Source organism: Alterinioella nitratireducens, assembly GCF_013155465.1.
Lineage (GTDB): Bacteria > Pseudomonadota > Alphaproteobacteria > Rhodobacterales > Rhodobacteraceae > Alterinioella > Alterinioella nitratireducens.
The window spans coordinates 1-104,430 of the sequence record NZ_JABJVX010000010.1 but is presented as its reverse complement, the minus strand read 5'-3'; the positions used below and the strand labels follow the sequence as shown (position 1 = coordinate 104,430).

Sequence of the window (104,430 nt, the reverse complement as noted above, 5' to 3'; positions counted from 1 at the left end):
GGTTCGTTCCTTCCTCCTTTGAACACCGACACCCTACACGAGCGGCGGCGGGAGGGGCGGGCCATCCATAAAGGGGGGACCACATGCAGGCGGATTACGTGATCATCGGGTCGGGCTCGGCCGGGGCGGCGCTGGCTTACCGGCTGTCGGAAAGCGGCAGGCATTCAGTGCTGGTGCTGGAGTTCGGCGGCTCGGATTTCGGCCCCTTCATCCAGATGCCCTCGGCGCTCAGCTATCCGATGAACATGCGCCAGTATGACTGGGGCTTTACCTCGCAGCCCGAGCCGAATTTGGCGGGCCGCCGCCTGGCCTGTCCGCGCGGCAAAGTCGTCGGCGGCTCGTCCTCGATCAACGGCATGGTCTATGTGCGCGGCCATGCGGGCGATTTCGACCATTGGCAGGATCAGGGCGCGACCGGCTGGGGCTATTCGCATGTGCTGCCCTATTACCAGCGGATGGAAAACTGGCACGATTGCGGCCATGGCGGCGATCCGGCCTGGCGCGGGCATGACGGCCCGCTGCATGTGACGCGCGGGCTGCGCAGGAACCCGCTTTTCCGGGCCTTTGTCGAGGCCGGACGGCAGGCGGGCTATGAGACCACCGACGATTATAACGGCGAAAAGCAGGAAGGCTTCGGCCCGATGGAGGCCACCGTCTGGAAGGGCCGCCGCTGGTCCGCCGCCAATGCCTATCTGCGCCCCGCGCTGAAACGGCCCAATTGCCAAATGATCCGCTGCCTCGCCCGCCGTGTGGTGATCGAGGAGGGGCGCGCCGTGGGCGTCGAGGTGGCGCGCGGGGGCAGGGTGCAGGTGATCCGCGCGAACCGGGAAGTCATCATTTCGGCCTCCGCCATCAATTCGCCGAAACTCTTGATGCTGTCGGGCATCGGGCCTGCCGCGCATCTGGCCGAACACGGCATCGACATTGTCGCCGACCGTCCGGGCGTGGGGCAGAACCTGCAGGATCATCTGGAGATCTATTTCCAGCAAGCCTGCCTGCAACCGATCACGCTCTACCGGTACTACAACCTCTGGGGCAAGGCGCTGATCGGGGCGCAATGGCTCTTTACCAAGCGCGGGCTCGGCGCGTCGAACCAATTCGAATCGGCGGCTTTCCTGCGCTCGGCCCCCGGTATCCGCTACCCCGATATCCAGTTCCATTTCCTGCCCCTCGCGGTGCGCTATGACGGCCAGACCCCTGCCGAAGGTCACGGCTTCCAGGCCCATGTCGGCCCGATGCGCTCCAAGTCTCGCGGCGCGGTGACACTGGCTTCCGTCGATCCCGCAGCGCCGCCCGAGATCCGCTTCAACTACATGAGCCACCCCGACGACTGGTCCGAGTTCCGCCGCTGCGTGCGCCTGACCCGCGAGATCTTCGCCCAACCCGCCTTCGACCCCTATCGCGGCACCGAGCTTCTGCCCGGCGCGCAGGTTCAGAGCGATGCGGAGATCGACGCCTTCATCGCCGAACACGCCGAAAGTGCCTATCACCCCTGCGGCACCTGCAAGATGGGCGCGGCGGATGATCCGATGGCCGTGGTCGACCCCGAAACCCGCGTCATCGGGGTCGAGCGTCTGCGCGTCGCCGACAGCTCGATCTTTCCGCGTATCACCAATGGCAACCTCAACGCGCCCTCGATCATGACCGGCGAGAAAGCCGCCGATCACATCCTGGGGCAGGGGATGCTGCCGCCCTCGAACAAGCGCCCCTGGGTGCATCCCGATTGGCAGACCACCGTCAAGGCGGCAGGGTAGCGCCAAGTCTGGACGCGGGCGCAATTCTGGCCCAGAACCGGAACCAATGACCGACGATCGCGCAAATCCCGCCCCCTGCTGCCCGGCGAGCGGCCCGAAAGGCCCCCCGGCGCCGACGCGCGCCTTGCGTGGCGGCAGCTATCCGGGCGACCTGGCCGATATTCCCGGCGGCCCCGCCCTGGTCGGCACCGATGCGCCGCAGATTCCCATCGACAGCGAGGGCCCCTTGCGGCGGGTCAAGCTCAAGCCCTTCCGCATCGGTGTGACGACCGTGACCAATGCCGCGTTCCGCGCCTTCATTGGTGCCACGGGCTACCGGACCGAGGCCGAGCGTTTCGGCTGGTCCTTTGTCTTCCACGCCCAGGTGCCCGAGGCGGTCGGCCCGACCGAAGGCGTCGCGGGGGTGGAATGGTGGCGGCGGGTCTTTGGCGCTACGTGGGCCGCGCCGAACGGGCCGGGAACGGAAGATGCCTGCCTGCCGGATCACCCCGTGGTGCAGGTCTCGTGGAACGACGCGCGGGCCTATGCGGGGTGGGTCGGCGGGCGGCTGCCTACTGAGGCCGAATGGGAACACGCCGCGCGCGGGGGCTCAGGCGATCTGCGCTTTCCCTGGGGCGAGGCTGAGCCCGACGACACCGACACGCTGCCCTGCAATATCTGGCAGGGACGGTTTCCCGACCTGAACACCGGGGCGGATGGCTACATCACCACCGCGCCTGCGCGCAGTTTCGCACCCAATGGCTACGGGCTCTACAACATGGTGGGCAATGTCTGGGAATGGACGGTCGAGCCCTACAAGGTCCGGTCGATGCGCAAGGAGGCAAAGGCCCATATGGCCGCGCGCAAGGGCTACAAGCTGCTGAAAGGCGGCTCGTTCCTCTGCCACCGCTCCTATTGCTACCGCTACCGCATCGCCGCACGCACCGGCAATTCGCCCGACAGCACCACGACGCATCAGGGCTTCCGGGTGGTGTTCGACGGGTAGCGAGATGTCACCGGCGCGGAATCAAGGCCGTAGGCCGCCGCGCCATCGCCGTCACGCCCCCTGGGGCGGCGATTGGGTGAAGGCAGCACGTCCACTTGAGGTCATTCGGAAAACGAAGGATAAAGTGCATCACAACACCGGAGCATCGCCACCCCGCGTGACGGCGATGGCGCGGCATTAAAGCCAGCCTCACCCCCAGTCCATCACCACCTTGCCCGCCTGACCCGAGAGCATCGCGGCGAAGCCGTCCTCATACGCGTCGATCGAGATCCGGTGCGTGATGAGGTCCGTCAGGTCCAGCCCCGATTGCACCAGCGCGATCATCTTGTACCAGGTCTCGAAGATCTCGCGGCCATAGATCCCCTTCACATGCAGCATCTTGAAGATGACGCTGTTCCAGTCCACGGCGAACTCGGTCGGCGCAATGCCCAAGAGCGCGATCTTGCCGCCATTGTTCATCCGCGCAATCATCTGGCGCATCGCATCCGCCGCGCCCGACATCTCAAGGCCCACGTCGAAGCCCTCGGTCATGCCGATTTCTTCCATCACGTCGCGCAGGTTTTCCTTTGCCACATCGACCACATATTGCACCCCCATCTCGCGCGCCAGCGCCAGCCGGTAGGGCGCGATATCGGTGATCACCACCTTGCGCGCGCCGACCTTCTGCGCCACCAGCGCGCCCATGATGCCGATGGGGCCCGCGCCGGTGACCAGCACATCCTCGCCGACCAGATCGAAGCTGAGCGCGGTGTGAACGGCATTGCCGAAGGGATCGAAAATCGCCGCGATCTCGTCGGGGATGTCGTCGGGGATCGGCACCACATTGGCCTCGGGGATGCAGAGATATTCCGCGAATGAGCCGGGCCGGTTGACGCCCACGCCCTTGGTGTTGCGGCACAGATGCCCGCGCCCCGCGCGGCAGTTGCGACAGATGCCGCAGGTGATATGCCCCTCGCCCGAGACCCGCTGGCCGATCTCGAACTTCACCGCAGCCGCACCCCGGTCGACGATCTCGCCGCAGAACTCATGGCCCACGACCATCGGCACCGGCACCGTCTTGGCGGACCACTCGTCCCATTTCCAGATATGCACATCGGTGCCGCAGATGGCGGATTTCCTGACCTTGATCAGCACCTCGCGGGGGCCGGGTTCGGGCACGGGGACGCGCTCCATCCACAGCCCCGCCTCGGGCTTCGCCTTCACCAGCGCCTTCATTTCGTTGCTCATTGGATCAACCCCATGTCGCGGCCCACCTCGATGAAGGCGTCGATCGCGCGGTCCAGCTCCTCGCGGCTATGGGCGGCCGACATCTGGGTGCGGATGCGGTCCTGGCCCTTGGGCACCACCGGAAAGCTGAAGGGGGCCACATAGACGCCCTTGTCATCCAGCCGCTTGGCCATCTCCTGCGCCTTTTTCGGGTCGCGCAGCATGACCGGGATGATCGGATGTTCGCCCGGCAGCAGGTCGAACCCCGCGCCTGCCATTCGCGCGCGGAAATGCGCGGCGTTCTGCATCAGCCGGTCGCGGCGGTCCGTCGAGGCCTCCAGCATGTCCAGCACCTTGATCGAGGTCGCCGTGATCACCGGGGCCAGCGTGTTGGAGAAGAGATAGGGGCGCGAGCGTTGGCGCAGCCATTCCACCACCGGCCCTTTCGCGCTGGTATAGCCGCCCGAGGCGCCGCCAAGCGCCTTACCGAGCGTGCCGGTGATGATGTCCACCCGGTCCATCACGCCGCAATGCTCCGGGCTGCCGCGCCCGGTTTCTCCGATGAACCCGACCGCGTGGCTGTCATCGACCATGACCATCGCGTCATATGTGTCGGCCAGGTCGCAGATCGCCTCCAGCTTGGCGATATATCCATCCATCGAGAACACGCCATCTGTCGCGATCATGCGGAACCGTGCGCCTGATGCGGCCTGCAACTGCGCCTCCAGCTCGGCCATGTCGGAATTGGCGTAGCGGTAGCGCTGTGCCTTGCACAATCGCACCCCGTCGATGATCGACGCATGGTTGAGCGCGTCCGAGATGATCGCGTCCTCCGGCCCCAGAAGCGTCTCGAACAAGCCCGCATTTGCATCGAAGCAGGAGGAATAGAGGATCGTGTCCTCCATCCCCAGGAAGGCGGAGATCCGGCCCTCCAACTCCTTGTGCACCGATTGCGTGCCGCAGATGAAGCGCACGGACGACATGCCGTAGCCATAGCGCTCCAGCGCCTCCTGCCCCGCCGCGACAAGCTCGGGATGGTCCGACAGCCCGAGGTAGTTGTTGGCGCAGAGGTTGATCACCTTGTGACCGGAGGCCAGCGCCACGGTGCCCGCCTGCGGCGTGGCGATGATGCGCTCGGTCTTGAACAGGCCCTCCTCGCGGACCGCGTCGATCTCGGCTGAAATATGGGCGATGAAGGCGTCGGACATGGGCGGTGACCTCGGGACGGGGGGGAATCGCCCCCCACCATCGTGCATTTGCGCCGCCTTGTCAGGCCCCGCGCATTGCGCCTACGGTCCGGGCCGAAGGGGAGGGGCGCGCCATGACGATCTACAATCTCGGCTCGATCAATATCGACCATGTCTACGCGATGGAGCGCCTGCCCAAGCCGGGCGAGACCCTTGCAGCGACCGACCTGACAACGGGACTTGGCGGCAAGGGCGCGAACCAGTCGATTGCCATCGCGCGGGCGGGCGGGCAGGTGGTCCATATCGGGGCTATCGGGCCGGAAGGCGGCTGGACGCGGGACGCGTTGCGCGAAGCCGGGGTTGATACGGAGAATTTGCGCGAGGTCGCCACCCCCACGGGCCACGCGATGATCACGGTGGATCGCGCCGCCGAAAACGCCATCGTCCTCTTCCCCGGTGCCAATCGCGAGATTGCCGAGGATCAGATCGCACAGGCGCTGGCCCCCGCTGCCCCTGGCGACTGGCTGCTCTTGCAGAACGAGACCAATGGTGGCGCGTTTGCCGCCAGGCTGGCCCGCGACGCCGGGATGCGGGTGGCCTATTGCGCCGCGCCGTTCGACCGGCAGGCGGTGGCCGGGATGCTGCCACTGACCGATCTGCTGTCGGTCAACGAGGGCGAGGCGGCGGCGCTGGAGGCGGCCTTGCCTGCCGAGGCGCTGGCAGATGTCGCGCGTCTGGTGACCTACGGCGCGAAAGGCGCGGCCCATATCGACGGCGACAAGTGGCAGGGCGTTGCGGCCTTTCCCGTCACGCCCATTGACACCACCGGCGCGGGCGACACGTTCCTGGGCTATTTCCTGGCCACCATCGACACCGGAAAACATGTGCCCGAGGCCCTGCGCCTGGCCTCTGCCGCCGCCGCGCTGCAAGTCACGCGCAAGGGCGCCGCCGAAGCCATTCCGACCCGCGCCGAGGTCGATGCCTTCCTGGCCCAACGCGCCTGATCAGCCATTGACCAGGAAGGGCGCGAGGCTGTCGGTGAAGGCGTCGATGAAATCCAGCACGATGGGCGTGCGCGAACCGGTCGCGGGGCGCAGCACCGTCAGCCGGTGATGGATCGCGGGCTCGAACGGGCGGATCAGCAGCCGGTCGCGGTAGCCTTCCGCATCCAGCGCGCTGACCACCGAGGCGCCGGTGCCCTCGGCCACCATGGTGCAGGCGGCGGTGAACTGGCGCACCTCGACCCAGGAATTCAGCGCCACGCCGGCCGTTGAAAAGGCCCGCGCGAGCCGCTGGTAGAACCGGCTGTCGCGGCGCGTGTGGATCAGTTTTTCTTCCGCCAGATCATGCGGGGTTATGGTCGCGCGCTCCGCCAGCGGATGACCCATCGGCAGGATGCAGACCGAGCGCATCAGAAGGTCCTGGCTTTCGGTCGCGGGATGGCCCGCGAAGCCGTCGGTGATGCCGCAATCATATTGCTCGCCGATGATCCATTCCAGGATGCGCTCGGGGCGGTCGGGCTCCAGCGTGACGGTGACGCCGGGGCGGGTGGCCAGGAACCGGACCAGCAGTTGCGGCAGGTGGCTGGTGGCAAAGCCCGGCAGGCAGGCGATGCGGATATGGCCGCCGGTGCGTTCCGTCAGGTCGCGGCGCAGATCCTCCAGGTGGTCCAGCCCGTCCAGGATGCGCTTGACCTCGGCCAGCAGGTAGCGCGCTTCGGGCGTGGCCACCAGCACGCCCTGTCGGCGGTCGAACAGCTCGAACCCCACCGAGCGCGCGAAATCCGACAGGAGGCGGCTGACCGCGGGCTGGCTCACGCCCAGATGCTTTGCCGCCTTGGTCACGTTGCCGGTCTCGGCCACGGCCTGGAACGCCTCCAGTTGCCTGAGTTGAAATTTCATCGTCCCGCGCACCCTTGCCCTTGCATCCGTCCTGCGATGTCTCATAACACAGTGTTATGCAACTATCGCAGAAATTTCACTTGAATTATTCTGCGTATGGCCGAAAGTGTGGCCACAAAATATGACATTTCTGCCAGGGAGACATGAAATGACCTTCACCAAGACATTGCTGACCAGCACCGCGCTTGTCGGTATGATGGCGGGCGCCGCGGCGGCCCAGACCGAAATCAACTGGTGGCACGCCATGGGCGGCGCCAATGGCGAGCGGGTGGACCGCATGGCCGAGGAATTCAACGCGATGCAGGACGAGTTCGTCCTCGTCCCCACCTACAAGGGCAACTACACCGAGACCATGACCGCCGCCATCGCCGCCTTCCGCGCCGGTGAGCAGCCGCACCTGGTTCAGGTCTTCGAGGTCGGCACCGCCACCATGATGGCCGCCGAGGGCGCGATCTACCCGGTCGAGCAGCTGATGGAAGACGCAGGCGAGCCGTTCGACGGCGGTGATTTCCTGCCCGCCGTGGTTTCCTATTACCAGACCCCCGAGGGCGAGCTTCTGTCGATGCCCTTCAACAGTTCCTCGCCGGTCCTGTGGTACAACGCCGACGCGCTGGAGGCCGCCGGGGTCGAGGTGCCCACCACCTGGGCCGAGGTCGAGGCCGCCGCCGCCGCCCTCGTCGATAACGGCATGGAATGCGGGGTCTCCTTCGGCTGGCAGTCCTGGGTGATGATCGAGAACTTCAACGCCTGGCACAACCTGCCCACCGGCACGCAGGAAAACGGCTTTGCGGGCTTCGATACCGAACTGGTCTTCAACAGCCCCGAACTGGCCGCGCGCCTCGATCGCATCGCCGCGATGTCCGAGAACAACCATTTCGTCTATGGCGGGCGCCGGGGCGACAGCCTGCCGATGTTCACCAATGGCGAATGCGGCATGTGGATGAACAGCTCGGCCTATTACGGCTCGATGGTCGACCAGGCCGATTTCGAGTTCGGCCAGACCATGCTGCCGCTGGACACCGACATCGCCGACGCGCCGCAGAACTCGATCATCGGCGGTGCGACGCTCTGGGCGCTGCAAGGCCATGAGGCGGCCGATTACGAAGGTGTCGCGGCCTTCTTCACCTATCTCTCCTCGCCCGAGGTGCAGGCCTGGTGGAGCCAGGAAACCGGCTATGTGCCGATCACCACGGCGGCCTATGAACTGGGCCAGGAGCAGGGCTTCTACGCCGACAACCCCGGCACCGACACCGCCATCCAGCAGCTCAGCCTGAACGAGCCGACGCCCAATTCGCGCGGCATCCGGTTCGGCAACTTCGTGCAGATCCGCGACGTGATCAACGAAGAGCTTGAGGCGCTCTGGGCCGGTCAGCAGACCGCACAGGAAGCCCTCGACCGCGCGGTCGAACGCGGCAACGAGCTTCTGCGCCGCTTCGAGCGTTCGGTCAACTGATCCTCTGATCCCGGCCCGGCGGCCCCTGTCATGGGGTCGCCGGGCCACATCCACGTCCTGCCGCCCCCCCCTGAGGTCAGATGCTCAAGCGCGTCCATTTCCCCACATCGCTGCTGCCCTACCTTCTGGTGGCCCCGCAGATCGCCATCACGCTGATCTTTTTCATCTGGCCGGCGTCCCAGGCGCTCTACCAGTCCTTCCTGGTCGAGGACGCGTTCGGCCTCTCGACGGAATTCGTCTGGTTCGAGAATTACGCCTACCTGATGACCGACGACCAATATCTGAACGCCTTTGGCCGCACGATCTTCTTCTCGGCCGCCGTGGCCTTCATCTCGATGTCCATGGCGCTGGTGCTGGCGGGTTTCGCCGACCGCATCATTCGCGGCGCGACCACCTACCGGACGCTGCTGATCTGGCCCTATGCGGTGGCCCCGGTGCTGGCCGGGGCGCTGTGGCTCTTCATGTTCAACCCGACCATCGGCATCTTTCCCTATCTGCTGGATTTCGTGGACTACAACTGGAACCACTACCTGAACGGCGGCGAGGCGATGTTCCTCGTCATCATGGCCGCCGCGTGGAAGCAGATCGCCTATAATTTCCTCTTCTATCTCGCCGCGATGCAGGCGATCCCGCGCTCGATCACCGAGGCCGCCGCCATCGACGGGGCGGGGCCCATCCGCCGCTTTGTCACCATCATCTTCCCGCTGATCTCGCCCACCACCTTCTTCCTCTTGGTCATCAACGCGGTCTATGCCTTCTTCGAGACCTTCGGCATCATCCACGCGGTCACGCAAGGCGGCCCGTTCGGATCGACCACGACGCTGGTCTACAAGGTGTTCTCGGACGGGTTCATCGGCCTCGATCTGGGTGGGTCGGCGGCGCAATCGGTGATCTTGATGATCCTCGTCATTGCCATGACCGTGGTCCAGTTCCGCTTTGTCGAGAAAAGGGTGCAATACTGATGGTCGAACAACGCCCCCTCCTTGCCATCGCGGCCCATATCATCCTGCTACTCGGGGTCGCCATGGTGGCCTTTCCCGTCTGGATCACCTTCGTCGGCGCCAGCCACGAGGCCGAGCGGATGCTGCAATCGCCCATCCCGATGTGGCCCGGCGACCAGTTCTTCGTCAATTTCCGCCAGACCATGTGGGGCTCGGGGCTGGAGGGCACACAGACCGCGCCGGTCTACATGATGCTGTTCAACAGCCTCGTCATGGCGATGATGATCGCGATCGGCAAGATCGCCATCTCGCTGCTGTCCGCCTTCGCCATCGTCTATTTCAAGTTCCCCTTCCGCATGGGGTTCTTCTGGATGATCTTCATCACGCTGATGCTGCCGGTCGAGGTCCGCATCCTGCCCACCTTCGAGGTTGTCGCCGACCTTGGCATGCTCAACAGCTACTGGGGCCTGACGGTGCCCCTGATCGCGTCTGCCACCGCCACCTTCATGTTCCGGCAGGTCTTTCTGACCATCCCCGACGAGATGCTGGAAAGCGCGCGGATCGACGGGGCCGGGCCGATGCGCTTTTTCTGGGACATCCTGATCCCGCTCAGCCGCACCAATATCGCCGCACTATTCGTGATCCTCTTCATCTATGGCTGGAACCAGTATCTCTGGCCGCTCCTGATCACCACCGACACAGAGATGATGACCATCGTGGTCTCGATCAAGCAGATGCTGGAAGCCGCCGAACAATCCCCGCAATGGAACATCATCATGATGACGGCGCTTCTGGCGATGCTGCCGCCGATCCTGGTGGTGATCGGAATGCAAAAGCTCTTCGTCAAAGGGCTGACCGAGACCGACAAATAGGAACCCTGCCCAGATGGCGAATATCTCCCTCAATTCATTGACCAAGAAATACGGGTCCACCGAGGTGCTGCACCATATCGAGGCCGAGATCGAGGATGGCGAGTTTGTCGTCATCGTCGGCCCTTCTGGCTGCGGCAAGTCCACGCTTTTGCGCATGGTCGCGGGGCTGGAAAGCGTGACCTCGGGCGACGTGATGATCGGCGGGAACCGGGTCAACGATCTGGAACCGGCCAACCGCGACATCGCGATGGTGTTCCAGAATTACGCGCTCTACCCGCATATGTCGGTGCGCCAGAACATGGCCTACGGGCTGAAAATTCGCGGCAAACCGAAAGAGGAGATCACGCGGAGGGTCGAAGAGGCCGCCGATATCCTCGAAATCGGCGCCTATCTGGACCGCAAGCCGCGCCAGCTCTCCGGCGGTCAGCGCCAGCGCGTCGCCATGGGCCGCGCCATCGTCCGCGACCCGCAGGTGTTCCTGTTTGACGAGCCGCTGTCCAACCTCGACGCCAAGCTGCGCGTGCAGATGCGGCTGGAGATCCGCAAGCTGCAAAAGCGCCTCGGCGTGACCTCGATTTTCGTCACCCATGACCAGGTCGAGGCGATGACCCTGGGCGACCGGCTGATGGTGCTCAATGGCGGCTATGTCGAACAGTTCGGCACCCCGATCGAGCTTTATGAGCGTCCGGCCTCGGTCTTCGTGGCGGGCTTCATCGGCAGCCCCGCGATGAACTTCATCGCCGGCCATTCCGATGGTGGCGACCTGATCCTGCCGGGCGGCGCGAAAATCCGGACAAACCTGTCAAGAAAAGCTGACATTCTTGTCGGAATCCGCCCCGAGCATCTCGTGCGCAACGACGAGGACGGCGCGATTTCGATGCAGGTCGAGGTGCTGGAACATCTGGGCGGTGTCACGCTTCTGCATGGGCCATTGGAGGGCAGTGACCAGCAAATCGTGGCCAGCCTGAACGGCATATCCGTGGTCGAGGTCGGTGAAACCGTGCGCTTTGACGCGCCCGAGCGCGCCCTGCATCTCTTTGATCCCGCAACGGAAAAGCGGATCGAGGCGTAATTCTTCCGATGTCCGACCCGCTTGCCCCCCTGCGCAAGGCCCCCGGTCTGGTTCGCATCCACGGCCATCGCGGCGCGCGCGGGGTGCTGCCGGAAAACACCCTGATCGGGTTCCGGCATTGCTTCGATACCGGGATAGAAATCGTCGAGATCGACGTGCTGATGACTGCCGACAATATCCCTGTCCTGACCCACAACCCCCGCCTGATGGCCGCCGCAACCCGCCTGGACGGGCGCTGGCTGGAGGGCGAGGGGCCCGCCATCCGTGGCCTCTCGCTGGCGGCGTTGCAGGCGCATGATGTGGGCGGGTTGCGGCCAGACACAGCATATGCGGGGCACTACCCCGACCAGGCGTTTCTCAGCGGCGTCTGCGTGCCGACATTGGCCGACCTCGCCGCGCTGGTCAGCACCGCGCCTTACGCCGATTGCTGGCTCAATATCGAGATCAAGAGCAACCCGGCCCACCCGGAACACACGCCGCCGATTGCAGATTACGTGGCGGGCGTGCTTTCGGTTTTGCAGCGCTTCCCGCTGGGAAACCGCGTGATCGTGCAGAGTTTCGATTGGAGAATCCTGAAGGAACTCAAGCGGGTAGCCCCCGAAATCCCGCGCTCGCACCTGTCCTATCTGGACCGCGAGACCCCGCCGATGGACCCCAATATCCTTGACGGCTCGGAGTGGATGGCGGGTGCCTCGCGCAGCGACGCGGGCGGGTCGCTGCCCGACCTCATTGCCGATCTTGGCGGCGCGGTCTGGTCGCCTTATCATACGGATATCACGGCAAAAGAAGTTGCCCGCGCGCAAGAAAGGGGCCTCATCGTCAATGCCTGGACGGTGAATACGCCCGAGGAGATCAACGCCGCCATTGACGCGGGCATCGACGGCCTGATCACCGATTACCCGGCCCGCGCGCAACGTCTGCTGCTGGCCCGTGGCCTCAGCTGGCGCGACGATATTCATGCGTGACATCACCGCAGATTGGGCCTTCGCCCGTTACGAGGCGATCCGCCCGCGTGCGCCTGCGGCCACGTTCTCGGCCTCCTCCCGCCGTGCCGCGCATCTGGGCGAGGTCGCGGAACAAGTCGATGCCTTCATCCTCGACGCCTTCGGTGTGCTGAACCGGGGCGAGACCGCCATCCCCGGTGCCATAGACCGCATGAGAGAGCTTCGCGACCAAGGTAAGCGATTGATCGTGCTGACAAATGCCGCTAGCTACACGAAGGCCGAGGCTGTGGAAAAATACGCCCGGCTCGGCTTCGATTTCAGCGCGAAGGAGGTGATTTCCAGCCGCGACGTGGCCTTTGCCCTCCTGCCGCCTTTGCCGGATGGCACGATCTGGGCCGCCGCCGCCGCGCCGGAGGACAGGTTCGACGATAGCCCCGTGCCTCTGCGTCGTGTGCAGGATGACCCGCGCCTCTTCGACAGTGCGGGCGGCTTTGTCCTCCTGTCCAGCACGGGATGGGCTGATGCCGAGAACGAGCGTCTTATCAAAGCGCTACGCGATGATCCGCGGCCCTTGATCGTCGCCAATCCCGACCTTGTCGCCCCGCGTGAGGACGGTTTGACCCTGGAACCCGGCCATTTCGCGGAAGCCATCGCCGAGGCCACCGGCCTCGCGCCGCGCTTTTTCGGCAAACCGCATCGCAATGCGTTCGACGCGGCCCTTGCGCGGCTGCGTGGCATCCCGAGATCGCGCATCGCCATGGTCGGCGACACGCTGCACACGGATGTTCTGGGCGGTGCGGCGGCGGGGCTGAAAACCGTGCTGATCACCGATCACGGACTGTTTCGGGGGCGCGATGTGGGCCCTTACATCACGCGTTCGGGCATCGTGCCCGACTGGATTGTACCGACGACCTGATGGGCCGCACAAGCGCTCGGTCGACCGAGCGCTTACCCCGCATATAACCTTTGTAAAAGAAAGACTTCCGAGCTGTCCTTCACCTTGACGCCACGGCTTTTCGGGATGATCTGCCCATCGACCGAAATCGAAACACCCTTGTCGATGGCAGGCTTGAGGCCGGGATAATCCTTCACCAGATTGTCCAGCAATTGCCCGACCGTCTCGCCCTCCACTTCAACGACCTCGCGACCATCGACCAGGGGCCGCAGCCCCGACCAGAGATGCACCTGAACCATCAGTCCCGCGCCTTGATTGCGGCCAGGACGCGGGGCGGCGTCAGCGGCAGTTTCTTCATCCGCACCCCGATGGCGTCACGCACCGCGTTGGCGATGGCGGGCAGGGGCGGGGTGATCCCGGTCTCGCCCACACCGCGCACGCCGTAGGGGTGGCCGGGGTTCGGCACCTCGACGATGACGGTGTCGATCATCGGCAGATCCGAGGCCACGGGCACGCGGTAATCCAGGAAGATGGGGTTTTGCAGCCGCCCATCCTCGCCGTAGATATATTCCTCGTTCAGCGTCCAGCCGATGCCCTGCACCGCGCCGCCCTGGAACTGGCCCTCGACATAAGCCGGATGGATCGCCTTGCCCGCATCCTGCACCACCAGGTAGCGCAGGATCGTGGTGCGCCCGGTTTCGGGATCGACCTCGACATCGACGACATGAGTGCCGAAACTGCCGCCGAACCCGTCCGGCGTGCTCTCGTGATGGCCCGAGATCGGCCCGCCCGTGCTGCCCATCTCGGCCGCGATCTCGGCAATGGTCAGCGGATCGAACTCACCCGCATTGGGGCCGGAGGGTTTGGCGCAGCCGTCCTCCCAGGTCACGGCGTCGGCGTCGATGCCCCATTTGTCGGCGGCGCGCTGGCAGAGTTTTCGGGTTGCCTCACGCGAGGCCTCGATGATGGCGAGGCCGCTGGCGAAGGTGGCGCGGCTGCCATGGGTTGGCTCGTTGATGCCGAGCGAGCCGGTATCGGCGATGGAGACGCGCACGTTTTCGTAAGGAATACCAAAGGCTTCCGCCGCCATCAGCGCCATGGATGCGCGGGAGCCGCCGATATCGACCGTGCCGATCGAGACCTGCACCGAGCCGTCATCGCCGATCGCGACCGAGGCCGAGGTTTCCCCGCCCCAGTTCATCCAGTAGCCCGAGGCGACGCCGCGCCCCTGGTTGGGGCCGAGCTTGACCGAATAATTCGGATGCGCGCGGGCTTCCTCCAGCGTCTCGATCAGGCCGACGGGCGGAAACTTGGGACCGAAAGTGGCGGGCGTGCCTTCCTTGACCGCGTTTTTCAGCCGCGTCTCGATGGGGTCGAGACCCAAGCCACGGCAAAGCTCATCCAGCACGCTTTCGGTGGCAAAGGCCCCCATCGGCGCACCGGGCGCGCGGTAGGCGGCCTGTTTCGGGCGGTTGGTCATCACGTCATAGCCGACATGATGCACATGTTCGATGTCGTAATTGGCAAAGGCCAGCATCGTGGTCACATCGACCGGCGCGCCGGGGAAGGCCCCGCCCTGCATCCGGAAGGTGCCGGAGGCCGCCGTGATCTTGCCCTCCTTGGTCATGCCCATCTTGATATCCATCGACGCGGACGCGGTCGGGCCGGTGGCGCGCAAGACCTCCGAGCGGCTCATCACCAGCTTGACCGGACGGCCCGCCTTGCGGCTGAGCGCCAGCGCCACGGGGTCGATGAACACGGTGGTCTTGCCGCCGAAGCCGCCGCCGATTTCCGACGGAGTGACGCGCAGTTGCGTGGCCTCCAGCCCGAGGACAGCGGTGCACATCTGGCGCACGAACCAATGGCCCTGCGTGCAGCACCACAGGTCGCCCTTGCCATCCGCGCCCAGGTTGGCGACGCAGGCATGCGGCTCGATATAGCCCTGATGCGCGGCTTCGGTGGTGAAGCTTTCCTCGATCACCAGGTCGGCCTCGGCAAAGCCCTTTTCCAGGTCGCCGCGCCCCGATTCCATGTAGCGCACCACATTGGGGTGCATCCCCTCGGGCACCGAGTAATCGGCGGCGCCCTCGCGGATTACCGGGGCATCCTCGGCCATCGCCTTGTCCACATCGGTGACATGGGGCAGAACCTCGTATTCCACCTCGATCAGCTTCAGCGCGTCGCGGGCAATCAGTTGCGACGTGGCGGCGACGGCGGCAACAGCATGCCCGTCATAGAGCGCCTTTTCCCCCGCCATCACGTTTTCCTGGATATTCCAGTCCTCGCCTTCCAGCCCCTCGGGGAAGTCGGCCCGCGTCACCACGGCCTTGACGCCCTTCAGCGCCAGCGCCTTGGTGGCGTCGATCTTGATGATTTTCGCATGTGCATGCGGGCTGCGCAGGATCGCGCCGTGCAGCATGCCGGGCATCGAGAAATCCGCGCCGAAGCGGGCCTTGCCGGTGACCTTGTCCCAGCCATCGGGCCGTTCTGGCCGGGTGCCGATATATTTGAAGTCCTGCTTGGGTCCGTCCAGTGCCATTACGACGCCTCCCGCATTTCCGCCGCCGCATCCATCACGGCGCGGATGATCTTGTCATAGCCGGTGCAGCGGCAAAGGTTGCCGGCCAGCCAGTAGCGCATTTCCGTTTCCGTCGGGTCGGGGTTCTTCTCCAGCAGCGATTTCGCCGCGACCAAGATACCCGGCGTGCAGATCCCGCATTGCAGCGCGGCATGTTCGATGAACTTGCGCTGGAGCGGGTGCAATGCGCCATCCTCGGCCATGCCCTCGATGGTGGCGATCTCCTTTCCTTGCGCCTCGGCCCCGAGGACCAGGCAGGAGCAGACCAGGCGACCGTCCATCGTGACCGAGCAGGCCCCGCAATCGCCGGTGCCGCAGCCTTCCTTTGCCCCGGTCAGGTCGAGATGGTCGCGCAGGCAATCCAACAGCGTCTCGCGCGGCTCGCAGAGGTATTCGACCTCGTCGCCGTTGACCTTGGTGGTGACGTGGATCTTGCTCATGACTGTTCTCCCTTGGCGCGGGCATAGGCGATCTTGGCGGCGCGGCGGGCCAGGACACCGGCCACATCGGTGCGGAACTCGACCGTGCCGCGCTTGTCGTCGATGGGCTCGCAGGCGGCGCGGGCGGCCTTGTCCAGCGCCTCCAGTGCCGCGTCGTCCAGCGTGGTGCCGATGAGTGCGTCGGCGCAGGCCTGCACCGCGCGGATGGTGGGGGCGACGGCGCCCAGGACCACGCGGGCCTCGGTGATGGTGTCGCCGTCCACGCGCAGGTTCACGGCGCAGCCGACAACGGCAATGTCCATTTCCGTGCGCGGGATGAAGCGCAGATAGGCGTCGCCGCCATTCTCGCCCCGCGCCGGGATGTTGAGGGCCGAGATCACCTCGCCTTTTTCAAGGCAGGTCTTGCCCGGCCCGGTCGGGATGTCTGCCACGGCCACGTCGCGGGCCCCGTTCGGGCCGGTCACGGTCACGCTTGCCCCGGCGGCGACGAGGGCTGGCACTCCATCGGCGGCGGGCGAGCCGTTGCAGAGGTTGCCCACCAGCGTCGCGCGGCCCTGGATCTGGGTCGAGCCGATCAGGTCCATGCCCTCGACGATACCGGGCCAGTCGCGGCCCAGGTCGGGATGTTCCGTCATCTCGGCACCCGCGACCGCGACGCCGATGCGCCAGCCGCCATCCTCCTGGCGCGCGATCTCCTTCACGCCGGGGATGTGCTTGACGTCGATGAGGTCGTCGGGCGTCACCAGGTCGGAACGCAACTGCACCAGAACATCGGTGCCGCCTGCCAGGAACCGCGTGGTGCCGGAGGCTGATGCGGCGATCCTGCTCGCCTCCTCGAAACTGGGTGGGGTGTGATATTGCATGGGGCTACCTTGAGGGTTGGCTTGGGGGACGTGCCCCCCGTATTTGCCCACACCCTAACGCGCCATGCGGCAATGTCGATGCTTCCGGGGCGGATTTTTTCGCCCTCGACGCCGCCCTCCGGCCCTGCCGGGATCGGGCAATCGGGGCGATCAGGGAAAGCGGAAATCCGGCAGTCCCGCGAAGGCATTGCGCAGGGCCACGCCCCACCCCGAGGAGATTTCCTCGAAATAGGGGTCGCCTTCCGCGATGCGCAGGACGCGGCCCCTGGTCAGGGATCCGGCCTCGTAGACATGCAGATCCAGCGGCAGGCTGACCGAGAGGTTGGCCTTGATCGTGGAATCGAACGAGACCAGCAAGAGCTTAACCGCGTCCTCGAAGGACATGTCGGGGTTGAAGGCGCGCACCAGGATCGGGCGGCCATACTTGGTCTCGCCGATCTGGAAATAGGCGGTGTCCTCGCTGGCCTCGATGAAATTGCCCTCGGGGTAAACCAGGAAAAGCCGCGGCTCGCCCGCGCCGACCTGGCCGCCCAGGATGATCGTGGCGCCGAAAGCGGCGTCGGCCTTCTGGCCTTCCTCGGAATGGGTGGCGATGACCTCTTTCAGGGTCTCGCCCACCAGGGTCGCGACCTGGAACATCGATTCACACTGATAGATGCCGGGATTGCGCGCGCCGGGTTCCTTGGACCGCTCTTCCAGCAGGCTGATCACCGCCTGCGTGGTGGCCAGGTTGCCCGCCGTCATCACCGTGATCGAGCGGTCGCCCGCCACGTCGAAATGGAACATCTTGCGGAAGGTCGAGATATTGTCGACGCCCGAATTGGTGCGGGTGTCGGACATGAAGACCAGCCCGCGATTGAGTTTCAGCCCCACGCAATAGGTCATGCGCGCGTTCCTTTGTGAAAGAGGGTCGCGCCTTCTACGCCTGCTATTGCTGCACTTGCAAGTGGACTTGCAGCGCCTCCTGGCCGGGGCCGCGACGAATACCCATGATCGGCATCGCATCGCGGTAATCGCGCCCGATGGCGACCCGGACATAGCGGGCATCTGGCGAAATGCCGTTCGACACGTCGAAGCCGACCCATCCAAGCGCCTCGGTCCAGACCTCGCACCAGGCATGGCTGGCATCCTGGTCGATGCGGTCGTTCATCATCAGGTAGCCCGAGACATAGCGCGCCGGGTGGCCCATCTGGCGGGCCGCCGAGATCATGATATGGGCGTGGTCCTGACAGACGCCGTGGCCTGCCTGCAACGCGCCCTCGGCGGTGGTGTCGCTGTCGGTGCGGCCCGTCTCATAGGTGACCTGCCCGCCGATCCGGGCCGACAGCGCATGCAGCCGGTCGAGCGCATCCGCCCCGTCCGTCTCAGCCGCGACCGCATCGGCAAGGGCCTGCACCAGCGGCCCGGGCGCGGTCATCGGGGTCGACGCCTCGAACAGCCAGAGCGGGGCGAGCCCGCGATGCTTGCCGACGACGCCGTTATTGTCCGCGACCTCGACCGTGCCTTCGCTGACGATCTCGATCCGCGCGGTGCCGGGATCGGCCTTCAGAAGCTCGGTGACATTGCCGTATTGATCGTCGAAGCCAAGCTGCCGGGTCGCGCCGGTGATCTGCATCGACCAGTCCAGCACCTTCTGCCCCGCGCCGCTGCGCGGTGTCAGGCGCAATTGCTGCAACGCATAGGCGACGGGTTCGTCATAGCTGTAGGTCGTCTTGTGGGTGATCTTCAGGTGCATGGGCACGCTCATTCGTTGAACCGGTAATCGACCTGGATCTGGCCGGCCAGGGTCGCGTTGTCAGTGATGCAGGCCCTCAGGAACTCGTGCACGCCCTCGTCGAAGATCATCTCGATGGTGACCTCCTCCAGCCGTTCGGCGTTTCTTCGCGCCAGATCGTGACAGGGGTGGCGCTGGCCGTAATTCTGTTCCAGCCGCGCAAGGCTTTCGCCGATCTTCAACTGGCAAAACGCCAGCGAGCGCGGCATCCGCAGATCGAGGATCAGGAAATCGGCGATCGAGAGCGGCGACATCTCACCGCCATTGAGCCAGCGATAGGAGCGCGCCGCCGAGACCGAGCGCAGGATCACATCCCATTGCACATTGTCGATGGAGCCGCCGACATGCGCCATCGAAGGCAGGAGGACATAGTATTTCACATCCAGGATGCGCGCGGTGTTGTCGGCGCGTTCGACATAGGTGCCGATATGCGAGAACGAGAAGATGTCGTTGCGCAGCATGGTGCCGTGCAGCGCGCCGCGCACCATCGAGGAGCGGTTGCGCACCAGCATCAGCGTCTCGTGCAACTGGCGCTCCGAGACAGGTCGCGCCAGCGCCTTCTTCAGCACCATCCAGGTCTCGTTGGTGGCCTCCCAGACCTCGGAGGACAGCGCCGTGCGCACCAGCCGCCCGTTGCTGCGCGCCGCCGCGATGCAGGACATGACCGAGGACGGGTTGCCCTGGTCGCGCAAGAGGTAGTCGATCACGTTCTCCGCGTCATAGCTGTCATGCCTGGCCTCATAGCCCGGCTTGATGCCCGCGGTTGTGATGACCGATTCCCACTCGTTCTCGCCCTCGTCATCGGCGGCGGTCAGCGCGATGCGCCATCCCGCCTCCAGCAGGCGGGCGGTGTTTTCGGCGCGTTCGAGATAGCGGAACATCCAGAACAGCCCGCCAGCGGTTTTTCCCAGCATCATGGCTTAATCCCCCAACACCCAGGTGTCCTTGGTGCCGCCGCCCTGGCTGGAATTGACCACCAGCGAGCCTTTCCTGAGCGCCACCCGCGTCAGGCCGCCCGGCGCCATTTCCACCCGGTCGGGCGAGACCAGGACGTAAGGGCGCAGATCGACATGGCGCGGTGCCAGCCCCGCCTTCGTCAGCACCGGCACGGTGGACAGCGCCAGCGTCGGCTGCGCGATGTAATTGCCGGGGCGCGCGCGCAGCTTGGCGGCGAAACTGGCCAGTTCCTTGCGGCTGGCGGCAGGCCCCACCAGCATCCCGTATCCGCCCGAGCCATGCACCTCCTTGACCACGAGATCCTTGAGGTTTTCCAGCACATGAGCCAGCGCGTCGGGCTCCGAGCAGCGCCAGGTCGGCACGTTCTTCAGGATCGCGCGTTCGCCGGTATAGAACTCGACGATTTCGGGCATGTAGGAATAGAGCGCCTTGTCGTCAGAGATGCCGGTGCCGGGTGCGTTGGCGATGGTGATGCGCCCCGCGCGGTAGACATCCATGATGCCGGGGACGCCCAACAGGCTTTCGGGGTTGAAGGTCAGGGGATCGAGATAGTCATCGTCGATGCGCCGGTAGATCACGTCGACGGGCTTGAACCCTTCGGTGGTGCGCATGGCGACGCGGCCATCCTCGATCCGCAGATCGGTGCTTTCGACCAACTCCACCCCCATCTGATCGGCCAGGAAGGAATGTTCGAAATAGGCCGAGTTGTGGATGCCGGGGGTCAGGACGGCGATGCACGGCTTGGGATTGCCCGGATCGGGCGGGGCGCAGGCGGCAAGCGAGCGGCGCAGCATCTGCGGGTAATTGCCGACCGGGCGCACCTTGAGCTTGGCGAAAAGCTCGGGGAACATCTGCAACATGGTTTCCCGGTTTTCCAGCATGTAGCTGACGCCCGAGGGGGTGCGCGCGTTATCCTCCAGCACGTAGAACTCGTTCTCGCCGGTGCGCACCAGGTCGGTGCCGACGATATGGGTATAGACCCCGCCGGGCGGGTTCACGCCGATCATCTCGGGCAGGTAGGCGGCGTTGCGGGCGATGATCTCCCGCGGGACGCGGCCCGCGCGCAGGATTTCCTGCCGGTGGTAGATGTCATGGAGAAAGGCGTTGAGCGCGCGCACCCGCTGCTCGATCCCGCGTTCCAGCGCGGCCCATTCCCGGCCGCCGATGATGCGCGGGACGATGTCGAAAGGGATCAGACGCTCATCCGCCTCGTCCTGGCCGTAGACATTGAAGGTGATGCCGATGCGGCGAAAGAATTCCTCGGCCTGGGTGGACTTGCGGCGCAGATCCTTGATGTTTTCCTGCTGGAACCAGCGAAAATAAGCCTCATAGGGTTGCCGGGCGCGGTCGCCGCCCACCAACATCTCGTCAAAACAGGGTTTTGCGTCAGTCATCGCCTGAGCATTGAGGAATTCCCGCACGATAGCAACAGCGCGCCCCGCAAGCCGCGTGACAACACCCCCCGCCGCGCCTAAAACATCAGCGCCGACGCGTAACGGAAGGGCGGTTCATGAAGATCGGATATGTCATTTCGCCGGGGCGTGGCGACCTGGACCTGGTGTTGCACGGCTTTGCCCATGCGTTGATGGGGCAGGGGGTGCGGGTCGCGGGGATCGTCCAGACCAACAGCGATTGCGGCCCCGGCAAGCCCTGCGACATGGATGTCGAGGTGCTGCCGGGTGGCCCCGTGCTGCGCATCAGCCAGGATCTTGGCCCCGGCGCGCGCGGCTGCCGTCTTGACGCCGCCGAGTTGGAGCGCGCGGCGGGGCTGGTCGAGGCGAGCCTGGAGGCTGGCGCCGACCTTCTGGTGATCAACAAATTCGGCAAGCAGGAGGCCGACGGGCGCGGCTTTCGCCCGCTGATCGGCATGGCGCTGACGCGCGGGATTCCGGTGATCGTGGGGCTGAACGGGTTGAACAAGCCGGTGTTCGAGGCGTTCACGGAGGGCATGGCCACCTCGGTCGCGCCCGAACGCGGCGCGCTGGTGGCCTGGTATCAGGGATGAGGCGGGCCACAAAGCGCGGCCCGCCTGCAAGACGCCTCACATCTGGCACTGATCCGCATAGGCATCGCCGCGATCTTCCAGCGCCACGCCGATGATCGAGTTGGTCAGCACATCGCCCTCCATCACCACCTCGCGGACATAGATGTCCTGGATCGGGTGATGGTTCGGCCCGAAGGTGAAATCGCCACGCACGCTGTCGAAATCCGCCGCCTCCAGCGCCGCGCGGAAAGCGTCGGCATCGTCCGGGTGTGCCACGTCCAGCGCGCTCAGCATCAGGTTGGCGGTGTCGAACCCCTGGCTGGCATAGAGCGAGGGCAGGCGGCCATATTCGGCCTGGAAGCTCTCGACAAAGGCCACGTTGGCCGGGTTGTCCAGGTCGCGGTTCCATTGCGAGGTGTTGCGCACGCCAAGGGCCGCCTCGCCCACGGCCTGCAAGATGCCCTGGTCAAAGCTGAAGGCGGGGCCAATGAGCGGAATATCGACACCGGATTCGGCGTATTGGCGCATGAAGGAGATGCCCATGCCGCCGGGCAGGAAGAAGAACACGCTGTCGGCGCCCGAATTGCGGATCTGGCTGATCTCGGCGGCATAATCGCTCTGGCCGAGCTGGGTGTAGACCTCCTCGGCGACATCGCCTTCAAAGAAGCGCTGATAGCCCGCCAGCGCGTCGCGGCCCGCCGGGTAGTTCGGCGCGAGGATGAAGGAATTGGTGTAGCCTGCTGTGTTTGCGTAAGCGCCCGCCGCCTCGTGCAGGTTGTCATTCTGCCAGGCGACGTTGAAATAGTTCTCATGACAACCCGCGCCCGCCAGTTGCGACGGCCCCGCATTGGGCGAGAGGTAGAAGAGCCCCTGCGCAGTCGCCGAGGGCACCACGGCCATGGCGAGGTTGGACCAGATGATGCCGGTCAGGATGTCCACATCGTCGGACTGGATCAGCCGGTCGGCCAGTTGCACGGCGCGGTCCGGCGCGCGTTCGTCATCCTCGATGATGACCTCGATATCGTCGCGGCCCGCCTGCGCCATGGCCAGCATGAAGCCGTCGCGCACGTCGATGCCAAGCCCCGCGCCGCCGCCCGAAAGCGTGGTGATCATACCGACGGTGACGCCTTGCGAATGGGCGTCAGCAAATGCCATCGGCGCGGCGGAGGCCATCAGCGCGGCCAGTCCCAGTGTTTTCAGCTTCATTGTCATCTCCCCTTTTATGGTTGTCTCTAGAAGGCCTTGAAGGTCAGCGTCGTCAGGGTGCGTTCGATCCCCTCCACATCGCCGAGCCTCTCGTTGATGTAGCGGCCGATATCCTCCTCTTTCGGGATGATCAGCTTGACCAGCAGGTCATATTCGCCGCTGGTCGAGAACAGCTCGGCATGGATTTCCTTGAGCACGATCTTGAAGGCCACGTCATAGGTGGTGCCGGGTTTGCAGCGGATCTGCACGAAAACGGTTTGCATGTGGACGCCTCCCTTGTCGGGCCACAACAGAAACCGGATCGGGCCGGGGATCAAGCGGCAACTGCCCCTGGCCCATTGGCTCAGGTCAGGGCGAGATCCTGATAGAAGCCGCCCGTCTCATGGGCCTCTGATGGGACGATCCGCAAGCCTGGCGGTCTTGCGCTCTGTCGCTACGGCATTTTCCGTCTTGTCCGATCCAGATAGTATCGGAAGGCGCGTTCGACCGCAGGGCAAGGCGGCGTCTTTCGATTCAATTCAAACGCAAAGTGCTCTAGGGTTTGCCTCATGTCCACGCCCGCCCATGTCACTTTCTTCCTGCTCCCCGGCTTCAACCTTGCCGCGCTGGGTGCCGCGGCGGGCGTGTTGGCCGAGGAGGCGCGGCATATCCCCTTCACAACCATGGGGCTTGACGGGGCGCCCGTGTCCGCCAGTTGCGGCATCGCCCTGCGCCCTGATCAGCGGGCCGAGGAGATGGCGGCGGAGACCGCGATCCTGATCATCCTCGCGGGTCGGGATCAGGAAGCCGAGACCGTCGAGGCGGCACTGGTCGTCCTGCGCCGGGCGCGGCGGCGGGGCGTTGTGCTTTGGTCCATCGGCGCGGGTGTGCTGCTGCTGGCGCGGCTCGGGCTTGAACCGGGCGCGCAGATCACCGCCCATCCGGACCTGGCTGAAGCCCTGCGCGGCCTGACGCGCCGGGTCGATATCTCCCATGTCCCCTTTGTCTGGTCGCCGGGGCTGGCGACGGCGCGCGCGACGGGGGCCGCGGCGCTAATGCGCCACGCGCTGGCCGAGGCGCGGATCGCGGCGGCGGAGGACATCGCCAGGCGCGCCGAGGTCGCCCGGTCGCTGCTGGAGCCGGTCGAGGAGCGCTATGACACCAGCCACAAGACGGTGCTGGCCGGGCTGTCAGTGATGCGCGAGAACCTGTTCCAACCCCTGCCGATCTCGGTTATCGCGGCGCGGGTGCAGGTCTCGGAACGGCAGTTGTCGCGGCTTTTCGAGCGTGAGCTTGGCGACACGCCGCAGCCCGTCTACCGCGCGATGCGGATGGAGGCGGCGCGGGTCGAGGTGCGCGACGGTCGCCGCCCGATGCAGGAGATCGCGCGCGATTTCGGCATGGACTCGGGCCATTTTTCCAAGACCTATCTCAAGCAGTTCGGCATCGCGCCCTCGGCCGACCGGCGCAGCGTGATCGACGGGGGGAACGTGAATGGGTGATGGGCGCGGGCCGCTTGCAGGTGTGAAAGTGGTCGAGATGGTGGGGCTTGGCCCCGGCCCGTTCGCAGGGATGATGCTGGCCGATATGGGGGCCGATGTGCTGGCCATCGACCGGCCCGGAGGCGTGTCGATCAGCCTCAGCCACGATATCTGCCGCCGGGGCAAGCGCGTCGTGGAACTGGACGTGAAAACGCAGGCCGGACGCAAGGCCGCGCTGGAGGAGATTGCCGGCGCCGACGCGCTGATCGAGGGCAACCGCCCCGGCGTGATGGAACGGCTCGGGCTGGGGCCCGCGGACTGTCACGCGGTCAACCCCCGTCTGGCCTATGGCCGCATGACCGGATGGGGGCAGGAGGGGCCGCTGGCCCATGCGGCGGGGCATGACCTGAATTACATCGCGCTGGCGGGCGCGCTGCATCCGATGGGGGCCGCGGACCGGCCCCCGCCGGTGCCGCTGAACCTGGTCGGCGATTATGGCGGCGGGGCGCTGTTTCTGGTCGTGGGGCTGCTGGCCGCGATCCATGAGGGGCGGGGCCGGGTGGTCGATGCGGCGATGGTCGACGGGGCATCGCTGATGATGTCGATGTTCCATTCCCTGCGCGCCTCCGGCTGGTGGCAGGACGCGCGCGCGTCCAATTTTCTCGACGGGGCGGCGCATTTCTACGGCTGCTACGCGTGCAGCGACGGCAAGTTCGTCTCGGTCGGCGCGATCGAGGCCCCCTTCATGAAGGTGCTGATCGACAAGGCCGGATTGCCCGAGATCTGGCTGCAGCGGCACATGGACCGCGCGGCATGGCCGGTGCTCAAGGCGGAACTGACGGCGCTTTTCGCCACTCGCACGCAAGCCGAATGGTGCGACCTGCTGGAAGGCTCGGATGCCTGCTTTGCCCCCGTCCTGCCGTTCTGGGAGGCGCATACCCACCCCCATGCCGTTGCGCGGGGCGCCTTCGTGACGCGGGACGGCGTCACAGAACCCGCCCCCGCGCCGCGCTTTTCCCGGCCCGGTCCGGCTTGATTGTGCTTGGGTGCTTGGCAGGGCGCGGGGCGGCTGATACGCCCTGAGCAGAAGCGTCAGGGAGGACCAGCCGCCATGGATATCAAACCGATCACCGACGATCTGGCCGTTTCGTCGCAGATCTCGCCCGAAGACGTGCCCGCCATCGCCAAGGCCGGGTTCCGCTCGATTCTGTGCAACCGGCCCGACAGCGAAGGCGCGGAGCAGCCCGAATTCGACCGCATCGCCGAGGCCGCCCGCGCGCACGGGCTTGAGGTGCGGTTCCAGCCGGTCATTTCGGGCCAGGTGGAAGACCGCGATGCCACCGAATTCGGCGCGCTCCTGGAGGCGCTGCCGGCGCCGGTGCTGGCCTATTGCCGCAGCGGCACGCGCTGCGCGATCCTCTGGGCGCTGTCGCAGGCGGGCACGCAATCGCCCGACGACATCCTGAAAGCCACGAGCGATGCGGGCTATGACCTGTCGGCCCTGGCCCCGCGCCTGAAAGGCGATTGACCCGTCAGGTCTTGAGCGAATAGAGCGCGGCGGGGCGATGCCGCCCGCCGCTGGTCTTTTCCTTCAGGTCTTCCAGATCCCAGTTCGCCGCGATCCATTTGCGGAAATTGCGCTTGTCCAGCGGCTCGCCCTTCAGGGTCTCGAACACGGCCTGCGCCTGCGCCAGGGTAAACTTCTTCGGCAGGAACTGGAACGCGGCCAGCGCGGTTTCCGTCACCCGGTTGGTGACCTTGTCGGCCAGACGCGCCCGCGCATCGGCCAGGATCTTGTCGTGGTCGAAGGCCAGGGGCGGCAATTCGTCCATGTCGAACCATTGCGCATCCGACGCGTCGGTCGAGGCCGCCAGGATCATCGTATCGGACGGCACCAGCGCCATGAAGGCGACCGTGACCACGCGTTCGCGCGGGTCGCGGTCGGGCTTGCCATAGGCGCCGAGCTGTTCCAGCGGCATGTCCTTGACGCCGGTTTCCTCCTCCAGTTCGCGCGCGGCACCCTCGATCAGGTCTTCATCCATCTTGATGAAGCCGCCGGGGATCGCCCAACTGTCTTTGAACGGCTCGATGAGGCGCTGGATCAGGAGGACGTTCAGCCGTCCGTCGCGAATGGAAAAAATGCAGATGTCGGCGGTGACCGCCGGATGCGGAAACTCATAGGTATAGCTCATATATGCTCAAATCGCCGGCTCTTGCCCTCCGGCCCCTTTCGTCCAAGGCCCTGTCCCCGGGCAATTCGTATGTGTAGAATCAACACATGAAAATGCCCTGTCCGTCAATAGGGTTGGCCGGCCCTTCGGGACAGAAAAGGGCCGGCCGGACGATCCGGGAGGGGGGGACAGGGAGAAACGGATCGTCGTCTGGGGTAGGGAAATTCCCTAAGCACGGGGCGGCGCGGTCATCGCGCCTCTACAATCAATTGGGCCTGGCAAAGCGCGGGCGAATAGGTGCCGACCCAGATGTCATACGTGCCGGAACCGGCCTGGGGCAGGCGGAGGGACGGCTGCAATGCGCCGCCGGTGTCGTCATCGAAAAACCATGTCGCATTGGCCGTGTTGACCAGAAGCGTGGTGTCGCAAGCGCTCTCGACCCGAAGGTTGAGGTCGGCCCCCTGCACGGACTGGTAATTCAGCTCGAAATCGGGGATGGCGGCGACGAAGCCGGTGCCCGGAACCGGGCAGCCGTTCAGATTGGCGCGGCCACCGGCGACCACGTCATAGCGCTGCGGGGCGCGAAATTGCTGCTCCGAGCCCGAAATATTGGCGCGGGCATCATACTGCCAGGTGGGGCAATCGGCCCGGGCCGCGCCTGCCGTGAGGGAAACGGCAAGCGCGAGGGGGGCGGCGAGGGTCAAGGCCAGAGCGCGGAGTGTCATCGGATCTGTCCTTTCTTCATCTGGCCGCAAGAGGCGGCGTTGGGGGGAGGGCGCTGGTCTCTTGCGTCCGGTGAGTGTCGTTATGCCATCCTATTTAAGTGTTGTAAATACACTAACAAGAGCCAAGGGTGGAAAACCGAGAAATTTCCTGATAGATGTTTGAAATCGTTTGTTTCTTTTTTCACATTTCCAACGCCTCCGTGATGCCATGCTGCCGCAACCCATTGGTAAACAACTGGTTTCCACACCAGTGAAGGGCTGGATTTTTCAGCATCCGCAGGGCTTGATGTTCTGAGATGGCCGAGAGATCCCGAATCTTCATCTCCTACTCCCACAAGGACCGGGAGCGCGCAGATTTCCTGTGCGACGCGCTGCGTGAGCGGGGCCATCCCGTCCTGATCGACCGCGAGGGGATCTTCGAGGCCGAACATATCAGCGCCCGCATCCGCGAGATGATCCAGGGCTCGGACGTGGTGGTGCCGGTGCTCGGCCCCAACTGGATCGAGAGCCCCGCCTGCCGGATGGAGATGCACCTGGCGCTGGAGCTCAACAAGCGCCTCCTGCCTGCCGCCTTCGAGGATGTCGGCCCGATCCTTCCCGACGAGATCCGCGAGATCAACTATGTCCGATTCTACGGGCGCGGCGGCGACCGGGAAAATGCGCTGAACCGACTTGACCGGGCGCTGGATCGCGATATCGCCTGGGTGCGCGACCATACGCGATACGGCGAACTGGCAAGCCGATGGGCCAGCGGCGCGGGGCTGGAGCCGCGCGGGCGCGAACTCAAGGACATGCAGCGCTGGATCGAGCGGCGCCCGCGCGATGCGCCCGAACCCACCGAGGAACAGCGCGCCTATCTGCGGGCAGGCCAGCGCCACCGCAAGATCACAAGATGGGTCAGCAGCTTCACCATCGGCGCGCTCAGCATGGCGGCGATGATCATCGGCTTTTTCTGGCTGTCGAACCGGCAATGCGAGAGCATGCGGGATTGGGCCAGCGAGGCGGAAACGCTGGAGCCTGTCGCCGCGATCCGCCTGATGCTGCCGGCCGCGGCGATGTCGCTCTGTCGCGCCGACGATGCCTGGCTGCAAGTATTGGGAGAGCTTGGCCGCGCCGTGCAGGGCCAGCGCCTGCGCGCCATGATCACGCTGCCCGACACCCATGCGCAATTCATCGACTTCCTGCCCGGATCGGGGCAGGTGATCACGGGCGGCCTGGACGGCCATGCAATGCTCTATGATCCCGCGACGGGCGCGGCGATGGCCGATGGTCCGGCCATGCCCGACAGGGACGTGGCCCCGCGTGTGCTGCTGGACCAGGGCCTGTTCCTGGCGCTGCACGACACCCGCGCCACGGTCTGGAACCCCGAAACCCGCTCCGTGTTGGGGATGCCCTATCGCGGGGCCGCGCGGGTGCTGGCGGCCACGCTCAGCCCCGATCGCGATACGCTGGTGGTGGCGACGGCGGCGAACCAGCTGCGGTTCCATTCGCTGATCTCGGGCCGTGCGCTGCGCGAACCGCTGGACCTCGGTGACGATATCACCGCGCTCTCCTTCGTGCCCGACAGCGCCCGCGTGGTGGTCGCGGCGGGCCCGACGTTGCGCGTGATCGACCTGGTCCCGGCGCTGGACGGGCGGTCCGCGGGGCTGGAGCATGTGCTGCCGATGCCGGGGCCGGTGACGACGCTGTCGGTCTCGGCCGATGGCAGCACGGTCGCGGCGGCATCGGGCAACCAGGTCGGGGCCTGGGATCTGACCACATTCGATGAGCTTCTGACCCCGAGCGAGCTCTATCTCGGCGGCGTCAACATCCTCGGCCTCGGCCTCTCGCCCGACGGGCTGCGCATGGTGGTGGGGGCCGATGACAACCGCGCGCGGGTGCATGACGTGCCGACGGGCAAGATCCTCCTCAACCTCCTGGGCCACCGCGATCCGGTGCAGACGGTGCGGTTTTCGCCGCGTGGCGATCTGGTTCTGACCCATGATGCGGCGGGGGTGATGCGGCTTTTCGATGTCTCCACCGGCCTGCTGGTGCCGACGATCCCGAACCAGATGGTCGAGGCGGTGATTTCCGCGACCGAGGCCGGGGCCAATGCCTCGCGCAAGGAACTGGAGGGGACGGGGATCCGAATCTCGGTCCTGCCGAACCAGGAAAACGTGCTGGCGCTGCGCCACGAGGGCGACGGCGCGCCGCCCTTCTACAACAACCGCCTGCTGCATGAGGGGTTCGTCACCTCGATGGCGCTGTCGTCGGATGAGAGGCTCTTGGTCACCGGCGCCGATGACGGGCAGGTGCGGGTCTGGGACACGCAGACCGGGCTGCAGCTTTACCAGTTTTCGCATTCACGCGACGCGCTGGTGCCCTTCGTCGGGGCCGATTTCACGCCCGAGGGCGATCACATCGTGTCCTGGGACAGCAATGAGGTGCGCCAGGTCTGGGCGATCGAGCCGTTGCAGGGCGACCTCTTCCAGACCGCCTGCCGCCTGCTGCCCTTCCAGGACGGCGTGCGCAGCGTCGAGGCCGTGGATGCCGTCGCGGCAGCCGACCCGCCGCCCGATCCTTGCGACAACGTGCGGCTTTTGCCGCAATGGGGCGCGATCCTGGGGCTTGGCGGCGGCTGACCGGCCCGCCCCCCATGTCTCAGGACATGGAAAACACGACCGCATCCCCTTGCAGCCCCCCGCGGGCGCACATAGGATTCGAGGCCAAGCAACCCAAACCCGAGGCAGGCCCGATGCAAGATCCCCATGAGTTTTACATGAACACGCTGGTCCCGATGGTGGTCGAACAGACCAGCCGGGGCGAACGCGCCTACGACATTTTCTCGCGCCTGCTGAAGGAACGGATAATCTTCCTGTCCGGCCCCGTGCATGACGGGATGAGTTCCCTGATCGTGGCGCAGCTTCTGCACCTGGAGGCCGAAAACCCGTCCAAGGAAATCAGCATGTATATCAACAGCCCCGGCGGCGTCGTGACCTCCGGCCTGTCGATCTATGACACGATGCAGTACATCAAGCCCAAGATTTCCACGCTGGTGGTGGGGCAGGCGGCCTCGATGGGCTCGCTGCTGCTGACGGCGGGCGAGCCGGGGATGCGCTATTCGCTGCCCAACAGCCGCATCATGGTCCACCAGCCCTCGGGCGGGTACCAGGGCCAGGCCACGGATATCATGATCCACGCCAAGGAGACCCAGAAACTCAAGGACCGGCTGAACCAGATCTATGTGAAACACACCGGCCAGAAGCTTGAGGCCGTGGTCGATGCGCTGGAACGCGACAACTTCATGGATCCCGAACAGGCCAAGGAGTGGGGCCTGATCGACGAGATCGTCGAGAATCGCAGCGCGGTCGAAAGCTGATATCGGGGCGCCCTGCGTGACCCCTCGCGGATCACGCAGGCGTTAACCCCATGGCGCGCAAAACGATACATTTTCACGTTGTGGTGCGGTTTTGCCTGCTTTAGGCTTGCCCGACAGGAACGGGACGGGCGCGGCCAAGCGCCCCCGACATGACAGAGCGAAACCCGGCTAAAGGTATTTTGGACATGGCGAATTCTTCCGGCGGCGACTCGAAAAACACGCTCTATTGCAGCTTCTGCGGCAAGAGCCAGCACGAGGTGCGCAAGCTGATCGCCGGACCGACGGTGTTCATCTGCGACGAATGTGTCGAGCTGTGCATGGACATCATCCGCGAGGAGACCAAGTCGGCCGGCCTCAAATCCTCGGATGGCGTGCCCGCGCCCAAGGAGATCTGCGAAGTTCTGGACGATTACGTGATCGGCCAGATGCACGCCAAGCGGGTGCTCTCGGTCGCGGTTCACAACCATTACAAGCGCCTGAACCATGCCGGGAAATCCGAGATCGAGCTGGCGAAATCCAACATCCTGCTGATCGGCCCCACCGGCTGCGGCAAGACGCTGCTGGCGCAGACGCTCGCGCGCATCCTCGACGTGCCGTTTACCATGGCCGATGCCACGACCCTGACCGAGGCCGGTTACGTGGGCGAGGATGTCGAGAACATCATCCTCAAGCTCCTGCAGGCCAGCGAATACAATGTCGACCGGGCGCAGCGCGGCATCGTCTATATCGACGAGGTCGACAAGATCACGCGGAAATCCGACAACCCCTCGATCACCCGCGACGTGAGCGGGGAAGGGGTGCAGCAGGCGCTTCTGAAGATCATGGAAGGCACCGTCGCCTCGGTGCCGCCGCAGGGCGGGCGCAAGCATCCGCAGCAGGAATTCCTGCAGGTCGATACCACGAATATCCTGTTCATCTGCGGCGGCGCCTTCGCCGGTCTCGACAAGATCATCGCGCAGCGCGGCAAGGGCAGCGCCATGGGCTTCGGCGCCGATGTGCGCGATGACAGCAACAAGTCGGTGGGCGAATACTTCAAGGATCTCGAACCCGAGGATTTGCTGAAATTCGGCCTGATCCCGGAATTCGTCGGCCGCCTGCCCGTGATCGCCACGCTGGAGGATCTGGACGAGGATGCGCTGGTCACCATCCTGACGCAGCCCAAGAACGCGCTGGTCAAGCAGTATCAGCGCCTGTTCGAGCTTGAGGATGCGCGGCTGAAATTCACCGACGACGCGCTGAAAGCGATCTCCAAGCGCGCCATCGCCCGCAAGACCGGCGCGCGTGGCCTGCGCTCGATCATGGAGGATATCCTGCTCGACACCATGTTCGACCTGCCCGGCACCGATGGCGTCGAAGAGGTTGTGGTGAACGAAGAGGCCGTGACCTCGGACGCGCAGCCCCTGATGATCTATGCCGAGCGCAAGAAGGACGAATCCGCCACGGCGGGGTGATGCCCTCACTGCGATCGCGAATTGAACCGCCCCTTCCGAGCCCCTTGCCCGGAAGGGTTTTTCATGGGCTGCGCAGGGGGCGAATGCCGCTCGATTCCGGAATTTTTCCGCGACGTTTCGGAATCGACGCGCCATGTTCGAAACCAGTAGGTAAGTCGTAACCGCCCCCATCGGCCCGGAAAGGACGCCCCATGATCTATGCCGACATGTTCCTGCGCGGGGCGGCGATCGCCCTTGGGCTTCTGTGTGCCGTGGCGCTGATGGCGCGGCCTGAGATGCGCCGCGTCGGATGGCCGGTGACCGCCTTGATGCTGACCAAGGCCAGCTACCTGATCGGCTCGGCCCCCGGCATTGCCGATTTGCCCGATGGCTGGCGCCCGTTGCTGACGGGCGGCGCGATCCTGCTGCCGCTGGCCTTTTCCTGGCTGGTGGTCGAGATCTTCCTCGACGCCCCGCAAGACCGCTGGCCCTGGCTTGGCGTGGCGGGGGCGGGCGTGGCCCTGTCCCTGGCCAGCCTGGTCTGGCCGCCGCTGGACATCGCGCGCGGGCTGCTGCTTCTGGGGCTCTATGTCTCGCTGCTCTGGCTTGGCCTGACCACGGCGCGCAACGACCTGGTGGAGCATCGCCGCCGGTTCCGTCCCGGTTTCCTGGCCGCGATGGCGCTGTTGGGGGTGGCCGTCACGTCCGTGGAACTGGTCAAGGCACAGATCGACCTGCCGCTCTTCATCTACCCGCTACAGGCCGCCGCGTTCCTGGCCCTGTCCTTTGCCTTCGCGCTCTGGGTGCTGAACCCGTCCGCCGACCTGTGCTGCGAAACCGCGCCGCGCCCGGTGCCGGAAACCCGCCGCAAGGCCGCCATCGACGCCGCGGTGATCGACGACCTCAATGCCGCGATGGCGGGGGGCATCTGGAAGCGGGAAGGGCTGACCATCGCCGCGCTCGGGGCCGAGATCGGGGTGCCGGAACATCGGCTGCGCGCCGTCATCAACCAGCGGCTCGGCTTTCGCAACTTCCCGACCTTCATCAACAGCTACCGGATCAAGTCCGCGCAGGCGGCGCTGGCCGATCCCGCGCAGGCACGTCGCACGATCCTGGAGATCGCCTATGCCAGCGGCTTCGCCTCGCTCGGGCCGTTCAACAAGGCGTTTCGCGACCGGACCGGCGAAAGCCCGAGTGAGTATCGCGCGCGGCTCCTCGATTCCGCACAATCCGCGCCGGTTCCCGAAAATCACATCGCCATTTCGAAATCGGAGCGACCAAGGCCGGTCTGACCCCCAGATCAGGGACATCACCGCAACCGAATGGAGATGTCCAAGATGAAACGCACGATCCTGACCGCCGCCCTTCTGGCCCTTGTCGCGGGCCCCGCCCTGGCCGATTGGGGGCCGAGGTTTCCGCCGCATTGGCCGACACCCGAGACGCCCGCACCGGTCACCCGGCTCGACGCGCCCAAGTGATCAGCGCAACCACAGCTTCTCGCGTTTCAGGCGGTTTCGGATCGCCTGTTCGCGCCGGGGCAGGTCCGCGCGGTCAAAGAGCGCGCGGGCCTTTTCGCCCTTGCCCTGGAAGATCATCCGCCGCATCGGCTCATAGCCTTTCAGCACCTTCTTGACCCAGTTGGGCGTGGTGACTTCCTCCAGCACCTTGACCACGCGGTCGGATTCGCGGGCGTAGAGCAGTGGCAGAACCCGGTAATGGCAGGTGGTGCGCCCGTCCAGCCAGCCGGGCTCCAGCGCCTCACGCCCGCCACTGAGCGAATGGATCACAAGCGGCAGGGCAACCTGGTCAAGCCACGGGTCCATGACCTGGCAGACCAGTTCCTCGGGCGGGTTGTCGCGGATCTCCAGCGCGTAATGCAGGAAACGTTCGCCGAATACGTGCGGGCAGGTGTAGTAGAAGAACCCGGCGTTGAAATAGAGGTAGCGGCGCCAGTATTCATCGGGCTGGCTTTCATCCAGCGAGCTGTTGAAATCCAGCCCGAACCGATCATAGAGCGATTTCCAGATCGCCCCGTAGCCCGGCCCGTAAAGCTCGATCTGCGGCCAGGTGCCTTCCACCTTCAGCGAGGCGGAGGGGCGGTCGAAATCGAAGGGCACCTGCGCGATGTCGTCCAGCACCAGCGTATCGGTATCGAAGAACACGAAAGGCTCGCCCTTGGGCAGGGCCGTCAGCATCTCGATCTTGTTGCCATAGGGGTAGTCCTGCCCGAAATGGCGCGCCTCGAAGGGCACGATCTCGACCTTGAGCCGCTCCAGCAGCGCGCGCACCTCACCGTCGCCCATCTTCGGGTTGCCGGACCATTTCGGCCCCGGCTGCGGCTCGGCGACGAAAAGCCTGCCCTTGAATTTCGGATTGGCGGCGCGAAACGAGGCTGCGAAAAGCGCCGCCTCATATTGCAGCCGCCCGTTCTGGCCGACGACGACGACGTTGAAATCCTTGCGGTTTGCCATGCTGCCCGGCCCGTTCTGCCTTGTGCTTTTGCGCCACTCTACCCGTGCGGGCGCGCGCAATCCACGCCAAATCGGGGCCGATTGCGCCTTGACCCGGCGGCCCAAATCGCGTGTTGTCGCCCGCGATGGTTTCCCGGCGGTTGAGCGTGCCGCAGGGGATGAAAAGGGAATACGGTGAGGAGGAGCCAAAGCGCGCCGAATCCGTAACTGCCCCCGCAACTGTAAGCGGCGAGCGCGGCCAGATATGCCACTGGAGGAGATCTCCGGGAAGGTTGGCCCCGCGCGACTACCCGCGAAGTCAGGAGACCTGCCATCACCTGGTTGAAACGTTTCGGGCGGGGTGCCCGGGGGAGACAGTCGATGGCGATCCAGTTGCTTTCCTGTTTGCGCGCAGCGCCCCGTTGGGGTGCAGGATGCAGGCAACGCTTTATCTGATCTCTCAGGCTTATGTCAGCGCCGGACGGCTGGCGCGGATGAGCGGGAGATTGCTGGCCGAAACGCCGGGCAAGGCCGCTGTCGTGCGGCTGGAGCGCGAGGGCGCGGGGCTGTGGCGCGCGCTCGATGACCTCGCGGGGCAGGGCGCGCGCGAGATCACGCTGCGCCCGCTCGGCCTGCCGATGTCGCAAAGCCTCTTGGCCTGGCTGCCGGGGGCGGCGGGGGAATGGCTGTCGCGGGCCGAGAACGCGGGCGTGACGCTCTTCATGGCCGAGGACGCGGCGGCGGATGAGGCGGTGCTGACCAGCATCGCAACCGCCAAACCGTCCCGCGTCGCCATCCCGCCCGACCCGCAAGGCGCAAGGGGCAAGGGCTGGGACGCGCCGCCCGCGCATCGCCACCATATCCTTGTCTGCACCGGCCCGCGCTGCCACCTGCGCGATGCGCCGGACTTCGCCGCGCTGCTGAAATCCGAGATCGGGCGCGCGGGGCTGGATCGCGACTGCCTCGTCACCACCACCGGGTGCCTTTTCCCCTGCAATGCGGGGCCGTCCCTTGTCGTCTATCCGCAAGGCGACTGGTTCTCGCTGCCCGATGCCGATGCCGTGCGCGCCTTCGTCCAGACCGTTCTGCGCGGCGGCGCGCCCCTTCCCCGATACCAGACCTTCAGCCGGAAAGACTGCCATGAACCCGTTTAAACCCACCCTCCTGATCGCCGCCATGCTGGCCGCACCCACGCTTGCGCAGGAAGCCGTGGTTCAAAGTTGCGGCGGCACATTCGCCTATGACACCGCCCCCACCCGTTCCATCACGCTGAACCAGCAGGCGACCGAAGTGATGCTGGCGCTTGGGCTCGAACGCTCCATGGTCGGCACCGCCTATATGGACGATGCCATCCTGCCGCAGTGGCAGCGGGCCTATGACTCTGTCCCGGTCCTCTCCGAGCGCTACCCGGCGCGCGAGGTGGTGCTGTCGGCGGAGCCCGATTTCCTCTTCGCGGGGTTCGGCTCGGCCTGGTCCGAGGATAACCTGGGCGCCGAGGCGGAATGGCATGACCTCGGCATCGGCACCTATCTTGTCGCCGCCTCCTGCGATGCCACCCATCCGCAGGATCAGCGCCTGACCACGCAACCGATCCTGACCGATATCGCGGTGATCGGCGACATTTTCGGGGTCGAGGAACGCGCCGCCACGCTGATCGACCAGGTCGAGGCGCGGCTGGCCGAGGCGGCGCTGGCGCAGGCGGGGCGCGGGCAAAGCGCCTTCATCTATGACAGCGGCGACGCGGTGCCCTATTCCATCGGCTGTTGCGGCGGGCCGGGTCTGCTGGTGGAAACCGTGGGCCTGACCAATATCGCGGGCGATCTGGAAGGGCGATGGGTCGACCTGGCCTGGGAGGCCGTGGTGGCCGCCGACCCGGATGTGATCGTGCTGATCGAGGCCGATTGGTCCTCGGCCGCCGAGAAACGCGAATACATGGAGGCCGACCCGGTCCTGTCGGAGCTGTCCGCCGTGCAAGCGGGCCGTTTCGTCACCATCCCCTTTTCGCAAACCGTCTTGGGGATGCAATTCGCCGATGGGCTGGACAACCTCTCGGCGCAGCTCGACGCGCTGAACTAGGGCCATGAGCCGCCGCGCGATCATACCGGGCCTGGTGCTTGTGCTGCTGCTGATTGCGATGCTGGCGGGCGTGTTTTTCGGCACCGCCGAGGCAACATGGGCCGACCGGATCGCGGCGCTGATGCGGGCCGAGGCCGCGCCGCGCAGCCTTGGCCTCATCTTGTGGGAATGGCGGATGCCGCGCGTCATCGCGGTGGCGCTGGTCGGCGGGGGGCTGGCGCTGGCGGGCGTGCTGATGCAGACCGTGCTGCACAACCCGTTGGCCGATCCTTACCTGATGGGCCTGTCCTCGGGGGCATCGGCGGCAGCAGTCGGCGCGATCCTGTGGCTGCCGCCCTGGATCGCCACGACCTTCGGCATTCCCGTCATCGCGTTTCTGGGCGCGGTGCTGGCCTTTGCGATGACGCTGGCCCTGTCGATGCGGCGCGGCGTGATCCTGTCGCCCTTGGTGGTGATCCTGGCGGGTGTGGCGATCTCGCTGATGTTCCAGTCGCTGACTGCGTTCTTCTTGTATGTGGGCGACCCCTACGCAACGCAATCCGCGCTTGGCTGGCTGATGGGCACGGCGGCGGGCACGGGCTGGCCCGATCTCTGGGCACCGGGGCTGGCCTTTGCGCTGGTGCTGGTCCTGTCGCTGACGTCTGCGCGCAACCTCGACGCGCTGCTTCTGGGCGATGAGCGGGCGATGGCGCTTGGCGTTGCGGTCGGGCGGCAGCGTATCGTCTGCTTCTGCGCGGTGGCGCTCCTGGCGGGCGTGGCCGTCGCCACGGTGGGGATTGTCGGCTTCGTCGGCCTGATCGTGCCGCATATGGCGCGGCTTCTGGTCGGCGGGCGGCACGGGGGCTTGATCCCGCTTTCCGCGATCCTCGGCGCGCTGGTGCTGGTCGTGGTCGACCTGCTCTGCCGGATCGTGCTGGCGCCTGAGGAAATGCCGCTTGGCGTGCTGCTGGCGATTTTCGCGGCGCCGCCCTTCATCGTCATCTTGCGGAGGGTGCGCGTTGCCTTCTGATCCCGCCATCGAGATCACGGACCTGCATGTCACCCTTGGCGGTGCGCCGCGCGTGGCGGGGTTCTCGCTCAATGTCGCGGAGGGTCAGTTTCACGGGCTGCTCGGCCCGAACGGGGCAGGCAAGACGACCGTGCTGCGCAGCCTCTACCGGGCGCAGCGGATCGACGCCGGGGAACTGCGCATCGCCGGACGCGCCATCCACGATTGGCCGCAATCCGACTGGGCGGGCACGGTTGGCGCGCTGGTGCAGGAGGGAGGAACGTTCCAGGGTCTCAGCGTGCGCGACGTGATCGAGATCGGGATGATGGGCCTGCCGCTGTCCGGGCCCGAGCGTGCCGCCCGCATCGACGCGGCCCTGGCGCAGGCCGGCCTGTCCGACCGGTCCGACACCGAGGCCGCGCGCATCTCGGGGGGCGAACGCCAACGCACCCATATCGCGCAGCTTCTGGCGCGCGGCCCGCAGGTCTTCTTGCTGGATGAGCCGTCGAACCACCTCGACCTGTGCTACCAGCTGATCCTGCTCGATGAGATCAAGCGGCGGCGGGCGACGGTGCTGGCGACCTTCCACGACCTGACGCTGGCGGCGCGCTACTGCGATCTGGTGACGCTGATGAAGGACGGGCGCGCCCATGCCACGGGCAGACCGGCGGATGTCCTGACCCGTGACAATATCCGCAGCGTGTTCCGCGTCGATGGCTGGCTGGAGAACGGCGCCATGCGCATCGAGGCGGCGATCTGAGCCGTCTCAGTGCAGCCGTGCGGCCCGCGTCCTCAAGGCCATCCGCTTCAGCGCCAACCCGAACCTTTCGGCCAGCGCGACGAGGGCCGGGGCCATATCGGCGCGCACCAGGGTCGTGGCGATCCACATCGCATCCTCGCGGTCGCCCTCGCTGGCGGTCAGGATGAAATTGGCGAATGAGGATTCGTCGCCGCCAAGGCAGGCGCAGGTCACGCCGTGGCGCATCAGCGGGCGGCGTCCGTGGCGGGCGCAGAGCGTGCAGAGGGTATCGAGACTGTCGGCCACGGCCACGCCTTCCGCCGCGCCAAAGGCGGTGACGAAATCGCGCCGTGCCTGGCCCTGCGCCGCAGCCCCGTCACACCAGAGCCGCAGGTAGAGCACCGCACCCGCCTCGACGGGCCCAAGCTCCTGCATGGTCCCGACAGGAACCCCGCCGCGATGTCTGGGCACCCGGCTCATTTGGTCAGGATCAGCTTGCCGGCCTTGGTGATGCGCAGCCGGTAAAGCTGATCGCCAAGCGCGATTTCGGCCAGGTTGCCCCCGTTTGTCAGCGCCTCGGCACGGTGACAGGGCAGGGGGTTGGTGCGGGTCTCGGGGGTGGGCAATGACAGGGTGTCAGACATGGCGAAGGCGTCCTCGCTGCGGGTTGCGGTTCGATAGGAATAAAGTTGAGTGATTCACTCAGGCATGTCAATCGGCTTGTGCAAGGCAGGGGGCGTGCCACGGAAAAAGCGCGCCGGGAGCACGCGAAATTCACGCATGAGGGGGTCTATGTCATTGTTTTCTTGGGGTGGATTGGTGCCGGTCGAGGGACTCGAACCCCCGACCCCCTGATTACAAATCAGACGCTCTACCAGCTGAGCTAGACCGGCCCGGGCCTGTCGATAAGAGATTGCCGCGCGCGGCACAAGAGGGGCGGGCGCGAGGGGCCGGGAAAAATGCGCGGGCGGCCATCGGCGCAACCGGGTTGCACGGCCCCGCGATCACGATCACCATGGTCCGGAACAAGGGAAAAGAGGAGCCCGCCAGGATGCCCCGGCCAGAGTTTCCGCAGGTGCGCCGGATGGGGGAGGCCAGCCTGCTGGTCTCCTTCGACGATGCGCTGTCGATGCGCGCCAATGCCGCCGTGCTGGCCTTCCGCGCCGCCGTGGAGGCGGAGGCATGGGACGCGGTCGAGGAAACCGCGACCTCGCTGAAATCCGTCTACCTGCGCTTCGATCCCGACCGGCTGGATCACGCGACGCTGGAGGATCGGGTCTGCGCGCTTCTGGAGGCACGGGACTGGCACGAGGCGGGGTTGCCCGAGGGCCGCCGCCTCTGGCGCATTCCGGCGGTCCTTGGCGGCGATCACGGGCCGCAACTGGAGGAAGCCGCCGAAATGGCCGGGATGACCGCCGACGCGGCCATCGAGGCGATTGCCGCCACGCGCCTGCGCGTGCTGACCATCGGCTTCGCGCCGGGACTGCCCTATCTGGGGCAGCTTCCCGACGCTTTCGACATTGCCCGCAAGACCGAGTTGACCCCGCGCGTGCCCAAGGGCGGGCTCGGCCTCGCGATCCGGCAGATGGTGATGTTCCCGGTCGAAACCCAGACCGGCTGGCGCTGGATCGGGCAGGCCGCCTTTGACGGCTTCCGGCAGGGGGCCGACGCGCCTTTCGCGCTGAAGGCGGGCGACGAGGTGCAGTATCGCCCGGTCAGCGTCACCGAATACGAGGACGCGGTTGCGGGCTTGGAGACCGGCCTCGACGCCATGGCCGAGCCGCTGGAATGAGCGTGCGTCTGCATATCGTCAAGGCGGGGCCGGGGCTGTCGTTGCAGGATTTCGGCCGACCCGGATACCTGGCCTCGGGCCTCTCGCGGGGGGGCGCGATGGATCCGCTGGCCCTGGCCGAGGGCGCGGCGCTGATGCGGATGCAGGCCGAGGAGGCGCTGGCGATCGAGATGGCCGGGGCGGGGGGGCGGTTCCGGGCCGAAGGGGGCGATCTGCTGATCGCGCTGACCGGCGCGCCGATGCAGGCCCGTCTGGACGGCGCGCGGCTGCACTGGCCCGGCAGTTACCTGCTGCGCGAGGGGGCGGAGCTTGAGATCGGCGGCGCAAGCGCGGGCAGCTACGGCTATCTCAGCGTGGCGGGGCTGGATGCGCCCTCCATTCTCGGCGCGCGTTCGGCGCATCTGGCGGGCGGGATCGGCGGGGCGCTTTCATCCGGCACCCGCCTCGATGCGCAGCCCGCCCCCAATGCCGGCGGGCTGACCCTGACGGCACAGGACCGGTTCTCGGGCGGCCTGATCCGCGTGCTTCCTTCCGTCCAGACCGATCAATTCGGCGATGATGCGCGGGGACGCTTCGAGGCCACCGAATTTCGCAAGGATGCAAGGGCCAGCCGAATGGGCGCGCGCATGGCCCATGACGGCGACGGGTTCTCGCAAGACGCGCACCTGGCGATCCTGTCCGAGATCATCGTGCCGGGCGATATCCAGGTGATCGGCGACGGCGCGCCCTTTGTCCTTCTGCCCGAATGCCAGACCATGGGCGGCTATCCCCGCATCGCCACGGTGATCGCCGCCGATCTGCCCCGCGTCGCGCAGGCCGCGCCCGGCACGGCGTTGCGGTTTCGCTTCGTGGAGCTGGAGGAGGCGCTCAAGGCGCGCGCGGCGGCGGCCAGGCATCGCAAGGCGCTGCCCGATGGCGTGACCCCGCGCATACGCGACCCGCATGACATTCCCGATCTGCTGTCCTATCAATTGGTCGGCGGGGTAGTCTCGGCAAAGGCGGAGGAATGAGCGATGACGGAGCAGGTCGATCTGAATGCCGATATGGGCGAAAGCTTCGGGCCTTGGGTGATGGGGCGCGATGACGATATTCTGGGTGTCGTGACCTCGGCCAATATCGCCTGCGGGTTTCATGCCGGCGACCCCTCGGTCATGGCTGAGACCATCCGCGTGGCCCATACCCACGGCGTCGGCATCGGCGCGCATCCCGGCTTTCCCGATCTGCAGGGCTTTGGCCGCCGCCGGATGCAGATGGGGCGCGAAGACCTTCAGGCCGCGATCCGCTACCAGGTCGGCGCGATCCAGGGCGTGGCCCGGGCGCAGGGCGCAACCGTGCGCCATTTCAAGCTGCACGGGGCGCTCTCCAACATGTGCTCGGAAAACGAGGCCATGGCGCGGGCCTGCTACGAGGCGGCATTGTCGGTCGATCCCGACCTGATCATTCTCATCCTCGCCGCCACCGCGCAGCAAAAGGCCGTCGAGGCGCTGAAGTGCCGTTGGGCGGGCGAGATCTTTGCCGACCGCGCCTATAACGACGACGCCACTTTGGTGGACCGCGCCAGGGAGGGGGCCGTGATCCACGACCCGGCCCATGCCGCAAGCCGCATCGTCAAGATGGTGCAGGCGGGCGCGATCATCGCGGAGTCGGGCGCGCATATCCCCGCGCGCATCGACACGATCTGCCTGCATGGCGATAACGAGGCCGCCTTGCAGATCGCGCGCACCGTGCGCGCCGGACTGGAAACCGCCGGTATCCGGCTGGCGCCCGTCGGCACCTGACATCCCTTCCCAATCGAAAGCCCCCCGGACATGACAGACCATCCGCATCTTGCGCGCCTGATCGAGGCCGCCCGCCCGCTGCCCGCCCTGCCCACGGCCGTCGTGGCGCCTGAAAACCGCCGCTCGCTGGAGGGCGCGCTTGCGGCACGCGATGCAGGGCTGATCGCGCCGATCCTGGTCGGCAAGGCCGGGCTGATCACGGAATTCGCGCGCGACCTGGGGGCGTCCCTGGACGATATCGAGGTGATCGACATTGCCGACCATCCGGCGGCGGCGGCCCGCGCGGTGGCACTGGTCCATGAGGGGCGGGCAGGGGCCGTGATGAAGGGCCACCTGCGCACCCATGACCTGCTGGAGGCGATCGTCCACCGCGATGGCGGGCTGCGGGGCCCTGGCCGGATGAGCCATGTCTTCGTCATGGATATAAGAGGGATAGACCGGCCCGTCCTGATCACCGATGCGGCGCTGAACGTGGCCCCAGACCTGGCCTGCAAGGCGTCGATTGCGCAAAACGCGCTGGACCTGGCGGGCGCGCTCGGCATTGCCGCGCCGAAGCTGGCGGCGCTTTCCGCCGTCACCGTGCCGGTCGAGGCGATCCCCTCATCGCTGGAGGCCGAGGAACTGGCCCGCATGGCCGGTCGGGGCGAGATCACCGGCGGGCTGGTGCAGGGGCCCATGGCGATGGATCTGGCCCTCAGCGCGGATGCTGCCCGCGTCAAGGGTATCGACGGCCCAGTCGCGGGCTTGGCCGATATCCTGTTGGTGCCCGATATCGAATCCGGCAACATCCTGTTCAAGGCGCTCACCCACCTGGCCGGCGCGACGGCGGCGGGGGTGGTCGTGGGCGCGAGCGTGCCGGTGATTCTGACCAGCCGCACCGATGGCGTGCCCGCGCGGGTCGCCTCCTCGGCGCTGGCCTGCCTCTACGCGGCGCGCGCCAGATGAGCCCCGAGACAACCCTTGTTCTCACCCTCAACGCGGGCTCCTCCTCGATCAAGTTCGCGCTCTATGCCGCTGCGGATGAGCCGCGCGAGGAGGTCACCGGCCAGGTTGACGCGCTCGGGGACGAGGCCGCGCTGACCCTCACGCCCAAGGGCGCGGAGAAGACCCGCACGGAGCTTGGCCCCACCGATCACGCAGCCGCCGTGGAGGCGATCCTCGGGGCGCTGGCGCCACATATGGCGGGCCGCGCGATCGCGGGCGTCGGTCACCGGGTGGTGCATGGCGGTCCCGATCTGGACGCGCCGGTGCGCCTCGATGCGGCCATGATGGCGCGGTTGGAGGATCTGGTGCCGCTCGCCCCCCTGCACCAGCCCCACAACCTCGCCGCGATCCGCGCCGCGCGAGGCGCGTTTCCCGACGCGGTCCAGGTCGCGGCCTTCGATACCGCCTTTCATCGCGGCAAGCCCTGGGTGGCCGATACCTACGCCCTGCCGCGCGACTACTATGCGCGCGGCATCCGGCGCTACGGCTTCCACGGGCTCAGCTATGACTATATCGCGGGGGTGCTGGCGCGCGACCATCCCGATCTTGCGCAGGCCCGCGTGGTGGTGGCGCATCTGGGCAACGGGGCCTCGCTCTGCGCGCTGTCCGGGGGCCGCTCCATCGCCACCTCGATGGGGTTCACCGCGCTCGATGGCCTTGCCATGGGCACACGTCCGGGCCGGATCGACCCTGGCGTGCTCTTGCACCTGATGCAGGAGGACGGCATGGACGCCGCCGCGCTGACCCGGCTGCTCTACCATGAGAGCGGCCTCAAGGGGCTCTCCGGCCTCAGCCATGACATGCGCGACCTGCTGGCCTCGGAGGCCCCGGAGGCGGCGGAGGCGATCGACTACTACGTCTACACGCTGGCGCGCGAGATTGCCGCGATGACCGCCAGCCTTGGCGGCCTCGACGCGCTGGTCTTCACCGGCGGCATCGGGGAAAACGCCGCCCTGATCCGCGCCCGCGCGCTGGAGCGTCTCGGCTTCCTCGGCCTCGCCATCGACCCCGCCGCCAATGCGGAAAACGCCGCCGAGATCCACGCGGGCGCCTGTCCCGTCCTGGTCATCCCCACCGACGAGGAACGCATCATCGCGCGCGCCACCGTCAAGGAACTCGCACCATGATCTTTCATTTTGCCACAAATACCTTCGGGGGGTGTGGGGGGCAGACAGCCCCCCACGGATCGGATTGCGCAGCAATTCGACACCCCCAATCCCAAGCCCCCCGGTTCTGACATGCGCCTCTCCCTCCAGATCCTCCTCATCGCCCTGGCCCTTGTCGCAGGTCTCGCGCTGATGATCCGCGTGGCCCCGATGAAACCGGCCCGCTGGCATGTCGATCCCGAAACCGCGTCGCGCCCCTCCACGCCCAATGCCTACATCCTGCGCGACCGGGACGGCGACGCGCCCGCCCATGTCACGCCCCTTTCCCCCTCGGACACCGCCGCCGCCCTGCATCGCATCGTGATGTCCCTGCCGCACACAACCCGCATCGCTGGCGACCTGGCCCAAGGGCACGCCACCTATGTCGCGCGGACGCCCCTCATGCGCTTTCCCGATGCGGTCTCGATCAAGCTGACGCCCGCGGGCTCCGGCACCCGTGTCGCGATCTTCTCGCGCTCGCGCTTCGGCCAGTCCGACTTCGGCGCCAACCGCGCGCGGGTGGCGCGTATCGTCGCCGCCCTTGAGGCCGAGGGGCCTTGACCGCGCGGCCCCCCCGCGTCACATCACGCTGATGCTGCCCGCCGACCGCCTCCGCCAGATCACCGAGCGTTTCGAGTATCTCGAAGCGCGGCTCAATGCCGGACCCAGGGCAGAGGAAATCGCCGCCATCTCGCGCGAATATGCCGAGCTGAAGCCGGTGGTCGAACAGATCGCGGCCTTCGACGACCTGCAAGCCGAGATCGCCGAGACCGAAGCGCTGCTGGACGATCCCGAAATGGCCCCCCTGGCGGAGGAGGAACTGCCCCGCCTGCGCAAGGCCCTGCCCAAGGCCGAACAGGCCTTGCAGATCGCCCTCCTGCCGCGTGACGAGGCCGACGCCCGCCCCGCCATGATCGAGATCCGCCCCGGCACCGGCGGCGATGAGGCGGCGCTCTTTGCGGGCGAGCTCTTGCGCATGTATCAACGCTATGCCGAGGCGCGGGGGTGGCGCTTCGAGATCATCGAGGAACAACTGACCGAGCTTGGCGGCATCAAGGAACTGGTTGGGCATATTACCGGCGAGAACGTCTTCGCCCGGCTGAAATACGAAAGCGGCGTGCATCGCGTCCAGCGCGTGCCGACCACCGAATCCGGCGGTCGCATCCACACCTCGGCGGCCACGGTCGCCGTGCTGCCCGAGGCCGAGGAGGTCGAAATCGACATCCCCGCCACCGATATCCGCATCGACACGATGCGCGCCAGTGGGGCGGGGGGGCAGCATGTGAACACCACGGATTCGGCGGTGCGGATCACGCATATCCCGTCGGGCATCGTCGTGACGTCGTCCGAGAAATCGCAGCATCGCAACCGCGAGATCGCGATGAACGTGCTGCGCGCGCGGCTCTTCGATCTCGAACGCCAGCGGATGGATGACGCACGCGCCGCCAGCCGCAAATCCCAGGTCGGATCGGGCGACCGCTCGGAACGCATCCGCACCTATAATTTCCCGCAAGGCCGCCTGACCGATCACCGTATCAACCTGACGCTCTACAAGCTCGACCAGGTGATGGCGGGCGATCTGGACGAGATCATCGACGCGCTCACTGCCGACGACCAGGCGCGGATGCTGGCCGAGATGCAATGACCACCCTGCGCGCGGCTTTGGCGCAAGGTGCGCGCACGCTGTCGGAGATAGAGGGGGGCGCGCGCGATGCGCGGCTCTTGCTGGCCGGGGCGGTCGGCCTGCCCGCGGGGCGGCTGTCGCTGGAGCCCGACCGGGTGGTGTCGGAAGGTGAAATGGCGCGATTCCAGGAATTTCTGGACCGGCGTTCCCGTCATGAACCCGTCGCGCGCATCCTCGCGCGGCGTGTGTTCTGGGGCCGCGAATTCATCGTCAGCCCCGCCACGCTGGACCCGCGCCCGGAAACCGAAACCCTGATCGCGGCGGCGCTGGAGGTTGGCCCCCTGCCGCGCCTCCTGGACCTTGGCACCGGCACCGGTATCCTTGCCGTCACCTTGCTGGCGGAATGGCCCGAGGCGCGCGGGGTAGCGAGCGATCTGGATCCCGCCTGCCTTGAGGCCGCCACCGAAAACGCCGCGCGCCATGGCGTGGCCGAGCGTCTGACGCTGACCCGATCGGACTGGTTCGCCGAGATCGCCGGCCCGTTCCCTCTCATCGTCTCCAACCCGCCCTATATCGCGGCGCAGGAGATGGCGGGCCTCTCGCCCGAGGTGGCCAATCACGATCCGCACCTGGCCCTGACCGACGGGGCTGATGGCCTGACCGCCTATCGCCGGATCGCGGCGGGGGCGACACGGCACTTGGCCCCCGGCGGCACGCTCATGGTCGAGATCGGACCGACGCAAGGGCGCCAGGTTGCGCGCCTCTTCACCGATGCGGGGCTTGAAACCCCCGAGATCCGTCCCGATCTGGATGGCAGAGACCGTGTCGTGATTGCCCGCAATCCTGGGCGGTGACCCGCGCAAAGGGCATTCCTGCCACGGTTTTCGGCCAAAATGCACCGAATTGGCCGCGATCCGCGCAGTTTGGCCTTGTTTCACCGCAGGTTGCGTGATTACAAGACGCCATGCGGTCGTGGCGAGGGGTTGATCTCCGGCCCCCCGCGGTCACCCCCAACTGATCAGTCAGACCATGCCAGGGAACACCGCCGGGGACACCGCAGACCACATGGTTTCGCGATCGCGTCGACAGGTTTTCGTCACGCCCGTGAAATGAACTTTATCCCAGGTTAACTGGAAAAGATACGAGACCCATGAGATCATCTAAAAACCGCTCGCGGTCAAAGGGCAACCGCAACCGCTCGCCGATGGGCAATATCGTCAATCGGGTATTCGACAGTTCCGGCCCCGAAGGCAAGGTGCGCGGCACGCCGCAGCAGATCATCGACAAGTACAACCAGCTGACCCGCGACGCGCAATTGTCGAACGATCGGGTCGCGGCCGAGAACTTCCAGCAGCATGCCGAGCATTATACGCGGATGTTGGGCGAGGCGCAGCGCGAACAGGACGCCAAGCGCGCCGAGCAGGAGGCGCAGCAGGCGCAGGCACAGGCCCGCCGCCAGCAGCGCGACGACGACAATGGCCAGGACGGCGGCAACCAGGGCGGCGGCAATGACGACCGGCCCGAGGCCAACACCTCCCGGCAGGGCGGCGATCAGCAAGGCGGCGGCCAGGATCAGGACAAATCCTTCGATTCCGTCATCGACACCGGCAGCGACAGCCCCTCGGGCCTGGTGGACACGCCGGAAAACGCGCCCAAGCCGAAACGCGCCCGCACCCGCAAGCCGGCCAAGAAGACCTCCGATGAGGGCACTTCCGACAGCGGCAATGATGGCGGCGATGCCTCGAACCAAGGTGGCCCGCAGGCGGCGGAATAGTCCGAGCGTGTCAGGGTTTCATTGAAACAGTGGATCGGTTTTCGCGTTCGCCCCGGTTGGGGCGAGACAGAGAAAACCGATGCAATGTGACCCTGAAACGATCTAGGCCTTCGCCACTTCACGGGCCAGCGCGCAAAACCCCTCGACCGGGACCTGTTCGGCCCGGTCGGTCGGTTTCAAGCCCGCCGCGACGATCCGATCCTCGATATCGGGGGTCACGCCCTTCAGCGCCGCGCGCAGCATCTTGCGGCGCTGGTTGAAGCCCGCCGCGACAACGCGGTTCAGCACCTTCGGGTCGGCTTCGAATCGGGGCTCGGGCAGGGCTTCCAGATGCACTACGGCGGAATGGATCTTGGGCGGCGGCGTGAAGGCCTCGGGCGGCAGGGTCAGCACGATCTTCGCGGTCGCGCGCCACTGCGCCAGCACCGCCAGCCGCCCATAGGTCTTCGATCCCGGCCCGGCCACGATCCGGTCGGCCACCTCGCGCTGGAACATCAGCGTCAGGCTTTGCCACAGCGGCGGCCAGTCGGGCGGCGTCAGCCAGCGCACCAGCAATTCCGTGCCCACGTTGTAAGGCAGGTTCGCCGCGATCTTGACCGGCGGCGTCAGATGCGCGGCCCAGTCGAGCTCCAGCGCGTCGGCATTCAGAACCTTCAGCCGACCGGGATAGGCCGCCGCGATCTCGGCCAGCGGGGCCATGCAGCGGGCATCCTTTTCCACCGCCACGACCCGGCGCGCGCCCTCGGCCAGCAGGCCACGCGTGAGTCCACCGGGGCCGGGGCCCACCTCCAGAACATCCGCCCCTGTCAGGTCCCCCGCCGCGCGCGCGATCCGGGCCGTCAGGTTCAGATCCAGCAGGAAATTCTGTCCGAGCGATTTGCGCGCCGAAAGCCCATGCGCCGCAATCACCTCGCGCAGCGGGGGCAAGCCGTCAATCGTGGCCATGGCGTAACCCGCCGTTAAGGTTAACGCGCGCCGCCGCCCGCTTCTTTGTTCCGCAAATATCCCGGGGGAGTCGCCGCAAGGCGACGGGGGCAGCGCCCCCTGCAACGTCCCTCATCGCGCGCCTCCGAACCGTCTTGCCCCCATTGCCGCCGCCATGCGCAGCGCCGCGATCATGCTGGTCGCATCGGCGCGGCCTTGCCCCGCGATGTCGAAGGCCGTGCCGTGATCGGGCGAGGTGCGGATGAAGGGCAGGCCGAGCGTCACGTTGACCCCGCCCGCGAAATCCACCGTCTTTACGGGGATCAGCGCCTGGTCGTGATACATGGCAATCGCCGCGTCATAGCCCGCCCGCGCGCCCGCGTGGAACATGGTATCGGCCGATTGCGGGCCGGTGATGTCCAGCCCCTCGGCGCGCAACGCCTCCAGCACCGGCGCGATCACCGTGATCTCCTCGCGCCCCATCGTGCCGCCTTCGCCGGCATGGGGGTTCAGCCCCGCCACGGCAAGGCGCGGCGCGCTCAGGCCGAAATCGCGGATCAGGGCGGCATGGGTGATGCGGATCGTGTCGGCCAGCAGATCCGGCGTCAGCGCGGCGGGCACCTCGGCCAGGCCGATATGGATCGTCACCGGCACCACGCGCAAGCCCTCGCAGGCCAGCATCATCACCACGCGCTCCACCCCCGCCAGCGCGGCCAGGTATTCCGTATGGCCGGGATAGGCAAATCCCGCCCCGTCCTTCAGCGCCTTCTTGTGTATGGGCGCGGTGCAGAGCGCCGAGGCGGCGCCGCTGCGCACCAACTCCACCCCGCGCGCGATCACGTCGATGACGCCCTGCGCATTGGCCGGGTCGGGCTGGCCCGCCACCCGCGCGCCCGCGAAACGATGCGCCAGGACGGGCAGGGTGCCGGGGGCAACGCGCGCGGCCTCGGAGGGATCGGAAAGCTCCGCCAATCCCAGCCCGAGCCCTGCGAAATGGCGCGGATCGCCGATCACGAAGAACGGCAATTCGCCGCCAAGTGCCGCCCGCGCGCCGACGATGATCTCGGGGGCGACGCCCGCCGGTTCACCGCAGGAGACGGCGATGGGGGCGGGGGTCATGGGGTCTCGTCGATGATGGCGTCGGCGCGCAATTCGGCGAGGTAGCCATTGGCATAGCCCCCGATGCGCTGCTGGAACAGTTGCTCGCGCACCTGGTCGCGCCCGCCTTCGGGCAGTTCCGTGGCCCGGCTGCACAGCATCACGAACAGCAGCTGCGTGCCGCCCGCGCGGGTCAGCGAGGTGGAAACCTCGTTCGCATCCAGCCGCGCCAGTTCGACCGCGATATCGCCCGGCACCTGGCCGACCGGCACATCCTCGTTCAGGGTAAAGCCGCCGGGGCGCACGCCGTAGAGGTCGTTGCAGGTGTCCAGCTCGTCGCGCAGGGCCGCTGCCTCGGCTTGCGCGGCCTGCCCGCCGGGGATCAGGACCTCGGCATAGGTCACGGCGGTGATGTCGGGGGTGACGAAATCGCTCTCCTCCAGCCCGCGAAGCTGGAAGATGGCGACCGCGTTGCCGAGCGGCACCGGCTCGGTCACGCCGCCGATGGGCAGGGGCAGAAGGATGGTGCGCAATTGTGGCGGGATGGCCGACAGGGGCCGCCAGCCGATGCCGCCGCCATTGCGCGCCGAGCCCGCCGCGGAAAACTCCCGCGCCGCCGCCGAGAAGCCGCCGATCGAGCCGTCGAGCGTTTCCGACAATTGCGTGATGCGCAGGCGCACCTCCTCGGCGGTCTGCGGCGTCACCGGAATGACCAGTTCGGCAAAGTTGATCTGCGCGCCATCGGGGCTGGTGGCAAGCGTCAGGGCGCGGTCGATCTCATCCTCGGTGATCGTGATCCGCCCGCCGAAGCGGTCGCGCACCACGTTGCGCCAGGTCTGTCCGGCGGCGACGAAATCGCGGAAGGTCTGCGCCGAGATGCCTTCATCGGCCAGCGCCCGGATAAACGCTTCGGTATCCATGTCGGCACGGGCGGCGAACTCCTCCATGCCGTCGGCGATCTGGTCGGGTGTCGCGGTCAGGCCAAGCCGGTCGCCGACCTGGCGTTGCAGCCGCTCGTCGATCAGGGCCTCGCGGGCGCGTTCCGGCAGGTTGCCCGGCGCGTTCAGAAGCTGCATGAAGGCGACGCGCTGGTCGATCTCGTAATAGGTGACGGCCCGTCCGTTCACCGTCACCGCCGCCGCGAACGGGCTTTGCTGCGCGGTGGCCGGAAGGCTCAAGGCGCAGGTCAGGGCGGCAAGGCCGAAGAGGCGGGATAGGCGTTTGGTCAGCGATGCGCGGATGGTCATGGGTGTCAAAATTCCGTTCATTCCTGTCTTGGCGCGGCTCATCATTGGCAGCTGCGGGCATATTGGCGCCCGTCGCGGGAGGCCCCGAACCCGTTCAGTGCCACGGTCAGGCCGAAATCCGTTGCCGGGGCCAACGTAGCGGAGGTTGTGAACCGACGCGAGAGCGAAAACTCCACATCGACGCATTCGGTGGCATAGGTCACGGCAAGGCCCGCGCGGGTGGGTTCATTGGCCTCGAAATCGTAGCGCCAATCGACGGAGGCGCCCCAGGGGCTGTCGAATTCATAGGCCGCGTCAAAGGCCCATTCAGCGCTGTCCTGCGGACGACTCTCATCGTCATCGGCCTGCAACCAGGTCAGCGAGGAGGCCACTTCGAATTGCGCCCCCTGCCAGCCGAGCGAAAACTCGTTCGAGGTGACGTTGAATTCATCGCTGAAGATGGCCCGGTTCATCAATAGGAAGCTCTGGCCCATCTCGACTGAGGCCGAGACCAGCCAGTCCGACCGCCGACCATCCAGGCCCGAGCCTTGCGTGAACTGCCGGTAGTTGTCGTCGCGCCAGACCCGGCCCACGGTAACGCCGAGGTTCCAGCCAAGCGGATCGTCGCGGGTATAGGTCAGGCCGAAGGCCAGCCGCTGGCCGATCTCGTGCCCGTCCGCGCCCGGAAAGCGGTTGAGCGAGAAGAGGTTGCCCTCGTCGAACTCCACCACGCCGCTATCCTCGTTCGGGATCAGTGGAGTGTCGTCGGGCGACCAGACATATTGCAGCACCGGCTCGATCAGATGCGACACACCGTTTGGATTGGCACGCACCAGCGGCCAGCGCAGCTCTGCCGCGACAAAGGGCGTGGTGCGGGTGACGGGACCGTCAAACCGATTGTCTTGTCGAATATCGTAGATATCCCCGATCCAGCCTAGTTCCACCGCGGCGAGCACGCCCGCAGGTAGCACCCAGTCACGCCGCCAGTTCGCCTCCAGGCTAAGCCGCGTCACGTCGCGCCCCAAGTCGGGTGAAGGCTCAGGGAGGTCGGAGTCGGACCGGCGCTGGTGGCTATGGGTCGACAGGCCAAGTGTGGCAATGCCGCCAATGTAATCGGGCGCGTAGCGGCGGATGATCTCGGCATCCGTCATCAGTGTCGGCAGGGTGAAGTTGTTATCCGCGTCGCGCAGCGACCGGAACCGGGTGACAGAGGCTTCGATATACTCGTCGCGCCGGGCGCGGGCCACGGTGATATGGCTGTTCAGCCGGTCCTCGTCCGAATAATCATAGGTCAGAAGATAGGCCGGGTCGGACACGGTCTGATAGTCAAAGGTCAGCAGGAAATCGCGCGGCAGGTCGAACCAGCCGGTGGCAAAGAGGTAGGAGCGCGGGGTTTCCTCGTTCAATTCGTCCCAGGACATCGCGCCGTTCAGTTCCACGAACCCGTTGCGGAAGGCCTGGCGATAGCGCATCTCAAGCGTCTGGCTTTCACCAAAGGTGACATAAGGCGTCACCGTTACATCGGCATGATCGCCGAGCGTGATGAAATAGGGCACCCGGATGCCGGTGCCGATCTGGTTGTTGGCGCGGATCTGCGGCGTCAGGAACCCCGTGCTGCGCTCCAGCGTGGGATCGGGCAGGCGCAGGCGCGGCAGATACATGATGGGGATGCCGGCGGCGCGGAACTGCGCCTCCTCGAAATAGAGCTGGCGTTCCTCGGTGTCATGCACGATGCGCCGCGCGCGGATCTCCCATAGCGGCACAGGGTTGGCCGCGCAGACCTGGCAGGACGATGCGATGGTCTGGTAAAGCTGCGTGTAGCGGCCATCGACGCGGTTGATCTGGGTCGCGGCGATCTGCAATTGCCGGTCCAGCACCAGGCGGGCCGATTGCAGCACGCCCTGCTGCAGATCGCGCGACAGCTCGGCGAAATCGGCCAGGATGATGGTGCTGCCATCGGCCTCGGTCAGGGTGATCGGCCCCTCGACCGTGATCAGGTCGTCGGTGCCGTCATAGCGGATGGCGGCGGCCTGAAGCCGGGTGCCCCGGTACAGGACCTCGACATTGCCCGCCGCCACGACGCTGTTGTTCAGCCGCGCGAAACGGATGTCATCGGCGATCAGCGTCGCGGGCAATTGTTGTTGCGCGGCGGCGGGCAGGGCCAGCACCAGGTACACGGCAATCAGGCGGAGAACGCGCATCATCCGTCCTCCGTATGGAACAGGAAGCCGAGCGACAAGAGGATCGCGGCAAGCGGCGGCGTCCAGGCCGCGACCGCGACGGGCAATTGGCCGGATTCGCCCAGGACCTGCGCGAAGCTGCGCAAGAAGAAGATGCCGAACCCCAGAAGCAGCGCGAAGAGGACCATGATCCCGGTCTTGCCGAACCGCGTGTGGCGCATGGTGAAGCTGGCCGCGATCAGCACCATGGCGGCCAGCATCAGCGGGTTGGCCAGTTCCGTCATCAGCCAGACCCGGTGTTGCAGCGCCGCGAAGCCGGCGGCGCGCAGCTGCGCGATGAAGCGGGGCAGCTCGTAGATCGGCACCGTCGAGGGGCGCCCGAAACTGTCGCGGATCTGGTCGCGGGTGAGGGTCGAGGCCAGCGCATAGGTCTCGTGCGTGACGGCCTCGGCCTCGGGGTTGGCCACGGTCAGCGGCCAGATCTTGGCGCCCGCCATCTGCCACGCGCCATCGACCAGCGCGGCGCGGTCGGCGTCGATCCGGCGCAAAGCCTGGCCGCCCTCGTCATAGACGAAGAAGCTGGCGGCAAAAAGCTCGGTGCCATCGGCATTGGCGCGTGCGGCCCGGATCACGGTCTGTCCTGCCGCATTGCCCTGCCTGAGCCAGAGCCCCTCGCCCGAGACCGACAGCGTGCGTTCCTCGCCGGTTTGGAATTGCTGGATCGTGACCTCGTATTGGCGCTCGGTCGCGGCGACCAGCGGGTTGATGATCAACAGGCCGATCAGCCCGATCAGGATCGACATCAGCACCGGCGAGATGGTCGATTTCAGCGCCGAGCGCCCCGAGGCCCGGACCACCACCAGTTCCGAAGTGCGCGAGAGCGACAGGAACAGCACCAGCGTCGACAGGATGATGAAAAGCGGCAGCATCCGGTAGAGCGCACCGGGCAGGTTCAGAAGCGCCAGTTGAAACGCCTGGCGCAGGCCCGCATCGGGGGTGCCGATGGCGCGCAACTGTTCGGCCAGGTCGATGGGCAGCAGGATCGCGATGAACACGGCCAGCACGATCACGAAGGACCGCAGGAACCGCCGTGCCAGGTAGACATGCAAGATCATGCCGCCGCCCCCCCGCGCCTGCGCGATCCCCGCATCGACAGCGTCACCATGAGGGCGGCCACCGCCGCCGCCAGCGCCGGTTGCAGATAGGCCAGATGCGCCATGCCCTCCTGCCGCGAGCCGATCGCCTCGGCGGCGTTCCAGGACATTTGCAGCGGCACGATCAGCGCGACCGCCAGCAATATCTGCGGCCAGATGCCAAAGCGCGAGAACGCCCCCAACATCAATGTCGCCGCCGCGATCACCGGCACGAAGATCACGAACAGGCTGCGTGCGATCCGGTCATGGCCCGCAAAGCGGAAGGCGGCAAGCGTTGACCCTTGCGCCTCGGCGACCGCGCGCGGGGCCAGCAGAAGCGCGGGCGTCGACATCTCGCGGATCGACAGGATGCGGCCCGTGGGGGCCTCGATCAGCCCGGCGATATCATAGGTGAAATCCTCGAACTCGACGGTCGAAAGGCGCTGGCTCGCGCGGTCCACATTCTGCGCGATGCCGTCGAACATGACCAGCCGGGGGCCGTCCTCGGTCGAGACCAGCAGCGCGCGCCGGGCGGTATAGGTCGTCTCCACATCCGGGGCCGAACGGTCCTGCAGGAAGACGTCACGAAACTCGCCCAATTCGGTGATGGCGCGGATATAGACGGTGATGCCGTCGGTGGGGTGGATGAACTGCCCCTCGCGCAGAAACCGGCCGGTCATGTCGCGGCTGACCTCGTAGCTGCGCTCCATCAGCTGCGCGCGGGCGGCGGGCACCAGCAGATGCGCCAGAATCGCGATGAGGAGCCCCGCGATGATTCCGAACACCCAGACCGGACGCAGGAGGCGCAGCGCCGAACAGCCCGCCGTCTGCATGACGACCAGCTCGCTGTCGCCGATCATCCGGTTGGTGACATAGATCGCCGCCACGAAGGCCGAGACGGGCAGCACAAGCAGGATGATCTGCGGCAGGGAAAGAGCCGAAAATTCAAGGAAAACCCGCAGGTTCTGCCCGTCCGAGATCAGCGTGTCGAACAGGCCGACGGCGCGGTTGACCCAATAGACCGAGACCAGGACGATGGAGAAGAAGCTGAACAGCACCAGAAGCTGCGACAGGATATACCGGTCATAGCGCCCCACGATGCTGCCCTCTCGACTGCTTGTTAACAGATTGCCTTCAAGCCGGTTTTAGTCCAATCGCCGCCACAAGGACAGGCATATCTGGCCAAGGCGTTCCACTAGGCCTAGTGTCCCGGACAAATCCAGATTCCCCGCAAGAGGCAAGCCATGACCAAACCGATCTCGCTGACCCTGACCACGACCGATCTCGACGCGCTGGCGGGCGCGGAAGGCAAGCTGGCCATCGTGGTGACGCCCGATGGCAAGATGGACCAGCCCGCGCGCCGGGTGAACCGGTTGACCAAGGGCGCGGTGGCGCGCCTGACCGAATCGAAGAAATGGGAGAAGATGAAACCCGGCGAAGGCTTCGTGATCGGCTTTCCCGTGGGGCTCGCCGCCGAGGCGCTGAGCGTGGTCAAGCTCGACCGCCGCCCCAAGCTGGACGAGGCGCGCAAGGCGGGCGCGGAGCTGGCCAGGTTCAAGGGCGACGCCGCGCTGACCCTTGCGGCCTCCAACCAGGGCAGGCTGGACGAGCTGGCGCTTGGCCTGATCCTGCGCGGCTACGCCTTCACCACCCACCAGACCGAGGAACGTGACGCGATCCAGGACGCGCGTTTCATGGTCAACAAGCCCGAGGAGCAGGAGCAGGCGCTGGCCAGCATCCGCGCCCGCGCCGAGGGTGTGTTTTTCACCCGCGACCTCGTCAGCGAACCCGCCAACGTGCTGACCACCCAGGAATTTGCCGACCGGCTGGAGGCGATGCGCGATCTCGGCCTCAAGGTCGAGGTGCTGGAGGAGGACAAGTTGACCGATCTCGGCATGGGCGCGCTTCTGGGGGTGGGGCAGGGCTCGGAAAGCCCCTCCAAGGTTGTCGTGATGGAATGGACCGGCGGTGGCGACGAGGCGCCCCTGGCCCTCGTTGGCAAAGGCGTGGTGTTCGACACCGGCGGGATCAGTCTGAAACCGGCGGCCGGCATGGAAGACATGACGATGGATATGGGCGGTGCGGGCGTGGTCTCGGGCGTGATGCGGACGCTGGCGCTGCGCAAGGCCAAGGCCAATGTCGTGGGGCTGGTGGGGCTGGTCGAGAACATGCCCGATGGCCGCGCGCAGCGCCCCGGCGACGTGGTGCGTTCGATGAAGGGCGACACGATCGAGGTGATCAACACCGACGCCGAGGGCCGCCTCGTGCTGGCCGATGTGCTGTGGTACGCGCAGGAGCGTTTCCGCCCCGCGGGCGTCATCGACCTCGCCACCCTGACCGGCGCGATCATCATCGGGCTGGGCCATGAAAACGCCGGGGTCTTCTCGAATGACAACGGGTTTGCCAACAGCTTCCTGCGGGCGGCACGCGCCGAGGAGGAAGGCGCCTGGCGGCTGCCGCTTGGCAAGGCCTATGACAAGCTGATCAAATCCGACATCGCCGACATGAAGAATACCGGCGGGCGGCCCGCGGGCTCGATCACCGCGGCGCAGTTCCTGCAACGCTTCATCAAGGAGGATTGCCCCTGGATCCACCTCGACATCGCCGGTGTCGCCCACGTCAAATCCGACACCGCGCTGGCGCCGAAGGGCGCGACCGGGTGGGGCGTGCTGGCGCTCGACCGGCTGGTGCGCGACGGGTATGAGGCGGACCCGGCAGCGGATGGGTGAGGCCTATTTCTACCACCTGACGCGCTCGGCCCCCGAGGCCACGGTGCAGGCGCTGGCGGTAAAATCGCTGGCGGCGGGCTGGCGCGTGGCGGTGCGGGCGCGCTCGCAAGGACTGCTCGCGCGGCTCGACGACCTTCTCTGGCTGCGGCCCGAGGATGGGTTCCTGCCGCATGGCAGGGCGGGCGGCCAGCATGACGCGATGCAGCCCGTCCTGCTGACCACCGGGCCGGACGCCCCCAACCGCGCCGATTGCGTGATCGCGCTGGAGGGGGCCGAGATCAGCGCAGAGGAGGTGCGGGCACAGGCGCGGGTCTGCATCCTCTTCGACGGCAATGACGAGGCGGCACTGACCCAGGCGCGCGGTCAATGGAAGGCCCTGACCGGGGCCGGATGCGGCGCGCAATACTGGTCGGAAGCCTCCGGCCAATGGCGCAAGGAACACGAGAAACCGGCATCCTGACAACCATGCAATACACTGAAAATTCGACTAAAATTGTCCTTCTTTGTTCTGCAAATATCCCGGGGAGCGCGAGGGGCTGGCCCCTCGCTGCATGACCTCGGCCCCACAGCGGCCCGTCCAAGGCGTCAGCGCGACAGCACCATCTGCCCGTCCTCGATCGCGATCCGGTCGAACCGGTTGAGATAGGACATGCCAAGCAGGCTCTCCTGCATCGGCGCGCCATTGACGACCGCCGGAACCTGGCGATCCTCGATATCGCCCAATACCACGCGGTCCAGCCGGATGCTGGCGGTCTGCACCATGCCGTTCGCCGTCATCGCGCGGCTGTTGTAGTTCAGGCCCGCGACGTCGATCCCGGCCCGGCCCGCATCCTGCGGTGTCAGCACAACTTCGCTGGCGCCGGTGTCGATCACGAAACGGGTCGGCACGCCGTTCAGGTCGAGCGTCAGGTAATAATGCCCGTCATAGGCGCGCGGCACCACGACCTCACCCGTGCCCGTGACCACCGATTGCTGCGGCACCAGCGAATTGCGCAATTCCGGCCACAGCCCGACCGAGGCGATGGCGCCGACGAAGATGAAGCCCCAGATCAGGGCATATTGCGCCACCCGTCCGATCTGGTGCCGATTATACGACACCAGCGAGCCAAGGAGCGCGATCGCCAGGAGGCCGAGATAGATGAGCGAGGCAATTTCGGCTTTTTCCATGGGGGCCTGTAACGTCGCGAAAGGGTCAGCCCCTCATATAGGGCATTTATCCCTTCATATCACCTGCATTTGCAAGATTCCGTCGATCACGAACTGCACCGACAGCGCCGCCAGCAACATGCCGAGGATGCGCGTGACCACGTTGATGCCGACGGGGCCAAGCAGACGTTCCATCGTCGGTGCCAGCAGGAACGAGATGAAGACCAGGACCAGAACCACGAACATCACCAGGTGGATGGCCAGCACATCCGTCGCCGCGATCCCGTCCGCGCCCGCCAGCAAGATCATGGTGGCAATCGCGCCGGGGCCTGCCAGAAGCGGGATGGCCAGTGGAAAGACGGAGGGGTCGTCATGCTCATCCGCCTCATCGGCCTGGCCCTGGCGGCGCTGGGTGCGCCGCTCGAAGAGCATGTCCAGCGCGGTGAGGAACAAAAGCAAGCCGCCCGCGATGCGGAAGGCGGGCATGGAGATGCCGAGAAAGGCCAGCAACTCGTCGCCCGCCAGCCCGAACACGGTCAGAAGCCCGAAGGCCACGACACAGGCGCGCAGGCCGACGATGCGCCGCCGTCGCGCGCTCTGCCCCTTGGTCAGCGCGATGAAGAGGGGGGCCAGCGCCACCGGGTCGATGATGACCAGAAGCGAGACGAAGACGGTGATCAGCTCCGAGGTGCTCATGCTTCCGCCGCCTCCAGCCGCTCGATGGCCTTCAGCCACAGCGCCTCGGCACGTTCCAGACCGTCCTCGACCTCGTTGAACTTCTTCTGCCAGACCGCCAGATCGCCCGCATTCGCCTCGTCATAAAGGCCCGGATCGGCCAGTTTCCGCGACAGCTTCTCGCGCATCTCGGTGATCTTCTCGACCCGTGCCTCGCATTTGCGCAGCTCGGCGCGCAGCTCCAGCAACTGGTCGCGCGACGGGCGCTTGGGCCTGGGCGCGGCCTGTTTCTTCGATTTCGGCGCGGCATCGCCGGTCAGCAGCAACTGGCGATAGCTTTCCAGATCATCCTCATAGGGCGTCACCCGGCCATCCTTCACCAGCCACAGCCGGTCGGCCACCATGCTGAGAAGGTGCATGTCGTGGCTGACCAGGATCACCGCGCCGGTATAGGCGGTCAGCGCCTCGACCAGGGCCTCGCGGCTTTCGATGTCGAGGTGGTTGGTCGGCTCGTCCAGGATCAGCATATGCGGCGCGTCGAGCGTGGCGAGCAGCAGGCTGAGCCGCGCCTTCTGCCCGCCCGAAAGTTTTGCCACCACGGTTTCCGCCTGATCCGCGCCAAGGCCGAACCCGGCGAGGATGGCGCGCAGCTTGGCGGGCGTATGCTCGGGCCGGGCGCGGCGCAGGTGGTCGAGCGGCGTTTCGTCGATGAAGAGCTCATCGACCTGGTGCTGCGCGAAATAGCCGACGCGCAGTTTGCCGCTTTGCGTCTTCTTGCCGTCCATCACATCAAGTTTGTCGGCCAGAAGCTTGGAAAAGGTGGATTTTCCCTCGCCGTTGCGGCCCAGAAGGGCGATACGGTCGTCCTGGTCAATGCGCAGGTTCAACCGGCTCAGCACCGCGCGCTCGCCATAGCCAACGGCGGCGCTGTCCAGTTGCACGATGGGCGGCGAAAGTTGCTCGGGCTCGGGGAAGGTGAAGGCGCGGAAGGCGCGTTCCTGGGGGCTGGAGATCGGCTGCATCTTCTCCAGCATCTTCAGCCGGGATTGCGCCTGCTTGGCCTTGGACGCCTTGTAGCGGAAGCGGTCGACATAGGATTGCAGATGCGCGCGCCGGGTTTCCTGTTTCTTGGCATCGGCGGCGGCAACGGCCAGCCGCGCGGCACGGGTCTGCGCGAAGGTGTCATAGCCGCCCTGGTAGAGGGCCAGCTTGCGGTCTTCCAGATGCAGGATGTGGTTCACGGCGCGGTTCAGAAGGCCCCGGTCATGGCTGATCACCAGCACGGTATGCGGATATTTCGCAAGATAGCTTTCCAGCCACAGCGCGCCTTCGAGATCCAGGTAGTTGGTCGGCTCGTCCAGAAGCAGCAGATCGGGGGCCGAGAAAAGCACGGCGGCCAGCGCCACGCGCATCCGCCAGCCGCCGGAGAAATCGGCGCAGGGCTGCAACTGTTCCTCGGGCGTGAAGCCAAGCCCGCGCAGGATGGTGGCGGCGCGCGCTTCGGCCGACCAGGCGTCGATATCGGCCAGCCGCGTCTGCACCTCGGCGATGCGGGCGGGGTCGGTGGTGCGCTCGGCCTCGGCCATCAACTCGGCGCGTTCGGTATCGGCGGCCAGGACGGTGTCGATCAACGAGGTCTGCGATGACGGCACTTCCTGCGCGACACCGCCGATGCGGGCGCGCGAGGGCAGGGTGATGGCGCCCGTCTCCAGCGCCAGTTCCCCCCGGATCAGGCGAAAGAGCGTCGTCTTGCCGGTGCCGTTGCGCCCAACGATGCCGACCTTGTGCCCCTCGGGGATGGTGGCCGAGGCATGCTCGATCAGCGGGCGGCCCGCGACGGAATAGGAGATATCGTCGATGCGTAACATGGGGCGCGGTGTGACCTGCGCGTAGGGACATGTCAATTGGCGGCTTTTCTTGGCTGCGGCCCCATGCTAGGGGCCGCGCAAACCAACCAATTAGCGGAGCATGACCCCATGGCGCTGGAACGCACCTTCTCGATCATCAAACCCGATGCCACCAAACGCAACCTGACCGGCAAGATCACCGCCAAGTTCGAAGAGGCCGGCCTGCGCGTCGTCGCCTCCAAGCGCATCCAGATGACCCTGGCGCAGGCGCAGGAATTCTATGGCGTCCACAAGGATCGTCCGTTCTTCGGCGAGCTTTGCGAGTTCATGATCTCCGAGCCGATCGTGGTGCAGGTGCTGGAAGGCGAGAACGCGATTGCGAAGAACCGCGAAGTGATGGGCGCGACCAACCCCGCCGAGGCCGCCGAGGGCACCATCCGCAAGGAGTACGCGCTGTCGATCGGCGAGAATTCGGTGCATGGCTCGGACGCCCCGGAAACCGCCGCGGTCGAGATCGCCTTCTTCTTCTCGGGCCTCGAACTGGTCGGCTGAGACGACGAACGATGATGGAAGCGGACCGTCCTGGGTAAGAGGGCGGTCCGTTTTCGTTTCGCGCCGGGAAAAATCTTGGACAAGATTTTTCGGCCCGGAAGAATTTTGTGGCAAAATTCTTCCGGCTACCGTCGCGCGATTACGCCGATCTCATCCAGCACCTTCTCGAAATCGGATCGGCCCTTGTCGAAGCTCTCGGCTTTCAGCGCGTCGAAACGCTTGCGCAGCGCGGCCTTCTCGGCCCCCTTGCAATCGTTCCAGGGGCGTCCCTGCAAGGCCATGTGCAGGACATAATACCCGATGAAATGCGGTTGCGTGCCGGTCTTCAACATCCGCGCATAGGCGGTGTCGGCCCCGACCTCGCGCAGGGTTTCGGCATCCGCGATCTCGGCGCGCATCAGCGCCTCGGCGAAGGCGGGGCCGATATTTCGGATCTCGGTCAGGTCGGTGGGCATCGCATCCATCCGGGAAGGAACGCCCGCGAGCCTATCAGATGCTGGCCCAGTCGCGGAAGGTGACCGGCGGTTCCTTCTTCTTGGGATCAGCGGAACGGGGCGCCTGTTTCGGTGCGGGCTGCGGGTTGGGCATGGGTTTGCTCCGGTTTTACTGCTTGCTGCCTGCGCATCAGCCTGGGGCCGGAATGTGGCGAGGATGGGGCAGAGGGGGCCGCAGATGGAAACAGTGCGACCGGAATGCCACAACTGGCAATCGCGCGGTCTGGCGAGGGGACGCAAGGCCCCTGCGGCGCAAGCCAGCAGTTTCACTTTTCCAACCTATCCAAAAGGATAGGTCGCCGGTGTCCGCCTCTGACTCCCGTCGATTCGACGATTCGACGCGGATTGATCACGCTTGGGAACCAAAGGCGGGATTTTCGGCGGATTGAGAAATTGGAAACTCTCGGGCAGGCCCGCCACATCGCCGCCACAGTTAACAGACCGTTTCGTCTTTCGTGCCAATTCGCTGTTTTCCAAAGGGAAACAGTTCTCAGGCGCGCGGATCAAGATGCGCCGCTCGGCGGCTGTGGATAACTTTTGCGGTTCGGAAGAAAACCAAAGATGTTTCAATTGGTTAAGGACTGGCCCGCAAATGGAGACTTTGTGCAAGGTTGTCTTCCCTGGCGAAACAATGCCGTCCGGAAGGCGGTTGTCAGGGCGTCTCCTGGCGGGCCTTGCATCTCACTCTCGCGCCATTGCTGCCAAATTTCGAACAATTTTCGCTTCCTTGGATCGGCCTTATCGGGGTATTCCTTGAACAGCCCAACTGGGGGGCGATGTCTGAAGGCCACGGGGGCGGCCGCACGAAACCAGCCGGTCACGACGGGAACGGCAGGTGGCATGTGAGCCGCGCTGTATGTGCGGATCAACGTGAGGGAGAGCATCCTGCCAGATGCCCGCCCTGCGACGGCGCACGACGTGCCGACGTCCATCTGCTTCCTGCCTTGCCGCTGACCCCGTGCGCCCGCCCCGATCTTCACGTCATCGCCATCTGGTTGGACCTGTATCGACAACGATCGCCAGGGGATGTGCGATGACCACGGTCTACCCGACCATCATGCCAGACTTCGGTGCCACGCTGCTGCGTGACCCTGAGGGCGTTGTCCCGAGAGTGAAACTGGATCGCCGGACAGCCGCGCAAGGCGCGTGCCTCGGCGCGGCGAATTAAGGAGACGACATTATGAGTGGTGAACCCAATAACCCCGGAAACAACCTGGACGGTTATGTCGATGGCACGAACGGCGACGACCTGATCGATACCGGCTATACCGGCGACCCGGATGGCGACCGGATCGACAATAATGACGCGATCCTGCCCGGTGACGATCCCAATGACGATCGGGTGCGCGCGGGCGACGGCGACGACACCGTCATGTCCGGCCAGGGCGATGACACTGTCGAAGGCGGCGGCGGCAACGACATCATCGACGGTGAGGATGGCGATGACGACATCCGCGGCGGCGACGGCGACGATTCTCTCTATGGCGATGAGGGCGACGATACGGTGACCGGCGGCGACGGCAGCGACTATGCCGATGGCGGCGATGGCAATGACGAGATCGACACCAGCTCGGGCGGCACGCCCTTGCCCGATCGCGGTTATCCGGGCCTCTTCCCCGGCGACGGTGACCCGCTCGATGACCGCGACACCGTGCTTGGCGGCGCGGGCGACGACACCATCACCACCGGCGATGACAATGACTTCATCGACGCGGGCACCGATAATGACGTGGTCAATTCGGGCTTCGACGACGACACCGTCTTTGCCGGCGACGGCGATGACGAGGTCACCAGCGGCGAGGGCTCGGACCTGGTCTATGGCGGCGCGGGCGACGACACCATCTATGGCGGCCTCGGCCCGGGCTTCCCGGATGAGCTGAACGTCACCGATGACGGCTCGGACGGCAATCCGATCGGCCCCGACGCGGTTGTCGATAACGGTATGGACACGATCCATGGCGGCGACGGCAACGACGTGATCTTCGGCGAGGATGACGACGACGAGATCTACGGCGATGCGGGCGATGACACCATCGACGCAGGCATCGACGACGACTATGTCGAAGGCGGCACCGGCAACGACCAGATCACCGGCGGCCAGGGCGAAGACACGCTTCTGGGTGGCGATGACCGCGACACGTTCCTGGGCGGCAATGCGGGCGACACCGTTGACGGTGGCGGCGGCGGCGACGACTACGATACGCTCGACCTGACCGGGTCCGGCCCGCTGCGCGTGGAGCTTGACCCGACCAACCCCGAGAACGGCACCGTGACCTTCTATGATGGCGGCGGCTTCGACCCCTCCAACATCATCGGCACCATGCAGTTCGAGGAGATCGAGAATGTCGTGCCCTGCTTCACCCCCGGCTCGCGCATCGCGACGCCGCGTGGCGAGGTGCTGGTGGAAAACCTCCAGGTCGGTGACAAGATCATCACCCGCGACAACGGCATCCAGGAAATTCGCTGGGTCGGTTCCAAGACCATGAACCACGCCGAGTTGCGCCGCGCGCCGCATCTGCGCCCGATCCTGATCAAGGCCGGGTCGCTTGGTGACGGACTGCCCGAGCGTGACATGCTGGTCAGCCCGCAGCACCGGATGCTGGTGGCCAATGACCGCACCTCGCTCTACTTCGAGGAAAGCGAGGTTCTGGTCGCGGCCAAGCACCTGGTCAACCACAACGGCGTTCAGTGGATGGACACGCTGCGCACCACCTATATCCACTTCATGTTCGACCGGCACGAGGTTGTGCTGGCCGACGGGGCCTGGACTGAAAGCTTCCAGCCCGGCGACGTGACCCTGGACGGGATGGGCAATGCACAGCGCAACGAGATCTTCGAGATCTTCCCCGAGTTGCGCGAACCCGTTGGCCGCGACGCCTATGTCTCTGCCCGCAAGGTTCTGAAATCCCACGAGGCACGCCTGATCGTGCGCTAGGTCGTTCGGGGTCAGTCTGTATCGGGTTTCGCTGCCTCTCGCGCCTTGCGCTCGAACGCGAAACCCGATGCTCTGCCTCGCGGAGAACCCGAAACGCCGGATTGCAGCAGGGATACGGGGGGGGAACGGGGGCAAGATCCCTTTCCCCGGACCCGAAACGGGGTGGCACCGAGCCGGGTGCCACCCCTTTTTCGTTCCGGCCCCTTTCGCGCAGGAACCTGCCCGAAACCACCTGCGTTGGGCCTTGTAGCAACGGTCCGTCGGCTCCCCGAGCTCGCTCGTGCGTCCCCGGACAGGTCGGCGGCCCCGGCAAGGAGGAGGCCCGATCATGCCCGATGCACTCAAGACCCCCGCCGACATACGCACCCATCCCAATGTCCCCGTCATCGACCAGTCCGACCGGACGGTGCCGGTCAACCTGCGCCAATCCGGATCGACGCCGGTGCAGATGCTGATCTCGACCCGGGTGCGCAAATCCCCGTTCTGGCATCTCTCGGTCGAGGCCGGGGCCTGGCGGGCGACGGTCTATAACCGCATGTATCACCCGCGCGGCTATGTCCGCCCCGAGGATGGCGGGGCGATGGCCGAATATGATGCGCTGGTCAATCGCGTGACGCTGTGGGATGTCGCGGTCGAACGTCAGATCCGCGTCAAGGGGCCGGATGCGGAGGCGTTCGTCGATTACGTCATCACCCGCGATGCGACTGCGATCGAGCCGAAGCATGGCAAATACTGCATCTTGTGCAATGAGGCGGGCGGTATCCTGAACGATCCCGTGCTGTTGCGCCTTTCCGACGATGAATTCTGGTTCTCGCTGTCCGATTCCGACCTGATGCTGTGGCTGCAAGGGGTCAATATCGGCCGCCGCTTCGACGTCGAGATCGCTGAAATCGACGTCGCCCCGCTGCAAATCCAGGGCCCGCTTTCGGAGGAACTGATGGCGGCCCTTGTCGGCGATGCGGTGCGCGACATCCCCTATTACGGGCTGATGGAGGCCGAGATCGCCGGTTGTTCGGTCGTGGTCAGCCAGACCGGGTTTTCCGGCGAGAAAGGCTACGAGGTGTATCTGCGCGACGCCACCCTGAATGCCGAGGCGCTGTGGTATGCGATCCGGGGCGAGGGGGCCGGGCTTGGCCTGCGCGTCACGGCGCCCGCCCATCACCGCCGGATCGCCGCCGGGATCCTGTCCTGGGGGCAGGATCTGGATGCCGAGACATCGCCTTTCCAGGTCAACCTTGCCTACCAGGTGCCGCGCAAGAAGGCGGGCGACTATATCGGCAGGGCTGCGTTGGAGCGCCAGCGCGACATTATCGACGCGGGCGGGTATCCGTTCCACCTGAAACTGGTGGGCATGATGCTCGGCGGCAAGCCGATCACCGATTACGCGCCCGATTTCTGGCTTGTCTGCGATGGGGAGGGCGCGCGCGTCGGCTATCTCACCTCGCCCTGGTGGTCGCCGGAACTGAACAGCAATATCGCGCTTGGCTACGTGCCGTGGGCGCTGTCGGGCATCGGAACCGACTTGCAGGTCGAACTGCCCGAAAGGTATTGCGACCAGTCCGGTAAACCCGTCCGCGCCCGCGTTTGCGAGGTGCCGTTCCGGCCCTCGGCCCATCCAAGCGCCCGCGAGCAGGTGAAGGCGGCAGGGCGCGACGCGGCGGATTAGGGGCTCACCTCCGTGCGCGCCAGGCGGCCCAATCCTCGGGCGTGTCCAGATCGGTCAGCGCGTGGGCCTCGGGCAGGGGGATCAGATGCACCTTGCCCGCGTGCCGCCTGAGAAGATCGCGCGCGCCCTTGTCGCCTTTGATCTTTTGCAGATCGGGCAGCAGGTCGGCCGGAAACAGCACCGGGTTTCCGGGGGTTCCGTCCCGGTCGGCGGCGCGCAGGATCGCCCTGGGTGCCTGCGCCGACAGCGCCAGCATCAGGTGCATGTCATGCGCCGTGACCTCCGGCATATCGGCCAGCACGACCAGAACCGGGCCGGTCAGCCCCGCGACCCCGGCCCTGAGCGATGCCGACATATCGCCCCCCGCCGGGACGGTGACGATCTCGGCCTCCAGCCCGTCCAGCGCCTCGGCCCGGTCCGCATTGCCCTCGGGCAAGACCGCCCGCAACCGCCCCGCCTTGGCGCAGCGCGCCGCCATCACGCGCAGAAGCGGCTGGTCCCCGACCTCCTCCAACAGCTTGTCCGCGCCGCGCATGCGCGATGACGCGCCCGCCGCAAGCAGAAGGATCGTCGCGCTCATCCCCGCATCCGTGCGCCATCGGCATCGAAAAGAGGCTCCGTCACCAGCCGGGCGGGCACGCGTTCACCCAATATCTCGATCTCGACGGCCAGACCCTCGCGGGCGTGTTCCGCCGGAACGAAGCCAAGGGCGACCGACAGGCCGGCATGATGCGAGAACCCGCCCGAGGTGCAGAAGCCGACAACTTCCCCCTCCAGCCAGATCGGCTCATAGGCGTTCACATCCGTATCCGTCGCCTCGACGACAAAGGCGCAGAGCTTGCGGGTCGCGCCCCGTTCCGCCTCGGCCTTCGCCGCCGCGCGCCCGATGAAATCACCCTTGTCCAGTTGCATGAACCGGTCCAGCCCGGTCTCAAGCGGGGTGTAGTCGGGCGAAAACTCCCGCATCCACGAGCCGAAGAACTTGTCCAGACGCAGGCTCATCATCGCGCGCATCCCGAAGGGGCGCAGACCGTGGGCCTGCCCGCCCCCCCAGAGCATGTCCCAGAGCGCGCGGTGTTCCATCGCGTCGACATAGATCTCATAGCCAAGATCGCCGGTATAGCTCACGCGCTGCACGATCGCGGTCGAGAGGCCGATGGTCATCTGCCGCACATCCATGAAGCGCATCGCCGAGACATCGGCGCGCGTCACCGATTGCAACAGGTCACGCGCGCGGGGGCCCGCGATCTGGAACCCGGTGCGCCGGTCCGAGATGTTCTCGACCCGCACGCCATCTGCCGCGTGGGCGTCGAACCATCGCATGTGGAAATCCTGCGCCCCGTAGGAGCCGGTGATCTGGAAATGCTCCTCGCACAGGCAGGAGATCGTGAAATCCCCGATGATCCGGCCTTTCTCGGACAGCATCGGCGTCAGGCTGATCCGCCCCGGTTTCGGGATGCGGCCCGCCATGATCCGGTCCAGCCAATCCCGCGCGCCGGGGCCGGTCACGGCATATTTGCCGAAATTCTGCACCTCGTTGATGCCGACACCGCCACGCACCGCCCGCACTTCGCGCGCGGTGGCCTCGAAGGCGTTCGAGCGGCGGAAGGAGGGCGTTTCATAGCGCGGCTCATCCCCCGCGGCGAAGTAATTGGGCACCTCCAGCCCATATTGCTGCCCCCAGACCGCGCCCATCGTGTCGAACACATCGTACATGGGCGTGCGGCGGAAGGGGCGTGCGGCGGGCAGTTCCTCGTTCGGGTAGACCACGGAAAACCGCGTCTGGTAGTTCTCGACCACCTTGGGCAGGGTGTAGCCCGGCGTGATCCAGCGACCGAAGCGGGCCACATCCATCGCCATCACGTCGCGCTCCGGCTCGCCCTCGACCATCCATTGCGCCAGCGTCAGCCCGACACCGCCGCCCTGGGAAAACCCGGCCATGACGCCGCAGGCCGACCAGTAATTGCGCAGGCCCGGCACCGGACCTACCAGCGGGTTGCCATCGGGGGCAAAGGTGAAGGGCCCGTGAATGACGGTCTTGACGCCCGCGCGTTCCAGCACCGGGTAGCGGCGATAGGCGAACTCGATGCTGTCGGCGATCTTGTCCAGGTTGTCGGGCAACAGCTCATGCCCGAAATTCCACGACGTGCCATCGACGGCCCAGGGCTGCGCGTTCTGCTCGTAGAACCCGATGCAGAGGCCGCGCCCCTCCTGCCGCAAATAGCTCTCGCCGCCGGGGTCCATGACATGCGGGTGCTCGCTGTCGCGCTCATGGATCTCGGGCAGGTCCTCGGTGACGAGGTATTGATGCTCCATCGGGTGCAGCGGCAGGTAACAACCCGCCATCGCCGCCACCTCGCGTGCCCAAAGCCCGCCCGCGTTGACGACATGCTCGGCCCGGATGGTGCCCTTGTCGGTCACCACATCCCACCCGCCATCCGCGCGCGGGTTGGTCTCCCGCACGCGGGTGTGCAGCTCGATCTCGGCCCCGGCCATCCTGGCGGCGCGCGCATAGGCATGGGTCGTGCCGGAGGGGTCGAGATGCCCATCCAGCGGGTCGTAAAGCCCGCCAAGCACGCCGTCGATATTGGTCACCGGCGCGATCGCCTTGATTTCCTGGGGCCCCAGGATCTCGGTCTCCAGCCCCATGAACCGATGCTTGGCCCGCTCCGCCTTGAGCATGTCGAACCGTTCCGGCGTGTCGGCCAGGGTCACGCCGCCGACATGGTGCAGACCGCAGGACATGCCGGTCAGCTCCTCCAACTCGCGATAGAGCCGGATCGTGTAGCCCTGCAACGCGGCCATGTTGGTGTCGCCGTTGAGCGTATGAAACCCGCCCGCCGCGTGCCAGGTGCTGCCGCTCGTCAGTTCCGACCGCTCGACCAGCATCACGTCGGTCCAGCCGAGCTTGGTCAGATGATAGAGCACCGAACAGCCGACAACGCCGCCCCCGATGACACAGACCCGCACATGCGTTTTCATTGAGTTGCCCTCCTTTTGCGGCCAAAGAGGGACCAGCGGCAACAGCCTCGCAAGTCAAAAAACGACATGTGCTTTCATTTTGCCGGAAATACCTCGGGGAGCGCGAGGGGCAGCGCCCCTCGCACGGGTCGCCGCCAAAGGCGGCGAAACCCCTTCAATCACTCACAACCTGCGAATTTTCAATTGCGTCAGGCGGTTCTGGTCCCGCTCCACCACCTCGAAGCGGAAGCCGTGGAAGTTGAACACCTGGCCCACGACGGGGATCATCTGCGCCTCGTGCATGACCAGCCCGGCCACCGTGTTGGCCTCGTCATCGGGCAGGTTCCATTCGGCGGCGCGGTTGAGGTCGCGGATCGTCATCGCGCCATCGATCAGGTAGGCGCCGTCCGGGCCGGGGGCCAGCTCCGCCGTGTCCTCGACATCGAACTCGTCGGTGATCTCGCCGACGATCTCCTCGAGGATATCCTCCAGCGTGATCAGCCCCTGCAGCGCGCCATATTCATCGACCACCAGCGCGAAATGCGTGTGGCGGCGCAGGAACTGGCGCATCTGGTCATCCAGCGTCGTGGTTTCCGGCACGAAATAGGGCTTCATCGCCACTTCGGTCACGGAAAAGGCCGCCAGCCCCGCGCCCGAGGCTTCGGGGCCGCGCACCAGCCGGTCCATGGTGCGCAGCACGTCCTTGGCATGGACCAGTCCGATGATGTTCTCGGGGTCGCCGCGATAGACGGGCAGGCGGGTATGGGGCGATTGCAGAAGCTGGCTCAGGATCGCCTCGCCCTCGTCATCGGCGTTGATCATCTCGATGTTGGAGCGGTGCAGCATGATCTCCTCGACGGTGCGATCACCCAGATCCAGCGCGCCGAGCAGCCGGTCGCGGCTGTCCTTCTCCACCGCGCCTTCGGAATGGCCAAGCGTGATCGCGCCCGCGATCTCCTCGCGCGCGGACAGCACGGCACTGTCGGGGTCGGTCTGCACGCCGAAAAGCCGCAAGATCCCGCGCACCATGACCTGAACCATGGCCACGACGGGGTAGAAGATCAGGATCACCAGGCCGATCGCGCGCGACACGGTGGCGGCGGCACTTTCGGGCCGGGTGATGGCATAGGTCTTGGGCAGTACCTCGGCGAAGACCAGAACCAGCAGCGTCATCACCAGCGTCGCCAGCGCGACACCGCTTTCGCCGAAGGCGCGGGTGAAAAGCGCGGTGGCGAGCGAGGCCGCAAGGATATTGACCAGGTTGTTGCCAAGCAGGATCGAGCCGATCAGCCGCTCGCTATCCTCGGTCAGGCGCAGGGCGCGCGCGGCCCCCGCGGCACCGCGGTCGGACTGGCTGCGCAGCTTGCCGCGCGACGCGGCCGTCAGCGCGGTCTCGGAGCCCGAGAAGAAGGCCGAGAGCACCAGGAGCGACAAGATGGCCGCGGCGGTGATCCAGAATGAGGCGTCAAATACGGGGTCGAGCTCCGGCATGGGTCAGTCTCAGATGTCCATAAAAGGGATGTGTGATCCCCCGTGTTATGGGCAGGGCTTGGGGGCGGTTCAAGCGAAAGCGGTGAAATGGGGCGAAAACAGGGCGGAACGGGCCAGGGGCGGGTTGCGCGGGCGCCGGGACACTGCCGCGCGCGGCCTGCCAGAAATACCGCGCGCGGCGCGCCTGGAATCGACGCCGGGGCAGCAGTGCCGATGGGCAGGTTTCAGCCCGGTTCCGAATCACAATATGGCGAAAATTTGCCAGTTCTTGCACAATTATAGCCAAAATGAGGCTTTGTCGCGGGAAGTTGCGCAACCTATGCGTGTATCGCCCGGTGGCGCCAAATTTTTATCCCATCCCGGTCCCGATGCCGCCGCAGCTTTGCCGCGATTGGGCCACAATGCCGGATCGGATAAGTCGGCTCGGACGGCGTTAACGGACTGCCCCCCTGGGCCGCCGAAAAAGCCGCGTCAGCCTATCCAAAAGGACAGGTCATTTGCGTCGAAGCGCCGACAGGCTTGCGATATTTGGTTAACCGTTTCCGGATACGCAACAGAGTGCCGCAGTCGAAGGGCCTGGCACCAGGTCCAGGTTCCCCTGCGTCATCCGATTTTTTCCCAATAATCAAGGCAGTATCGCCGGAATTCAAGGCACACGTATAGGTTGAGTCCCGTAACCCGCAATTGACGCAAATATGCCATAAATGCTTATTTGAGGCGTGCGAAAGCGTTGATCGCGCCATGACTTTGTGCCGCGACCGGACCCTGGGGCTGCCACCCCGTCCGGCCGTCGCAAAGGTGGGGATGGCAAGATCGCATCGGACGAACTCGGTTTTCTGCTCTGCGCCGGTTCGCACCCAAAAAATGAATGACGTCGATCACTGGCCGCAAGAGTCGCGGTGGCCGGACGGGAAGCGTGTGTGTCCCTGCACCCGGCATTTTGGGTGCCGCCCCGAGGAGGGGGCTTCGGTATGTATGAGCGTTTCGGACTATATTCGGAAGGCAAGGCCCCCCACGCCGTCTTCCCGATCGCGCCGCAAAACATGCGGGGGGTCTATCGCCGCCATGCCAAGCGGGTGCTTGATATCGCCATTGTCTGCCTCGCGGCGATCCCGGCCTGGTTTCTTATCGCCGGGTTCGCGCTGATCCTGATCCTTTTCGAACGCACCATGCCCTTCTACCGCCAGCCGCGTATCGGGTTGAACGGGCGCGTCTTCGGGATGTGGAAACTGCGCACCATGGTGCCCGATGCCGACCGTGTGCTTGACCGCTACCTGGCCGAAAACCCGGAGGCCCGCGCCGAATGGGACCGCGACCAGAAGCTCAAGGATGACCCGCGCGTGACCCGTCTGGGCCGCTTCCTGCGCCGGTCGTCGCTGGATGAGCTGCCGCAATTGTGGAACGTGCTGATGGGCGACATGTCGATCGTCGGCCCGCGCCCGATGATGTGCAACCAGCGCGGGCTCTATCCCGGCGCGGAATATTATGTCATGCGCCCCGGCATCACCGGGTTCTGGCAGACCTCGGCGCGCAACGACAGCAGCTTTCACGAACGTGCCGGCTTCGACCAGGCCTATTTCCGGGAACTGTCCCTGGGCACCGACCTGCGCGTGATCTGGCGCACCTTCAGCGTGGTGCTGCGCGGCACCGGCCACTGATACGCCCACCCGTCTTGCCCTGTCCGGAGGCATAATTCTGCCGTAAGTTGGCGCTATGCCCGGGCCCGGCCCCTCGAAGAGGGGACATGGCCCGATTGCGACGACAGACAGGAAAGGCAGAGAGACACCGCCCGATGCCCAATGCGTTTGCGTCCCTGATGCTGGTCCTGTGGCCGGTGATCTCGGTCTGGCTGTTCGTCAGGCTGTCGCCGGGCCGTGCGCTGATCGCGAGCCTCGTCGCGGCCTACCTGATCCTGCCGCCACCGCCCGCGGGCTTCGATTTTCCGCTGATGCCGCCCCTGACCAAGGAAACCATCCCCTCGCTGGTGGCCCTCCTGGCCTGCCTCGTGCTGCACCGGGGCCGCATCCGGTTCCTGCCCGATCACCCGGTGGCCAAGGCGCTGGTGGTGATCTTCATCGCCAGCCCGCTGGCCACTGTCCTGACCAATATGGACCCGGTCTATTTCGACCGCCACGCCCTGCCGGCGCTGCGCTTTCGCGAGGCCATCGCGCTGATGGTCAACCAGGCGCTGTTGATCACGCCCTTGCTGCTGGCGCGCAATTTCCTGCGCAGCGACAGCGACCTGAAAGACCTTCTCTGGGCGGTCTTTCTTGGCGCGATGATCTATTCGTTGCCGATGCTGCTGGAGGTCCGGCTCAGCCCGCAACTCAACATCTGGGTCTATGGCTATTTCCAGCACAGTTTCGAGCAGATGATCCGCGATGGCGGCTTTCGCCCGATCGTCTTTCTTTACCATGGGTTGTGGGCGGCCTTCCTCGCCATGTCCGGCCTTCTGGCCGCCGTCACCATCGCAAGGTCCGAGCCCACGCGCCGCGCCGTCGCCTGGTGGGTCTGCGCGATCTACCTGATGGGCGTTCTGGTCCTGTGCAAATCCATGGCCTCGATCCTCTACGGCTTCGCCTTCGCGCCCGCGATCGCCTTCCTGACGACGCGGATGCAGATGCACCTGGCGCTGGCGCTGGTGCTGCTGGTGCTGGCCTATCCGGTGCTGAAAGCGGGCGACGCGGTGCCCGAGGACCGCATCCTGGAACTGGCCGAAGGCGTCGATGCGGAACGCGCCAATTCGCTGCGCTTCCGCCTCGACAATGAAAACGTCCTGATGGACCGCGCGATGGAGCGGCCCTTCTTCGGCTGGGGTTCCTGGGGGCGCAACCATATCTATGACGCCTCTGGCACGATCCTGACCACGACCGATGGCCGCTGGATCATCACCATGGGCGTCTATGGATGGGTCGGGTTCCTGGCCGAGTTTGGCCTTCTGACACTGCCCATCCTCTTGCTCTGGCGGCGCACCACGGGGGTTGTCTCCGGTGCTATCCCGCCCTGGCTTGGCGGCCTCGCGCTGATCCATGTCATCAACGTGATCGACCTCTTGCCCAATGCCACCATCACGCCGATGACCTGGCTCATCGCGGGCGCGCTGCTTGGCTATGGAGAGGAGGTGCAGCTGGCGCGAAAACCGGGGCCTGCGCCCTTGCGAACCATATTGGGGGGGCGATGAACCCTGTGCGCGCCAAAGTCCTTGTGATTGCCGAGGCGGCGAACCCCGAATGGGTCTCGGTGCCGCTGATCGGCTGGTCCCTGGCGCGCGCGCTGACCGAGGTGGCCGATGTCCATCTGGTCACGCAGGTGCGCAACCGCGATGCGATCTTGCGATCAGGGCTGGTCGAGGGGCGCGATTTCACCGCCATCGATTCCGAGGCGCTGGCCCGCCCGCTCTGGGCGCTCGGGTCGAAGTTGCGCATGGGCGAGGGGCGGGGCTGGACCACGATGCAGGCCATCAACGCGCTCTCCTATCCGCATTTCGAGCGGCTGGTGTGGCGGCGCTTCGGTGCCGAGATCCGCGCGGGCGCCTATGACATCGTGCATCGGGTGACGCCGCTTTCGCCCACCATCGCCAGCCCGTTGGCCGCCAGATGCGCCCGCGCGGGCGTGCCGTTTGTCCTCGGGCCGCTTAATGGCGGCGTGCCCTGGCCGCGCCAGTTCGAGGCCGCGCGGCGGCAGGAGCGGGAATGGCTGAGCTACCTGCGCGGGGCCTACAAGGCGTTGCCCGGGCGGGGGGCGACGCTGCGCCATGCCTCGGCGATCCTGGCGGGCTCGCGCCATACCGCGTCGGAACTGCCGCGCGATGTGGCGGGCAAGGTGATCTACCTGCCCGAGAACGCCGTCGATCCCGCCCGCTTCTCGCAGACCGGCCCGCCTGCGGCGGGTGGCCCGCTCCGCGCGTGCTTCATCGGGCGGATGGTGCCCTATAAGGGACCGGATATGGTGCTGGAGGCGGCGGAGCCCCTGTTGCGCACGGGCAGGCTGCGGCTTGAGATGATCGGCGACGGCCCGATGCTGCCCGCCCTCAAGGCGCGGTTCGCCGAGGTTCCGGGCGTGACCTTCCACGGCTGGCTGGCGCATGGGGATGTGCAGGGCGTGGCCGGGCAGACGCAGCTCTTGGCCTTTCCCTCGATCCGCGAATTTGGCGGCGGCGTGGTGCTGGAGGCGATGGCGATGGGGCTGGCCTCGCTGATCGTGGATTACGCGGGGCCCGCCGAGTTGCTGGCCGAAGGGACGGGCTGGACCGTACCGCTTGGAACCCGTGACCAGATCGTCGCCGGGTTTCACCGCGAATTGACCCGGCTGGCCGATGACGCGCAGGCGGTCGCCGCCGCCGGTCACACCGCCCGCAAGGTCGTGGCTGCCCAATACACATGGCCGCGCAAGGCGGCGCAGATCGCGCAGGTCTATGACTGGGTTCTGACCCCCGGCCTGCCAAGACCGGACCCGCTCGGCGCGCGCATGACGGAGGAGTCCCATGCCGCTGAATAAATGCGCCGCCCTTGCGCTGGCCGTCCTCGTCACCCTGACCGCGCCGACCCGCGCCGAGGACACGCGCGCCTTCATCTATGGCAATTCGCTGATGAACCACGTCTCGGGCAGCGACGAGACCACCGTGCCGCATTGGCTGCGCCTTCTGGCGGAGGCGGGCGGGCAGTCCTTCGCGGCAAGCGGTGTGTTCGGATCGGGGCCGGAGTTTGCCGGCAACCTGCCGCCCGAACCGAACTGGTCCTTCGCGGAAGTGCCGCAAGCCTGGGACAGTGACCGCCTGGCCTTTCGGCGCGCGGGCTTTGACACGGTCATCCTCAACATCCGCAATTTCATCCAGGACGAGGCCCCCGACGCGCCTTATGCCTGGGACAACCCGGACGGGCAGTCGCCGCTATCGACTACCCTGCGCATCTTTGACTGGACCGCCTTCCAGGCCCCGGGTGCCCGGTTCTACATCTACGAAGGCTGGTCGGACATGAGCCTGATCGCCGATAGCTTTCCGCCCTCGGACCGGCAATTGCGCCGCTATCACGACTATAACGCAGGGGAGTATCACGACTGGTTCCGCCGTTACGTGGCGCTGGTGCAGGCCGAACGGCCCGAGCTTGATATCCGCCTGATCCCCACCGCCCGCGTGCTGTCGCGCCTCTTGACCGAGACGCCCTTGGCCGAGATTCCGGTGACCGGGATCTACGAGGATGATGCGCCGCATGGCACGCCGACGCTCTATTTCCTGGCCGCGCTGGTCACCTACGCAACGCTCTACGACGAGGCGCCGCCGCGCATCGAGTTGCCCGACACGGTGCACCCCCTCGTGGCCACGCATTACGATGCGATCACCGCGCTGGTGCAGGCCGAGGTCTCGGGCAGCGCCTGGCCCGACCATGCCGGGACGCCACCTGCGACGGGTCTGACCGATCCGGCGCTGGCGATGGGGCTGAACGGGATCGCGGATTGGTCGACGCAACTGCCTTTCATCGACCTGATGCGCTCGGCCCGGCCCTGGGTGGGGCATCTGCCCGGCCAATGGGGCGGGGTGACGGCCGAGGATCTGCAGGCGGGCGGACATCTGGACGCGGCGGGCTGGCCCCTCAGCCTGCCCGAGGGGGTGGAACGGCTGGAAAGCTTCATCCTGACCGATCTGCCGGAGGGGGCCAGTGACACCATCGCGCGCTACCGCGTGACCTGGGAGGGGCAGGGCGATTTCGACATCGGCGGGCGGGCGGAAGGCGTGACGGTATCGGAGGGCCAGGCGTGGTTCTCCTTCACCCCCGGCGAAGGGCCGGTCGCGCTGATCATCCGGGCGACGGATGCGCAGGATCCGATCCGCAACATCACCGTCCTGCGCGAGGATCACATCGCGCTTTATGAGTTGGGCGAGGTCTTCAACCCCGACTGGACCCGGCGCATCCGCGATCTCCGCGTGGTGCGCTTCATGGACTGGATGGATACGAACGGCTCGGAACAGGAGGTCTGGGACGACCGCCCGCGCGTCACCGACTACACCTATATAAGGCGCGGCGTGCCGGTGGAATTGCTGGTCCGGCTGGCCAATGAAATCGGCGCCGATCCGTGGTTCACCCTGCCGCATCGGGCCGATAACGCCTATTACCGGGCCTTCGCAGACTATGTCGAGGCGGAGCTGGACCCCGACCTCATCGCCTATGTCGAATGGTCGAACGAGGCGTGGAATTTCATCTTCCCGCAAGCACGTTGGGCCGGGGAACAGGCCGCCGCGCGGTGGGACGGGGCCGAGGGCGATGCCTGGATGCAATATGGCGGGCTCCGCGCCGCGCAGATGGCCGATATCTGGGGCGAGGTCTTCGCGGGCCAGGAACACCGGCTGATCCGTGTCATTTCCACCCAGACCGCCTGGCCGGGGCTGGAGGAGGGGTTGCTGGAGGCCCCGCTTGCGCAAGCCGAAGGCCTGGACCCGCCCGCCGCCAGTTTCGACGCCTACGCGCTTGGCGGCTATTTCGGCTATGAATTGGGCACGGAGGAGTATGTTGATCGCCTGCGCGGCTGGATCGAAGAGGGCACCGCGACCCAAGAGGCGACGGCGGCCCTGCGCGACGGGTCCGTTGCCGAGTTGATCGAGGAGTTCTTTCCCTACCACGCCGAGGTCGCGCAGCGCTACGGGCTGCGGCTGATCATGTATGAGGGCGGCACCCATGTGGTGGGCCATGGCGCGGCGGTGGAGGATGAGACGCTCACGGCGTTCTTCACCCGCTACAATTACAGTCAGGACATGGCCGCGATCCATGCCGACCTGCTGGCGGGCTGGCGCGCGGCGGGGGGCACCCTGTTCAACGCCTTTGTGGATGTGTCAGCGCCGACGCGCTTCGGCAGTTGGGGCGCGTTGCGCCACCTTGAGGATGCCAACCCGCGTTGGGCAACCCTGATGGACTACAACGCTACCGCAGGCGGAGGATGGGAAGACCGCCCCGAGGGGGCCTTCGCACAGGGGCGCTACATCCATGGCAGCGATGCAGGCGATCGGCTTGAAGGCACGGAGGAGAGCGACGTGATGCTGGCGGGTCCGGGCGATGACGTGATGATCCTGACGCCGGGCGACCGCGCGCATGGGGGCGCGGGGCAGGATCGGGCGGTATTGCCGGGGCTGGCCTCGGATTACGCGCTGGTGGCCGAGGGCGATCTGCGCATCCTCAACAGCCGGACGCTGCCCACGCGGCTGGTCTCGGTCGAGGCGGTGGAGTTCACCGGCGAGCCCGGCGTGCTCTACGCGTTGGAGCCCGCCGAGTGATCCGGACCATCGCCCCATACCGCGCCGATCAGCATTTCCGCGCCGCGCCCCGAGTGGAACCCCTCGACGATCCGCGCGCGGCCCTGCCCGGACAGCTTGCGCGCCCGGTCGGGATCATCGGCCAGCGCGGCAATCGCGCCCGCCAGCGCCTCGGGCGATTTGGGCGGGACAAGCACGCCGTCCACCCCGTCGCGGATCAGTTCCGCCACCCCGCCCGCATCCGTGCCGATGGTCGGAATGCCACAGGACATCGCCTCCATCAGCGCCACGCCAAGCGGCTCGTGCCAGCTGGCCAGCGCAAAGACATGCGCGCGCTGGATTTCGCGCTTGACCGCGCCTGCGTCGATCGGGCCGAGCAGGCGGACGTGATCGTGCAAGCCCAATTCGCCGATCTTCGCTTCGAGCACATGGCGATACCCGGTGCCGCCCGCGTCATCCTCGCCCGCGATGGCCAGCGTCACGTCGCGGCCACGGTCGCGCAGGAGCCTGACGGCCTCCATCAGATCCTGATGCCCCTTCACGATATTGAGCCTGCCGCAGGAGAAGAGCCGCAGGGTCTCTCCATCCGCGACCGGTTGGTAGGGTTCGGCGGGGGAGAGCACATCGGTATCGACGCCCATCGGCTGGATCATCAGCCGCTCGGGCAGATCGTTGGGCAGATCGGCCCGCATCTCGGCCATCAGCTTGCGGGTGATGATCGTGGCGAACGCCGCATTGCGCCATTTGAACCCCTGTGCGGTCCCGTAATCCGAGAGCGGCCCGTGCAGGGTCAGCGAATAATCCGGCCCGCCCATGGCCCGCGCCATCGCCGCCAGCAAGGCCGCGCGGCCGCAGGAGTGAACGTGGACATGAGCGATGCCGCGCCTTTTGCAGGCCCGCAGAAGGCGCATCGCGGCGGGGGCGGAGAGGGCGATATCCGTCAGCGTGGCCCCTTCGCGCCGCATCTCGCGCCAGGGCAGGCGGGGCAGGGCGGCAAGCCCCGCCATCACGTCCGGTTTGCCCAGATAGGTGGTGCGCGCCATCGCCCTTTCGGACCAGTCATGCGCGACGAGGCCGGGTGGCGGCGGTCGGGTCGAGAAGAGATGCACCTCGACCCCGCGCGCCTCAAGCTCGGCGATTTCGCGCCAGAAGAAGATATGCGTCTGGCCGGGGAATTGCGGCACCAGGTAGCCAAGCTTGCGTGTCACGTCGGGGCCTTTGCGGGTAGGAACGCTGCCAAACTGCGGAAGTTTGCCCGTGGCGTCAAAGGCAAAAGGGCGCGCGCATGATCTCGGTCATCCTCCCGGCGCATCAGGAGGAACGGCTCCTCGGGACTGCGTTGCAGGCCCTCCTCGCCTCTAGCCCCGTGGGCGCACAGGTCGAGGTGATCGTGGTCGCCAATGGCTGCACGGATGCGACCGCCGATGTGGCGCGCGGGTTTTCGGGGGCGTTCGCGGCGACGGGCTGGCCCTACACCGTGCTGGAGTTGGCTGAGGGCGGCAAGCCGGGGGCGCTCAACGCGGGCGACGCGGCGGCGCGGTTTGCCTCGCGGGTCTATCTGGATGCCGATGTGACGGTCGCGCCTGATATGCTGGCCGCGCTTTGGCGCGTGCTGGACCAAGACGCGCCCGCCTATGCCAGCGGACGGGTGCGGATCACCGCGCGATGCGCCACCAGCCGCCGCTATGCGCGGCTCTGGCAGTGTCTGCCCTTCATGGCGCGGGGCGTGCCGGGATGCGGGCTCTTTGCCGTGAACGCGGCGGGGCGCGCGCGGTGGGGGGATTTCCCGCCCATCATCTCGGATGACACCTACGCGCGGCTGCACTTCGCGCCGGGGGAGCGGCACCTTGTCGATGCGGGTTATGACTGGCCAGTTGCGGAAGGCTTCGGCGCACTCGTGAAAGTGCGCCGCCGTCAGGATGCGGGCGTGGCCGAGATCGCGGCGAAATACCCCGATCTGCGTGCCAATGTCGACACGCCGCGACTTGGCGTGAGCGGCATCGCACGGCTTGCGCTTCGCGACCCGATGGGGTTTGTCACCTACGCATCCGTGGCGCTGGCGGTGAAGGCCCTGCCCGCGCCGAAAACCTGGAGCCGGGGCCGATGATCGCCAGTTTCCGCAACCTCACGCAAGGCTCGGGCCTGATGGCGCGCGCCACCCGCAGCGCGGGGCTGAACCTGATGGGGTTCGGCACGGGGCAGGTGTTGCGGCTGGCCTCGAACCTCATCCTGACCCGGCTGCTCTTCCCCGAGGCCTTCGGGGTCATGGCCATGGTCTCGGTCTTCCTGATGGGGCTGGCGATGTTCTCGGATGTCGGCGTCGGGCCCGCGATCATGCAAAGCAAACGCGGCGACGACCGCGATTTCCTGAACACCGCCTGGACGATCCAGATCATCCGGGGGGGATGCCTCTTCGTTGTGGCCTGCGTGCTGACCTGGCCCATGGCGCTCTATTTCGGGGAACCGGACCTGGTCTATTACCTGCCGGTCGCCGCACTGACGCAGCTGATCCTGGGCTTTCTGCCGACGCGCCATGAGACCGCCAACCGGCACCTGCGCGCGGGCCGTGTGACGGTGCTGGACATACTGACCCAGATCATCGGGCTGGTCGTGGCCATTACGCTGGCCTGGTGGTGGCAGAGCGTCTGGGCGCTGGTGATCTCGGGCGTCGTTTCCTCGGCGGCGCAGGTGATCTTGTTCGACCTCTTCCTGCCGGGTGAGCGCAACCGCCTGCGGTGGGAGGCCGCTGCGCGCCATGAACTGATCCATTTCGGAAAATGGGTGTTCCTGAGCACCATCGCGGGCTTTGCCATCGGGCAGGCCGACAAGGTGGTGATCGGCGGCTATCTCAGCACGCATGATTTCGGTATCTACAATATCGGCTTCTTCTGGGCTTCGTTCCCTCTGATGATGGGCTCGGTCGTGGTGCGCAAGGTGATGATCCCGATCTACCGCGAAAGCCCGCCGGGGGAGAGCCGCGCGAATTTCCTGCGGTTGCGCCGGATGCGGGTGCTGGCCACCGGTGGCATGATCGCGCTGGTCATGGTGCCCGCGTTCTTTGGCGGCTGGCTGATCGAGACACTCTACGACCCGCGTTACATCGCGGCGGGGGGCGTCGTGGTCCTGATCTCCGCGATGCAAATTCCCGCAATCATCGGTGTGACCTACGACCAGGCCGCGCTGGCGGCGGGCGACAGCCGGCGGTTCTTCGTGCTGGCCGCGACACGGGCCGTCTTCGTGGTCTCGGCCATGGTGATCGGGGTCAACCTCTGGGGTCTGCCGGGCGTGCTGATCGGGCAGGGGGCGGCGATGCTGGCGGCACATCCCGTCGTTGGCTGGCTGGCCTCTCGGCAAGCGGCCTGGGATCCGGCGCATGACGCCGCCTATTTCGCCCTCGGTGGCGCGCTGGCCGCATTGGCGCTGTGGTGGAACTGGCCCCTGGTCGCGGCGCTGGCGGCGTTTCAGCCGGGGTGACGGCACGTCGATGCGGCCCATGGCTGCGCGGGGTCGACCCCGCGCGGGGAAAACCCATCGACGGAGGTTTACGGCCCGTGATTTCTGAAAGAAGGGAAAGTGCAGGCTTCTGTTGCCAGGTGCCTGCGAACCCCGCCTTACGCTGCTAGGCACAAGGACTTAAGTTTCGGCGACTCGAACTGCTTACGCAGCCAGAGCCATTGCCGGAGCACGATTGTCGTTTGCAATTGTACTGTTTTCGCCGGTAACGGTGGCAGACAGCCGAGACAAAGCTAACCCCTTTAGACGTTCGTCGATCCTGTTTCGGCCCCATGATCCCCAAACGAAGGATATTGGTGGAGCCGCCGGGTACCGCCCCCGGGTCCGATCCGCTTATTACGAGCGCGTTTATGTCCATAGCCCCCTTGCGGGAACACTCCGAATATAGGGCAGGGCGCGGCGCGGTTCAAGCATGCTGCATCGCGGCTTGGTCAATTTCCACCCTTGGCATAAACTGGTTCCGGGTCCGCATCGAAATACCCGGATATTTTTCAAAAAGGAGAGTTTACATGCAGTTCGAAAGAGCAAAGGCTGCCGTTCTGGCCGCTATCTTCATGGTCATCGGCGCCACTGGCGCGATGGCGCAAGGGGCCTGTCCGACCAATGCCATGTCCCTGCAAGGCACGTCCATCTGTTCCTGCTCCGGCGCGACCAGCGGTGCGGTCTGGGGGTCGGGACCGTATACCGCCGACAGCAATATCTGCCGCGCCGCGCAGCATGCGGGCGCGATCGGTTCGGGCGGCGGCATGGTCCAGGTCACGATGTCGGGCGGGATGAGCAGCTATCCCGGCTCCAGCGCCAATGGCGTCAGCACCAGCAATTGGGGTCAGTACGGCTCCAGCTTCTCGGTCTATGGCGTTCAGTCGGGCGGCGGTCAGGCCTGCGGGCGGATGCCTCAGGGCCAGGATGTCTATGTCTGCTCCTGTGCGCCGGGTGCGGCAAACGGGACCGTCTGGGGCACCGGCACCTATACCGATGACAGCAATATCTGCGCCGCGGCCCAACATTCCGGCGTTATCGGCGCGGGGGGCGGGAATGTGCGCGTCCTGGCGGCCCCCGGTCTGCAATCCTATCGCGGGTCGAACTGGAACGGTATCACGACCAGCGATTACGGCTCGTGGGGCCGGTCGATCATCTTCGATCGCAACTGAGGCGTCACGCCTTCGCCCGTTCGGCCATGACCGAGCGGGCGAGGGTGACCGTGTAGCGCTCCAGCGCTTCCAATTGGCGGCAGGCCCCCGGCCCGTCGCCTTTTTCGATCGCATCCGCGATGGCGCCGTGCAGGGTCACGATCTCTTCGCGGCTCCGCGCGGTGAAGGTGATCATGTTCATCAGGGGCTGCATCGCCTCGACCGCACCGGCCAGTTGATAGGACAGCACCGGATTGCCCGCGCCATCGACCAGCGCGCGGTGAAAGGCCACGTCCGAGGCACAGAAGGCCTCATCGGTCAGGCCCGGCTGTGATTGCCGGTGGATCTCGGCGCGCATCGTGGCGAGGGTGTCGGCGCTGCGGCGCGCGGCGGCAAGCGGCGCACAGGCGCGTTCCAGCGCGAACCGCGCCTCGCAGGCGACATCGAAGCTGACCGCGTTCATCGACAGCAGGAGCGTCGAGGTTGTGATCTGCTGGCCATACGCCTCCTCATAGGAGAGACGGTTCACGAAGGCCCCGCCGAACGCGCCGCGTTGGGTGCGGATCAGCGATTGTGCCGCCAGCCGTTTCAGCGCCTCGCGCACGGTGGAACGCGACACCGCGAATTGCTCGGCCAGTTCCGCCTCGGACGGCAGGCGTTCATCGACAATCAGGTCGCCGGAGATGATGGCATCGCGGATCGCGCGGGCGATCTGCGCCGAAAGGTCGGGGAAGGTCGGGTCGATTTTCATTTGTCAGACATTTAAAAGTCTGACATTTAAAACGCAAGGCTTGAGTCGCGTGGGAGGGCTTGGCGTGATCGCAGCACGGATCAGATCCATGGGGGCACCGCATTGGCTGACGCTGTTCGGGCTGATCCTTGCCGCCTGGGTTTTGCTCTATTTCATGACGCTGCCCGCCGGGATCGGCGCTGGCGGTCATGGGCGCGGCGGGCAATTCTGGATCGGGCATGGCGCGGTGACGCCCGATCTGACGGGCTATGGGCGCGTGGTGGCGATGTGGGCGCTGATGTCGGCCGCGATGATGGCGCCCACGGCGCTGCCGGCCTTTGCCACCTATGACGATCTCTCCCATAGCGGCGCGACGACAAGGTTCTGGCCACTGGTCGCGGGGTATCTGGCGGTCTGGCTTGGTTTTTCGGTGATCGCGGGCGCGGCGCAGATGGCATTGATCGGCGCCGATCTGGTCACCGGCCTTGGCGACAGCCGCTCGGCCCTGCTATCGGCGGGCCTGCTGGCGGTTGCGGGGCTTTACCAGGTCTCGCCCGCGAAGGAGGCGTGCCTGTCCAAATGCCGCGCGCCGCTTACGTTCTTCATGCAGCATTTCGAGGAGGGCCCCTGGCGCAACGGGCTGCGCCTCGGCCTTGTCTGCCTCGGCTGCTGTTGGGCGCTGATGCTGCTCGCCTTTGTCGGCGGCATGGCGAACCTGGCCTTCATGGGGCTGGCGACACTGATCATGGTGCTTGAGAAACTGCCCCAGATCGGCCGCTGGCTGACCCGCCCCCTGGGCGCAACATTGATCATCGCGGCGATCTGGGTCGCCGCCACCGGCATCTGAAAGGGAAGAGAATGACCACAAAGATCGACAACCGGCATCCCGCCACCCCGAAATCCGGCCTCGGCACGGTGGAATGGGGCATCAAGGGCGAGCTGATCCTCAACTGCAACTGCACCGTCTTCTGCCCCTGCGTCGTCAGCCTCGGCAAGCACCCGCCGACGGAAGGCCATTGCCAGACCTGGGGCGGCGTGCGCATCGACAGCGGGCATTACGGCGACGTGGACTTGTCGGGCCTCAATATCGGGTTGCTCATCGAGATCCCCGGCATGATGGGCCGTGGCAACTGGAAGGTCGCGCTTTTCATCGACGAGCGCGCCGATGACGCCGCCTACAACGCGATCTGCGACATCTTCTCGGGCAAGGCCAAGGGGACCACGGGCCTCTTCAGCGTGTTGGTGGGCGAGATCATCGGGGTCGAGCGCCAGCCGGTCAGCTACGAGACCGAAGGCAAGACCCGCCACATCACCGTGGGCCGCAAGATCCAGGGCGTGGTGCACCCGGTGCCGGGCAAAAGCGCGGATGAGGACATCGTGATCAAGAACACGCAATACTGGATGGGGCCCGATATCACCGTGGCGACCGCGACCAAGGGCAAGGTGCGCAGCCATGGCCGGGTCTGGGATTTCGACGGGCGCTCCGCCGAGATCTGCCAGATCGACTGGCACGGACCAAAGTGATGATCACACCGGATTACATCGCCACGATGTCGCGCTATAATCAGTTGCAGAACAGTATGATATACGATGCAGCTGATGTTATGGATGAAGATGGGCGGCGGCTGGATCGCGGCGCGTTCTTCGGCTCGATCCATGGCACGCTTTGCCATATCCTCTGGGCCGACACGATCTGGATGAGCCGCTTTGACGGCTGGGACGCGCCTGAGGGCGGCATTCCCGACAGCCCCGGCATGGTCGCGGATTGGCCGGAGTTGCGGGCGGCGCGGCGCGCGGCGGATGCCCGCATCGGCGACTGGTCCGGGCGGGTTCGATCGCGCGACCTGGAGGGCGACTTGACCTGGTATTCGGGCGCATTGGGCACGGAGATGACCCGCCCCCGCGCCATGCTGATCACCCATATGTTCAACCACCAGACGCATCACCGGGGCCAGGTCCACGCGATGCTGACGGCGGCGGGCGCGCGCCTGGGGGCGACCGATCTGCCCTTCCTGCCGGAGGTGGCCTGATGCCGCAGATCGCCCTCTCGCGCCGCCTGCGCCGCACGCCGTTCTCCGACGGGGTCGAGGCGGCGGGCGTCAAGGGCTACACGGTCTACAACCACATGCTGTTGCCGACCGTGTTCCGCTCGATCACCGAGGATTACCACCACCTCAAGCAGGCCGTGCAGGTCTGGGACGTGGCCTGTGAACGCCAGGTCGAGATAAGGGGGCCGGATGCCGCGCGGCTGATGCAGATGCTGACCCCGCGCGATCTGCGTCCGATGGTGCCGGGCCAGTGCTATTACGTGCCCATCGTCGATGAAACCGGCGGCATGCTGAACGATCCTGTTGCCGTCAAGCTGGACGAGGACCGCTGGTGGATCTCCATCGCCGACAGCGACCTGCTGTTCTGGGTCAAGGGAATCGCGCAGGGCTACCGGCTGGATGTGCTGATAGATGAGCCCGACGTGTCGCCGCTGGCGGTGCAGGGGCCGAAAGCCGACGATCTGATGGCGCGCGTCTTCGGCGATGCCGTGCGCGACATCCGGTTCTTCCGCTTCAAGCGGCTGCAGTTCCAGGGCCGCGGCCTTGTCGTTGCGCGCTCGGGCTACTCCAAGCAGGGCGGGTTCGAGATCTATGTCGAGGGCAGCGATATCGGCATGCCGCTGTGGAACGCGCTGATGGAGGCGGGGCGTGACCTGGATGTCCATGCGGGATGCCCCAATCTGATCGAGCGGATCGAGGGCGGATTGCTGAGCTACGGCAATGACATGACCGACGACAACACGCCGCATGAATGCGGGCTCGGCCGGTTCTGCAACACGACCACCGCGATCGGCTGCGTCGGGCGCGATGCGCTTTTGCGCGTGGTCAAGGAAGGCCCGGTGCAGCAGATCAGGCCGGTCGAGATACATGGGCCTGCGGTGCCGCCCTGTGACCGACTCTGGCCGGTGATGGCGGGCGCCGCCCATGTCGGCAATATCAGCAGCGCCGCCTGGTCGCCCGACCACGGCACCAATGTGGCCATCGGCATGATCCGCATGACCCATTGGGACGCGTTCACCGAGGTCGATGTGCTGACGCCCACGGGCGTGCAGGCCGCGACCGTTTATGAGACATTCTGGACCTGAAGGAGAGATGAGATGAAAGCCCTGATCGTGCGCAAGGAAGGCGACGAGAAACCCGTCGCGGGTGTCGAGGACATCAGCGAGGACATGTTGCCCGAGGCCGAGGTGACGGTCGCGGTGGAGTATTCCACGGTGAACTACAAGGACGGGCTGTGCATCGGGCCGGGGGGCGGGCTGGTGCGCAAGTATCCGCACATTCCGGGCATTGATTTCGCGGGCACCGTCGAGTCCTCCAGCGATGCGCGCTATGCCCCCGGCGACAAGGTCGTGCTGACCGGCTGGCGCGTCGGCGAGGCGCATTGGGGCGGCTATGCCGAAAAGGCCCGCGTGCGCGCCGATTGGCTGGTGCCGCTGCCCGAGGGGCTGACGACGCGGGCTGCGATGGCCGTGGGCACCGCCGGGTTCACCGCGATGCTGGCGGTGATGGCACTTGAAGATCACGGGCTAACCCCTGGACATGGCGAGGTTTTGGTGACGGGTGCCGCGGGCGGCGTTGGCTCGGTCGCAACTGCGGTCCTGGCCGCCAAGGGCTATGACGTGGCGGGCGTGACGGGGCGGCCCGAGCAGGCGGATTACCTCAAATCGCTCGGCGCCAGCCGCATCGTGGCGCGTGAGGAGTTGAACGAGACCACCAAGCGCCCGCTGGAGGCGGAGACCTGGGCGGGCTGTGTCGATGCGGTCGGCGGCGCGATGCTGGCGCGGGTTCTGGGCCAGATGAAATATGGGGGTTCCGTTGCCGCCGTCGGCCTTGCGGGCGGGGCCGATCTGCCGGCCACGGTCATCCCGTTCCTGTTGCGCGGCGTGAACCTCCTGGGTATCGACAGCGTCATGCAGCCCTATGACGCCCGCGTTCGCGCCTGGGAACAGATCGCAGCGAACCTGCCAATGGACAAGCTGGAGGCGATGGTGACGCCTGCCACGCTGGCGGATCTGCCGGGGCTTGGCCGCGATATCCTCAAGGGTCAGGTCAAAGGGCGTGTTGTGGTCGACGTGACCGCGTGAGATCAAGGGGGTGTCGCCGCGCTGACGCGCGGCGATCCGCCGGGGGCCTTGCCCCCGGACCCCCAGGATATTTTCAGTACAAAGAAGGGAGGAGTCTCTTGCCTTCGAAGAGGACAGGGACGTGCAAGAACCGATGAGCCGACTTGATACAGATTTCGTGCGCGCGCAGTTTCCAGCCTTTGCGGAGCCGTCCCTGCGAGGCCAGGCATTTTTCGAGAATGCCGGTGGCAGCTATACCTGCGCGCCTGTCATCGACCGGCTGACGCGCTACTATCATCAGCGCAAGGTGCAGCCCTATGGTCCCTTTGATGCCAGCCGTCTGGCGGGCGAGGAGATGGACGAGGCCCGGACCCGGCTGGCCGCGATGCTGGGGGTCGAGGCGGATGAGCTGTCCTTCGGCCCGTCGACCACGCAGAACACTTATGTGCTGGCACAGGCCTTTCGGCAATATCTGGAGCCCGGTGACGCGATCGTCGTGACCAACCAGGATCACGAGGCCAATTCCGGCCCCTGGCGGCGGCTGGAGGCCGAGGGGGTCGAGATCCGCGAATGGCAGATCGACCCCGAGACCGGGCACCTGGACCCCGCGCGCCTGGACAGGCTGCTGGACAGCAAGGTGAAGCTGGTCTGCTTTCCGCATTGCTCGAACGTTGTGGGCGAGGTCAATGACGTGGCCGCGATCTGCGCCAGGATCCGTGATGCGGGGGCCTGTAGCTGTGTCGATGGCGTCTCCTACGCGCCGCATGGCTTCCCGGATGTCGGTGCGATCGGGGCGGATATCTACCTCTTTTCGGCCTACAAGACCTTTGGCCCGCATCAGGGCCTCATGGTGATCCGGCGCGACCTTGGCATGGTGCTGCCCAACCAGGGGCATTTCTTCAACGAAGGCAGCCTCTACCAGCGCTTCACCCCCGCCGGCCCGGACCATGCCCAGGTCGCCGCCTGCGCGGGCATGGCCGATTACATGGAGGCGCTGTCGGCCCATCACGGTGGACCCGCCACGGGGCCGGAGGCCGCGCGCCACGCCCATGACCTGATGCGCGGGGCGGAACTGGCCCTGCTCGGGCCGCTTCTGGACTTCCTGAAATCGAAGAACTCGGTGCGCCTGATCGGTGGGGCCAGGACCGAGGACCGTGCGCCGACCGTGGCGATGCAACTCAAGACACCGGGCGAAGACGTGGCGAGGGCGCTGGCCCCCAAGGGCATCATGGCGGGCGGCGGCGATTTCTATGCTGTGCGGGCGCTGAAGGCCATGGGCGTCGATCCCGAACATGGCGTGCTGCGGGTGAGCTTTACCCATTACACCAGTGCCGCCGAGGTCGAGAAGCTGATGGAGGCGCTGGACCAGGTGCTGTGAGGCGGCTTGACCGGGGCGGGGGGCGGTCTAGCTAGGCATCACATGGACAAGACACCGATCCTCTACTGGATGCGCCGGGATTTCCGGCTGGCCGACAACCCCGCGCTGACAGCCTGTGACGGTCGGCCCGTGATCCCTGTCTTCATCCGCAATCACAGCGTCGACGACCTGGGGGCCGCGCCGAAATTCCGCCTCGGGCGCGCCATCGGGCATTTCGCAAAACTGCTGGAGGGCAAGGGCGGGCGGCTGATCCTGCGCCGGGGCGACGCGCTGGAGGTGCTGCGCGATCTGGTGGGTGAGACTGGCGCGGAGGCTGTGGTCTGGAACCGGCTCTATGACGGCACCGCGCGCGACCGGGACGCGAAGGTCAAGAAGGCGCTGAAGGAAGACGGGCTGGCAGCGGAGAGCCACAATGCGCACCTTCTGTTCGAGCCCTGGACCGTCGAGACGCAGGCAGGCGGCCCCTACAAGGTCTATTCCCCCTTCTGGCGCGCCGTGCGCGACCGGGATGTTGCCCCGCCGTGCCGGGTGCCCGATCTGACCTGGCCCGGGGATTGGCCCGAAAGCGACCGGTTGGAGGATTGGGCGCTGGAGGCGGAGATGAATCGCGGCGCGGATGTCGTGGCCGAGCATCTGCTGCTTGGCGAGGAGGCCGCGCGCGACCGGCTGGTGGCGTTCATCGACACGCGCGTCACTGACTACAAGGACGACCGCGACCGGATGGACCGCGACGGCACCTCGAACATCTCCGAGCCACTGAGCTATGGCGAGATCGGCCCGCGCCAGTGCTGGCAGGCGGGGCGGCGGGCGATGGAGCAGGGCAGCAAGGGGGCCGAGACCTTCCTCAAGGAGCTGGTCTGGCGCGAGTTCGCCTATCACCTGATGTTCCACTTCCCCCGCATCGACCGCGACAACTGGCGCGCGGAATGGGACGAATTCCCCTGGCGGCAGGACAACGAGGACGCGAAGCGCTGGAAGCGGGGCCGCACCGGGTTGCCCATCGTGGACGCCGCCATGCGCGAGCTCTACGTCACGGGCCGGATGCACAACCGGGCGCGGATGCTGGTGGCCTCCTACCTCACCAAGCACCTGATGACGGATTGGCGGGTTGGCTTGCGCTGGTTCGAGGACACGCTGGTCGATTGGGATCCGGCCTCGAACGCGATGGGGTGGCAATGGGTGGCGGGGTCAGGCCCGGACGCCTCGCCGTTCTTTCGCATCTTCAACCCCGAGACCCAGGCCGAGAAATTCGACCCCGATGCCGCCTATCGCGACCATTGGCTGAAGGGCGCGGGGGCGGAGGAATTCGCGCGCGCGATCCCTCGCTCCTGGCCCGAAGATCCTCAAGACCCGCCGCCCGTGGGCCTGAAGGAGGGGCGCGAACGGGCGTTGAAGGCGTATGAGGATTTGAAGAGCTAAGCGATTCCCGGCGGCAACACTGCGGGGGCGAAATGCACCGGCCCTCTTGCGCGGGGGACGGTCTTTGCGGACAGTCAGGGGCAGAGCAGACCCATAAGAAGGCAGACCGCACATGCCCACCGCCGCGAAACTCGTCGGGGCCATCCTCTTCGCGATCATCGGCTATGCCGCGGGCGTCGCCTATGTCGCGACCCTGCCCGAAGGCCAGACCGCCGCGATGCTGGCGCCCACGGTGGCGGGGATCGGGCTGGTGCAGGGTTGGTTCAGCATGGGGCGCAACGCGTCCGGCAACATGATCATGGACCTCGGGACCGGGTTGCGCGTTTCGGTCCAGATCGTCTTTTTCGCGGTGGTGATCTTCGGCCTGCTGGAGATGTTCGACCGCTCGACCAGACTGCGCTATGACGGGCCGGGCGAGGCGACCATCGCGGCGATGGAGCTGTTTCTTGAATACGGGTTGTCCGTGGCCTTTGCGACCACCTGTTTGACGATCCTCGCCCTGGGTGGCATGGCGGCAGGGATCGTCACCGGGCGCGTTGCCCGCCGCTGGAGCTGAACCAGAGTTCATGACCACATTATTCTTTTACGGAACATTGCGTTATCCGGCGTTGTTGAAGCGCGTGCTGGGGCGCGACGTCCCGCTGATCGCGGGGGAATTGCCGCGTCACCGCACGGTCTGGGCGGCGGGTGAGAGCTTTCCCATGATCATTCCCGATGCCGGGGCATGCGCACCCGGTGTCCTGGCCACGGACCTGACGCCGGATGATATCGCGCGGCTGGATTTCTACGAGGGGGCCTTTGCCTATGACCTTGAGGAGGTCACGGTCGAGACGGCGGACGGCCCCGTGCCCGCGCTGGTCTATTTCTGCCATGACGCGCCCTGGCGGCCCGGCGCGGATTGGACCCTGGAGGATTGGGCCGAGACCTGGGGGCCGCTGACCCTGATCGCGGCGGAGGAGGTGATGCGCGCCTTTGGCCGGGAAACGGCGGCCGAGGTCGGCGCGCGCTTTCCCATCATCCGCGCCCGCGCGCAGGCGCAGGTGAGGGCGCGGGCGCGGGCGCGGCCCGTAACGCTCTCGACGCGGCTGACGCGCGAGGATGTCATCGTGACCGGCCTCAACCGGCCTTACGAAAAGTTCTTCGCGCTCGAGGAATACCAGACCGTGATGCGCCGCTTTGACGGCCAGCAATCGCACCCCGGCGAACGCGCCATCTTCCGGGTGGCCGATGCGGTGACGGTCCTGCCCTATGACCCGGTGCGCGACCATGTGCTGCTGATCGAGCAATTGCGCATCGGGGCCTATGCGCAGGGCGATCCGCAGCCCTGGCTGCTGGAGCCGATCGCGGGCATTGTCGATGCCGGGGAAAGCTACGAGGAGACCGCCCGCCGCGAGGCCCGCGAGGAGGCGCATGTCGAGATCGACACGCTGCATGAGGTCGCGGGCTATTACCCCAGCCCGGGCGGCGTGGCGCAATACCTCGTCTCCTATATCGGCCTGGCCGATCTGCCGGAGACCCGCGCCGACACCGGCGGGCTGGATGTCGAGGGCGAGGATATCCGCAATTTCCGGGTGCCTTTCGACCGGCTGATGGCGATGCTCGACAGTGGCGAGTTGGTCAACGCGCCGATGATCCTGTCGGCGCAATACCTGGCCCGCCACCGCGACCGGCTGCGCGCGCAATCGGCTTGAGTTTGCCCCCTTGCCCCCCTATTCGTGCGGGGGCAAGTGAAACTCGATGGGAGCGTGCAGGCCATGGATATCAGGAAAGACCTCGTCGCCACGGTGGGCAACACGCCGCTGATCCGCCTCAATGCGATCAGCGAGGAAACCGGCTGCGAAATTCTCGGCAAGGCCGAATTCATGAACCCCGGCCAGTCGGTCAAGGACCGCGCCGCGCTCTATATCATCCGCGACGCGGTGGCGCGCGGCGATCTGCAACCGGGCGGCACCATCGTCGAGGGGACCGCCGGCAACACCGGCATCGGCCTGTCGCTGGTCGGTGCCGCGATGGGGTTCAAGACGGTTATCGTGATCCCCGAGACACAGAGCCAGGAGAAAAAGGACATGATCCGCCTGGCCGGGGCCGAATTGGTGCAGGTTCCCGCCTGTCCCTACAAGAACCCCAATAATTACGTGCATTATTCGCGCCGTCTGGCCGCCGAGCTGGCCAAGACCGAACCCAAGGGCGCGATCTGGGCCAACCAGTTCGACAATACCGCCAACCGTCAGGCCCATATCGAGGGCACGGGGCCGGAGATCTGGGCGCAGACCGACGGCAAGATCGACGGCTTCGTCGCTTCCGTGGGGTCGGGGGGGACGCTGGCCGGGGTCGGCATGGCGCTGCAGCCCAAGGGCGTCAAGGTCGCGCTGGCCGATCCCGAAGGCTCCGGCCTCTACAAGCTCTATACCGGCAATGAGGCGGGGGGCGACAGCATCACCGAAGGTATCGGGCAGGGGCGCATCACCGCCAACCTGGAGGGTTTCACCCCCGACATGGCCTACAAGATACCCGATGCCGAGGCGCTGCCGCTGGTCTTCGACCTTCTGCGCGAAGAGGGGCTGTGCATGGGCGGCTCTACGGGCATCAACATGGCCGGTGCCCTGCGCATGGCGCGCGAGATGGGGCCGGGGCACACCATCGTGACCATCCTGTGCGACTATGGCACGCGCTATCAATCCAAGCTTTTCAACGCCGAGTTCCTGCGCGAAAAGGGCCTGCCGGTGCCCGATTGGCTGACCGCGACGGCGCGGGATCTGCCCTCGGTCTTCGAGTAACCCGATGCGCCTTCGCCTCATCTTCGCGGTTCTGACCGCTCTTTTCCTGTCCATGGGTCTGGCCCTGGCACAAGATGGCAACGCGCCCGATTACGAGGCATGGGACAGGACGGCCAGCCGGGCGGAAGCGGCCATCGACGCCGAGGCCGCCTCGGACCCCGCCTTCGAGACCCTTCGCGGCGAACTGGTCGAGTGGCGGGGCAGGTTCCAGGACGCGACCGGGCTGAACGCGGCCCGGATCGAGACCCTGCGCGCCCAGATCGAGGCGCTTGGGCCTGCCCCCGCCGAGGGCGAAAGCGAACCCGCCGAGATTGCCGCACAGCGCAGCGAGTTGAACACGCGGCTTGCCGAGGCGCAGGCCCCCTCGCGCCGCGCCGAGGCCGAGCTTTTGCGCGCCCGCGGGTTGATCGGCGAGATCGACGAATTGCTCGCCGCGCGACAGGCCGGGGCGCTCATGTCGCTGGAGCCCGCGCCGCTCAATCCCGCGAACTGGGCCGATGCGGTGTTCTCGGTCTATGACTGGGTCCATGCGCTTGTGACAGAAAGCGTCAGTCTCTGGACTTCGCCGATCTACCAGACGGAATTCAGTCAAAATCTGCCGGCCGTGGCGATCTACTTCATCCTGGCGCTGCTGCTGCTGGTCCGTGGCCGGGCCTGGGTCGGGCGGCTCATGTCCGCCCCCGTCGCAGCCGAAGCCACCTCGCCTGTCGCCCGCCTGCTGTTGTTTTTCCTGTCGCTGGCGCAGAACGCGGCCCCCGTGCTGGGGGTCTATCTGCTGGTGGCGGCGATCCGGGCCAGCAGCTTTGTCGGCATGCGCAGCGGCGTCGTGCTGGATGCGCTGCCGGTGGTGGCGATCTACTTCTTTACCGCCAACTGGGTCGGGCGGCAGGTCTTCCCCCTGCGCGAGACCGCGCCCCGACCGATGAAGCTGCCCCCCCAACAGCGCCGCCGTGGGCGCATCACCGCAGGCGGGCTCGGGCTGTTCATGGGGTTGAGCTACCTGGTTGAACGGGTGGCCGAGAGCGAAGGCTTCCCGACGGCAGACCGGATCGTCGTTCTTTTCCCTCTCATCATCCTGACGGGATTGTTCCTGGCGCAGATCGGGCGCTTCATCCTGGCCCATATCCGCACCGAGGTCGCGGAAGAGAAGGTGTTGCCGCAACGCGCCCGCGTTTACGGGTTCCTTGGCCGCGTGGTGATCCTGGCCGGTATCGCCGGCCCGCTGCTGGTGGGGTTCGGCTATTTCAGTGCCGGGTCCATCTTCCTGTTCCCGACCGCCTTGTCGCTGGCGCTGCTGGCCATTCTCGGCGTGCTGCAACGGCTTGTCACGAATGTCTATGGTGCCTTGACCAAGTCCGGCGTGGCCGAGGAAGAGGCGCTGATCCCGATGCTGGTCGGCTTCGTGCTGACGATCCTGTCGCTGCCGGTCTTCGCGCTGATCTGGGGGATGCGCGTGGCGCAGCTGCAAGACCTCTGGCAGCAGATGATCGACGGATTCACCATCGGCGGCGTCACCATCAGCCCGAGCAATTTCTTCGCCTTTGTGCTGGTCTTTTCGGTCGGCTACACCATCACGCGGCTGGTGCAGAGCTCGCTCAGGAACTCGGTCCTGCCAAAGACCAAGCTCGATGTCGGCGGGCGCACGGCGGTGGTGACGGGGGTCGGCTATGTCGGCATCTTCCTGGCCGCACTTGTCGCCATCACCATGGCCGGGATCGACCTCAGCTCCATCGCCATTGTTGCGGGTGCCCTGTCGGTCGGCATCGGTTTCGGTCTGCAGACCATCGTGTCGAACTTCGTCTCGGGCATCATCTTGCTGATCGAACGCCCGATCAAGGAGGGCGACTGGGTGCAGGTCGGCACCACGGCGGGCTATGTGCGCGACATCTCGGTGCGCTCGACCCGGATCGAGACCTTTGACCGCTCGGACGTGATCGTGCCCAATGCCGACCTGATCTCGGGCGTCGTTACCAACATGACGCATCACAACACCACCGGGCGCGCCATCGTGCCGGTGGGCGTGGCCTATGGCAGCGATACGCGCCGGATCGAGAAGATCCTGCTGGAGATCGCCGAGGCGCATCCCATGGTGCTGCTGACGCCGCCGCCGACGGTCGTGTTCCAGGGCTTCGGCCCCGACAGCCTGAATTTCGAGATCCGCGCCATCCTGCGCGACGTGAACTGGGTGCTGTCCACCATGAGCGACATGAACCACGAGATCGCCAAGCGCTTTGCCGAGGAGGAGATCGAGATCCCCTTCGCGCAGCGCGACGTCTGGCTGCGCAACCCCGAGGCGCTGTCGGGCGGATCGAGACAGGAGGCCGTCGCGGCGCCATCGGTGCCGGACGACCAGCCCACGACAGACGGAGACAGCGACGAATGACGGACCCCCTCTTTCTGGCCGATGCCTATCGCAAATCCGCGTCGGGCAAGGTGACCGCCTTGACCGAGGAAGGCGGCATCGTGCTGGATCGCAGCATCTTCTACCCGCGCGGCGGCGGCCAGCCCGGCGACAGCGGCACGCTGGACTGGTCGGGCGGGCGCATCCGGGTCGCCACCGCGGTCAAGGGCGAGGCAGGGGCCATCGTTCTGGTGCCCGCCGAGGCCGGGAAACTGCCGCCCGTGGGGGCCGAGGTGGAACAGCGCCTCGACTGGGACCGGCGGTTCGGGCATATGCGCGTCCATACCGCGCTGCATCTTCTCTCGGTCGTGGTGCCGCTGCCGGTGACCGGCGGGGCGATCTCCTCCGAGAAGGGCCGGCTGGATTTCGACATGCCGGACGCGCCCGATGACAAGGCGGTGTTGCAGGGCAAGCTGAACGCGCTGATCGGCCGCGACCTGGCCGTCTCGGACAGCTGGATCACGGATGCCGAGCTTGCCGCCAATCCCGGCCTCGTCAAGACGATGTCGGTGCAGCCGCCCACGGGCGCGGGGCATGTGCGGCTGGTGCGGATCGGTGATGCGGCGGGACAGATCGACCTGCAACCCTGCGGCGGCACCCATGTCGCGCGGACGGCCGAGATCGGCAAGATCACCATCGGCAAGATCGAGAAGAAGGGCCGCCAGAACCGCCGCGTCAGCGTCATATTGGCCGATTGATCCCGCTCAGACGACCCAGGGGATGAACGGGTAGAGCACCGCGATCCCGATCGGCCCGAGCGGCAGCAGCCAGGGCAGGATCACCGCGCGCGCGGGCAGCGGGTCGAGGTCCATTCCCCGCGCCCGGCCAAGCGGCGGGCCGGCGGCGATCACCAGGAGCACGGCGAAGAAGACAAGCTGCGACCAGCGCCCGTAATCGACACCAAGCGCAAACAGCGCCAGCGCCGCGAAGGGGGCGAGGAACAGCAGGTCGGGCCGCGTGCGCGCCAGCCGGTAATGGGTCCAGAGCAGGAACAGCGGGACAGCCGCGAAATAGGCGGCGATCAGGTAATGGACGGGGGGGAAGCCGCGCGCGGGCTCCAGCAGGTCGCGGGTCCAGACCGAGGCCGCCAGCGCGACCTCCTCGGGCAGGGTGGCGCTCAGGTCGGCCTCGGTCCCGCCCCAGATCACGAGGGCCAGGGCAGCGGCCAGGGGGGGCAGGGCGGCGACCCACGCGTCGCGCAGGCGGAACCGTATCCGCCAGGCCAGCACCGTGACGACCGGCACCGCGTAGAACAGCGCCGCCTCATGCACCAGCACCGCGACCAGCATCAGCGCGCCCGCGGCGATGCTCCAGCCGCGAAGGGCGCAGAGAACCGCGATGGCGGCCAGCACGAAATTCACATGATCCAGGCGGCCCGCGTCATAGCCCAGTTGCACGAAGCCCACCGGCGACAGGATAAGCGCGGCCAGGATCCAGCCTTGCCCCGGCACGCCGTCTTCCCGCAGGAAAAACCGCATTGCCAGCCAGATCAGCGCCAGCATCAGGCCGAGATCCAGCCCCAGCATCACCGCATATTCCGCGCCGCCCCCATCAGTGAGCGGGGCCAGCAGCGGGGCCATCGCCGTGCCCAGAAGCCCACGCCGCAGGAATCCATATTCGGGATAGGAGACATGATAATGCGTCATGTTCCAGACCAGCGCATCGGGCGGGCTGCCAGCCGTGAACCAATGGATCAGATGCGGGCTGATCCCGATCAGGTAGGCGGCAAGGCAGAGGAGAACGAACAGCGAGCGGCCGCTCTTGCCCCGAAACAGGTTTTCCATCCGTGGCCCTTTCCTGCGCGCACCATGGGTTCGGCGTGGTTAAGCACAGGAAAACGGCAATTTTGGGGAGAGGGCGGCCCCCCGACAGATGCCCCGCAACTGGCCCGCGTCCAAATCAGCAGCGGCAATTGTCGCGCGAGGTGTTACAATCGCGCGAACCGTGCCCACGGAATCGACGGAATGCGGTCAAATTGAGGCCAAGAAGCTCCGTCACGATTGAAAGGACAATCCAGGATTGGGACCCAACCGCCATGACAACTTCGTCTGAATACACGACCCTGTTCGATGCCTATCGCGAGGCCCGCCTCGCCTATGAACGCCTGTCTGCCAAGGGCCTGTCGCGCCCCGACCGCGACCTGGCCCGCGACCCGGATTACCGGCGCTTCCTGCGCTCGGGCGTCACCATGGCGCGCATCGGCGGCCCGGTGGCCATCGAGGGCGCGATCGCGTCGCTGGACCGGTCAGCCGATGAGCCATTTGGCTCGGAACAGGCCGACCTGGCCCGCCTCTGGGCCGGTGTCGGCGTCTGGACCAACTGACGCAAGGCGACAGCGAAGTCACCACTGATTTCATTGTGGATGTGCGCGGGTCCGGGGATCCGCGCTGGGCAAGCCGCTCAAAACAGGCATTTTTTTACTATAGGTAAAAAAAGCTTGACGGATCTGGCTTTCGGCCCGCAGGGGCGAGGAACGTGAGGGCCTGGACCTCTCGGGCCTGCCCGCGACCCTCGACGCGTTCCGCGCGGAAGGGGTGGAGGCGGTGGCCGTCTGCCTGCTGCACGCCTATGCCAACACCGCGCATGAGGTGGCCACGCTGGAGGAAATCCGCCGCCTCTGGCCCGAAGTCTCGGTTGTGGCCAGCCACCAGATCACCCGCGAATGGCGCGAATACGAGCGCACCAATACCGCCGTCCTGTCGGCCTATGTGCAGCCGGTCGCGGCGCGCTACCTGGGCAAGCTGGATGCCGGGCTGAAATCGCAGGGTTTGAAGAAAAGCCCCTATATCATGCAGTCCAACTGCGGCGTGGACAGCCTGGAGGCAACATCCGCCGTGCCGATCAACATGGTCGAGAGCGGCCCCGCCTCGGGCTTCTGGGGCGCCGCCGAACTGGGCAAGCTGATCGGAGAGGAGAACATCCTCGCCCTCGATATCGGCGGCACCACGGCCAAGTGTCCCCTGATCGAGGGCGGCGAGGCGCGCGAGATCTCGGGCGAGATGATCTTGACCGCGCCTTGTGCCGCCTCCTGCGAGATCGCGGCGAGCCTCGCGAACCGCTTCGGCGTCATCGTCGGGCGGCGCAAAGGGGTCGACCAGATGAAGGCCACCGCAACGAGGCCGTGGCCGACATCATCAGGACAAACTCGCGCCTGCCCGATTTCGTCACCGGCGATCTCTGGGCGCAGGTCTCGGCCGGGCGCCGCGCCGCGCGGCTGATCCGGGGCCTGTGCGACCGCTACGGGGCCGACACATTGCGCGCGGCCATTGCCGACGCGCATGACACCGGCCTGGCGCGCGCCCTGAAGGGGCTGGCCGCGCTGCCGCAAGGCCGTTTCGACGTGGCGCAGGCGCAGGATGATGGCAGCACCTGGACCGCGACGATCACGATCACGCCGGAGCGGTTCACCGTCGACCTCAGCGCCGCCCCCGACCAGACCACCGGCCCCTTCAACACCTGCCATGACGGGGCGCTGGTGGCCTGCCAGATCCTGTTCAAGGCGCTCACCGATCCCGAACGCTATGCCAATGCCGGATCCTTCGCGCCGCTCGAGGTGATCACCCGGCCCGGCTCCATCTTCGATCCAAGCCCCGACGCGGCGCATGGCTATTATTTCGAAACCCGCATCCGGCTGATCGACATGCTCTGGCGCGGATTGGCCGAAAAGGCGGGGGCGAACCTGCCGGCGGGCAGCTTCGCCTCGATCTTCGGGGTCGTCATCGCGGGTGAACATCCCGACACGGGGCGGCGCTACACCATGGTCGAGCCGCAGATGGGCAGATGGGGGGCGACGCCTGAGAGGCCCGGGAATGACGCGATGTTCTCGACCAATCACGGCGATACGTTCAACTGCCCCATCGAGGTGGCCGAGGCGCGCTACGGGTTCGAGGTGATCTCCAAATCGCTCGGCGAGACCGGCAAGGCCGAGGGCGAACATGCCGGGGGCAGGGGGGTGCGCACCCGCTACCGGATGCGCGGGCGCGGTGTGATGTCGGCGGGGTTCTCGCATGGCGCGGTGCCGGTCTGGGGGCTGCCCGGTGCCTCCGAGGGCGGGCTGAACGCGTTGCTGCTCTCGCAGGGGGGGCAAGCCAGGGTGCAGCCAACCTTCGTCAGCAAGCTCAAGGTCGAACCGGGCGACGAGATCGAGGTCGCAACCGCCCATGGCGGCGGCGCGGTGGCGGCGCGGAACTGATCAGATCACCGAGACAGCCCCGCGCCCGCCCGACCCTGCCCCCCGGGGAGGCGGGCAAGAGGAAAATGGCGGAGAAACAGCACCGACTCGAAGGGCCGCGGTGCCAGCCTGACCGCGTCCCGCGCCTTGCTTGCCGGAAACAATCGCCGGGGCAGATGCGTTGACCTCCAAGGCGCGTCCGCAGCGATCGGCCTGGTGACACGGTATGGCGGGCGATGTGAGGACCAAGGCAAGGAGATATGAGCATGGGCGGCACGCTCACGCATCGGCTGATCGAGTCACATCTTGACGGGGACGACCTGCCCGAACCGGGCGCGCAGATCGCGCTGAAGATCGACCAGACGCTGACCCAGGACGCCACCGGCACATTGGTCATGCTGGCGCTTGAGGAATTGGGCCTGGACCAGGTACGGACGGATGTCTCGGTGCAATATGTCGATCACAACCTGATGCAGGCCGACGCGAAGAACGCCGACGATCACCTGTTCCTGAAAAGCGCCTGCGCCCGGTTCGGGGTCTGGTACAGCCCGCCGGGCACCGGGGTCAGTCATCCGCTGCACATGAAGTATTTCGGCAAACCCGGCGCGACGCTTCTGGGGTCGGACAGCCACACCCCCGCGGCGGGTGCCTTGGGGATGCTGGCGATCGGGGCCGGCGGTATCGACGTGGCGCTGGCCATGGGCGGGACGCCCTTCACCTTCACCATGCCCGAGGTCTGGGGCATCCGGCTGACCGGCGACCTGCCCGACTGGGTCAGCGCCAAGGACGTGATCCTGGAGCTTCTGCGCCGTCACGGCGTGCAGAAGGGCCGGGGCCGGATCCTGGAATATCACGGGCCGGGTGTCTCATCGCTGGAGGTCATGGATCGGCATGTGATCGCCAATATGGGCACCGAACTGGGCGCGACCTCCAGCGTGTTTCCCGCCGATGACCAGGTGCGCGGGTTCCTCGACCGGCACGGGCGCGGCGGTGACTGGCAGGCGCTGGAGGCGCACGCGGACTGCACCTTCGATCATGAGGACGAGATCGACCTCGGCGCGCTGGTGCCGCTGATCGCCAAACCGTCCAGCCCCGGCAATGTGGTCCCGGTCGAGGAGGTCGCGGGCGCGCCGATCTACCAGGCCTATATCGGGTCGTCGGCCAATCCCGGCTTTCGTGATTTCGCGGTGGTGGCGGAGGTCATGAAACAGGGCGGCGGGGCGGCCCCCGGCGTGTCGCTGGACATCAACCCGACCTCGCGCGATGTTCTGCACGACCTGCTGGCGGGCGGGCGCTATGGCGCGCTGCTGGAGGCGGGTGCGCGCATCCACCAGGCCGGATGCAACGGCTGCATCGGCATGGGTCAGGCCCCGGCCACCGGGCGCAACAGCCTGCGCACCGTGCCCCGCAATTTCCCCGACCGCTCCGGCACCGCCGAGGACAGCGTGTTCCTGTGCAGCCCCGAGACCGCCGCCGCCTCGGCCCTGCGCGGCGAGATCACCGATCCGCGCGACCTGGGCCAGGACTATCCGCGCATCGCGCCGCCCGACCGACCTCATGTCGATCCGGGCCAGTTCATCCACCCGCTGCCGCCTGCGGAGGCGCGCGAGGTGACGTTGGTCAAGGGCCCCAATATCGGCGAGATGCCGGTCCATGGCGGGATCGAGGACAATCTGGACCTGCCCGTTCTGCTGAAGCTCGGCGACGATATCTCGACCGATGAGATCATGCCGGCGGGGACCGAGATTCTGCCCTATCGCAGCAACATCCCCGAGATCGCGAATTTCGTCTTTCGCGTCATCGACAAGGGCTATCCCGACCGGGCGCGGCAGGTGCAGGCGGAGGACGGTCATGCCATTGTCGCGGGGGAAAACTACGGTCAGGGGTCCAGCCGCGAACATGCCGCCGTCGCGCCGCGCTGCCTGGGACTGCGCGCGGTCCTGGCGCGGTCCTTTGCCCGTATCCACACGCAGAACCTGATCAATTACGGCATTCTGCCGCTGGTCATCGAAAGCGCGGATGACCTGGCGAGGCTGGAAAAGGGGATCACCGTCAGGTTGCGCGGCATACGCGATGCGCTGCGGGACGGGACCGCGTTTGCCGCCGAAACCGGCGACGGGGCCGCGATCCGGTTCGCCAATGGCCTGAGCGCGCGGCAGGCCGAGATCGTACTTGCGGGCGGGATCATCGGCTGGTGCCGCCAGGGCTGAGCCCCGGCATCGGGCTGTCCGAGGCAACAGGAAAGTACGCTCACGCACCATCGCGCAAAGCGCCGGATCAAGATGCTAACGTTACGTCAACCACACAGTCCGGATCGGGAGGCGCTGCCAATCTGCCCCCGATCATGACGCATAAGGGGGGCGATCCGATGCCAGACGATCTGCAACCGGTCGCGATGACCGAGCTGTCCGCAAGTGAGGGCGGCGTGGTGGTCTGGACGCAGGCCGCTGTCGCGCTGTCCAATGCGATGATGGCAGGCGCGACGACATCGCAAGCCTTCCTCCAGACCCGCTTTTTGACGAATTACGACGCCTGCAAGGCGCTGATCTCCTGCCATGACGTGGCGGAGCTGGCGGGCCTGCAAGCGGGCTATCTGACGGCCACCACGGACCAGTATCGCGGCTATGCCCGGGACATGGTGGGCCATATGGGCGATCTCGTAGGGCGCGGGGGGCCTCGGGGGCCGTCCCCGGAGAATTCCTGACCCCTTCGTCATGAAAGTTTTGTTTTGATGAGTGAGGCTAGCCACCATGATACGCATCCACAGCCGATTACCGGAAAGAACCGGCCGCGCCGCCGATCCCGGGCAGGAGAGGTCCGTGCAGGTTCAGACAGGTCTTGTGCGCAGCAAGCTGATGCGCGAGAGCTTGCTGATGTTCGTCGATCTCGGCCTGACGCCGCATGAGATGAGCCGCTACACCGGCCTGCCGCTGGCAACGATTCGGAGACAACTGAGGTCGCTGATCAGGCCGACCCCGGTGGCATTGCCGAAAGACCCGGCCAGCGATCCGGTCGACGCGCGGCAGATGGAGGCGGATCACAGAATCGCCAACAGCATCCAGTTCGCCGCCTCGATGCTGCGCCACGAGAGTCGGCGGGCCACCAGCGTGCAGGCGGCGCAGGCCGCGCTGACCGATGCCGCCGCCCGTCTGAACGCCGTTGCGCGCCTGCATCGGCAGATGGCCAAGACTGCGTCCGGCGGCGATGTCTCTCTTGCGGCGTTCCTTGGCCCGTTCTGCAAGGATATCGCACAGAGCGTCGGGGCCGTGATCGAGGTGCGGGCCTCGGGCGTGACCCTCGGCGCGGATGTTGCGGGCCAGATCTGCATCATCGTGAACGAGCTGGCGATGAACGCGGTCAAACATGGCCGCCCCGCCAACGGCGCAGCGGTCACCCTGACGCTGGAGGCCGTGAAGTCCGGCCAAGGCCAGTTGACGATCCTGCTGCGTGACAACGGCTGCGGGCTGGCCGAGGATTTCTCGCTCAAGCGCTCGACCGGCCTGGGCATGGTCATCGTCACCTCGACGGTGGAGAAACTGGGCGGCAGCATCCGGACCCTGCGCGGGGACGGGGCCGCCTTCGAGATCATCCTGCCCTGCGGCACCGAAGCCACGGCATCGACCAGGGACCACTGCCATGATCAGGTCTAGGGTTCTCCTGGCCGAGGATGACGCGGTGGTCGCCATCGACTTGGCCAGCGAGTTGGAGGCGGCGGGGATGGTGGTGTCGGGGATGGCCAGCTCGCTCGCCGGAACCCTTGAGCTGATCGACGCGGCGACGCCCGATATTGCGCTCTTGAATGTTCGGCTTCGCGATGGCGTCAGCTTTCCAGCGGCGCGGCGTCTCAAGGCGCTGAATGTCCCGTTCGCGTTCCTGACCAGTTTCGAGAGATCTGAGATTGCGCCAGAGTTCCGAAACATTCCCCGGCTCTCGAAGCCGCAGGTTTCAAGCGTGATCGCCGAATTCGTACGGCACCTGGCCGAAACCCGGCTGGCCGCGACCCGCAGGCGATGCCCCGGCGACATCAATCCGGCTGGTCATAGCCGATGAGACGGTCGTGATCGGCCTCGGGCGCGCCGTAGGATTTCCACGCCTCGTTTTCCAGTCCGGCGCGGTCCAGCACGACGATCTGGCCGCGATTGGCCCGGATCAGCCCCTTGCCCTCCAGCATATGCGTGCCGACCGTCACGCCCGCGCGGCGCACACCCAGCATGACCGAGATGAACTCGTGGGTCAGGCTCATCTCGTCATTCCGGATCCGGTCGTGGCACATCAGAAGCCAGCGGGCCAGCCGTTCCTCAAGCTTGCCATGCCCGTTCGATAGCGCGGTTTGCGAGATTTGCGACATCATCGCCTGCACATAGCGCAGCAGGTGGCGGTGCAGGGTGGGGCTTTGATCGAGCAACGCGCGCAGGGTGTCGGGTTCGATGGAGAATCCGTCCCCCGCGATCTGCATGAAGGTTTCGTTCGACGCATGATCCGATTGCATCACGATGGCGGTGCCGGACATGCCGTCGCATCCAAAGAGACCCACCTCGATCCGGCGGTCGTTCCTGGCGACCGCGACCGTCGAACCGACGCCGGTTTTCGGGAAATAGACCAGATCGACCGGTTTGCCGGGTTCCTCCAGCATCATGCCCTTGGGCAGCTTCACCGGCTTCAGTTCCGGCTCGATCAAGGCGCGGTCGGCGCTGGACAGGGTGTAGATCAGGTTGTTCTGCCCGTAGGGACAGGAAAGACCCTTGCGCATGGGATGCTCTTGGCTTTGGGGCAAGAGCACGATGGCGACAGTCTCTCAGCCGGTGCCGCCCGCGTAAGATGGACACCGATAGCGCGACGGTAGCACGGGACCGGCCTGTTGGCTGCGTGAATTCCGGTACGGTTCCGCACCCAGGCGCCGTCTCGCGCCCAAGCCTCCCCGGTCAGGAACAGTTGGCGCGGATCATGCGTTGGATCAGTGGACCAAGGGGGCTGATGCGAGACTTCCCCCCTGTCAC

General features: G+C 66.3%; 98 protein-coding genes, 1 tRNA gene, 1 other RNA gene and 1 riboswitch. Of the genes, 63 read left to right on the top strand and 37 right to left on the bottom strand.

Features of this window, described 5'->3' with window-relative positions; translation table 11 throughout:
* Nucleotides 1–83: 83 nt before the first annotated feature.
* Together betA and HNS34_RS15725 are read left to right on the top strand one after the other, a co-directional pair.
* Nucleotides 84–1,754, top strand: a complete 1,671-nt coding sequence (gene betA, locus HNS34_RS15730) for a choline dehydrogenase (RefSeq protein WP_172321051.1) — start codon at nucleotides 84–86, stop codon at nucleotides 1,752–1,754.
* A gap of 46 nt (nucleotides 1,755–1,800) precedes the next feature.
* Nucleotides 1,801–2,739 (top strand): formylglycine-generating enzyme family protein, encoded by a 939-nt coding sequence (locus HNS34_RS15725; protein ID WP_172321050.1) that lies wholly within the window; start codon nucleotides 1,801–1,803, stop codon nucleotides 2,737–2,739.
* A gap of 189 nt (nucleotides 2,740–2,928) precedes the next feature.
* Here the strand turns inward: HNS34_RS15725 and tdh are convergent, their stop codons facing one another.
* A complete protein-coding gene (tdh, locus tag HNS34_RS15720) occupies nucleotides 2,929–3,954 on the bottom strand; it encodes an L-threonine 3-dehydrogenase (protein WP_214647506.1) in 1,026 nt (341 codons plus the stop codon).
* An 8-nt stretch (nucleotides 3,955–3,962) separates the two neighbouring features.
* Nucleotides 3,963–5,153 carry a glycine C-acetyltransferase gene (locus HNS34_RS15715; protein WP_172321048.1) on the bottom strand — a complete coding sequence of 397 codons (1,191 nt, stop codon included), beginning with the start codon at nucleotides 5,151–5,153 and terminating at the stop codon, nucleotides 3,963–3,965.
* 113 nt (nucleotides 5,154–5,266) lie between these two features.
* Between HNS34_RS15715 and HNS34_RS15710 the strand changes: the two genes are divergently transcribed.
* Nucleotides 5,267–6,136: a ribokinase gene (locus HNS34_RS15710; protein ID WP_172321047.1), complete on the top strand. Its 870-nt coding sequence runs from the start codon at nucleotides 5,267–5,269 to the stop codon at nucleotides 6,134–6,136.
* Here HNS34_RS15710 and HNS34_RS15705 read toward each other — a convergent pair whose 3' ends face one another.
* On the bottom strand, nucleotides 6,137–7,033 hold the full coding sequence (locus HNS34_RS15705) for a LysR substrate-binding domain-containing protein (RefSeq protein ID WP_172321046.1): 897 nt from the start codon (nucleotides 7,031–7,033) through the stop codon (nucleotides 6,137–6,139).
* Nucleotides 7,034–7,181: 148 nt separating this feature from the next.
* Here HNS34_RS15705 and ugpB point away from each other — a divergent pair, with 148 nt between their 5' ends.
* The 6 genes from ugpB to HNS34_RS15675 all read left to right on the top strand — a co-directional run bounded on the left by ugpB (nucleotide 7,182) and on the right by HNS34_RS15675 (nucleotide 13,231).
* Nucleotides 7,182–8,486, top strand: coding sequence for a sn-glycerol-3-phosphate ABC transporter substrate-binding protein UgpB (ugpB, locus tag HNS34_RS15700; protein ID WP_172321045.1), 1,305 nt, complete (start codon nucleotides 7,182–7,184; stop codon nucleotides 8,484–8,486).
* 80 nt (nucleotides 8,487–8,566) lie between these two features.
* Entirely contained in the window at nucleotides 8,567–9,448 is an 882-nt protein-coding gene (gene ugpA / locus HNS34_RS15695) for a sn-glycerol-3-phosphate ABC transporter permease UgpA (RefSeq protein WP_172321044.1), read from the top strand.
* Nucleotides 9,448–10,299, top strand: coding sequence for a sn-glycerol-3-phosphate ABC transporter permease UgpE (ugpE, locus tag HNS34_RS15690; protein WP_172321043.1), 852 nt, complete (start codon nucleotides 9,448–9,450; stop codon nucleotides 10,297–10,299). The genes ugpA and ugpE overlap by 1 nt, the downstream gene beginning before the upstream one ends.
* A 13-nt stretch (nucleotides 10,300–10,312) precedes the next feature.
* The gene (locus HNS34_RS15685; protein WP_172321042.1) at nucleotides 10,313–11,371 is read left to right on the top strand and encodes a sn-glycerol-3-phosphate import ATP-binding protein UgpC; all 1,059 of its coding nucleotides are present in this window, start codon (nucleotides 10,313–10,315) and stop codon (nucleotides 11,369–11,371) included.
* Between the two features lie 8 nt (nucleotides 11,372–11,379).
* On the top strand, nucleotides 11,380–12,336 hold the full coding sequence (locus tag HNS34_RS15680) for a glycerophosphodiester phosphodiesterase (RefSeq protein WP_172321041.1): 957 nt from the start codon (nucleotides 11,380–11,382) through the stop codon (nucleotides 12,334–12,336).
* Nucleotides 12,329–13,231, top strand: coding sequence for an HAD-IIA family hydrolase (locus HNS34_RS15675; RefSeq protein WP_172321040.1), 903 nt, complete (start codon nucleotides 12,329–12,331; stop codon nucleotides 13,229–13,231). Before HNS34_RS15680 ends, HNS34_RS15675 begins: the two co-directional genes overlap by 8 nt.
* A 32-nt stretch (nucleotides 13,232–13,263) precedes the next feature.
* Here the strand turns inward: HNS34_RS15675 and HNS34_RS15670 are convergent, their stop codons facing one another.
* The 8 genes from HNS34_RS15670 to HNS34_RS15635 all read right to left on the bottom strand — a co-directional run bounded on the left by HNS34_RS15670 (nucleotide 13,264) and on the right by HNS34_RS15635 (nucleotide 21,216).
* Nucleotides 13,264–13,509: a MoaD/ThiS family protein gene (locus tag HNS34_RS15670; protein ID WP_172321039.1), complete on the bottom strand. Its 246-nt coding sequence runs from the start codon at nucleotides 13,507–13,509 to the stop codon at nucleotides 13,264–13,266.
* Entirely contained in the window at nucleotides 13,509–15,749 is a 2,241-nt protein-coding gene (locus tag HNS34_RS15665) for a xanthine dehydrogenase family protein molybdopterin-binding subunit (protein WP_172321038.1), read from the bottom strand. Before HNS34_RS15665 ends, HNS34_RS15670 begins: the two co-directional genes overlap by 1 nt.
* On the bottom strand, nucleotides 15,749–16,228 hold the full coding sequence (locus tag HNS34_RS15660) for a (2Fe-2S)-binding protein (RefSeq protein ID WP_172321037.1): 480 nt from the start codon (nucleotides 16,226–16,228) through the stop codon (nucleotides 15,749–15,751). The genes HNS34_RS15665 and HNS34_RS15660 overlap by 1 nt, the downstream gene beginning before the upstream one ends.
* A complete protein-coding gene (locus HNS34_RS15655; RefSeq protein WP_172321036.1) occupies nucleotides 16,225–17,091 on the bottom strand; it encodes an FAD binding domain-containing protein in 867 nt (288 codons plus the stop codon). The genes HNS34_RS15660 and HNS34_RS15655 overlap by 4 nt, the downstream gene beginning before the upstream one ends.
* 150 nt (nucleotides 17,092–17,241) lie before the next feature.
* Nucleotides 17,242–17,976 carry a proteasome-type protease gene (locus HNS34_RS15650; protein WP_172321035.1) on the bottom strand — a complete coding sequence of 245 codons (735 nt, stop codon included), beginning with the start codon at nucleotides 17,974–17,976 and terminating at the stop codon, nucleotides 17,242–17,244.
* 43 nt (nucleotides 17,977–18,019) lie between these two features.
* Nucleotides 18,020–18,826 (bottom strand): transglutaminase family protein, encoded by an 807-nt coding sequence (locus HNS34_RS15645; RefSeq protein WP_172321034.1) that lies wholly within the window; start codon nucleotides 18,824–18,826, stop codon nucleotides 18,020–18,022.
* 8 nt (nucleotides 18,827–18,834) lie between these two features.
* The gene (locus tag HNS34_RS15640; RefSeq protein ID WP_172321056.1) at nucleotides 18,835–19,779 is read right to left on the bottom strand and encodes an alpha-E domain-containing protein; all 945 of its coding nucleotides are present in this window, start codon (nucleotides 19,777–19,779) and stop codon (nucleotides 18,835–18,837) included.
* A gap of 6 nt (nucleotides 19,780–19,785) precedes the next feature.
* Entirely contained in the window at nucleotides 19,786–21,216 is a 1,431-nt protein-coding gene (locus HNS34_RS15635; protein WP_172321033.1) for a circularly permuted type 2 ATP-grasp protein, read from the bottom strand.
* Nucleotides 21,217–21,332: 116 nt separating this feature from the next.
* Between HNS34_RS15635 and HNS34_RS15630 the strand changes: the two genes are divergently transcribed.
* Nucleotides 21,333–21,827, top strand: a complete 495-nt coding sequence (locus HNS34_RS15630) for a DUF2478 domain-containing protein (RefSeq protein WP_172321032.1) — start codon at nucleotides 21,333–21,335, stop codon at nucleotides 21,825–21,827.
* A 36-nt stretch (nucleotides 21,828–21,863) separates the two neighbouring features.
* Here HNS34_RS15630 and HNS34_RS15625 read toward each other — a convergent pair whose 3' ends face one another.
* Nucleotides 21,864–23,012, bottom strand: coding sequence for an ABC transporter substrate-binding protein (locus HNS34_RS15625; protein WP_172321031.1), 1,149 nt, complete (start codon nucleotides 23,010–23,012; stop codon nucleotides 21,864–21,866).
* Between the two features lie 26 nt (nucleotides 23,013–23,038).
* Complete coding sequence (locus tag HNS34_RS15620; protein ID WP_172321030.1) at nucleotides 23,039–23,275, bottom strand: Lrp/AsnC ligand binding domain-containing protein; 237 nt, start codon at nucleotides 23,273–23,275, stop codon at nucleotides 23,039–23,041.
* Between the two features lie 285 nt (nucleotides 23,276–23,560).
* On the opposite strand from HNS34_RS15620, the gene HNS34_RS15615 reads away from it, so the two are divergent.
* The 3 genes from HNS34_RS15615 to HNS34_RS15605 all read left to right on the top strand — a co-directional run bounded on the left by HNS34_RS15615 (nucleotide 23,561) and on the right by HNS34_RS15605 (nucleotide 26,000).
* The gene (locus tag HNS34_RS15615) at nucleotides 23,561–24,493 is read left to right on the top strand and encodes a helix-turn-helix domain-containing protein (RefSeq protein WP_172321029.1); all 933 of its coding nucleotides are present in this window, start codon (nucleotides 23,561–23,563) and stop codon (nucleotides 24,491–24,493) included.
* A complete protein-coding gene (locus HNS34_RS15610) occupies nucleotides 24,486–25,508 on the top strand; it encodes a CaiB/BaiF CoA transferase family protein (protein WP_172321028.1) in 1,023 nt (340 codons plus the stop codon). Before HNS34_RS15615 ends, HNS34_RS15610 begins: the two co-directional genes overlap by 8 nt.
* 75 nt (nucleotides 25,509–25,583) lie before the next feature.
* Entirely contained in the window at nucleotides 25,584–26,000 is a 417-nt protein-coding gene (locus HNS34_RS15605) for a protein tyrosine phosphatase family protein (RefSeq protein WP_172321027.1), read from the top strand.
* Between the two features lie 4 nt (nucleotides 26,001–26,004).
* Here HNS34_RS15605 and HNS34_RS15600 read toward each other — a convergent pair whose 3' ends face one another.
* Both HNS34_RS15600 and HNS34_RS15595 read right to left on the bottom strand, forming a co-directional pair.
* Nucleotides 26,005–26,664, bottom strand: coding sequence for an NUDIX hydrolase (locus HNS34_RS15600; protein WP_172321026.1), 660 nt, complete (start codon nucleotides 26,662–26,664; stop codon nucleotides 26,005–26,007).
* 227 nt (nucleotides 26,665–26,891) lie between these two features.
* The gene (locus HNS34_RS15595) at nucleotides 26,892–27,368 is read right to left on the bottom strand and encodes a hypothetical protein (protein ID WP_172321025.1); all 477 of its coding nucleotides are present in this window, start codon (nucleotides 27,366–27,368) and stop codon (nucleotides 26,892–26,894) included.
* A gap of 296 nt (nucleotides 27,369–27,664) precedes the next feature.
* Here HNS34_RS15595 and HNS34_RS15590 point away from each other — a divergent pair, with 296 nt between their 5' ends.
* From HNS34_RS15590 to HNS34_RS15570, 5 genes are all read left to right on the top strand, one after another.
* On the top strand, nucleotides 27,665–29,989 hold the full coding sequence (locus tag HNS34_RS15590) for a toll/interleukin-1 receptor domain-containing protein (RefSeq protein WP_172321024.1): 2,325 nt from the start codon (nucleotides 27,665–27,667) through the stop codon (nucleotides 29,987–29,989).
* Between the two features lie 113 nt (nucleotides 29,990–30,102).
* Complete coding sequence (locus HNS34_RS15585; RefSeq protein ID WP_172321023.1) at nucleotides 30,103–30,726, top strand: ATP-dependent Clp protease proteolytic subunit; 624 nt, start codon at nucleotides 30,103–30,105, stop codon at nucleotides 30,724–30,726.
* A 185-nt stretch (nucleotides 30,727–30,911) separates the two neighbouring features.
* Nucleotides 30,912–32,177 carry an ATP-dependent Clp protease ATP-binding subunit ClpX gene (gene clpX, locus HNS34_RS15580; RefSeq protein ID WP_172321022.1) on the top strand — a complete coding sequence of 422 codons (1,266 nt, stop codon included), beginning with the start codon at nucleotides 30,912–30,914 and terminating at the stop codon, nucleotides 32,175–32,177.
* Between the two features lie 191 nt (nucleotides 32,178–32,368).
* Nucleotides 32,369–33,448 carry an AraC family transcriptional regulator gene (locus tag HNS34_RS15575; protein ID WP_172321021.1) on the top strand — a complete coding sequence of 360 codons (1,080 nt, stop codon included), beginning with the start codon at nucleotides 32,369–32,371 and terminating at the stop codon, nucleotides 33,446–33,448.
* Nucleotides 33,449–33,493: 45 nt separating this feature from the next.
* A complete protein-coding gene (locus HNS34_RS15570) occupies nucleotides 33,494–33,634 on the top strand; it encodes a hypothetical protein (protein ID WP_172321020.1) in 141 nt (46 codons plus the stop codon).
* Here the strand turns inward: HNS34_RS15570 and HNS34_RS15565 are convergent, their stop codons facing one another.
* Nucleotides 33,635–34,627 carry a GT-B fold glycosyltransferase domain-containing protein gene (locus tag HNS34_RS15565; protein ID WP_172321019.1) on the bottom strand — a complete coding sequence of 331 codons (993 nt, stop codon included), beginning with the start codon at nucleotides 34,625–34,627 and terminating at the stop codon, nucleotides 33,635–33,637. It abuts the gene before it with no gap.
* A 109-nt stretch (nucleotides 34,628–34,736) separates the two neighbouring features.
* A riboswitch (cobalamin riboswitch) is annotated at nucleotides 34,737–34,956 on the top strand.
* An 84-nt stretch (nucleotides 34,957–35,040) separates the two neighbouring features.
* On the opposite strand from HNS34_RS15565, the gene HNS34_RS15560 reads away from it, so the two are divergent.
* Genes HNS34_RS15560 through HNS34_RS15545 form a run of 4 tightly spaced genes read left to right on the top strand, consistent with a single transcriptional unit; the run spans nucleotide 35,041 to nucleotide 38,430 of the window.
* Nucleotides 35,041–35,760 (top strand): (2Fe-2S) ferredoxin domain-containing protein, encoded by a 720-nt coding sequence (locus HNS34_RS15560; protein ID WP_172321018.1) that lies wholly within the window; start codon nucleotides 35,041–35,043, stop codon nucleotides 35,758–35,760.
* Nucleotides 35,747–36,682 (top strand): ABC transporter substrate-binding protein, encoded by a 936-nt coding sequence (locus HNS34_RS15555; RefSeq protein ID WP_172321017.1) that lies wholly within the window; start codon nucleotides 35,747–35,749, stop codon nucleotides 36,680–36,682. Before HNS34_RS15560 ends, HNS34_RS15555 begins: the two co-directional genes overlap by 14 nt.
* A 4-nt stretch (nucleotides 36,683–36,686) precedes the next feature.
* Nucleotides 36,687–37,691, top strand: coding sequence for a FecCD family ABC transporter permease (locus HNS34_RS15550; protein ID WP_172321016.1), 1,005 nt, complete (start codon nucleotides 36,687–36,689; stop codon nucleotides 37,689–37,691).
* Nucleotides 37,681–38,430, top strand: coding sequence for an ABC transporter ATP-binding protein (locus HNS34_RS15545; protein WP_172321015.1), 750 nt, complete (start codon nucleotides 37,681–37,683; stop codon nucleotides 38,428–38,430). Before HNS34_RS15550 ends, HNS34_RS15545 begins: the two co-directional genes overlap by 11 nt.
* Nucleotides 38,431–38,436: 6 nt before the next feature.
* On the opposite strand, the gene HNS34_RS15540 is transcribed toward HNS34_RS15545, so the two are convergent.
* The 3 genes from HNS34_RS15540 to HNS34_RS15530 all read right to left on the bottom strand — a co-directional run bounded on the left by HNS34_RS15540 (nucleotide 38,437) and on the right by HNS34_RS15530 (nucleotide 39,302).
* Nucleotides 38,437–38,844, bottom strand: coding sequence for a hypothetical protein (locus tag HNS34_RS15540; protein ID WP_235952761.1), 408 nt, complete (start codon nucleotides 38,842–38,844; stop codon nucleotides 38,437–38,439).
* Nucleotides 38,845–38,885: 41 nt separating this feature from the next.
* Nucleotides 38,886–39,053 (bottom strand): hemin uptake protein HemP, encoded by a 168-nt coding sequence (gene hemP, locus HNS34_RS15535; RefSeq protein ID WP_172321013.1) that lies wholly within the window; start codon nucleotides 39,051–39,053, stop codon nucleotides 38,886–38,888.
* Between the two features lie 173 nt (nucleotides 39,054–39,226).
* A tRNA-Thr gene (locus HNS34_RS15530) sits at nucleotides 39,227–39,302 on the bottom strand.
* A 158-nt stretch (nucleotides 39,303–39,460) separates the two neighbouring features.
* On the opposite strand from HNS34_RS15530, the gene HNS34_RS15525 reads away from it, so the two are divergent.
* From HNS34_RS15525 to HNS34_RS15485, 9 genes are all read left to right on the top strand, one after another.
* Nucleotides 39,461–40,201: a 5-oxoprolinase subunit B family protein gene (locus HNS34_RS15525; protein WP_172321012.1), complete on the top strand. Its 741-nt coding sequence runs from the start codon at nucleotides 39,461–39,463 to the stop codon at nucleotides 40,199–40,201.
* Complete coding sequence (locus HNS34_RS15520; RefSeq protein ID WP_172321011.1) at nucleotides 40,198–41,211, top strand: 5-oxoprolinase subunit C family protein; 1,014 nt, start codon at nucleotides 40,198–40,200, stop codon at nucleotides 41,209–41,211. The genes HNS34_RS15525 and HNS34_RS15520 overlap by 4 nt, the downstream gene beginning before the upstream one ends.
* A 3-nt stretch (nucleotides 41,212–41,214) precedes the next feature.
* Nucleotides 41,215–41,979: a LamB/YcsF family protein gene (locus tag HNS34_RS15515; RefSeq protein ID WP_172321010.1), complete on the top strand. Its 765-nt coding sequence runs from the start codon at nucleotides 41,215–41,217 to the stop codon at nucleotides 41,977–41,979.
* Nucleotides 41,980–42,009: 30 nt separating this feature from the next.
* Nucleotides 42,010–42,924 carry a bifunctional enoyl-CoA hydratase/phosphate acetyltransferase gene (locus HNS34_RS15510; protein WP_172321009.1) on the top strand — a complete coding sequence of 305 codons (915 nt, stop codon included), beginning with the start codon at nucleotides 42,010–42,012 and terminating at the stop codon, nucleotides 42,922–42,924.
* Complete coding sequence (locus HNS34_RS15505) at nucleotides 42,921–44,090, top strand: acetate/propionate family kinase (protein ID WP_172321008.1); 1,170 nt, start codon at nucleotides 42,921–42,923, stop codon at nucleotides 44,088–44,090. The genes HNS34_RS15510 and HNS34_RS15505 overlap by 4 nt, the downstream gene beginning before the upstream one ends.
* Nucleotides 44,091–44,201: 111 nt before the next feature.
* On the top strand, nucleotides 44,202–44,669 hold the full coding sequence (locus tag HNS34_RS15500) for a DUF1499 domain-containing protein (RefSeq protein ID WP_172321007.1): 468 nt from the start codon (nucleotides 44,202–44,204) through the stop codon (nucleotides 44,667–44,669).
* A gap of 31 nt (nucleotides 44,670–44,700) precedes the next feature.
* The gene (gene prfA / locus HNS34_RS15495) at nucleotides 44,701–45,753 is read left to right on the top strand and encodes a peptide chain release factor 1 (protein ID WP_172321006.1); all 1,053 of its coding nucleotides are present in this window, start codon (nucleotides 44,701–44,703) and stop codon (nucleotides 45,751–45,753) included.
* On the top strand, nucleotides 45,750–46,586 hold the full coding sequence (gene prmC / locus HNS34_RS15490; protein WP_172321005.1) for a peptide chain release factor N(5)-glutamine methyltransferase: 837 nt from the start codon (nucleotides 45,750–45,752) through the stop codon (nucleotides 46,584–46,586). Before prfA ends, prmC begins: the two co-directional genes overlap by 4 nt.
* Before the next feature lie 296 nt (nucleotides 46,587–46,882).
* A complete protein-coding gene (locus tag HNS34_RS15485) occupies nucleotides 46,883–47,506 on the top strand; it encodes a DUF4167 domain-containing protein (protein ID WP_172321004.1) in 624 nt (207 codons plus the stop codon).
* A gap of 102 nt (nucleotides 47,507–47,608) precedes the next feature.
* Here the strand turns inward: HNS34_RS15485 and rsmA are convergent, their stop codons facing one another.
* The 6 genes from rsmA to lptF form a co-directional block, all read right to left on the bottom strand.
* Nucleotides 47,609–48,451, bottom strand: a complete 843-nt coding sequence (gene rsmA, locus HNS34_RS15480; protein ID WP_172321003.1) for a 16S rRNA (adenine(1518)-N(6)/adenine(1519)-N(6))-dimethyltransferase RsmA — start codon at nucleotides 48,449–48,451, stop codon at nucleotides 47,609–47,611.
* A 111-nt stretch (nucleotides 48,452–48,562) separates the two neighbouring features.
* Nucleotides 48,563–49,549 (bottom strand): 4-hydroxythreonine-4-phosphate dehydrogenase PdxA, encoded by a 987-nt coding sequence (pdxA, locus tag HNS34_RS15475; RefSeq protein WP_172321002.1) that lies wholly within the window; start codon nucleotides 49,547–49,549, stop codon nucleotides 48,563–48,565.
* A complete protein-coding gene (locus HNS34_RS15470) occupies nucleotides 49,546–50,775 on the bottom strand; it encodes a peptidylprolyl isomerase (RefSeq protein WP_172321001.1) in 1,230 nt (409 codons plus the stop codon). The genes pdxA and HNS34_RS15470 overlap by 4 nt, the downstream gene beginning before the upstream one ends.
* Nucleotides 50,776–50,816: 41 nt before the next feature.
* A complete protein-coding gene (locus HNS34_RS15465; RefSeq protein ID WP_235952760.1) occupies nucleotides 50,817–52,958 on the bottom strand; it encodes an LPS-assembly protein LptD in 2,142 nt (713 codons plus the stop codon).
* Complete coding sequence (gene lptG / locus HNS34_RS15460) at nucleotides 52,955–54,049, bottom strand: LPS export ABC transporter permease LptG (protein WP_172321000.1); 1,095 nt, start codon at nucleotides 54,047–54,049, stop codon at nucleotides 52,955–52,957. Before lptG ends, HNS34_RS15465 begins: the two co-directional genes overlap by 4 nt.
* Nucleotides 54,046–55,164, bottom strand: coding sequence for an LPS export ABC transporter permease LptF (gene lptF, locus HNS34_RS15455; RefSeq protein WP_172320999.1), 1,119 nt, complete (start codon nucleotides 55,162–55,164; stop codon nucleotides 54,046–54,048). The genes lptG and lptF overlap by 4 nt, the downstream gene beginning before the upstream one ends.
* Nucleotides 55,165–55,311: 147 nt before the next feature.
* On the opposite strand from lptF, the gene HNS34_RS15450 reads away from it, so the two are divergent.
* Both HNS34_RS15450 and HNS34_RS15445 read left to right on the top strand, forming a co-directional pair.
* The gene (locus HNS34_RS15450) at nucleotides 55,312–56,796 is read left to right on the top strand and encodes a leucyl aminopeptidase (RefSeq protein WP_172320998.1); all 1,485 of its coding nucleotides are present in this window, start codon (nucleotides 55,312–55,314) and stop codon (nucleotides 56,794–56,796) included.
* Nucleotides 56,789–57,256, top strand: a complete 468-nt coding sequence (locus tag HNS34_RS15445; protein ID WP_172320997.1) for a DNA polymerase III subunit chi — start codon at nucleotides 56,789–56,791, stop codon at nucleotides 57,254–57,256. Before HNS34_RS15450 ends, HNS34_RS15445 begins: the two co-directional genes overlap by 8 nt.
* Nucleotides 57,257–57,381: 125 nt before the next feature.
* On the opposite strand, the gene HNS34_RS15440 is transcribed toward HNS34_RS15445, so the two are convergent.
* From HNS34_RS15440 to HNS34_RS15430, 3 genes are read right to left on the bottom strand one after another with little or no spacing between them, the layout of a single operon-like run.
* The gene (locus HNS34_RS15440) at nucleotides 57,382–57,963 is read right to left on the bottom strand and encodes a retropepsin-like aspartic protease family protein (protein WP_172320996.1); all 582 of its coding nucleotides are present in this window, start codon (nucleotides 57,961–57,963) and stop codon (nucleotides 57,382–57,384) included.
* A gap of 54 nt (nucleotides 57,964–58,017) precedes the next feature.
* Nucleotides 58,018–58,638 carry a MarC family protein gene (locus tag HNS34_RS15435; protein WP_172320995.1) on the bottom strand — a complete coding sequence of 207 codons (621 nt, stop codon included), beginning with the start codon at nucleotides 58,636–58,638 and terminating at the stop codon, nucleotides 58,018–58,020.
* Entirely contained in the window at nucleotides 58,635–60,485 is a 1,851-nt protein-coding gene (locus tag HNS34_RS15430; RefSeq protein ID WP_172320994.1) for an ABC-F family ATP-binding cassette domain-containing protein, read from the bottom strand. Before HNS34_RS15430 ends, HNS34_RS15435 begins: the two co-directional genes overlap by 4 nt.
* Before the next feature lie 108 nt (nucleotides 60,486–60,593).
* Between HNS34_RS15430 and ndk the strand changes: the two genes are divergently transcribed.
* Nucleotides 60,594–61,016 carry a nucleoside-diphosphate kinase gene (gene ndk, locus HNS34_RS15425; RefSeq protein WP_172320993.1) on the top strand — a complete coding sequence of 141 codons (423 nt, stop codon included), beginning with the start codon at nucleotides 60,594–60,596 and terminating at the stop codon, nucleotides 61,014–61,016.
* A 125-nt stretch (nucleotides 61,017–61,141) separates the two neighbouring features.
* On the opposite strand, the gene HNS34_RS15420 is transcribed toward ndk, so the two are convergent.
* A complete protein-coding gene (locus tag HNS34_RS15420) occupies nucleotides 61,142–61,471 on the bottom strand; it encodes a TfoX/Sxy family DNA transformation protein (protein WP_172320992.1) in 330 nt (109 codons plus the stop codon).
* Between the two features lie 1,072 nt (nucleotides 61,472–62,543).
* Between HNS34_RS15420 and HNS34_RS20935 the strand changes: the two genes are divergently transcribed.
* From HNS34_RS20935 to HNS34_RS15410, 3 genes are all read left to right on the top strand, one after another.
* Complete coding sequence (locus tag HNS34_RS20935; RefSeq protein WP_268879097.1) at nucleotides 62,544–62,678, top strand: hypothetical protein; 135 nt, start codon at nucleotides 62,544–62,546, stop codon at nucleotides 62,676–62,678.
* A 12-nt stretch (nucleotides 62,679–62,690) separates the two neighbouring features.
* Nucleotides 62,691–64,445, top strand: a complete 1,755-nt coding sequence (locus tag HNS34_RS15415) for a Hint domain-containing protein (RefSeq protein WP_172320991.1) — start codon at nucleotides 62,691–62,693, stop codon at nucleotides 64,443–64,445.
* A 328-nt stretch (nucleotides 64,446–64,773) separates the two neighbouring features.
* Nucleotides 64,774–66,111 (top strand): glycine cleavage T C-terminal barrel domain-containing protein, encoded by a 1,338-nt coding sequence (locus HNS34_RS15410; protein ID WP_235952759.1) that lies wholly within the window; start codon nucleotides 64,774–64,776, stop codon nucleotides 66,109–66,111.
* 4 nt (nucleotides 66,112–66,115) lie between these two features.
* Here the strand turns inward: HNS34_RS15410 and HNS34_RS15405 are convergent, their stop codons facing one another.
* From HNS34_RS15405 to HNS34_RS15395, 3 genes are all read right to left on the bottom strand, one after another.
* Entirely contained in the window at nucleotides 66,116–66,691 is a 576-nt protein-coding gene (locus HNS34_RS15405; RefSeq protein ID WP_172320990.1) for a nucleotidyltransferase family protein, read from the bottom strand.
* A complete protein-coding gene (locus HNS34_RS15400) occupies nucleotides 66,688–69,093 on the bottom strand; it encodes a GcvT family protein (protein WP_172320989.1) in 2,406 nt (801 codons plus the stop codon). Before HNS34_RS15400 ends, HNS34_RS15405 begins: the two co-directional genes overlap by 4 nt.
* A gap of 162 nt (nucleotides 69,094–69,255) precedes the next feature.
* Complete coding sequence (locus tag HNS34_RS15395; protein ID WP_172320988.1) at nucleotides 69,256–70,563, bottom strand: HlyC/CorC family transporter; 1,308 nt, start codon at nucleotides 70,561–70,563, stop codon at nucleotides 69,256–69,258.
* A gap of 1,043 nt (nucleotides 70,564–71,606) precedes the next feature.
* On the opposite strand from HNS34_RS15395, the gene HNS34_RS15390 reads away from it, so the two are divergent.
* From HNS34_RS15390 to HNS34_RS15375, 4 genes are all read left to right on the top strand, one after another.
* Entirely contained in the window at nucleotides 71,607–72,221 is a 615-nt protein-coding gene (locus HNS34_RS15390; protein WP_407925871.1) for a sugar transferase, read from the top strand.
* A gap of 134 nt (nucleotides 72,222–72,355) precedes the next feature.
* Complete coding sequence (locus HNS34_RS15385) at nucleotides 72,356–73,744, top strand: hypothetical protein (RefSeq protein ID WP_172320986.1); 1,389 nt, start codon at nucleotides 72,356–72,358, stop codon at nucleotides 73,742–73,744.
* Nucleotides 73,741–75,060, top strand: a complete 1,320-nt coding sequence (locus tag HNS34_RS15380; protein ID WP_172320985.1) for a glycosyltransferase family 4 protein — start codon at nucleotides 73,741–73,743, stop codon at nucleotides 75,058–75,060. The genes HNS34_RS15385 and HNS34_RS15380 overlap by 4 nt, the downstream gene beginning before the upstream one ends.
* Nucleotides 75,047–77,824, top strand: coding sequence for a calcium-binding protein (locus HNS34_RS15375; RefSeq protein ID WP_172320984.1), 2,778 nt, complete (start codon nucleotides 75,047–75,049; stop codon nucleotides 77,822–77,824). The genes HNS34_RS15380 and HNS34_RS15375 overlap by 14 nt, the downstream gene beginning before the upstream one ends.
* On the opposite strand, the gene epsE is transcribed toward HNS34_RS15375, so the two are convergent.
* Nucleotides 77,800–79,011, bottom strand: a complete 1,212-nt coding sequence (gene epsE, locus HNS34_RS15370) for an exopolysaccharide biosynthesis GT4 family glycosyltransferase EpsE (protein WP_172320983.1) — start codon at nucleotides 79,009–79,011, stop codon at nucleotides 77,800–77,802. The two genes, HNS34_RS15375 and epsE, sit on opposite strands and share 25 nt — an antisense overlap.
* A gap of 77 nt (nucleotides 79,012–79,088) precedes the next feature.
* Here epsE and HNS34_RS15365 point away from each other — a divergent pair, with 77 nt between their 5' ends.
* A complete protein-coding gene (locus HNS34_RS15365) occupies nucleotides 79,089–79,910 on the top strand; it encodes a glycosyltransferase family 2 protein (protein WP_172320982.1) in 822 nt (273 codons plus the stop codon).
* Nucleotides 79,907–81,277, top strand: a complete 1,371-nt coding sequence (locus tag HNS34_RS15360) for an oligosaccharide flippase family protein (RefSeq protein ID WP_172320981.1) — start codon at nucleotides 79,907–79,909, stop codon at nucleotides 81,275–81,277. Before HNS34_RS15365 ends, HNS34_RS15360 begins: the two co-directional genes overlap by 4 nt.
* A gap of 98 nt (nucleotides 81,278–81,375) precedes the next feature.
* On the opposite strand, the gene ssrA is transcribed toward HNS34_RS15360, so the two are convergent.
* Nucleotides 81,376–81,730: a transfer-messenger RNA gene (ssrA, locus tag HNS34_RS15355) on the bottom strand.
* A 95-nt stretch (nucleotides 81,731–81,825) separates the two neighbouring features.
* Between ssrA and HNS34_RS15350 the strand changes: the two genes are divergently transcribed.
* Nucleotides 81,826–82,467, top strand: coding sequence for an LCCL domain-containing protein (locus HNS34_RS15350; protein ID WP_172320980.1), 642 nt, complete (start codon nucleotides 81,826–81,828; stop codon nucleotides 82,465–82,467).
* Between the two features lie 4 nt (nucleotides 82,468–82,471).
* Here HNS34_RS15350 and HNS34_RS15345 read toward each other — a convergent pair whose 3' ends face one another.
* Nucleotides 82,472–83,197: a FadR/GntR family transcriptional regulator gene (locus HNS34_RS15345; RefSeq protein ID WP_172320979.1), complete on the bottom strand. Its 726-nt coding sequence runs from the start codon at nucleotides 83,195–83,197 to the stop codon at nucleotides 82,472–82,474.
* An 88-nt stretch (nucleotides 83,198–83,285) separates the two neighbouring features.
* On the opposite strand from HNS34_RS15345, the gene HNS34_RS15340 reads away from it, so the two are divergent.
* From HNS34_RS15340 to HNS34_RS15285, 12 genes are all read left to right on the top strand, one after another.
* Complete coding sequence (locus HNS34_RS15340) at nucleotides 83,286–84,023, top strand: DUF2182 domain-containing protein (protein ID WP_172321053.1); 738 nt, start codon at nucleotides 83,286–83,288, stop codon at nucleotides 84,021–84,023.
* A gap of 11 nt (nucleotides 84,024–84,034) precedes the next feature.
* The gene (locus tag HNS34_RS15335; RefSeq protein ID WP_172320978.1) at nucleotides 84,035–84,700 is read left to right on the top strand and encodes a DUF1326 domain-containing protein; all 666 of its coding nucleotides are present in this window, start codon (nucleotides 84,035–84,037) and stop codon (nucleotides 84,698–84,700) included.
* Nucleotides 84,700–85,206, top strand: coding sequence for a DinB family protein (locus HNS34_RS15330; RefSeq protein WP_172320977.1), 507 nt, complete (start codon nucleotides 84,700–84,702; stop codon nucleotides 85,204–85,206). The genes HNS34_RS15335 and HNS34_RS15330 overlap by 1 nt, the downstream gene beginning before the upstream one ends.
* A complete protein-coding gene (locus tag HNS34_RS15325) occupies nucleotides 85,206–86,309 on the top strand; it encodes a dimethylsulfoniopropionate demethylase (protein ID WP_172320976.1) in 1,104 nt (367 codons plus the stop codon). Before HNS34_RS15330 ends, HNS34_RS15325 begins: the two co-directional genes overlap by 1 nt.
* A gap of 12 nt (nucleotides 86,310–86,321) precedes the next feature.
* Nucleotides 86,322–87,308, top strand: a complete 987-nt coding sequence (gene acuI / locus HNS34_RS15320; protein ID WP_172320975.1) for an acryloyl-CoA reductase — start codon at nucleotides 86,322–86,324, stop codon at nucleotides 87,306–87,308.
* 133 nt (nucleotides 87,309–87,441) lie between these two features.
* Entirely contained in the window at nucleotides 87,442–88,665 is a 1,224-nt protein-coding gene (locus HNS34_RS15315) for an aminotransferase class V-fold PLP-dependent enzyme (RefSeq protein WP_172320974.1), read from the top strand.
* A 42-nt stretch (nucleotides 88,666–88,707) separates the two neighbouring features.
* Entirely contained in the window at nucleotides 88,708–90,084 is a 1,377-nt protein-coding gene (locus HNS34_RS15310) for a cryptochrome/photolyase family protein (protein WP_172320973.1), read from the top strand.
* 112 nt (nucleotides 90,085–90,196) lie between these two features.
* Complete coding sequence (locus tag HNS34_RS15305; protein ID WP_172320972.1) at nucleotides 90,197–90,640, top strand: TrgA family protein; 444 nt, start codon at nucleotides 90,197–90,199, stop codon at nucleotides 90,638–90,640.
* Nucleotides 90,641–90,650: 10 nt separating this feature from the next.
* Nucleotides 90,651–91,775 (top strand): gamma-glutamylcyclotransferase, encoded by a 1,125-nt coding sequence (locus HNS34_RS15300; protein WP_268879096.1) that lies wholly within the window; start codon nucleotides 90,651–90,653, stop codon nucleotides 91,773–91,775.
* A 63-nt stretch (nucleotides 91,776–91,838) separates the two neighbouring features.
* Nucleotides 91,839–92,861 (top strand): cysteine synthase A, encoded by a 1,023-nt coding sequence (locus HNS34_RS15295; RefSeq protein WP_172320970.1) that lies wholly within the window; start codon nucleotides 91,839–91,841, stop codon nucleotides 92,859–92,861.
* A gap of 4 nt (nucleotides 92,862–92,865) precedes the next feature.
* Nucleotides 92,866–95,244, top strand: coding sequence for a DUF3772 domain-containing protein (locus HNS34_RS15290; protein ID WP_172320969.1), 2,379 nt, complete (start codon nucleotides 92,866–92,868; stop codon nucleotides 95,242–95,244).
* Complete coding sequence (locus tag HNS34_RS15285) at nucleotides 95,241–95,960, top strand: alanyl-tRNA editing protein (RefSeq protein ID WP_172320968.1); 720 nt, start codon at nucleotides 95,241–95,243, stop codon at nucleotides 95,958–95,960. Before HNS34_RS15290 ends, HNS34_RS15285 begins: the two co-directional genes overlap by 4 nt.
* Before the next feature lie 6 nt (nucleotides 95,961–95,966).
* Here HNS34_RS15285 and HNS34_RS15280 read toward each other — a convergent pair whose 3' ends face one another.
* A complete protein-coding gene (locus tag HNS34_RS15280; RefSeq protein ID WP_172320967.1) occupies nucleotides 95,967–97,046 on the bottom strand; it encodes a hypothetical protein in 1,080 nt (359 codons plus the stop codon).
* 251 nt (nucleotides 97,047–97,297) lie between these two features.
* Here HNS34_RS15280 and HNS34_RS15275 point away from each other — a divergent pair, with 251 nt between their 5' ends.
* The 7 genes from HNS34_RS15275 to HNS34_RS15245 all read left to right on the top strand — a co-directional run bounded on the left by HNS34_RS15275 (nucleotide 97,298) and on the right by HNS34_RS15245 (nucleotide 103,483).
* A complete protein-coding gene (locus HNS34_RS15275; protein WP_172320966.1) occupies nucleotides 97,298–97,585 on the top strand; it encodes a hypothetical protein in 288 nt (95 codons plus the stop codon).
* Between the two features lie 121 nt (nucleotides 97,586–97,706).
* Entirely contained in the window at nucleotides 97,707–98,480 is a 774-nt protein-coding gene (locus HNS34_RS15270; protein WP_328700550.1) for a hydantoinase/oxoprolinase family protein, read from the top strand.
* Nucleotides 98,384–99,454, top strand: coding sequence for a hydantoinase B/oxoprolinase family protein (locus tag HNS34_RS15265; protein WP_328700547.1), 1,071 nt, complete (start codon nucleotides 98,384–98,386; stop codon nucleotides 99,452–99,454). Before HNS34_RS15270 ends, HNS34_RS15265 begins: the two co-directional genes overlap by 97 nt.
* A gap of 245 nt (nucleotides 99,455–99,699) precedes the next feature.
* Nucleotides 99,700–101,643, top strand: a complete 1,944-nt coding sequence (locus tag HNS34_RS15260; RefSeq protein ID WP_172320964.1) for an aconitate hydratase — start codon at nucleotides 99,700–99,702, stop codon at nucleotides 101,641–101,643.
* Between the two features lie 158 nt (nucleotides 101,644–101,801).
* Nucleotides 101,802–102,137 (top strand): phasin family protein, encoded by a 336-nt coding sequence (locus tag HNS34_RS15255; RefSeq protein ID WP_172320963.1) that lies wholly within the window; start codon nucleotides 101,802–101,804, stop codon nucleotides 102,135–102,137.
* A 115-nt stretch (nucleotides 102,138–102,252) separates the two neighbouring features.
* Complete coding sequence (locus HNS34_RS15250) at nucleotides 102,253–103,083, top strand: sensor histidine kinase (protein ID WP_172320962.1); 831 nt, start codon at nucleotides 102,253–102,255, stop codon at nucleotides 103,081–103,083.
* Nucleotides 103,070–103,483, top strand: coding sequence for a response regulator (locus HNS34_RS15245; protein WP_172320961.1), 414 nt, complete (start codon nucleotides 103,070–103,072; stop codon nucleotides 103,481–103,483). Before HNS34_RS15250 ends, HNS34_RS15245 begins: the two co-directional genes overlap by 14 nt.
* On the opposite strand, the gene HNS34_RS15240 is transcribed toward HNS34_RS15245, so the two are convergent.
* Nucleotides 103,458–104,183, bottom strand: a complete 726-nt coding sequence (locus HNS34_RS15240) for a Crp/Fnr family transcriptional regulator (protein WP_235952757.1) — start codon at nucleotides 104,181–104,183, stop codon at nucleotides 103,458–103,460. The two genes, HNS34_RS15245 and HNS34_RS15240, sit on opposite strands and share 26 nt — an antisense overlap.
* Between the last annotated feature and the right edge of the window lie 247 nt (nucleotides 104,184–104,430).

Bases quoted from the DNA above. Each gene is read 5' to 3' on its own strand.
- betA (WP_172321051.1), top strand. From the start codon at position 84: ATGCAGGCGGATTACGTGATCATCGGGTCGGGCTCGGCCGGGGCGGCG.
- HNS34_RS15725 (WP_172321050.1), top strand. From the start codon at position 1,801: ATGACCGACGATCGCGCAAATCCCGCCCCCTGCTGCCCGGCGAGCGGC.
- tdh (WP_214647506.1), bottom strand. From the start codon at position 3,954: ATGAAGGCGCTGGTGAAGGCGAAGCCCGAGGCGGGGCTGTGGATGGAG.
- HNS34_RS15715 (WP_172321048.1), bottom strand. From the start codon at position 5,153: ATGTCCGACGCCTTCATCGCCCATATTTCAGCCGAGATCGACGCGGTC.
- HNS34_RS15710 (WP_172321047.1), top strand. From the start codon at position 5,267: ATGACGATCTACAATCTCGGCTCGATCAATATCGACCATGTCTACGCG.
- HNS34_RS15705 (WP_172321046.1), bottom strand. From the start codon at position 7,033: ATGAAATTTCAACTCAGGCAACTGGAGGCGTTCCAGGCCGTGGCCGAG.
- ugpB (WP_172321045.1), top strand. From the start codon at position 7,182: ATGACCTTCACCAAGACATTGCTGACCAGCACCGCGCTTGTCGGTATG.
- ugpA (WP_172321044.1), top strand. From the start codon at position 8,567: ATGCTCAAGCGCGTCCATTTCCCCACATCGCTGCTGCCCTACCTTCTG.
- ugpE (WP_172321043.1), top strand. From the start codon at position 9,448: ATGGTCGAACAACGCCCCCTCCTTGCCATCGCGGCCCATATCATCCTG.
- HNS34_RS15685 (WP_172321042.1), top strand. From the start codon at position 10,313: ATGGCGAATATCTCCCTCAATTCATTGACCAAGAAATACGGGTCCACC.
- HNS34_RS15680 (WP_172321041.1), top strand. From the start codon at position 11,380: ATGTCCGACCCGCTTGCCCCCCTGCGCAAGGCCCCCGGTCTGGTTCGC.
- HNS34_RS15675 (WP_172321040.1), top strand. From the start codon at position 12,329: ATGCGTGACATCACCGCAGATTGGGCCTTCGCCCGTTACGAGGCGATC.
- HNS34_RS15670 (WP_172321039.1), bottom strand. From the start codon at position 13,509: ATGGTTCAGGTGCATCTCTGGTCGGGGCTGCGGCCCCTGGTCGATGGT.
- HNS34_RS15665 (WP_172321038.1), bottom strand. From the start codon at position 15,749: ATGGCACTGGACGGACCCAAGCAGGACTTCAAATATATCGGCACCCGG.
- HNS34_RS15660 (WP_172321037.1), bottom strand. From the start codon at position 16,228: ATGAGCAAGATCCACGTCACCACCAAGGTCAACGGCGACGAGGTCGAA.
- HNS34_RS15655 (WP_172321036.1), bottom strand. From the start codon at position 17,091: ATGCAATATCACACCCCACCCAGTTTCGAGGAGGCGAGCAGGATCGCC.
- HNS34_RS15650 (WP_172321035.1), bottom strand. From the start codon at position 17,976: ATGACCTATTGCGTGGGGCTGAAACTCAATCGCGGGCTGGTCTTCATG.
- HNS34_RS15645 (WP_172321034.1), bottom strand. From the start codon at position 18,826: ATGCACCTGAAGATCACCCACAAGACGACCTACAGCTATGACGAACCC.
- HNS34_RS15640 (WP_172321056.1), bottom strand. From the start codon at position 19,779: ATGCTGGGAAAAACCGCTGGCGGGCTGTTCTGGATGTTCCGCTATCTC.
- HNS34_RS15635 (WP_172321033.1), bottom strand. From the start codon at position 21,216: ATGACTGACGCAAAACCCTGTTTTGACGAGATGTTGGTGGGCGGCGAC.
- HNS34_RS15630 (WP_172321032.1), top strand. From the start codon at position 21,333: ATGAAGATCGGATATGTCATTTCGCCGGGGCGTGGCGACCTGGACCTG.
- HNS34_RS15625 (WP_172321031.1), bottom strand. From the start codon at position 23,012: ATGAAGCTGAAAACACTGGGACTGGCCGCGCTGATGGCCTCCGCCGCG.
- HNS34_RS15620 (WP_172321030.1), bottom strand. From the start codon at position 23,275: ATGCAAACCGTTTTCGTGCAGATCCGCTGCAAACCCGGCACCACCTAT.
- HNS34_RS15615 (WP_172321029.1), top strand. From the start codon at position 23,561: ATGTCCACGCCCGCCCATGTCACTTTCTTCCTGCTCCCCGGCTTCAAC.
- HNS34_RS15610 (WP_172321028.1), top strand. From the start codon at position 24,486: ATGGGTGATGGGCGCGGGCCGCTTGCAGGTGTGAAAGTGGTCGAGATG.
- HNS34_RS15605 (WP_172321027.1), top strand. From the start codon at position 25,584: ATGGATATCAAACCGATCACCGACGATCTGGCCGTTTCGTCGCAGATC.
- HNS34_RS15600 (WP_172321026.1), bottom strand. From the start codon at position 26,664: ATGAGCTATACCTATGAGTTTCCGCATCCGGCGGTCACCGCCGACATC.
- HNS34_RS15595 (WP_172321025.1), bottom strand. From the start codon at position 27,368: ATGACACTCCGCGCTCTGGCCTTGACCCTCGCCGCCCCCCTCGCGCTT.
- HNS34_RS15590 (WP_172321024.1), top strand. From the start codon at position 27,665: ATGGCCGAGAGATCCCGAATCTTCATCTCCTACTCCCACAAGGACCGG.
- HNS34_RS15585 (WP_172321023.1), top strand. From the start codon at position 30,103: ATGCAAGATCCCCATGAGTTTTACATGAACACGCTGGTCCCGATGGTG.
- clpX (WP_172321022.1), top strand. From the start codon at position 30,912: ATGGCGAATTCTTCCGGCGGCGACTCGAAAAACACGCTCTATTGCAGC.
- HNS34_RS15575 (WP_172321021.1), top strand. From the start codon at position 32,369: ATGATCTATGCCGACATGTTCCTGCGCGGGGCGGCGATCGCCCTTGGG.
- HNS34_RS15570 (WP_172321020.1), top strand. From the start codon at position 33,494: ATGAAACGCACGATCCTGACCGCCGCCCTTCTGGCCCTTGTCGCGGGC.
- HNS34_RS15565 (WP_172321019.1), bottom strand. From the start codon at position 34,627: ATGGCAAACCGCAAGGATTTCAACGTCGTCGTCGTCGGCCAGAACGGG.
- HNS34_RS15560 (WP_172321018.1), top strand. From the start codon at position 35,041: ATGCAGGCAACGCTTTATCTGATCTCTCAGGCTTATGTCAGCGCCGGA.
- HNS34_RS15555 (WP_172321017.1), top strand. From the start codon at position 35,747: ATGAACCCGTTTAAACCCACCCTCCTGATCGCCGCCATGCTGGCCGCA.
- HNS34_RS15550 (WP_172321016.1), top strand. From the start codon at position 36,687: ATGAGCCGCCGCGCGATCATACCGGGCCTGGTGCTTGTGCTGCTGCTG.
- HNS34_RS15540 (WP_235952761.1), bottom strand. From the start codon at position 38,844: ATGCAGGAGCTTGGGCCCGTCGAGGCGGGTGCGGTGCTCTACCTGCGG.
- hemP (WP_172321013.1), bottom strand. From the start codon at position 39,053: ATGTCTGACACCCTGTCATTGCCCACCCCCGAGACCCGCACCAACCCC.
- HNS34_RS15525 (WP_172321012.1), top strand. From the start codon at position 39,461: ATGCCCCGGCCAGAGTTTCCGCAGGTGCGCCGGATGGGGGAGGCCAGC.
- HNS34_RS15520 (WP_172321011.1), top strand. From the start codon at position 40,198: ATGAGCGTGCGTCTGCATATCGTCAAGGCGGGGCCGGGGCTGTCGTTG.
- HNS34_RS15515 (WP_172321010.1), top strand. From the start codon at position 41,215: ATGACGGAGCAGGTCGATCTGAATGCCGATATGGGCGAAAGCTTCGGG.
- HNS34_RS15510 (WP_172321009.1), top strand. From the start codon at position 42,010: ATGACAGACCATCCGCATCTTGCGCGCCTGATCGAGGCCGCCCGCCCG.
- HNS34_RS15505 (WP_172321008.1), top strand. From the start codon at position 42,921: ATGAGCCCCGAGACAACCCTTGTTCTCACCCTCAACGCGGGCTCCTCC.
- HNS34_RS15500 (WP_172321007.1), top strand. From the start codon at position 44,202: ATGCGCCTCTCCCTCCAGATCCTCCTCATCGCCCTGGCCCTTGTCGCA.
- prfA (WP_172321006.1), top strand. From the start codon at position 44,701: ATGCTGCCCGCCGACCGCCTCCGCCAGATCACCGAGCGTTTCGAGTAT.
- prmC (WP_172321005.1), top strand. From the start codon at position 45,750: ATGACCACCCTGCGCGCGGCTTTGGCGCAAGGTGCGCGCACGCTGTCG.
- HNS34_RS15485 (WP_172321004.1), top strand. From the start codon at position 46,883: ATGAGATCATCTAAAAACCGCTCGCGGTCAAAGGGCAACCGCAACCGC.
- rsmA (WP_172321003.1), bottom strand. From the start codon at position 48,451: ATGGCCACGATTGACGGCTTGCCCCCGCTGCGCGAGGTGATTGCGGCG.
- pdxA (WP_172321002.1), bottom strand. From the start codon at position 49,549: ATGACCCCCGCCCCCATCGCCGTCTCCTGCGGTGAACCGGCGGGCGTC.
- HNS34_RS15470 (WP_172321001.1), bottom strand. From the start codon at position 50,775: ATGACCATCCGCGCATCGCTGACCAAACGCCTATCCCGCCTCTTCGGC.
- HNS34_RS15465 (WP_235952760.1), bottom strand. From the start codon at position 52,958: ATGATGCGCGTTCTCCGCCTGATTGCCGTGTACCTGGTGCTGGCCCTG.
- lptG (WP_172321000.1), bottom strand. From the start codon at position 54,049: ATGATCTTGCATGTCTACCTGGCACGGCGGTTCCTGCGGTCCTTCGTG.
- HNS34_RS15450 (WP_172320998.1), top strand. From the start codon at position 55,312: ATGACCAAACCGATCTCGCTGACCCTGACCACGACCGATCTCGACGCG.
- HNS34_RS15445 (WP_172320997.1), top strand. From the start codon at position 56,789: ATGGGTGAGGCCTATTTCTACCACCTGACGCGCTCGGCCCCCGAGGCC.
- HNS34_RS15440 (WP_172320996.1), bottom strand. From the start codon at position 57,963: ATGGAAAAAGCCGAAATTGCCTCGCTCATCTATCTCGGCCTCCTGGCG.
- HNS34_RS15435 (WP_172320995.1), bottom strand. From the start codon at position 58,638: ATGAGCACCTCGGAGCTGATCACCGTCTTCGTCTCGCTTCTGGTCATC.
- HNS34_RS15430 (WP_172320994.1), bottom strand. From the start codon at position 60,485: ATGTTACGCATCGACGATATCTCCTATTCCGTCGCGGGCCGCCCGCTG.
- ndk (WP_172320993.1), top strand. From the start codon at position 60,594: ATGGCGCTGGAACGCACCTTCTCGATCATCAAACCCGATGCCACCAAA.
- HNS34_RS15420 (WP_172320992.1), bottom strand. From the start codon at position 61,471: ATGCCCACCGACCTGACCGAGATCCGAAATATCGGCCCCGCCTTCGCC.
- HNS34_RS20935 (WP_268879097.1), top strand. From the start codon at position 62,544: ATGACCACGGTCTACCCGACCATCATGCCAGACTTCGGTGCCACGCTG.
- HNS34_RS15415 (WP_172320991.1), top strand. From the start codon at position 62,691: ATGAGTGGTGAACCCAATAACCCCGGAAACAACCTGGACGGTTATGTC.
- HNS34_RS15410 (WP_235952759.1), top strand. From the start codon at position 64,774: ATGCCCGATGCACTCAAGACCCCCGCCGACATACGCACCCATCCCAAT.
- HNS34_RS15405 (WP_172320990.1), bottom strand. From the start codon at position 66,691: ATGAGCGCGACGATCCTTCTGCTTGCGGCGGGCGCGTCATCGCGCATG.
- HNS34_RS15400 (WP_172320989.1), bottom strand. From the start codon at position 69,093: ATGAAAACGCATGTGCGGGTCTGTGTCATCGGGGGCGGCGTTGTCGGC.
- HNS34_RS15395 (WP_172320988.1), bottom strand. From the start codon at position 70,563: ATGCCGGAGCTCGACCCCGTATTTGACGCCTCATTCTGGATCACCGCC.
- HNS34_RS15390 (WP_407925871.1), top strand. From the start codon at position 71,607: ATGCGGGGGGTCTATCGCCGCCATGCCAAGCGGGTGCTTGATATCGCC.
- HNS34_RS15385 (WP_172320986.1), top strand. From the start codon at position 72,356: ATGCCCAATGCGTTTGCGTCCCTGATGCTGGTCCTGTGGCCGGTGATC.
- HNS34_RS15380 (WP_172320985.1), top strand. From the start codon at position 73,741: ATGAACCCTGTGCGCGCCAAAGTCCTTGTGATTGCCGAGGCGGCGAAC.
- HNS34_RS15375 (WP_172320984.1), top strand. From the start codon at position 75,047: ATGCCGCTGAATAAATGCGCCGCCCTTGCGCTGGCCGTCCTCGTCACC.
- HNS34_RS15365 (WP_172320982.1), top strand. From the start codon at position 79,089: ATGATCTCGGTCATCCTCCCGGCGCATCAGGAGGAACGGCTCCTCGGG.
- HNS34_RS15360 (WP_172320981.1), top strand. From the start codon at position 79,907: ATGATCGCCAGTTTCCGCAACCTCACGCAAGGCTCGGGCCTGATGGCG.
- HNS34_RS15350 (WP_172320980.1), top strand. From the start codon at position 81,826: ATGCAGTTCGAAAGAGCAAAGGCTGCCGTTCTGGCCGCTATCTTCATG.
- HNS34_RS15345 (WP_172320979.1), bottom strand. From the start codon at position 83,197: ATGAAAATCGACCCGACCTTCCCCGACCTTTCGGCGCAGATCGCCCGC.
- HNS34_RS15340 (WP_172321053.1), top strand. From the start codon at position 83,286: ATGGGGGCACCGCATTGGCTGACGCTGTTCGGGCTGATCCTTGCCGCC.
- HNS34_RS15335 (WP_172320978.1), top strand. From the start codon at position 84,035: ATGACCACAAAGATCGACAACCGGCATCCCGCCACCCCGAAATCCGGC.
- HNS34_RS15330 (WP_172320977.1), top strand. From the start codon at position 84,700: ATGATCACACCGGATTACATCGCCACGATGTCGCGCTATAATCAGTTG.
- HNS34_RS15325 (WP_172320976.1), top strand. From the start codon at position 85,206: ATGCCGCAGATCGCCCTCTCGCGCCGCCTGCGCCGCACGCCGTTCTCC.
- acuI (WP_172320975.1), top strand. From the start codon at position 86,322: ATGAAAGCCCTGATCGTGCGCAAGGAAGGCGACGAGAAACCCGTCGCG.
- HNS34_RS15315 (WP_172320974.1), top strand. From the start codon at position 87,442: ATGAGCCGACTTGATACAGATTTCGTGCGCGCGCAGTTTCCAGCCTTT.
- HNS34_RS15310 (WP_172320973.1), top strand. From the start codon at position 88,708: ATGGACAAGACACCGATCCTCTACTGGATGCGCCGGGATTTCCGGCTG.
- HNS34_RS15305 (WP_172320972.1), top strand. From the start codon at position 90,197: ATGCCCACCGCCGCGAAACTCGTCGGGGCCATCCTCTTCGCGATCATC.
- HNS34_RS15300 (WP_268879096.1), top strand. From the start codon at position 90,651: ATGACCACATTATTCTTTTACGGAACATTGCGTTATCCGGCGTTGTTG.
- HNS34_RS15295 (WP_172320970.1), top strand. From the start codon at position 91,839: ATGGATATCAGGAAAGACCTCGTCGCCACGGTGGGCAACACGCCGCTG.
- HNS34_RS15290 (WP_172320969.1), top strand. From the start codon at position 92,866: ATGCGCCTTCGCCTCATCTTCGCGGTTCTGACCGCTCTTTTCCTGTCC.
- HNS34_RS15285 (WP_172320968.1), top strand. From the start codon at position 95,241: ATGACGGACCCCCTCTTTCTGGCCGATGCCTATCGCAAATCCGCGTCG.
- HNS34_RS15280 (WP_172320967.1), bottom strand. From the start codon at position 97,046: ATGGAAAACCTGTTTCGGGGCAAGAGCGGCCGCTCGCTGTTCGTTCTC.
- HNS34_RS15275 (WP_172320966.1), top strand. From the start codon at position 97,298: ATGACAACTTCGTCTGAATACACGACCCTGTTCGATGCCTATCGCGAG.
- HNS34_RS15260 (WP_172320964.1), top strand. From the start codon at position 99,700: ATGGGCGGCACGCTCACGCATCGGCTGATCGAGTCACATCTTGACGGG.
- HNS34_RS15255 (WP_172320963.1), top strand. From the start codon at position 101,802: ATGCCAGACGATCTGCAACCGGTCGCGATGACCGAGCTGTCCGCAAGT.
- HNS34_RS15245 (WP_172320961.1), top strand. From the start codon at position 103,070: ATGATCAGGTCTAGGGTTCTCCTGGCCGAGGATGACGCGGTGGTCGCC.
- HNS34_RS15240 (WP_235952757.1), bottom strand. From the start codon at position 104,183: ATGCGCAAGGGTCTTTCCTGTCCCTACGGGCAGAACAACCTGATCTAC.